Origin of the sequence: Streptomyces nogalater, from assembly GCF_039532885.1 — a bacterium.
GTDB lineage: Bacteria > Actinomycetota > Actinomycetes > Streptomycetales > Streptomycetaceae > Streptomyces > Streptomyces nogalater.
On record NZ_BAAASM010000028.1, the window covers coordinates 2,166 to 115,790 of the forward strand.

General features: G+C 72.6%; 98 protein-coding genes and 2 pseudogenes (1 of these 100 cut by a window edge). 36 read left to right on the top strand and 64 right to left on the bottom strand.

Features of this window, described 5'->3' with window-relative positions:
- Positions 1-129: 129 nt before the first annotated feature.
- Complete coding sequence (locus tag ABD350_RS18830) at positions 130-819, bottom strand: TetR/AcrR family transcriptional regulator (protein WP_344349311.1); 690 nt, start codon at positions 817-819, stop codon at positions 130-132.
- A 240-nt stretch (positions 820-1,059) separates the two neighbouring features.
- On the opposite strand from ABD350_RS18830, the gene ABD350_RS18835 reads away from it, so the two are divergent.
- Positions 1,060-1,644: an isochorismatase family protein gene (locus ABD350_RS18835; RefSeq protein ID WP_344349312.1), complete on the top strand. Its 585-nt coding sequence runs from the start codon at positions 1,060-1,062 to the stop codon at positions 1,642-1,644.
- A gap of 101 nt (positions 1,645-1,745) precedes the next feature.
- Here the strand turns inward: ABD350_RS18835 and ABD350_RS18840 are convergent, their stop codons facing one another.
- The 8 genes and pseudogenes from ABD350_RS18840 to ABD350_RS18875 all read right to left on the bottom strand — a co-directional run bounded on the left by ABD350_RS18840 (position 1,746) and on the right by ABD350_RS18875 (position 10,547).
- Entirely contained in the window at positions 1,746-2,657 is a 912-nt protein-coding gene (locus tag ABD350_RS18840; protein ID WP_344349313.1) for a pyridoxamine 5'-phosphate oxidase family protein, read from the bottom strand.
- A 244-nt stretch (positions 2,658-2,901) separates the two neighbouring features.
- Complete coding sequence (locus ABD350_RS18845; protein ID WP_344349447.1) at positions 2,902-4,053, bottom strand: prephenate dehydrogenase; 1,152 nt, start codon at positions 4,051-4,053, stop codon at positions 2,902-2,904.
- A 146-nt stretch (positions 4,054-4,199) separates the two neighbouring features.
- A pseudogene (locus ABD350_RS18850) lies at positions 4,200-4,418 on the bottom strand (3-deoxy-7-phosphoheptulonate synthase); the annotation flags it as partial.
- A 13-nt stretch (positions 4,419-4,431) separates the two neighbouring features.
- Positions 4,432-5,304 (bottom strand): class II aldolase/adducin family protein, encoded by an 873-nt coding sequence (locus tag ABD350_RS18855; protein WP_344349314.1) that lies wholly within the window; start codon positions 5,302-5,304, stop codon positions 4,432-4,434.
- A 39-nt stretch (positions 5,305-5,343) separates the two neighbouring features.
- A complete protein-coding gene (locus tag ABD350_RS18860; protein WP_344349315.1) occupies positions 5,344-6,879 on the bottom strand; it encodes an FAD/NAD(P)-binding protein in 1,536 nt (511 codons plus the stop codon).
- 41 nt (positions 6,880-6,920) lie between these two features.
- Positions 6,921-7,535, bottom strand: coding sequence for a flavin reductase family protein (locus tag ABD350_RS18865; RefSeq protein WP_344349316.1), 615 nt, complete (start codon positions 7,533-7,535; stop codon positions 6,921-6,923).
- A gap of 151 nt (positions 7,536-7,686) precedes the next feature.
- Complete coding sequence (locus ABD350_RS18870; protein ID WP_344349317.1) at positions 7,687-9,171, bottom strand: MFS transporter; 1,485 nt, start codon at positions 9,169-9,171, stop codon at positions 7,687-7,689.
- Positions 9,172-9,341: 170 nt separating this feature from the next.
- On the bottom strand, positions 9,342-10,547 hold the full coding sequence (locus tag ABD350_RS18875; RefSeq protein WP_344349318.1) for an acyl-CoA dehydrogenase family protein: 1,206 nt from the start codon (positions 10,545-10,547) through the stop codon (positions 9,342-9,344).
- A 305-nt stretch (positions 10,548-10,852) separates the two neighbouring features.
- Here ABD350_RS18875 and ABD350_RS18880 point away from each other — a divergent pair, with 305 nt between their 5' ends.
- Positions 10,853-11,407: a CGNR zinc finger domain-containing protein gene (locus tag ABD350_RS18880; protein ID WP_344349319.1), complete on the top strand. Its 555-nt coding sequence runs from the start codon at positions 10,853-10,855 to the stop codon at positions 11,405-11,407.
- Positions 11,408-11,566: 159 nt separating this feature from the next.
- Here ABD350_RS18880 and ABD350_RS18885 read toward each other — a convergent pair whose 3' ends face one another.
- The 3 genes from ABD350_RS18885 to ABD350_RS18895 are packed head-to-tail and all read right to left on the bottom strand — an operon-like array spanning position 11,567 to position 15,095.
- Entirely contained in the window at positions 11,567-13,339 is a 1,773-nt protein-coding gene (locus ABD350_RS18885; RefSeq protein ID WP_344349320.1) for an AMP-binding protein, read from the bottom strand.
- The gene (locus tag ABD350_RS18890) at positions 13,336-14,088 is read right to left on the bottom strand and encodes a class I SAM-dependent methyltransferase (RefSeq protein WP_344349321.1); all 753 of its coding nucleotides are present in this window, start codon (positions 14,086-14,088) and stop codon (positions 13,336-13,338) included. Before ABD350_RS18890 ends, ABD350_RS18885 begins: the two co-directional genes overlap by 4 nt.
- Before the next feature lie 56 nt (positions 14,089-14,144).
- Positions 14,145-15,095 carry a helix-turn-helix domain-containing protein gene (locus ABD350_RS18895; protein ID WP_344349322.1) on the bottom strand — a complete coding sequence of 317 codons (951 nt, stop codon included), beginning with the start codon at positions 15,093-15,095 and terminating at the stop codon, positions 14,145-14,147.
- Positions 15,096-15,682: 587 nt separating this feature from the next.
- Between ABD350_RS18895 and ABD350_RS18900 the strand changes: the two genes are divergently transcribed.
- Positions 15,683-16,150, top strand: a complete 468-nt coding sequence (locus ABD350_RS18900; RefSeq protein WP_344349324.1) for a hypothetical protein — start codon at positions 15,683-15,685, stop codon at positions 16,148-16,150.
- 257 nt (positions 16,151-16,407) lie between these two features.
- Here the strand turns inward: ABD350_RS18900 and ABD350_RS18905 are convergent, their stop codons facing one another.
- Positions 16,408-17,340: an NmrA/HSCARG family protein gene (locus ABD350_RS18905; RefSeq protein ID WP_344349325.1), complete on the bottom strand. Its 933-nt coding sequence runs from the start codon at positions 17,338-17,340 to the stop codon at positions 16,408-16,410.
- Between the two features lie 101 nt (positions 17,341-17,441).
- On the opposite strand from ABD350_RS18905, the gene ABD350_RS18910 reads away from it, so the two are divergent.
- A complete protein-coding gene (locus ABD350_RS18910) occupies positions 17,442-18,065 on the top strand; it encodes a TetR/AcrR family transcriptional regulator (RefSeq protein ID WP_344349326.1) in 624 nt (207 codons plus the stop codon).
- Positions 18,066-18,133: 68 nt separating this feature from the next.
- On the opposite strand, the gene ABD350_RS18915 is transcribed toward ABD350_RS18910, so the two are convergent.
- Positions 18,134-18,460, bottom strand: a complete 327-nt coding sequence (locus ABD350_RS18915; RefSeq protein WP_344349327.1) for an XF1762 family protein — start codon at positions 18,458-18,460, stop codon at positions 18,134-18,136.
- Positions 18,457-18,708, bottom strand: a pseudogene (locus ABD350_RS18920) (hypothetical protein); the annotation flags it as partial. The pseudogene ABD350_RS18920 and the gene ABD350_RS18915, both read right to left, overlap by 4 nt.
- Before the next feature lie 328 nt (positions 18,709-19,036).
- Here ABD350_RS18920 and ABD350_RS18925 point away from each other — a divergent pair.
- On the top strand, positions 19,037-19,249 hold the full coding sequence (locus ABD350_RS18925) for a hypothetical protein (protein WP_344349448.1): 213 nt from the start codon (positions 19,037-19,039) through the stop codon (positions 19,247-19,249).
- A 40-nt stretch (positions 19,250-19,289) separates the two neighbouring features.
- On the opposite strand, the gene ABD350_RS18930 is transcribed toward ABD350_RS18925, so the two are convergent.
- Positions 19,290-20,378: an alcohol dehydrogenase catalytic domain-containing protein gene (locus ABD350_RS18930; RefSeq protein ID WP_344349328.1), complete on the bottom strand. Its 1,089-nt coding sequence runs from the start codon at positions 20,376-20,378 to the stop codon at positions 19,290-19,292.
- Positions 20,379-20,477: 99 nt separating this feature from the next.
- Between ABD350_RS18930 and ABD350_RS18935 the strand changes: the two genes are divergently transcribed.
- Both ABD350_RS18935 and ABD350_RS18940 read left to right on the top strand, forming a co-directional pair.
- A complete protein-coding gene (locus tag ABD350_RS18935; RefSeq protein ID WP_344349329.1) occupies positions 20,478-21,371 on the top strand; it encodes a LysR family transcriptional regulator in 894 nt (297 codons plus the stop codon).
- 548 nt (positions 21,372-21,919) lie between these two features.
- The gene (locus ABD350_RS18940) at positions 21,920-22,702 is read left to right on the top strand and encodes a hypothetical protein (RefSeq protein WP_344349331.1); all 783 of its coding nucleotides are present in this window, start codon (positions 21,920-21,922) and stop codon (positions 22,700-22,702) included.
- Positions 22,703-22,870: 168 nt separating this feature from the next.
- On the opposite strand, the gene exaC is transcribed toward ABD350_RS18940, so the two are convergent.
- The 7 genes from exaC to xylB form a co-directional block, all read right to left on the bottom strand.
- Positions 22,871-24,394 (bottom strand): acetaldehyde dehydrogenase ExaC, encoded by a 1,524-nt coding sequence (exaC, locus tag ABD350_RS18945; RefSeq protein ID WP_344349332.1) that lies wholly within the window; start codon positions 24,392-24,394, stop codon positions 22,871-22,873.
- Between the two features lie 56 nt (positions 24,395-24,450).
- Positions 24,451-25,755 (bottom strand): GAF domain-containing protein, encoded by a 1,305-nt coding sequence (locus tag ABD350_RS18950; RefSeq protein ID WP_344349333.1) that lies wholly within the window; start codon positions 25,753-25,755, stop codon positions 24,451-24,453.
- A 109-nt stretch (positions 25,756-25,864) separates the two neighbouring features.
- The gene (locus ABD350_RS18955; protein WP_344349334.1) at positions 25,865-26,464 is read right to left on the bottom strand and encodes an N-acetylmuramoyl-L-alanine amidase; all 600 of its coding nucleotides are present in this window, start codon (positions 26,462-26,464) and stop codon (positions 25,865-25,867) included.
- Positions 26,465-26,563: 99 nt separating this feature from the next.
- Positions 26,564-27,577, bottom strand: a complete 1,014-nt coding sequence (locus ABD350_RS18960) for an acetamidase/formamidase family protein (RefSeq protein WP_344349335.1) — start codon at positions 27,575-27,577, stop codon at positions 26,564-26,566.
- Between the two features lie 100 nt (positions 27,578-27,677).
- Positions 27,678-29,180 carry an APC family permease gene (locus tag ABD350_RS18965; protein WP_344349337.1) on the bottom strand — a complete coding sequence of 501 codons (1,503 nt, stop codon included), beginning with the start codon at positions 29,178-29,180 and terminating at the stop codon, positions 27,678-27,680.
- A 491-nt stretch (positions 29,181-29,671) separates the two neighbouring features.
- On the bottom strand, positions 29,672-30,880 hold the full coding sequence (locus ABD350_RS18970; protein WP_344349338.1) for an ROK family protein: 1,209 nt from the start codon (positions 30,878-30,880) through the stop codon (positions 29,672-29,674).
- Positions 30,881-30,931: 51 nt separating this feature from the next.
- The gene (gene xylB, locus ABD350_RS18975; protein WP_344349339.1) at positions 30,932-32,377 is read right to left on the bottom strand and encodes a xylulokinase; all 1,446 of its coding nucleotides are present in this window, start codon (positions 32,375-32,377) and stop codon (positions 30,932-30,934) included.
- A 155-nt stretch (positions 32,378-32,532) separates the two neighbouring features.
- Between xylB and xylA the strand changes: the two genes are divergently transcribed.
- Positions 32,533-33,699: a xylose isomerase gene (xylA, locus tag ABD350_RS18980; protein ID WP_344349340.1), complete on the top strand. Its 1,167-nt coding sequence runs from the start codon at positions 32,533-32,535 to the stop codon at positions 33,697-33,699.
- Between the two features lie 260 nt (positions 33,700-33,959).
- Here xylA and ABD350_RS18985 read toward each other — a convergent pair whose 3' ends face one another.
- Positions 33,960-35,231 (bottom strand): SWF or SNF family helicase, encoded by a 1,272-nt coding sequence (locus ABD350_RS18985; protein ID WP_344349341.1) that lies wholly within the window; start codon positions 35,229-35,231, stop codon positions 33,960-33,962.
- Positions 35,228-38,095 carry a DEAD/DEAH box helicase gene (locus ABD350_RS18990; protein ID WP_344349342.1) on the bottom strand — a complete coding sequence of 956 codons (2,868 nt, stop codon included), beginning with the start codon at positions 38,093-38,095 and terminating at the stop codon, positions 35,228-35,230. The genes ABD350_RS18985 and ABD350_RS18990 overlap by 4 nt, the downstream gene beginning before the upstream one ends.
- A 301-nt stretch (positions 38,096-38,396) precedes the next feature.
- On the opposite strand from ABD350_RS18990, the gene ABD350_RS18995 reads away from it, so the two are divergent.
- The 3 genes from ABD350_RS18995 to ABD350_RS19005 all read left to right on the top strand — a co-directional run bounded on the left by ABD350_RS18995 (position 38,397) and on the right by ABD350_RS19005 (position 43,238).
- Entirely contained in the window at positions 38,397-38,732 is a 336-nt protein-coding gene (locus tag ABD350_RS18995) for a CU044_2847 family protein (RefSeq protein ID WP_344349343.1), read from the top strand.
- Positions 38,729-42,949: an nSTAND1 domain-containing NTPase gene (locus ABD350_RS19000; RefSeq protein ID WP_344349344.1), complete on the top strand. Its 4,221-nt coding sequence runs from the start codon at positions 38,729-38,731 to the stop codon at positions 42,947-42,949. Before ABD350_RS18995 ends, ABD350_RS19000 begins: the two co-directional genes overlap by 4 nt.
- 106 nt (positions 42,950-43,055) lie before the next feature.
- Positions 43,056-43,238: a hypothetical protein gene (locus tag ABD350_RS19005; protein WP_344349346.1), complete on the top strand. Its 183-nt coding sequence runs from the start codon at positions 43,056-43,058 to the stop codon at positions 43,236-43,238.
- A 129-nt stretch (positions 43,239-43,367) separates the two neighbouring features.
- Here ABD350_RS19005 and ABD350_RS19010 read toward each other — a convergent pair whose 3' ends face one another.
- Entirely contained in the window at positions 43,368-44,207 is an 840-nt protein-coding gene (locus ABD350_RS19010) for a hypothetical protein (protein WP_344349347.1), read from the bottom strand.
- 144 nt (positions 44,208-44,351) lie between these two features.
- The gene (locus ABD350_RS19015) at positions 44,352-44,648 is read right to left on the bottom strand and encodes a hypothetical protein (RefSeq protein ID WP_382466791.1); all 297 of its coding nucleotides are present in this window, start codon (positions 44,646-44,648) and stop codon (positions 44,352-44,354) included.
- 95 nt (positions 44,649-44,743) lie between these two features.
- On the opposite strand from ABD350_RS19015, the gene ABD350_RS19020 reads away from it, so the two are divergent.
- On the top strand, positions 44,744-45,649 hold the full coding sequence (locus tag ABD350_RS19020; protein WP_344349349.1) for an oxygenase MpaB family protein: 906 nt from the start codon (positions 44,744-44,746) through the stop codon (positions 45,647-45,649).
- Here ABD350_RS19020 and ABD350_RS19025 read toward each other — a convergent pair.
- Positions 45,626-46,159, bottom strand: a complete 534-nt coding sequence (locus ABD350_RS19025; RefSeq protein WP_344349350.1) for a PadR family transcriptional regulator — start codon at positions 46,157-46,159, stop codon at positions 45,626-45,628. The two genes, ABD350_RS19020 and ABD350_RS19025, sit on opposite strands and share 24 nt — an antisense overlap.
- Before the next feature lie 105 nt (positions 46,160-46,264).
- Here ABD350_RS19025 and ABD350_RS19030 point away from each other — a divergent pair, with 105 nt between their 5' ends.
- A complete protein-coding gene (locus ABD350_RS19030) occupies positions 46,265-47,020 on the top strand; it encodes an alpha/beta fold hydrolase (protein ID WP_344349351.1) in 756 nt (251 codons plus the stop codon).
- A gap of 13 nt (positions 47,021-47,033) precedes the next feature.
- On the opposite strand, the gene ABD350_RS19035 is transcribed toward ABD350_RS19030, so the two are convergent.
- Both ABD350_RS19035 and ABD350_RS19040 read right to left on the bottom strand, forming a co-directional pair.
- Positions 47,034-47,633: a class I SAM-dependent methyltransferase gene (locus tag ABD350_RS19035; protein WP_344349353.1), complete on the bottom strand. Its 600-nt coding sequence runs from the start codon at positions 47,631-47,633 to the stop codon at positions 47,034-47,036.
- Between the two features lie 80 nt (positions 47,634-47,713).
- Positions 47,714-48,142, bottom strand: coding sequence for a PPOX class F420-dependent oxidoreductase (locus tag ABD350_RS19040; RefSeq protein WP_344349354.1), 429 nt, complete (start codon positions 48,140-48,142; stop codon positions 47,714-47,716).
- Positions 48,143-48,233: 91 nt separating this feature from the next.
- On the opposite strand from ABD350_RS19040, the gene ABD350_RS19045 reads away from it, so the two are divergent.
- Positions 48,234-48,647: a roadblock/LC7 domain-containing protein gene (locus ABD350_RS19045; protein WP_344349355.1), complete on the top strand. Its 414-nt coding sequence runs from the start codon at positions 48,234-48,236 to the stop codon at positions 48,645-48,647.
- A 126-nt stretch (positions 48,648-48,773) separates the two neighbouring features.
- Complete coding sequence (locus ABD350_RS37960; protein WP_382466790.1) at positions 48,774-50,060, top strand: DUF6397 family protein; 1,287 nt, start codon at positions 48,774-48,776, stop codon at positions 50,058-50,060.
- Here ABD350_RS37960 and ABD350_RS19055 read toward each other — a convergent pair.
- Positions 49,997-50,863, bottom strand: coding sequence for an acyl-CoA thioesterase (locus tag ABD350_RS19055; protein ID WP_344349356.1), 867 nt, complete (start codon positions 50,861-50,863; stop codon positions 49,997-49,999). The two genes, ABD350_RS37960 and ABD350_RS19055, sit on opposite strands and share 64 nt — an antisense overlap.
- Positions 50,864-50,903: 40 nt before the next feature.
- Positions 50,904-53,417 carry a DEAD/DEAH box helicase gene (locus ABD350_RS19060; protein ID WP_344349358.1) on the bottom strand — a complete coding sequence of 838 codons (2,514 nt, stop codon included), beginning with the start codon at positions 53,415-53,417 and terminating at the stop codon, positions 50,904-50,906.
- 145 nt (positions 53,418-53,562) lie between these two features.
- Here ABD350_RS19060 and ABD350_RS19065 point away from each other — a divergent pair, with 145 nt between their 5' ends.
- Positions 53,563-54,357 carry a metal-dependent hydrolase gene (locus ABD350_RS19065; RefSeq protein WP_344349359.1) on the top strand — a complete coding sequence of 265 codons (795 nt, stop codon included), beginning with the start codon at positions 53,563-53,565 and terminating at the stop codon, positions 54,355-54,357.
- Between the two features lie 164 nt (positions 54,358-54,521).
- Here ABD350_RS19065 and ABD350_RS19070 read toward each other — a convergent pair whose 3' ends face one another.
- The 6 genes from ABD350_RS19070 to ABD350_RS19095 form a co-directional block, all read right to left on the bottom strand.
- On the bottom strand, positions 54,522-54,785 hold the full coding sequence (locus ABD350_RS19070) for a type B 50S ribosomal protein L31 (RefSeq protein WP_344349360.1): 264 nt from the start codon (positions 54,783-54,785) through the stop codon (positions 54,522-54,524).
- Positions 54,786-54,836: 51 nt separating this feature from the next.
- Entirely contained in the window at positions 54,837-55,307 is a 471-nt protein-coding gene (locus tag ABD350_RS19075; protein ID WP_344349361.1) for a DUF5709 domain-containing protein, read from the bottom strand.
- 444 nt (positions 55,308-55,751) lie between these two features.
- The gene (locus ABD350_RS19080) at positions 55,752-57,533 is read right to left on the bottom strand and encodes an ABC transporter ATP-binding protein (RefSeq protein WP_344349362.1); all 1,782 of its coding nucleotides are present in this window, start codon (positions 57,531-57,533) and stop codon (positions 55,752-55,754) included.
- On the bottom strand, positions 57,530-59,332 hold the full coding sequence (locus tag ABD350_RS19085; RefSeq protein ID WP_344349363.1) for an ABC transporter transmembrane domain-containing protein: 1,803 nt from the start codon (positions 59,330-59,332) through the stop codon (positions 57,530-57,532). Before ABD350_RS19085 ends, ABD350_RS19080 begins: the two co-directional genes overlap by 4 nt.
- A gap of 194 nt (positions 59,333-59,526) precedes the next feature.
- Positions 59,527-61,578, bottom strand: a complete 2,052-nt coding sequence (locus tag ABD350_RS19090) for an N-acetylmuramoyl-L-alanine amidase (RefSeq protein WP_344349364.1) — start codon at positions 61,576-61,578, stop codon at positions 59,527-59,529.
- Positions 61,579-61,809: 231 nt separating this feature from the next.
- Positions 61,810-63,354, bottom strand: coding sequence for a M1 family metallopeptidase (locus ABD350_RS19095; protein WP_344349365.1), 1,545 nt, complete (start codon positions 63,352-63,354; stop codon positions 61,810-61,812).
- A gap of 231 nt (positions 63,355-63,585) precedes the next feature.
- Here ABD350_RS19095 and ABD350_RS19100 point away from each other — a divergent pair, with 231 nt between their 5' ends.
- The gene (locus tag ABD350_RS19100) at positions 63,586-65,196 is read left to right on the top strand and encodes a peptide-N4-asparagine amidase (protein WP_344349366.1); all 1,611 of its coding nucleotides are present in this window, start codon (positions 63,586-63,588) and stop codon (positions 65,194-65,196) included.
- Positions 65,197-65,305: 109 nt separating this feature from the next.
- Here the strand turns inward: ABD350_RS19100 and ABD350_RS19105 are convergent, their stop codons facing one another.
- A complete protein-coding gene (locus ABD350_RS19105; protein ID WP_344349367.1) occupies positions 65,306-65,755 on the bottom strand; it encodes a MarR family winged helix-turn-helix transcriptional regulator in 450 nt (149 codons plus the stop codon).
- 113 nt (positions 65,756-65,868) lie between these two features.
- Between ABD350_RS19105 and ABD350_RS19110 the strand changes: the two genes are divergently transcribed.
- Complete coding sequence (locus ABD350_RS19110; RefSeq protein ID WP_344349368.1) at positions 65,869-67,671, top strand: ABC transporter ATP-binding protein; 1,803 nt, start codon at positions 65,869-65,871, stop codon at positions 67,669-67,671.
- Between the two features lie 43 nt (positions 67,672-67,714).
- On the top strand, positions 67,715-68,617 hold the full coding sequence (mltG, locus tag ABD350_RS19115; RefSeq protein ID WP_344349369.1) for an endolytic transglycosylase MltG: 903 nt from the start codon (positions 67,715-67,717) through the stop codon (positions 68,615-68,617).
- A gap of 11 nt (positions 68,618-68,628) precedes the next feature.
- Here the strand turns inward: mltG and ABD350_RS19120 are convergent, their stop codons facing one another.
- From ABD350_RS19120 to ABD350_RS37965, 5 genes are all read right to left on the bottom strand, one after another.
- Positions 68,629-69,705 carry an NAD(P)-binding domain-containing protein gene (locus tag ABD350_RS19120; RefSeq protein ID WP_344349370.1) on the bottom strand — a complete coding sequence of 359 codons (1,077 nt, stop codon included), beginning with the start codon at positions 69,703-69,705 and terminating at the stop codon, positions 68,629-68,631.
- Between the two features lie 179 nt (positions 69,706-69,884).
- The gene (locus ABD350_RS19125; RefSeq protein ID WP_344349371.1) at positions 69,885-70,892 is read right to left on the bottom strand and encodes an ABC transporter substrate-binding protein; all 1,008 of its coding nucleotides are present in this window, start codon (positions 70,890-70,892) and stop codon (positions 69,885-69,887) included.
- A 52-nt stretch (positions 70,893-70,944) separates the two neighbouring features.
- Entirely contained in the window at positions 70,945-71,682 is a 738-nt protein-coding gene (locus ABD350_RS19130) for an ABC transporter ATP-binding protein (protein WP_344349372.1), read from the bottom strand.
- A complete protein-coding gene (locus ABD350_RS19135; RefSeq protein WP_344349373.1) occupies positions 71,655-72,545 on the bottom strand; it encodes an ABC transporter permease in 891 nt (296 codons plus the stop codon). The genes ABD350_RS19130 and ABD350_RS19135 overlap by 28 nt, the downstream gene beginning before the upstream one ends.
- Positions 72,546-72,673: 128 nt before the next feature.
- Positions 72,674-72,757: a putative leader peptide gene (locus tag ABD350_RS37965; protein ID WP_350968097.1), complete on the bottom strand. Its 84-nt coding sequence runs from the start codon at positions 72,755-72,757 to the stop codon at positions 72,674-72,676.
- A 122-nt stretch (positions 72,758-72,879) separates the two neighbouring features.
- Between ABD350_RS37965 and ABD350_RS19140 the strand changes: the two genes are divergently transcribed.
- Positions 72,880-73,302 carry a secondary thiamine-phosphate synthase enzyme YjbQ gene (locus ABD350_RS19140; RefSeq protein WP_344349374.1) on the top strand — a complete coding sequence of 141 codons (423 nt, stop codon included), beginning with the start codon at positions 72,880-72,882 and terminating at the stop codon, positions 73,300-73,302.
- A gap of 67 nt (positions 73,303-73,369) precedes the next feature.
- Here the strand turns inward: ABD350_RS19140 and ABD350_RS19145 are convergent, their stop codons facing one another.
- Positions 73,370-73,777, bottom strand: coding sequence for a DUF5997 family protein (locus tag ABD350_RS19145; protein ID WP_344349375.1), 408 nt, complete (start codon positions 73,775-73,777; stop codon positions 73,370-73,372).
- A gap of 82 nt (positions 73,778-73,859) precedes the next feature.
- On the opposite strand from ABD350_RS19145, the gene ABD350_RS19150 reads away from it, so the two are divergent.
- Positions 73,860-74,657, top strand: coding sequence for a LysR family substrate-binding domain-containing protein (locus tag ABD350_RS19150; RefSeq protein ID WP_344349376.1), 798 nt, complete (start codon positions 73,860-73,862; stop codon positions 74,655-74,657).
- A gap of 55 nt (positions 74,658-74,712) precedes the next feature.
- On the opposite strand, the gene ABD350_RS19155 is transcribed toward ABD350_RS19150, so the two are convergent.
- The 3 genes from ABD350_RS19155 to ABD350_RS19165 form a co-directional block, all read right to left on the bottom strand.
- Complete coding sequence (locus ABD350_RS19155; protein WP_344349377.1) at positions 74,713-76,209, bottom strand: MFS transporter; 1,497 nt, start codon at positions 76,207-76,209, stop codon at positions 74,713-74,715.
- A gap of 64 nt (positions 76,210-76,273) precedes the next feature.
- Positions 76,274-76,963, bottom strand: coding sequence for an HAD family hydrolase (locus ABD350_RS19160; protein ID WP_344349378.1), 690 nt, complete (start codon positions 76,961-76,963; stop codon positions 76,274-76,276).
- Positions 76,964-76,983: 20 nt separating this feature from the next.
- Complete coding sequence (locus ABD350_RS19165) at positions 76,984-77,463, bottom strand: Lrp/AsnC family transcriptional regulator (protein ID WP_181797548.1); 480 nt, start codon at positions 77,461-77,463, stop codon at positions 76,984-76,986.
- A 230-nt stretch (positions 77,464-77,693) separates the two neighbouring features.
- Between ABD350_RS19165 and ABD350_RS19170 the strand changes: the two genes are divergently transcribed.
- Complete coding sequence (locus ABD350_RS19170; RefSeq protein ID WP_344349379.1) at positions 77,694-79,187, top strand: FUSC family protein; 1,494 nt, start codon at positions 77,694-77,696, stop codon at positions 79,185-79,187.
- Positions 79,188-79,484: 297 nt separating this feature from the next.
- Positions 79,485-80,522 (top strand): lactonase family protein, encoded by a 1,038-nt coding sequence (locus ABD350_RS19175; protein WP_344349380.1) that lies wholly within the window; start codon positions 79,485-79,487, stop codon positions 80,520-80,522.
- A 124-nt stretch (positions 80,523-80,646) separates the two neighbouring features.
- Here the strand turns inward: ABD350_RS19175 and ABD350_RS19180 are convergent, their stop codons facing one another.
- The 4 genes from ABD350_RS19180 to ABD350_RS19195 all read right to left on the bottom strand — a co-directional run bounded on the left by ABD350_RS19180 (position 80,647) and on the right by ABD350_RS19195 (position 84,540).
- Positions 80,647-81,573, bottom strand: a complete 927-nt coding sequence (locus ABD350_RS19180) for a sirohydrochlorin chelatase (RefSeq protein ID WP_344349381.1) — start codon at positions 81,571-81,573, stop codon at positions 80,647-80,649.
- Positions 81,574-81,737: 164 nt separating this feature from the next.
- The gene (locus ABD350_RS19185) at positions 81,738-82,712 is read right to left on the bottom strand and encodes an N-acetylglucosamine kinase (RefSeq protein WP_344349382.1); all 975 of its coding nucleotides are present in this window, start codon (positions 82,710-82,712) and stop codon (positions 81,738-81,740) included.
- Positions 82,709-83,386: a uracil-DNA glycosylase gene (locus ABD350_RS19190; protein ID WP_344349383.1), complete on the bottom strand. Its 678-nt coding sequence runs from the start codon at positions 83,384-83,386 to the stop codon at positions 82,709-82,711. Before ABD350_RS19190 ends, ABD350_RS19185 begins: the two co-directional genes overlap by 4 nt.
- A 65-nt stretch (positions 83,387-83,451) precedes the next feature.
- Entirely contained in the window at positions 83,452-84,540 is a 1,089-nt protein-coding gene (locus tag ABD350_RS19195) for a WD40/YVTN/BNR-like repeat-containing protein (protein WP_344349384.1), read from the bottom strand.
- Positions 84,541-84,815: 275 nt separating this feature from the next.
- Between ABD350_RS19195 and ABD350_RS19200 the strand changes: the two genes are divergently transcribed.
- Positions 84,816-85,409, top strand: a complete 594-nt coding sequence (locus ABD350_RS19200) for an Rv1733c family protein (protein ID WP_344349385.1) — start codon at positions 84,816-84,818, stop codon at positions 85,407-85,409.
- A gap of 477 nt (positions 85,410-85,886) precedes the next feature.
- Here the strand turns inward: ABD350_RS19200 and ABD350_RS19205 are convergent, their stop codons facing one another.
- Entirely contained in the window at positions 85,887-87,554 is a 1,668-nt protein-coding gene (locus ABD350_RS19205) for a DNA alkylation response protein (protein WP_344349386.1), read from the bottom strand.
- 71 nt (positions 87,555-87,625) lie between these two features.
- Here ABD350_RS19205 and ABD350_RS19210 point away from each other — a divergent pair, with 71 nt between their 5' ends.
- Positions 87,626-88,396 carry a PaaX family transcriptional regulator C-terminal domain-containing protein gene (locus ABD350_RS19210; RefSeq protein WP_344349387.1) on the top strand — a complete coding sequence of 257 codons (771 nt, stop codon included), beginning with the start codon at positions 87,626-87,628 and terminating at the stop codon, positions 88,394-88,396.
- A gap of 127 nt (positions 88,397-88,523) precedes the next feature.
- Here ABD350_RS19210 and ABD350_RS19215 read toward each other — a convergent pair whose 3' ends face one another.
- Complete coding sequence (locus ABD350_RS19215) at positions 88,524-89,312, bottom strand: pectate lyase (RefSeq protein WP_344349388.1); 789 nt, start codon at positions 89,310-89,312, stop codon at positions 88,524-88,526.
- Between the two features lie 359 nt (positions 89,313-89,671).
- Between ABD350_RS19215 and ABD350_RS19220 the strand changes: the two genes are divergently transcribed.
- The 3 genes from ABD350_RS19220 to ABD350_RS19230 all read left to right on the top strand — a co-directional run bounded on the left by ABD350_RS19220 (position 89,672) and on the right by ABD350_RS19230 (position 96,159).
- The gene (locus tag ABD350_RS19220) at positions 89,672-90,988 is read left to right on the top strand and encodes an extracellular catalytic domain type 1 short-chain-length polyhydroxyalkanoate depolymerase (RefSeq protein WP_344349389.1); all 1,317 of its coding nucleotides are present in this window, start codon (positions 89,672-89,674) and stop codon (positions 90,986-90,988) included.
- Positions 90,989-91,302: 314 nt separating this feature from the next.
- On the top strand, positions 91,303-91,836 hold the full coding sequence (locus ABD350_RS19225) for a hypothetical protein (RefSeq protein WP_344349390.1): 534 nt from the start codon (positions 91,303-91,305) through the stop codon (positions 91,834-91,836).
- Positions 91,837-91,842: 6 nt separating this feature from the next.
- A complete protein-coding gene (locus ABD350_RS19230) occupies positions 91,843-96,159 on the top strand; it encodes a cation-translocating P-type ATPase (protein WP_344349391.1) in 4,317 nt (1,438 codons plus the stop codon).
- 187 nt (positions 96,160-96,346) lie between these two features.
- Here ABD350_RS19230 and ABD350_RS19235 read toward each other — a convergent pair whose 3' ends face one another.
- On the bottom strand, positions 96,347-97,426 hold the full coding sequence (locus ABD350_RS19235) for an NADH:flavin oxidoreductase/NADH oxidase (protein ID WP_344349392.1): 1,080 nt from the start codon (positions 97,424-97,426) through the stop codon (positions 96,347-96,349).
- Between the two features lie 139 nt (positions 97,427-97,565).
- Here ABD350_RS19235 and ABD350_RS19240 point away from each other — a divergent pair, with 139 nt between their 5' ends.
- Positions 97,566-97,979: an ArsR/SmtB family transcription factor gene (locus ABD350_RS19240; RefSeq protein ID WP_382467084.1), complete on the top strand. Its 414-nt coding sequence runs from the start codon at positions 97,566-97,568 to the stop codon at positions 97,977-97,979.
- Here the strand turns inward: ABD350_RS19240 and ABD350_RS19245 are convergent.
- The 6 genes from ABD350_RS19245 to ABD350_RS19270 all read right to left on the bottom strand — a co-directional run bounded on the left by ABD350_RS19245 (position 97,878) and on the right by ABD350_RS19270 (position 104,134).
- Positions 97,878-99,287, bottom strand: coding sequence for a nucleobase:cation symporter-2 family protein (locus ABD350_RS19245; RefSeq protein WP_344349395.1), 1,410 nt, complete (start codon positions 99,285-99,287; stop codon positions 97,878-97,880). The genes ABD350_RS19240 and ABD350_RS19245 overlap by 102 nt on opposite strands.
- Positions 99,288-99,493: 206 nt before the next feature.
- Positions 99,494-100,828, bottom strand: a complete 1,335-nt coding sequence (locus ABD350_RS19250) for an FAD-dependent oxidoreductase (RefSeq protein ID WP_344349396.1) — start codon at positions 100,826-100,828, stop codon at positions 99,494-99,496.
- Positions 100,829-101,081: 253 nt separating this feature from the next.
- Positions 101,082-101,768 carry a TetR/AcrR family transcriptional regulator gene (locus tag ABD350_RS19255; protein WP_344349397.1) on the bottom strand — a complete coding sequence of 229 codons (687 nt, stop codon included), beginning with the start codon at positions 101,766-101,768 and terminating at the stop codon, positions 101,082-101,084.
- A gap of 156 nt (positions 101,769-101,924) precedes the next feature.
- On the bottom strand, positions 101,925-102,614 hold the full coding sequence (locus tag ABD350_RS19260; protein WP_344349398.1) for an HAD family hydrolase: 690 nt from the start codon (positions 102,612-102,614) through the stop codon (positions 101,925-101,927).
- A gap of 10 nt (positions 102,615-102,624) precedes the next feature.
- On the bottom strand, positions 102,625-103,371 hold the full coding sequence (locus ABD350_RS19265; RefSeq protein WP_344349400.1) for a phosphatase PAP2 family protein: 747 nt from the start codon (positions 103,369-103,371) through the stop codon (positions 102,625-102,627).
- Between the two features lie 211 nt (positions 103,372-103,582).
- A complete protein-coding gene (locus ABD350_RS19270) occupies positions 103,583-104,134 on the bottom strand; it encodes a DUF5134 domain-containing protein (RefSeq protein ID WP_344349401.1) in 552 nt (183 codons plus the stop codon).
- Positions 104,135-104,321: 187 nt separating this feature from the next.
- On the opposite strand from ABD350_RS19270, the gene ABD350_RS19275 reads away from it, so the two are divergent.
- Together ABD350_RS19275 and ABD350_RS19280 are read left to right on the top strand one after the other, a co-directional pair.
- Positions 104,322-106,037 (top strand): FUSC family protein, encoded by a 1,716-nt coding sequence (locus tag ABD350_RS19275; protein WP_344349402.1) that lies wholly within the window; start codon positions 104,322-104,324, stop codon positions 106,035-106,037.
- Positions 106,034-106,615: a MarR family winged helix-turn-helix transcriptional regulator gene (locus ABD350_RS19280; protein WP_344349403.1), complete on the top strand. Its 582-nt coding sequence runs from the start codon at positions 106,034-106,036 to the stop codon at positions 106,613-106,615. Before ABD350_RS19275 ends, ABD350_RS19280 begins: the two co-directional genes overlap by 4 nt.
- A gap of 11 nt (positions 106,616-106,626) precedes the next feature.
- On the opposite strand, the gene ABD350_RS19285 is transcribed toward ABD350_RS19280, so the two are convergent.
- Positions 106,627-107,679: an aldo/keto reductase gene (locus tag ABD350_RS19285; protein ID WP_344349404.1), complete on the bottom strand. Its 1,053-nt coding sequence runs from the start codon at positions 107,677-107,679 to the stop codon at positions 106,627-106,629.
- 212 nt (positions 107,680-107,891) lie between these two features.
- Positions 107,892-108,284: a VOC family protein gene (locus tag ABD350_RS19290; protein ID WP_344349405.1), complete on the bottom strand. Its 393-nt coding sequence runs from the start codon at positions 108,282-108,284 to the stop codon at positions 107,892-107,894.
- A gap of 57 nt (positions 108,285-108,341) precedes the next feature.
- On the opposite strand from ABD350_RS19290, the gene ABD350_RS19295 reads away from it, so the two are divergent.
- On the top strand, positions 108,342-108,881 hold the full coding sequence (locus tag ABD350_RS19295) for a GNAT family N-acetyltransferase (protein ID WP_344349406.1): 540 nt from the start codon (positions 108,342-108,344) through the stop codon (positions 108,879-108,881).
- Between the two features lie 37 nt (positions 108,882-108,918).
- Here the strand turns inward: ABD350_RS19295 and ABD350_RS19300 are convergent, their stop codons facing one another.
- The gene (locus ABD350_RS19300; protein WP_344349407.1) at positions 108,919-109,602 is read right to left on the bottom strand and encodes a glycerophosphodiester phosphodiesterase; all 684 of its coding nucleotides are present in this window, start codon (positions 109,600-109,602) and stop codon (positions 108,919-108,921) included.
- A 405-nt stretch (positions 109,603-110,007) separates the two neighbouring features.
- On the opposite strand from ABD350_RS19300, the gene ABD350_RS19305 reads away from it, so the two are divergent.
- From ABD350_RS19305 to ABD350_RS19320, 4 genes are all read left to right on the top strand, one after another.
- A complete protein-coding gene (locus ABD350_RS19305; protein WP_344349409.1) occupies positions 110,008-111,405 on the top strand; it encodes a DUF6421 family protein in 1,398 nt (465 codons plus the stop codon).
- Positions 111,402-112,199, top strand: coding sequence for an SDR family NAD(P)-dependent oxidoreductase (locus tag ABD350_RS19310; RefSeq protein WP_344349411.1), 798 nt, complete (start codon positions 111,402-111,404; stop codon positions 112,197-112,199). Before ABD350_RS19305 ends, ABD350_RS19310 begins: the two co-directional genes overlap by 4 nt.
- A complete protein-coding gene (locus ABD350_RS19315) occupies positions 112,196-113,266 on the top strand; it encodes a threonine aldolase family protein (RefSeq protein ID WP_344349412.1) in 1,071 nt (356 codons plus the stop codon). The genes ABD350_RS19310 and ABD350_RS19315 overlap by 4 nt, the downstream gene beginning before the upstream one ends.
- 79 nt (positions 113,267-113,345) lie before the next feature.
- On the top strand, positions 113,346-113,625 hold the start of the coding sequence (locus ABD350_RS19320; protein WP_344349413.1) for a transglutaminase-like domain-containing protein. It continues 311 nt past the right edge of the window; 280 of the gene's 591 nt are visible here — the first part of the coding sequence; its start codon is at positions 113,346-113,348; its stop codon lies off the right edge, out of view.

Consider the following 113,625-nt stretch of genomic DNA (forward strand, 5'->3'; position numbering starts at 1 on the left):
GTTTTTCGCGGATACCGGGCTTTCGGCTTTCGCGGGTGCCGGATCGGCTTTCGCGGGTACCGGGCTTTCGGCGGACGGTGCCCACCGGTTTCCCGGCCGGCGAGAACACGGCGGTGTTCGTTCGGGTGTTCACTCGTCGCGCGGGGAAGCGGGCCCTCGAAGTGCCTGGGACAGGCGGGCGATGGCATCGCTGCCGACGGGCGCCGTCCCGGTGAGGGTGCCGACCAGTGTCTGGGCGAGCACGATCCCGTCGGTGATCCTCGTGTCCTCGCGCTCGTCGCCCGTGACGGCGCCGATCACGGCGTCCCGTACGGAACGGGAGATCCCGGGGTCGCCGTAGAGCCCGGGAAAGGACAAGGCCATCAGGCACACGCCGACGTTGGCCGTCAGGATCGACTGGCCTGCCAGCTCCAGCGGTGTACGCAGTCGTCCGGCGGCGCGGCAGCGCTCCAAGGCCGACAGCAGCAGGGCCCTGGCCTCCTCGACCGCCGGCGGCTGGGAGTCCGGGGCCGGCGTGAACATCAGCCGGTACAGGTGAGGGTTGTCCAGGGCGAACGCGACGTGACTGTCCCAGGCCGTGCGCAGATCGGCCACCGGGTCGTCGGTCATCGGGTTGCGGCGCTTGTTCGCGAGGAAGCGCTCGAAGCCGATGCACGCGACCGCCGTGAGCAGCCCTTGTTTGTCGCCGAACTGGCGATAGATCTCGGGCATGCCGACCTTGGCCCGGTCACAGATGGCCCGGGTCGAGATGGCCAGTGCGTCCTTTGACGCGAGCAGTTCCTCGGTGGCGGCCAGGATGCGCTCTCGTGCCGTCGACATGCCTCGATGGTAACAGCTACGAAAGCGTTGCTAACGCCTTGGAGCTGCCCTTTTGTCATGCGGGACGCGGAGCTGGCGGGCCTTGTTTCATGGTGCTCACACATTGTGTTAGCGTTGATCACGTCCTGAGGGCCGTCGCGTTCGGTTCCCCTGTGCGACCGGCCCGTGGTGGCCGTCACGTCCAACGCCTCCGCAGCAGTGCGAGCGGCACAAGCTTTCTCGATCATTAGGTGGTTAGTCATGGCTACGACGACTCTGCGAGCACTCACCGGCGCCGACGAGACGCCCGCCTCGCTCGGCAACGCGACCCTCATCCTGGTCGACTACCAGAACGTCTACACCGGCGGCGTGATGGAGCTCGACGGCTGGAAGCCCGCGCTGGAAGCCGCCGCCGAACTGCTGGCCGCGGCCCGCCAGGCCGGCGCGAAGGTCATCCACGTCCAGGAGGCGGGCTACGACATCGAGTCCGAGGCCGGGCAGATCCACGAGAGCGTCGCGCCCATCGAGGGCGAGACCGTCGTCGTCAAGAACGTCCCGAACGGCTTCCACAACACCGACCTGGGCGAGCACGTCGACGCCGCCGGGAACGACGACGTCATCATCGCCGGGTTCATGACCAACATGTGTGTCCTCTTCACGGCGCAGGGCGCGTCCCTGCGGGGCAACCAGCCCACCGTCGTCGCCAACGCCTGCGCGACCCGGCCCCTGGAGACCATGCACGGGGGCGGCACGTCGCTGACCGCCCAGCAGATCCACGACGCCGCCCTCGCGACGATCACCGACCGCTACGGCATCGTCGTCCCCTCGCTCGCGGCGCTGAAGTAGTCCCTCGGCCTTCCGGCTCCGGCAGGGCGGCGGCTTCCCGTCCCGCCCCGCCGGAACTCCCCCCGCGGACCACATCGAGGGCCCGGCGGGGAGAGCGGAAGTCACCCCCGGGAAGCGGGTGGGTTGTAGGGCGAAGGACCGGCGTACGTCCAGCGCAGCGGCGACGCCCGGTCGATCCGGACGACCTTGTCGATGTCGAACGCCACCATGCGCAGGGCCCCCGGGACGCCGGCCCGCCGCGCCTCGTCCCAGACGATCTCGGCCTTGCCGGACAGGTGCAGGAAGTGACCCTGTGCCCAGTCCACGAAGAGCAGCCCGCACGCGGGGCTGAGGTGGAGATTGCCGAGCGTCATGTAGAAGGAGTTGCCGGAGTAGTCCGGCCAGACCAGGCGCCGGGGCCCGGTCACCGACACGAATCCGGGCTCCCCGCCGCGGTGCGAGGCGTCCGCTCCGTGTTCCGGCGCCCGGCTGGCGATGAAGAAGGTGTCCGCCGATTCGATCCACGCGCGCTGAGCGGCGTCGAGTCCGCCGGTGGTGCGGGGCGGACGCGGGGCGGTGGGCGGTCCGTCGGCCGCGGGCTCGCGCAGCTGCAGGTACTTGGGGCAGTTGCCGAGCACCTGCTCCGTCCGCACCCGAAGTCCGCCTCCGTGGCGCCGGGCCACTCCGTTGATCCTGACGCGGCCGGCGGTCCGGGGCTCGATGGCGAGAAGACCGATGTCACGGGCTGCGTCGAACGCGTTCTCCAGCGGGTCCCCGGGCACCGGCGCGGCGGCGATGCCGAGGGTGTGCCGGTCGACGGTCTCGATGAAGCCCGGGGCACCGAAGAGCATGGAGGCCCAGACGGAGCCGTGCGCGTCGGCGGCACCCATGACGATCATGCGCTGCCGCAGCAGGAAGGGGTCGAACCCCGGCGGGATCTCATCGCCGAACATGGGCGACCCCCAGCCCTCGTGGCCCTCGCCGGCCCGTCTCTGTACGGCCTGTTCGCCCTCGTGACGCGGCGTCTTGATCATGCGCTCTCCTCGTGTGGTGGTCCGCCGGCGACGGGCGGCCTGATCGTGACGTGGTCCCCCCTCCACTGGCGATGTGCGTCCGCGGCCGCGGGAGGGCCGGGAGCCTCTCCCGCGGCCGGCGACCGCACAGTAGTCCCGTGCGGGGGCGGAAACTCCGCCGCATACGCACGCCTTGTGTGACATCCGCGCCCGGACGGGCGCACCCCTGCTTGCGGGCGCGCTCCGCGTGACCACGCCGCGCGGGTCAGCTGCCCCGGATGACCGTCTCGGGTGCCGACAGAGCCGGTTCGGGCGTCCCCGGGGCCACCGGTGGCGTCTGGTGGACCGTCCAGCCGTGGTCGGCCAGGCGCTGCGCCAGACGTACCGAGGAAGCCGGGCCGACCAGCAGTTCCACCAGTCCGCTCCGGTCGGCCGGCGCATGGTCGATCGCAACTTCCTCGACGTTGACGCCGAGTTCCGCCACCGTGCCGAGCAACCGGGCCAGCTCGCCGGGCTGGTCACCGATCAGCACACGTACGGGGACGCCGTTCCGGGGCGTTCCGCCGTGTTTCCCGGGGACGCGACCGCGCCCCTTGATCCCGCGGCTGAGGAGATCGGCGACGTGCATCATGCCCTCCGCGCGCTCGTCGGCGTTGTCCGTGGCGAGACCGCGCAGGGCCGTCACCGCCACGGAGAGGTCCCGGGCCAGCTCGCTCAGCACATCGGCCACCGCGGCGGCGTTCGCGTCGAGGATGTCCCTCCACAGGTTCGCATCGCCCCCGGCGATGCGGATGACGTCCCGCAGTCCCTGTCCGGCGAGTCGGGCCGCGTCGTCCGGCAGGTGCTGGAGCCTGGCGGCCATCAGGGCGGCGACCACGTGCGGTGTGTGGGACACCAGCGCCACGGCCCGGTCGTGTGCCGCGCTGTCCATGACCACCGGGACGGCGCCGCACAGGGCCACCACCTCCAACGCCCGGTTCAGGGTCGCCGTCGTGGTGGCCGCGGTGGGGGTGAGCACCCAGGAGCGGCCCTCGAACAGGGTGGCCGTCGCGGCCAGCGGGCCGGACAGTTCGCGGCCGGCCATCGGGTGGCCGCCTATGTACGTGGAGGGTTCGGCGAGCGCGCACGCGTCCCGCTCCGGCCCGGCCTTGACGCTCGCCACGTCCATGTAGGAGTGGGCCAGGCGGCCGGCCTGCTGTACGGCCAGCACTTCCCCCACGCCGGCCGGCGGTACGGCGAGCAGCGCCATGTCCACCGGTGCCGGGGGCGGGCCGACCGTACCCGCGCCGAGGGCGGCGGCGGTCCGGGCCGCGGACTCGTCCACGTCCATCAGGTGCACACGCACCCCTTTGCCGGCGAGGGCGAGTGCGACGGAGGTACCGATCAGTCCGGTGCCCACGACCGCTGCCGTACGCATCATCGTCCTCCTCCTTGGCGGCCGGCGACACCCGGCATGTCCTTCGGGGGTTGCCGCGTGCCGTGGGCCGGTTGTCCCTCGCCACCGGGCTCCGGCCGGCTCGCGCCGCGCGTCGCACGGGTCGCCATGATGAGTTCCTCCTCCGTCGATTCGGCGCGGTCGCCGCCCCGCGGGAGGAACGCCTCGCCCCGGGCCACGGCGGTCATCCGCGTCCGCAGCCGGTCGCACTCACCGGCGAACAGCAGGGGCGGACGGCCGGCGAGGCCGGCCGGCACGGCCGGAGCGTCCCGGCCGGGCCGGTCGGGCTGCCGCGCGGCGGAGAGGTCCCGGCACGACGGCGCGGGCTCGCCGGTCCGCCCGGTCATGGCGTCCACGCCGTCAGTCCTCCTCAAGCAGGTCGGGCTGCTCGGCCACGATCTCGTCCCAGAGCAGCTGGAAGCTGAACCAGCCGAGCTGCTCGTCACCGAAGCCCTGGCCCGCCGCCACGGCCTGCTCGTGCGTGAACGTCTTCGGCGTCCCGGCCGCGAGGGCCAGCAGCTGGACCTGGGCGCAGCTGTCGTAGGTGAAGAACCAGTGGACGGCCTCGTCCAGTGAACCGCCGACGGTGATGAGCCCGTGGTGACGCAGGAGGATGGCACGGTTGTCACCCAGCTTCTCAGCGATGTCACGGCCCTGTTCGAGACTGACCGAGGGCCCCTCGTACTCCTCGTACAGCGTCTGGCGCCCGTAGAAGGCGGCGGACTCCTGGTCGATCGGCTCCAGCAGGCGGCCGATCGCCCCGAGCGCACGGGAGTGGGCGGTGTGTCCGTGGGCGGCGGCGGTCGCCCCCGGGTGCAGCTCGTGGATCTGTGAGTGGATCACGAACGCGCTGGGGTTCACCCGGTGCCTGCCGTGCACGACCCGGCCGGCCGCATCGACACGGATGAGATCGGCCACCCGCACGTGCTTGAAGGAGACACCGAAAGGGTTGACCCAGAAGTGGTCCGGGTGTTCCGGGTCCCGGACCGAGATGTGGCCCGAAATGCCCTCACCGAAACCGTACTTGCCGAACAGGCGCAGTGCGGCGGCGAGGCGCTGCTTGCGGTGGCGTCGTGCCTCCTCGGGTGTGGCGAAGTCCGGCTCGCCCGGGATCGGCAGCCCGGTCGCGGTGTCGGCGAGGTAGACCGCGCGGTCCCCGGTCGGCGCCGGACCGCCTGTCCCGGCCCCTTTCCAGGTGATGGTGTCGTCCGCTGTCCGCGGCACTGTGGTCATGACGAACTCCGTTCTGTGCAGGGTGTGTCGGCTCGCGTGTCAGGCAGGGAGCAGCGTGTCCTCGGTGCGGGACGCCCGCCGCGGCTCGGCGTGCTCCAGGACGGCCGCGACGATGTCCACCGCGCGGTCCACCAGCGAAGGGACCCCGAAGGTGAAGAAGAGCGACCCGGCCGCGATGGTGCCGAGACCGTACAGACGCGGGTCCGGTGTGCCGTCGGCCGTCAGGCGGCTCGTCGCCCGCTCGACGTGCAGGCCCCCGTGCGGGTGCGCGCTCGCCGCCCGTTCGCCGGTGAGGGAGGTCACCAGCGGCAGCGCACCGGCGGGGATCCGTCTCTCGGCGGCGTTCACCGCGTTGACCACCTGGTCCGCGCCCGAGACCGTCCCGTTGGACAGGGTGATGTCGAACCCTCCGCCTTCGCGCGGCGTGATCCGCCGCAGACCCGCCAGGATGTCCAGCCGGCCGGCGTCGACCAGGCCGAGCAGCGCCGCCGCGCTGCTCGGGGGCATCGGGCAGCACAGGCTCATGACGGCGCGGTACCGCGATCTCAGCACGTCGGCCCGGTCGCGCTCGCCGAGCACGGGCCACACGTCGGGGCCCACCTCGGGCACGGCGCGTTGCAGGATGCGGAGCCCGGGGTCGGGCGAGTCGACCGCGGCCAGCTGGCGACGCAGGCGGTCCACCGCGGGTTCGGCATCGAGGCGGGTGACCTCGGCGGCCAGCGCGTCCGGATCGGCGCCCGCGTCGACGAGTTCCCTTTCCACGATCCCGGCGAACTCGGCGAGGGAGAACACGCGTCCGCTACGGGCGAGGGAACGCATCCGCTCCCGGGTCAGGTACGTCGGCTCGAAGTCCAGGTGGCGCTGCCGTACGCCCGGAAGCACACCGCTGCGGGAGAGAAGGCTGATCCGGCCCCGATGCCCCTGGGCGGCCAGCGCCAGCACGATGTCGACGGCGGTGAGCCCGCTGCCCACCACCGCGACGTGCTGATCCGCCCCGATCGTGCGGAGGCGGTGCGAGACGGGGTACGGATCCGCCGTGAACCCGGGCGTCCCGGCCAGCCCGTACACGTCCTTGGGGCCGTCCCCGCCGACGCACAGGACGACGTAGTCGAAGGCGTGCGCACCGCCGTGCCGGGTGGTGAGCCGTACGCGGCCGACCTCGCGCCGGGCCGCTGTGACGGCGTCGCCGACGAGGTCCACGCGCCATCCCTGCCTGCGCAGCTCGGCCAGGCCGGCGTAGGCCGTCTGCTCCAGGTACTCGCCGTAGACGGTCCGCGGGGCGAACCGCGCACCGGAGTACGGGTCGACGGTGTAGCTGCCGTCGAGCACCCGCTCACGCGCCTCCAGCCAGCGTTCGAAGTGGTGCGGGTCGCCCGCGCGTACGGACATGTCGTCGGGTGTGGCGTTGACCTTCACGGTCTCGCTGTCGACCTGGTAGGCCCGCCCGCGCCAGAGGCTGGGGGAGGGTTCGAAGACCGTGATGCGGCCGGGCCCGCCCTTGGCGCCGGCCAGCGCGTCGACCAGGCAGACCGCCGAAGCACCGCCACCGACCACACCTATCGATATTCCTGTCATGAGTCAGAGTCACCTATCGATGCGAGGAACGCCGGTTCTCGTCACGCGTGGTCGCCGACGAGGCGATGAAATCCGCCGTGCAGGAATATGAGCGGCGAGCGGGACTCGCCCAGCCCGAGGCTCACCACTTCACCGATGACCAGGGTGTGGTCACCGGCCACGACATGCTGGTGATAACGGCATTCCATCCAGGCGACCGAGTCGAGGATCAGTGTCCCGGTGTTCTCGCCCGGCGTGGTGGGCAGGCTGCGCAGGGCCATCCTGCGTTCCTTGTCCGGACGGGCGAATATCCTGGCGAGATCCTCCGCTCCGCCGTCCAGGACGGAAACACCCCACACCCGGGAGTCCAGCATTTCCGTGAGGAAGGCGGAGTCGCTGCGCAGGCTGACCGAGACCAGCGGCGGAGCCAGCGAGACGGAGGTGAGCGAGTTGATCGTGACGGCGTTGTGCCGCCGTACGGACGGCCCGCCGGTGAAGGTGCTCACCACGCAGACACCCGTCGCGAAATTCCTCATGACGGAGCGCAGTTCGTCCTTCACCGCGATAACGGCCGGACTCGCGGCGGATACCTCACCCATCTTGTGTTCCCCTCCGGGGTGTCGGCTGTGCGCTTCATTCCGGTATTCCGAAAAGGCGGGACGGGAAAACCGGATCACGGAATCGACATTACCCGGCGCCCCTCTGTCGTATTTGCGGGGCCGCGCACCATCAATTGCCGGTACACGCCGTTCCGGTGCGCACAGGAAAAACCGCCGGCCCCCTCTACGGGGTTCCGGCGGTGTGGAAGGCGTCTTGTGTGCGTCCGGCCTAGCGGCCGGCCGCCGCCCGGCGGCGGGGCGACGCCTTCAGCGCGGCGACGAACGTGAGGACCATCGTCAGCAGGGAGATGCCGGTGACGACCCACAGGCCGTTGTGGTAGCCGGAGAGCGTACCGGCGCCCTCGCCGCTTCCGGTGTGCTCGACGGCCATGCTCGCCGTCACGATCGCCAGCACGACGGCCGCGCCGACCTGGTAGCCGGTCTGCAGCACACCGGCGGCCAGGCCCAGCTCGCTCTCGTCGACGCCGCTGGTCGCCTGGACGTTCGCCGCCGGGAAGGAGAACGGGAAGGCGATACCGATGAGCAGAATGCTCGGCAGGATCACCCAGAGGTACGAGGAGTCCCCGTCGATGCGCAGGAAGAGCAGGTACGACGCGGTGTAGGCGGCGAATCCGGCGAAGATCATCCACTGGATGCCGAACCGCGCGATCAGCTTCCCGGCCCGGGGCGCGATGGTCATGATGAGCAGCCCGATCGGCAGGAAGGCGAGCGCCATCTCCATCGGGGACCAGCCGCGCAGCGACTGCAGGTACAGGCCTCCGATGAACTGGAAGCTCATGTAGGTGCCGAGGATCGCGGCGGCCACCAGACTCGCTCCCAGCAGCGCCTTGTTGCGCAGCAGCCCGAGCCGCAGCAGGGGCTGGCAGGCCCGGCGCTCGATGGCCGCGAAGGCCAGCAGCAGGACCACGGCGGCGGCGAACACCAGGAGTGTCCGCGGCGCGAACCAGCCCGCCTCGGGGGCCTCGACGATGCTGTAGACGAGGAGCAGCATGGCACCGGTGACGGTGACCGCACCGGCCACGTCGAACTTCTCCCCGCCGCGTTCCTTTCGGACGTCCCGCGGTACCAGCACCATCGCTCCGGCCATCGCGACGACCGCCACGGCGACGGGCAGCAGGAACGTCCAGCGCCAGTTGATCTCGGTCAGGGTGCCGCCCACGATGACGCCGGTGGAGTACCCGACCGCGCCGCACGCCGTGTAGATGCCGACCGCCCGGTTGCGCTGAGCGCCGGCGGGGAAGGTGCCCATGATGATCGACAGGCTGGCCGGCGCGGTGAACGCGGCTCCGACGCCCATGACGAACCGGGCGGCGATCACCACGAGGCCCTCCTCCGTCACCCCGCCGACCAGCGAGCCGACGGCGAAGACCGCCACGCCGATGAGGAACATCCGGCGCCGGCCGAGCAGGTCGGCCATGCGCCCGCCGAGCAGGAGGAAGCCGCCGAAGCCGAGGACGTAGGAGCTGACGATCCACTGCACGGATTCCGTGGACATCCCGAGGTCGTCCTGGATCGGCGGCACCGCGATCCCGACCATGATGTTGTCGAGGGCGTCGAGGAAGAAGGCGGCACAGACGCTGACCAGCAGGCCCCACTCGCGCAGGCCCCATGACCCGGTGGCGCGGTCCGCGTCGCTCCGGTCCTCGACCATCGGCTCGACTTGTACTTCCTGCACTTCGCCGGGAGATGCCATGTCCTGATTCCTTAGTGAGATGCCGGTCGTGCCGGCCATTGCCGAGCCGGCCGATTCGTCTGGGTGCCGGCGCAGACCTCGGAGCGCCGACCGATGTCTTCCGATGTCGGCCGGTTCCTCCGGGCCGCCGGTCGTCGTGCCGTCACCCGGCCGCGGTCACCGCGGCCGGTTCAGCCCTTGAGTCCCAGCGGGAAGGGCGCCTGGGGTGTGCCGCCGAGCAGGTGTGCGCCGGCGGACTGGATGATCTGCTCCTGGGCCAGGATGTGCTGGCACATCGTGTGCAGGTCGCGCAGCCAGCGGTCGAGCGGCGACGTGCGGTAGATCGATGCCGTGCCCACCAGGTCCGACAGCCGCGAGACGATCGACCTGGCCGTGCGGAAGGCGTTGACGCGGGCGAGCGCCGAGGAGACCTGCTGGTCCGGCGTCGGCTCGATCCCGGAGGCCAGCCGGTCCCACAGCTCGTCGAGTGTGCCGTAGACCGCGTAGCGTGCCGCCGCGAGACGCATCTCGGCCTCACCGATGACCGTCTGGACCCGGTAACTGTCCGACCAGGGCGTGCCGGTGGCCCGTTCGACCCGCTCCGCGGCCAGCTCCCGCACGTGGTCCAGCGCGGCCCGCGCGACACCGAGCGGCACCCCGGGCACATTGCCGAGGAACGCGTCCGGGGCGGACAGGGGGCCGGTGCCGCGCGGGGTCGTGTAGTCGAAGGTCCACTCCTCGGGCACGAACAGGTCGGTGACCTCGTAGTCCATGCTGCCGCTGCCGGCGAGCCCGTGGGTGTGCCAGGTGTCCACCGTCTCCACGTCTTCCCGGCGGACCAGCATCAGCCGCCAGTTGACCGGTGCTCCGCCCGCCCCGGGCTCCGGCACGCCGTCGCTGTGTACGACACAGCCGCCCACGACCCAGTCGGCGTGGGTGACACCACTGCCGAAGGGCCAGCGGCCGGTGACGCGGTAACCGCCGGGGACGCGGTCGGCGCGACCGACCGGGAAGATCAGTCCGGCGGTGATCGCGTCCGGGTTGGCGAGCAGCTCCTTGACCACGGGCTCGTCGAGGTAGCCGGCGTAGATCCAGGTGTCCATGCCGATCATGGCGCACCACCCGGCCGCGGCGTCGCCGTAGGACAGCGCTTCGATCACCTCGGTCTGCTGCGAGAAGGTGAGCTCCGGTCCGCCCCACTCCTTGGGCATGCCGATACGGAAGACACCCGTGTCCCGTACGAGATCCACGGCGTCCTGGGGAAGCCGCCGGGTCCGGGCGATCTCCTCGGAGCGCTGGCGCAGCAGGGGAGCGGCCGCCTTGGCCCGGGCGAGGATCGTCTCGGCCGTGAACTCTTCCTGCCCGGCCGCCACTTGCGGCATCTGATAGGTCGTCATCAAGGCCTCCTGAGGCTGGCTTCGTGTTCGTGTCCGACGCGGACGCCATAGGCGATGCCACCCGCGTGTGCGCGCCGCCGGCTTCCCGTGACCCTCACGCTAGGGACGATGGCCCGGCGCCTGTCGCGCGAATGCGCACGTGTACTGGCACGTGCGCGTGTCTCTGCCGCCACGGCCCAGAAGCCCCCCGTCTGCTAACCGTTGAACGTCACTTTAGGGGTTAGCCGCATCATGCTGCAACCGGTGTCTTACGCTTGAGTGGTTAGAAATGGCGGAGGTGGAAGGGATGGAGAATGGATCGTGTGATGACGAGACCCGACCCGCGCCCCCTCGTCGGCGAGCCGCTCGCCCTCGACCTGCTGAACACCCGCTGGAAGACGGAGAACCAGGACCACGACCTGCTCGACTCGCTCGACGGGCTGCGCGTCTGGCTGTCCGGCCGGGGGCTGGCCGGCCGCTTCACCGCCGACGGCGCGACGCGTGACGCACTGCTGGACGCGCGCGCGGCGATCGCCGCCTGCGTCGACACCCCTGGCTCTCCCGCCGCGGCCGCGGCGCTGAACGACATCCTCGAACGGGGCCGCATCACGCCCCTGCTGACGGCTCAAGGCCCGGGCGAGCGCACGGAGTTCGAGGTGCCGTCGTGGGAACTCGCCTGGGCAGCCGCCCGCGACTACCTTCGGTTGCTCGACACCGCGCCCGACCGGATCCGCCAGTGCGCCCAGCCGGACTGCATCACCCATTTCCTCGACACCTCGCGCAACGGCACGCGCCGCTGGTGCTCCATGGCAGCGTGCGGGAACCGCGCCAAGGCCGCCAGGCATTACGCGCGCAGCCGCCACACCGCCGACCGTCCCTGAGCGCCTCGCCGTCGCGTGGGTGCTGGGGTCGGCGCGTTCCGGTCCGGCTCGACGAGTTACGGGGAGACACCCGTGGGGACCGGCAGAGGGCACCTCCGGCGAACCGGAGGTGCCCTCTGCCGTATGGCTTATGGCTTATGGCTTGTGTCTTACGGGGCGTCAGGACGTCGGCCGCGGCGAAGGGCCGGTCCGGCCGTGACCGCGCGCCGCTTCGAACCGTTCGCGCAACTGGGCGCGACGCAGCTTGCCGATACCCGTCTTGGGGATCTCTTCCCTGCCCACCGGCACGGCATGGGCCACCCGTACGCCGAGTGTCAGGGCCACCCGTTCGCGGACCCGGGCCGCCACCTCGGCGGCATCGAAGCCGGGCCGCGGGTGGAAGAAGACGGCCAGCTCCTCGGTCCCGCCCGCGCCGGTCACCTGGGAGGCGACCGTGTACGACGGGACGACCTCGCCCAGTTCCTCGACCCGGGCCTCGATCTCGTGGCCGTGATAGGTCACGTCACCGACCCGGATGACATCGTCGGCCCGCCCGGTCACGGTGAGGACGCCCTTTTCGACGTAGGCCAGGTCGCCCGTCCTGAACCAGCCGTCGGTGAACGACTGCCGGTTCTGCTCCTCGTTGCGGTGGTACCCCGCGGTGACGCTGGCACCGCTCACCTGGAGTCTGCCGAGCGTGCCGGTGGGCACGACCCGGTTGTGCTCGTCGACCACGCGCACCGCCGTTCCCGGCTGCGGCCGCCCTACCGGGACGTACCGGTCGTCACCCTCGTTGACGGCCCAGAACTCGCAGTCGGCGACGCCCGCCGACGTTTCCGACATGCCCCACCCCGGATACATCGCGTCCCGGGGCAGTCCGAAGGGAGCGAGCAGTCCCAGGAACCGGCGCACCACCTTGCCGCGGATGGCCTCCCCGCCGTTCATGATGTAGCGCAGGCAGCTCAGGTCCCAGGTCCGCTCGGTCAGCCGGTCCGCCTGGTCGTTGAGCAGGCCGAAGGCGAAGTTCGGCGCCCATGTCGTGTCCGCACGGTGCCGGCTGATCCCGTCGAGCCAGCGCAACGGATCACCGAGCACCCACTCGAACCTGGCGTGCACCTGGTGGCACCCGAGATAGACGTCCCGGGCGTGGAACATCACCAGGCCGCCCACGTGATCGAGCGGCATCCAGTTGAAGCTCCGGGTCGCCTGGCTCAGCCCGTTCGCCGCGACGGTGGCCGCCGTACGGCTCAGCACGTTCCGGTGGCTGAGCACCACGGCCTTCGGGACGCCCGTGCTGCCCGAGGTGAGCAGCAGCATGGCCGGGTCGTCCGGCTCGGCGCGGTGCCAGTCCCCGGCCGGCGCGTGGGACAGCAGCCGACGGGTGTCTCCGAGCCACGCACCGTGCCAGTCCGGATGGGCCGCGACGGCAGGGGTGATCTCCTGTCCGGCACCGGTGATCACCTTGGGCGTGCCGTACCCCTGCCACACCCGCTCCAGCAGGCCGGGCGCCGCCGCACGCTGGTCCGCCGTCGCTCCCGCGTTCACCGGCAGCGGGAGGTAACCGCCCAGGACACACGCCCAGAACGCGGACAGCAGCTCCGGGTCGTCGGCGATCTGCAGCACGATGGTGGCGCCGGGCTCGACACCCGCCGCGCGTATGCCGCCGAGCATCCGTGCGGCGCCGTCCAGCAGCCGGGAGTACGTCAGCACGGTCTCGGTGCCGTCCGAGCCGATGAAGCGGATGCCCTCGGAACTTCCGTGGGCGGCCGCCCGCACGAGAGTCTCACCGAGGTTCCGCGCCTGCGGGGAGAGGGCCGGGCCGCCGTCGAGGAAGGAACCGGGGCCGGGGGAGGAGCCCTCCTGGTTGCTGTCGGGGGAGGAGCCCCCGGGGTCGCTGTCGGGGGTGGAGCCCCTGCGGACGCTGTCGGGGGTGGAGAGGTCCGTGCTCGTCATGCCGTGAACTCCTCGGTCGGCGCCGCCACGATCACCAGCGGGCCGCGACCGTGCCCGGGCGCCGGCTCCTTGCGGAAGCCGCCGTACTCGGCCGTCACGGTGAAACCGGTCTCGGTCAGCAGTTCCCTGACCTCGGGGCCGGTGAGCACCGACTGGTCGAAGAAGTTGTCGTACATGGCCACCTGGCCGTCCGGGCCGCGCACCAACAGGGTCTCCTCGTTCCGCCAGTTCGCGGCGTGCGGGTTGACCGACTGGCGGGCGAGCCGCGTGATCAGCACACCCTCCGCTCGGTGATGGGCCACGGTGTGCGGTTGGTAGTTCTCCACGAAGTTGAGGAGGTGGCCGAACTCCAGAACCAGACGACCACCGGGTGAGAGGTGCTTCCGTGTCCTCTCCAGCAGCGGTCTCAGCTCCTGCCGGGGCAGGTAATTCAGCGTCATGAACAGGCTGTACACGAGATCGAACGGCGCGTCCGCGACGAACTCCTCCGCCTTGCCGTGCACATACGCGACGCCCGGTCCCCCGGCCTTCCTGGCGTAATCGATGAAGCTGGCGCTCTGGTCCACCCCTACGCAGGAGAAGCCGCGCGCGCCCAGCTCCCGCAGGTTGGTCCCCGTGCCGCAACCGAGGTCGAGGACGCGCCCTCCGGGGGCCACGAACGAGGCGAGGAACTCGGTTTCGGCAGCGAGGGGACGGAAGTCCCGGCGCATGATCTCGTAGTACTCACCAGGAAACTCGAAACTGCTCAACGCATTTCCTTTCACATGAGAATGGGTGCGTGCCGGTACGACGGACTGATGAAGCGTCAACCGGCCAGCGCGACCGGACGCATGGCCTTGCGGTACTCGCGCGGAGTGACGCCGTACCGGTCCCGGAAGAGACGACTGAAGTGGGAGGGGCCGTAGAATCCCGAACGCTCGCCGATCGCCGCGATGGAAAGATGATCGAGGGTGGGATCGGTCAGTTCCGATCTGCATCGCGCGAGTCTTTCGTCCCGTATCCAGCGGGCGGGACTGGTGTTGCGCTCCTGGAATACCTTCTGCAGATAACGCAGGGAGACATTGTGGTGCTGGGCCACGACCAGCGGGCTGAGATCCGGGTCGGAGAGCCGTTCACGTATAAATGCCTGGATGTTCATCATCAACGTCTGGCGTCCGGCTCCGCTATCGGCCGCCATCGCGCGAATGCGCTCCGCGAACAGGGCGGCGGCCAGGCTGGCGACGCTGCCGCCCAGCAACTCGATGGCCGTGTCCACCTCTTCTCCGTACCGCTCCAGGTCCGCGAGCAGATTGGACATCAGCGCGCCCAGGCCCTGCGACGCCTGCCACGGCCTGGCCGTGAGGGGACCCGTATCCTGCGGCGTCAGGCCGATCGAACGGTGCGGCAGCGACAGGGTCACCATGCGGAAGTTCTCCGACATGGCGATCTTGTATGGCCGTGAACTGTCGCAGCAGACCAGCCGGGAGGCGCACACCACGGAGTGCCTCCCGTCTTGCATCACCTGCATCTCACCGAGCAGGGGACGGCACACGCGCAGATACGTCTCCCCGTCGGCGTGTGTCAGCCGGTTCGTCCGGACCATGCGGCGCGCGCTCCCCTCCACGATGGAAACGCGCACTTCGCCGAAGCGTCTGCCGGTCGCCGCCGTGTCGAGATCGTCATGGAAACCGCGGACCGCCGGCGTGACGCCATGCGGAACGGCCGTTTCCGGTCGAGCGGCGAAATGGTGGGCTTCGGGCATGGTGATGTGCGGCATTGGCTTCCCCCCGTCTGCCTGAGATGCAGGGGGCTACCTGGGCATGGCGTTTTCGAGTGACCGCGTCATTGAGGCCGTTGCGGCACCAGGCTGTGCATCCTCTGCATCCATACGTTCGCGAGGATGTGAACACATGTGCGGGGCGGGTTTCCATGGTCATCAAAATTTTCGATGGCTGGCCGGGGTGAATGCCGCAAGGGGGCGTGATCCGGCCAGGACGCATGCGCGATCAGGCAATAGTCCGCGCCCATGGCGACTAAATTCGTGACTCCGGGAAGGGCGGGGAGGACGGAAGACGGCCGACGCCGCCGGCCGCTGCGCGCGCCGCGAGGCTGGGCGGAAGCATGCCCGCGCACCGGCCGGACGCCGGCCCTCCGTCGGCAGCGCCGCACGGTACCGGGCAGCAGACCCTCAGCTCCGGCTCAGAAAAGAGATCATCCGGTTGATGAGGTGAGGCCATGCCTGGTCCGTAGTGTCCAGGCGGCCAGCCGTACGCGCCGTGACCGAGGCGGGTACCTGAAGAGGGGGACACGCGTGAATCCCGGTATGGACATCACCGACCGGGCGCTCGGGCGCTCATGAGGGCGGTGCCTGCATGGCTACTCGGCATCGCTCTGGCCCCGTTGCTGTGCCTGACGGCCTGCACACCCGACGACGACCCGGCACCACCCGACCGCGCTGCCACCACGTCTCCTCGCGCAAGCACGGAACCCCCAGGGGAGAAGAACCTCACCGCGCAGGCACAGTCGGCACTCGACGCCGTCACCGAGCAGGACCGGTCCATGGTCGAGTCGGGAGTGGAACGCGTCTCCGACGGCGTACACACCCAGCCCGATCTCCCGGCGGGACATTCCTGCAAACTGACGGTCGTCTGCGCCGGTAAGGGAGCAGCACAGATCGTCTTCACCCCGAGCACGACCGCGGCGAAAAAGGCCGTACCCTGCGACGGCTCCGCCGTCTTCGAGCGCTTCACCAGCGGTAAGGGCGTGCGCATCGACGTCCAGGGTGGCGCCCGGGCAACCGGAACGATCGCCTGGCGGATCAACACGATCTGAGACACCAGCACAGGCTTCTCTTTTCTGCGCCTGGAAGAAGCCCAGCTTCTTCGGTGAGTACGACACGATGAGATGAGTTGTCGCACCGCACTCGGCCAGCACCGATGGTCCCGGTTTCTCATCTCAACGACAGGCTGCTGTACCGCGCCCCGTCCTGTGTGGCGGCAGTACGCCGCCGTCTCCGTGTCACAGAACGGCAGGCCGGCCCGTGGGTGCCCGCTGAATCCGGCATCGGTCCCGGCGGGCGCTGCCGAAGGTCACAGCGCCGGATGCCCATGGCCGGACACGGGTGTCAGCTGCTCGTTCGCCCACTCGGCGAAGGTGGTGATCGGGATGCCCAACTCCTGGGCGAATGCGGGCCGGGCGGGTTGGAGGACCATGTTGTTCCACTCGTGTCCGGCTCCCCACTTCGGCATGCCCGCGTCGAGGGCCTCTTGCAGACTCATGGAAGGCGCGCTCACGGGCACGCCCCAGGCGGCGGACAAGGTCTGCGCGATCTGTTCCATCGTGCGCAGGTCACCGGCCAGTTCCAGTTCCACCTGGTGGAACCGGTCGGGGTCCCGGAGGGCGTGCGCCGCGGCAGTGCCGATGTCCCGCACGGCCACCAGGGCCAGTTCGGTATCCGGTTTCAGGACCGTCAGCAGGCCGCCGCGGGGCCCCCGGGGCGCCAGCTGGGGCAGGTTCTCCATGAAGAAGGCGGGCTTGATCACCGTCCAGCGGGCAAAGCCCGCATCGCGTACCGCCTCCATGATCGCCTGCTTGGTGTGGAAGTAGTCGGCCATCGCCGCCCAGCGGCCTTCGGCCCAACCGGGGACCTGGGTGTGCTCACCGACTCCACTGGTCGAGGACTGCACGAACTGCCGCACTCCCTCGGCCTTCGCGGCATCCACCAGGTTGGTGGCCTGGGTGAGCTCGGCCGCGAAGTCCACACTGGTCTCGGTCATCGGCGGTATCTGCACGGAGAACACGGCGCGGACTCCCTCGACGGCCGGGCCGATGGTGGCCCGGTCGGAAAGGTCCGCTCGCACCAGCTCGGCGCCCAGCGCCTCGATCGCCCGCGCGGGCTTCGACCACGGATCGCGTACGAGTGCGCGTACGGGTACCCCTTCGGCCAGGAGTGCGCGAGCTGTGGCCCCGCCTTGCCGGCCGGTGGCTCCGGTGACCAGGACGGTATCGCTGTCGACGGGCATGGCCGCTGCTCCTCAGGCACCGGAGAAAGAAAACGGCGGGGCCCGCCGTTTTGTCTGCCGTTACGATATGGCGGGGCCCGCCGTTTAGCAATGGGGAGAACATGACCGGCCAACGCTCAGACGCCCGACGCAATTACCGGCTCATCCTCGCTGTCGCTGAAGCCGAGGTCGCAGCGCGCGGTGCCGAGGCATCCCAGGAGCGGATCGCCCGGACCGCAGGCGTCGGATCGGCGACCGTACGCCGCCACTTCCCCACCCGGCGGGCCCTCCTCGAAGCCGTCTTCCAGGAGCGCATCGAAGTTCTGTGCGCGCATGCCCACCGGCTGAGTGCGGCCGAGGACAGCCGCGCCGCTCTCTTGGAGTGGCTCCGCGCCCTCGTCGTCTATGCCGTCTCGGCCCGCGGGTTCGCCCACATCCTCAGTTATGAGCCCCCCACCGAAGAACCCTCCCCGCACTCCTGTGGCGAAAGAATCGAGGCGGCCGGAAGTCCCCTGCTCCAGCGAGCCATTCGCGACAAGGCGGTCGCACCGCATGTCACCTTCCACGACCTGCTGACCCTCGCAGTGGGCATCGCCCTGGCCACCGAGCATCACGAGGACCCCGTCACCCAGGCCGGCCGCCTCTTCCGCCTCGCTGTGGAAGGGCTCAGCCCCGAGCACGGCACCGCTGGGGTGCCCGGGAACTCCGGCTCTTCGGCACTGGTGACAGAAACGCCTGCCGAATGAGCGCGTGTGACAAGCGGGATGCCTGGTCGGTGACAACAAAGCTGCCTCGACTGGCCTTCTCCGCCGGCTCATCCGGCCTCGCCGGTGACAACTACCGAGCTTTGGATCACTCGGGCGGGGTGGGCGCACCGGTTCACGGGGCCTCCCACAGGAACCGGGCGATGTGGTCGTTGCCGTGAACCACCTTGGAAGTCACTCGCACTGCGAGCGACGTCAAGGTGACGGGCGACGGGCCGACCGACGATCGCCACGGCGCGCAGGGTGCCGGTGTCGTCGGCGGCGCCGACGGCGACGATCTGCCCGGCAGGGGGCGCGTGGTGGCGGTGCCAGGCGCGCATGAAGTCCTTGGCCTGACGGAAGCGGACCGGCACCAGGTGCAGCCGGGATGGGCTCATGCGGCCTGCCCGTAGTCGGCCTGTGCGGGGGTGTGCTCGGTGACGGCGCGGGCGGTGATGGCCTCGGAGGCGCGGGCGGAGGCGGCGGCCAGTTCACCGGCGCCGGGCTCGGCGTACCAGGGGCGTAGGTCGAGCATGGCGGCGCGCATGCCGGTGGCGAAGAGCAGGGCGGTGCCCTTGGGCAGGGAACGGATGGCGTCGACGGGCAGGATCCGCTCCTGCCACAGGCTGACGGAGGTCGACTTCGGCTGCTGCGTCAAGTTCCTCGCAGAGGCACATGATCACGCGAACCGTCCGATCGAAGACTCGACGCGGCGGTGGGATGAGGGCGAGGGCGCGGCAGCATGAGCGTTGGACTTGGCGAGCGCCTGACCAGGCCTTCCCTGGTCAGGTCCCTTTTCATTGCGTCTAAAAGAAGCCCAGCCTCTTCGGTGAGTACGACACCAGGAGGCTCTTGGTCTGCCGGTGGTACACCTGCGTGTGCCGGGCAGAGGTAACCTCCGCATGCGTGGGGACCACCAAGTCCCCGATCCGGTCCAGGTGCCCCGTTCAGGCCCCCCGCCGGCAAGAAGGACGGTGCTCGGCCTGTTCTTTATGGTCCGAGCCGCCTTGAGAGAGCAGTGGGACCTCATCGAGCCGGTGATCACCGAGTGGAAGGACCGGCACCGTTCGGTCAGCGGCCATCAGGGCGCCTACGAGATGCGGGAGATCCAGGAAGCAATAACCGGCCGAGCCCCGATTGGCTTCGTTCACGTCAAACAGCAGCAGTATGGCCGCCTGTGCTCGTAAGAATGGCGGTCGTGCGGGTGGTGGGGATCAGTGGGTCTTGTCAGCGGGCTGACGGGGTGAGGCTGGTGCGGTCGAACGGGCCGCCGTGCGCGGCGGCGTACGTGATGGCGTCATTGACGGCATCGAGGCCGAACGACCGTACCCGTTCGGGGGTGAGATCCACAGTGCCCGAGGCGAGGAGCCGGATGATGCCGACATTGGCTGGGCGCGGGTACATCCACTGCCCGCGCACGGTGACCGAGTTGCGCATGATCCACGGGTACGGGAGTGCGAGGTCGTCGCCACCGAGCATGCCGACACCGCCCATGAGGACGACGCGGCCGTACTCGCGCACGGTCATGGCCGCCGCACGCGAGGCCGAGCTGGGTGCGCCCGGCGGGAGCAGGTCGATCACCATGTCGATGGGGCCGTCGGCCGCCGCGGACATCGCCGCGCGGTCGGTGGCCTCGTCCCCGGTCAGCGGGACCGGGCGCAGACGCGGGCCGAACCGGTCGGCGAGCAGGTCGAGCGCGGACTTGTTGCGGCCGGGGGCGACCACGCGGCCCGCGCCCATCACGAACGCGACCGCGACCGCGCTGCTGCCGAGGTTGCCGGTGGCCCCGCTGACGAGCAGGGTCTCGCCGGCCGCGAGCCCGCCTGCCAGCAGCCCGCCGTAGGAGATGGTGTGCACGGTGAGCGCGGCCCAGCGGGCCGGATCCTCCCCGGCCGCGGCGGGCAGCGGGAAGACGTTCTCCGTCGGGACCCGCATGAGCTCGGCGAAAGCGCCGTCGTGCAGGTATTCGGCGAGCCGCGCACCGCCCTGGCCACGCGAACTCCAGCCCTGGAGCGTGATGTCGGGCGTCAGGGCATCGTCCCGCGAGCGCACCGTCGAGTCGCACCACACCAGATCGCCGGCCTGCAGCCGGGTGGCGTCCGGGCCGACGTGGAGGATCCGCCCCACCGCGCCGACACCGGGTACGACAGGGGGGACAAGGGGGTACTTCCGCTTGCCGCTGAAGACGTCGGCCGCGTAGGGCGCCACGTTGGCGGCGAGGACCTCGACCACCACCTCACCGCCCCCGGCCTCGGGGTCCGGTACCTCCCGCACCGCGAGTGGGGCGCCGAACCGCGTCAGAACTGCTGCTCGCACGTGATGACCTCCGTGTTGTCCGTACGTTGAGATCGACACTAGAAGCGGGACGGGTGCGCAGGAAGCGAGGATCTGGCATCTGTGGTATGCGTATCCCGCATGGACATCTCCAGCACGGGACTGCGGGTCCTGCGGCAGATCGCCGAGTCCGGCAGCTTCACCGCGGCAGCCGCCCGGCTCGGATACACGCAGTCGGCCGTCTCCCGCCAGGCCGCCACCCTCGAACGCAGCGTCGGTACCACCCTGTTCGAACGCCGCCCGGACGGGGTACGGCTCACTCCCGCCGGCTTGACCCTGCTGCGGCACGCCCACACGGTCCTCGCCTCGCTCGCGGCGGCCGAGCATGAGCTCACCGGGACCGTCCCACGGACCGAACTGGTGCGGCTCGGGGCCGTCCTGAGCGCGGGTTCGGCGATCCTGCCCGCCGCACTCGCTCGCCTCGCGGCGGCCGACCCGCAGATCACGGTCACCACCCGCGAGGGCACCACACCCACCCTGATCCGGGCGCTGCGCGCGGGCTCGCTCGACCTCGCCGTGCTGACATCCCGCCCACCCCACCGGCCCTTCGACGGCGACTCGCCGCGTCTGCACCTCGAGACCGTCGCGGACACAGAACTGGTCGTGGCGGTGCCTTCGACCGGAGACTTCGCCGGGCGCACCACGGTGCACGTCGACGAGCTGGTCGATGCCGCTTGGATCGCCACCCCTTCATCAGGCGGTGAGCCGCTGCTCGGCGTCTGGCCCGGACTGCCCGGACGGCCGCGCATCATCCACTCCGCGCGCGACTGGCTGACCAAGCTCCAGCTGGTCGCCGGCGGCTTCGGCGTGACCACAGTGCCCACCCCCCTCTCACCGCTACTGCCGCCGGGGGTAAGCCTGCTGCGCGTCGACGGCGCACCCCCCGAGATCCGCCGCGTGCTCGTGGCACGCCTCGGCGGCCACCCCGCCCCGGCGATCACGGCCGTCACCCGAGCGATCACTGCGACCGCCTGAACCGCCGCCAAGACCGCGCACGACCGCGTGTACCGCTTTCCCCCTCACAGAGGTGGGCACCGCGGTCACCATCGGCCTGTTCTTCGCGGTACTGGCGATCGGCTTCGCCGTCGTACACCTCGCGCCCCGCGGCCGTGCAGAACGGCCGCCGGCAGCCAGCCTTCCGCCGAGGCAAGCGGACTCGTTGCCGGTGGGCAGCGTGGCACTGGTCCGGGCTTCGCGTCCGATCTCCTATCTCCTACCAGAATTGCTCGAACCGCCCTCTCAATCGCTGTCTGGCCGGGACGGAAAGGATGAATTCGCGAAAGACCGGCCAATGCGTCCTTCCCGGAATCGCTCGGACGGGGCGAGGGTCGCCGCCCTCACAGGTGCTGACCGACCTGTGAGACCGAGCCTTCCCGCCGTGGCGCTCATTTGACGCTCCGCATGCCGAACGGCCCGTGTGCGGGATCGAAAAAGCACATCTGACCTGCAGTTTCCGTTCATGCGTTCAGGGCATGGCCCGACTGCCGCAGCCGTCCGCTCGGCGGAGAGGACGAGAGCCCAGAGTGCACACCCTCATTGACCTGGCCGTCGCTGCTCACCGGTCCGGGCAGCGGGGCGAGGCAGCCCGCCTCACCCACCGCGCCGAACAGGCCGTCGACGCGTCCGACAGCTACGCACGCGTCCTAGACCTCGCGAAGGTAGCCGAGGGCTTGCACCACACGGGCCGCCCCGAGGAAGGTGACGCGCTCCTCCACGGGATACTCCACGATTGCCGAATCCTGGCAGATCGCGCCGAGCACGCCGAGGGCCTGCGACGGGTGGCCGAGGCATTGGGCCGTACCGGAAAACCGGGCAGAGCGGCAGAGGTGGCTCAGGAGATCCTGGGCCTGGCGGACACCACCGACAGCCCCTACCAACGGTGCTGGGACACGTACGCCGCTGCCGGTGCGCTCCTCGCGGGGGGCGATATCGACGCGGTGCTCGATCTGGAGGCTGGCCTGCCGGAGGACGGGGTCGACGATATCCTCACCGGTGTCGTGGAAAAGCTTGTGGCCACCGGTGATCTGGCCGCAGCAGAGCAAATCACCGACTGGCAAGGAGACGACCACGCCATCGGCTACCTTGCGGCGGGCGCCGCAGCTACGGGGGACGTCGCCCGTGCCGCCGCGCTGCTGGAGGAGATCAGCCATCCTGTCGTGCGTGAGGCGGCCACCTTGGCCGTGGTCAAGGCGCTCTGCCGGGCGGGTGCCCGCTCGGCGGCCCGCACCCTGGCCCGTGATCACGCGAACCGTCTGATCGAAGACTCGATGCGGCGGTGGGATGAGAGCGAGCACCGGGCAGCGTGAGCGTTAGACCTGGCCTGGCCCGGAAATGCCCCGGAACAGCTGGTCAAAGGCGGGGTACCAGTGGGATGAATCGGGAGCAGGGCACGATTTCGACTCGTGGTCTATCTATGGCCTGAAGGAAGCGCCTGACCAGGCGTTCTCCCTGGTCAGGCGCCTTTCTCAGTGCGTCTAAAAGAAGCCCAGCCTCTTCGGTGAGTACGACACCAGGAGGTTCTTGGTCTGCTGGTAGTGCTCCAGCATCATCTTGTGGGTCTCGCGGCCGATGCCGGACTGCTTGTAGCCGCCGAATGCCGCGTGTGCGGGGTAGGCGTGGTAGCAGTTGGTCCACACGCGGCCCGCCTGGATGGTGCGGCCCGCGCGGTAGGCGGTGTTGATGTCCCGGGTCCATACGCCCGCGCCCAGGCCGTACAGCGTGTCGTTGGCGATTTTCATGGCGTCGTCGAAGTCGTCGAAGGAGGTCACGGAGACGACTGGGCCGAAGATCTCCTCCTGGAAGATCCGCATACGGTTGTCGCCCTCGAAGATGGTCGGCTGGACGTAGTAACCGTCCTTCAGCTCGCCGTCGTACCGCACGCGTTCCCCGCCGGTGAGGATCTTGGCGCCCTCCTGGCGGCCGATGTCCAGGTAGGAGAGGATCTTCTCCAACTGGTCGTTGGAGGCCTGCGCGCCGATCATCGTTTCGGTGTCCAGCGGGTGGCCCGGCTGGATGCGCCGGGTGCGCTCTACGGCCGCCTCCAGGAACTCGGTGTAGTGGCCGCGCTGGATCAACGCCCGGGACGGGCAGGTGCAGACCTCGCCCTGGTTGAGCGCGAACATCGTGAAGCCTTCGAGCGCCTTGTCGCGGAAGTCGTCGTCGTGCGCCCACACGTCGTCGAAGAAGATGTTCGGCGACTTCCCGCCCAGCTCCAGCGTGACCGGCTTGATGTTCTCCGAGGCGTACTGCATGATCAACCGTCCCGTGGTGGTCTCCCCGGTGAAGGCGATCTTCGCCACGCGCGGGCTCGATGCCAGCGGTTTGCCCGCCTCCACTCCGAAGCCGTTCACCACGTTCACCACGCCCGGTGGGAGCAGGTCCGCGACCAGGCTCAGCCAGTAGTGGATCGAGGCAGGCGTCTGCTCGGCCGGCTTGAGGACCACCGCGTTCCCCGCGGCCAGCGCCGGGGCGAGTTTCCACGTCGCCATCAGGATCGGGAAGTTCCACGGGATGATCTGCGCGACGACCCCGAGCGGCTCGTGGAAGTGGTACGCCACCGTGTCGTCGTCGATCTCGCTCAGCGAACCCTCCTGCGCCCGGATCGCCCCCGCGAAGTAACGGAAGTGGTCGATCGCCAGGGGGATGTCAGCCGCCAGCGTCTCCCGCACCGGCTTGCCGTTCTCCCAGCTCTCGGCCACCGCCAGCGGCTCCAGGTGCGCCTGCATCCGCTCAGCGATCTTCAGCAGGATTTCGGAGCGCTCCGCCACCGACGTACGGCCCCACCCCGGTGCCGCCTCGTGCGCGGCGTCCAGCGCCCGCTCGACGTCCTCCGCGGTGCCGCGCGCGACCTCCGTGAACGGCTGCCCGTTGACCGGCGACGGATTCTCGAAGTACTGCCCGCGCGCCGGCGGAACATAGGCACCGCCGATGAAGTGGTCGTACCGCGCCTGGTAGGAGACGATCGCGCCCTCGGTACCCGGTGCCGCGTAACGAGTCATCCTGGTCTGCCTCCCGGTGCAGCGCTGCCCGCCGTCGGGCAGCTCCCGTCCCGAGGCTAGGCAAGCGGACGTTGCGAGTACGTTGCACCGCTGGTGCGTACCGGTGCCCAGCCGGCCGGCGCCGCCAGTTCCGCCTCCAGCCCGGCGAGCCGGGCCCGCACGGACGCCGTGGGGCGCACCGCGGCGAGCGCCCGCCACACCTCCAGGTCCTCCTCTCCCCACGGCGCGTGCGCCCAGCCCGCCAGCAGATCCGGGTCGCCGTGCGCGATCAGTGCCGCGCGCAGCCCACCGGCGAGCCGTTCCCGCAGCGTTACCACGGCCGGTGCCTGCGAGCCCGGCAGCAGCGGCCCGGCATACCCCTCCACCGCCGCGGTCAGCGCCCCCGTCTCCAGTCGCCGCTCCACCACGGTGACGTCGGACTCGACCACGGCCGTCAGCCGGTACGGCCGTGAGGCGAGCAGACCCGTACCCAGCAGCCTGCGCAGCCGGGCCAGTTCCGCGCGCAGCGTCACCGGGGTCACCGACTCCTCCGCGTACAGCGCGCACAGCAGCTGGTCACCGGTCAGGCCCTCGGGATGCCGGGACAGCAGGACGAGGATTTCGCTGTGCCGGCGGCTGAGCTTGAGCCGCCGCCCCCGCAGGGTGAGTTCGGCCTCGTCCCGGCCGAGCGCGCTGAGCAGCGGCACCTCCTCGGGCTTGGGCGGGGCGAGCAGGGCGAGCTGTGCCTCGGCGGCGCGTGCCACCGCCCGCACGAAGCCGAGACTGTGCGGATGGGCGAGCCCGTCCCCGCCGGTGATGTCCACGGCCCCGAGGATGCGTCCCGTGCGCGGGTCGTGCACGGGGGCGGCGGCGCAGGTCCACGGCTGCACCCGTCGTATGAAGTGCTCGGTGGCGAACACCTGCACGGGCCGGTCCACGGCGACCGCGGTACCCGGCGCGTTGGTGCCCACCGCGCACTCCGACCAGCGGGCCCCGGGCACGAAGTTCATCCGGTCCGCGCGGCGCCGGGTCGCCGCATGCCCCTCCACCCACAGCAGTCTGCCCTGCGCGTCGCACACCGCCAGCAGATGCTCGCCGTCGGCCGCGAACGTCCCCATCAGCTCCCGGAACAGCGGCATCACCCGGGCCAGCGGATGTTCGGCGCGGTAGGCGCCCAGTTCACCGCCGGTCAGCTCCACACTGGCGGTGCCGTCCGGCCCTACGCCGGCCCGCGCGCTGCGCCGCCACGACTCCGCCACCACCGACCGCACCAGGCGCGGCACCGTGCCGACCGCGGTGAACGTCTCGTGCGCCCGGCGCAGCACCCGGACGCGTTCGGCGGGGTCGGTCCCCGGCTTCAGGGCAACCCACGGATCGGTCAACTCGGCCTCCCCGGGCGGTGATACGGCGTGATACGGCGGCGATGCGGTGATGACGCGGGCGGTACCGAGGTGGTGCGGCGGTGTGGAGGGGGCCGTGCGGTGCGGTGGGTCAGGAGAAGTTGACCAGTCTGATGTAGCGCACCCAGTCCCAGTCCGGCCCCGGGTCGGTGTGGTCGGTGCCGGGCACCTGATGGTGGCCGATGATGTGTTCCCTGTCCCGGGGGATGCCGTACTTGGCGCAGATCGCCGCCGTCAGTTTCGCCGACTGCTGGTACAGCGCGTCGGTGAAGTATTCGGGCCGGTCCACCCAGCCCTCGTGCTCGATGCCGACGGAGCGCGTGTTGTAGCTCCAGTTGCCCGCGTGCCAGGCGATGTCGGCTTCACGGACGCACTGGGCGACATGCCCGTCCGCCGAGCGGACCACATAGTGGGCGGACACTTTCTTCTGCGGGTTGGCGAAGATCGCCAATGTGTCGCTGTACGTCTCCTGTGTGACATGGATGATCACACGGTCGATGGCGTATGCGCCGGGGCGGGCGGACACGGTGTAGTTGGCGGTACTCGCCGGCCGCCACTCGGCGGGCGGGTAGTCGGCGGACCGGGTCTGCGCACCGGCACGCGGACCTGGGAGCGACGCGTAGGGGACGGCGGCGAGTGCCGCGCCTTTCAGTAGCCGTCGTCGGCTGAGCCGGGGTCGGGCTCGGTCCATGTCCATGGCGGTATGCCTTTCGGTGAAGCCTTTCGGTATGCCTTCGGGAGGAGCCGGTCCGGTAGGAGGCGGCCGGTGGTGCCGGGCTACGCGGCAGCTTCAGTGGCGCAGGGCCCGCGCGGTCTCCCGCAGCCGCGCGTGCACGCCGTGGTACGTCTCCCGCGTGGGCAGCCACTCCTTGCGGAGCTTGGCCACGCAGGTGTAGTTCGTGTCGCACACGTTGGCCAGCGGCGATTCGACCGTCTGGGTCGCGAACTGGTACGCGTCCAACTCGCTGAACCCGTAGTCGCGCACCAGCCACCGCACCAGGTCGAGCTGCGATATCCGGAACGCGTCCTCCAGCGGGCGGGCCGAACCGGTCGAGATGATGTGCGTGTCCGACTCCAGGCGGGGCCACGGTGTGGTGACGCCCTTGAGCAGGTCCACGATCATCACCGTGTTCATCGCGCACTCCACGGCCACCCCGCAGGTCTCGCCCTCCCCTTGCCGGGCATGCCCGTCGCCCAGGCTGAGCAGGGCGCCCTCGACATTGACGCCCAGGTAGCAGGTGACGCCGGCCCGCATCTCGGGTGTGTCCATGTTGCCGCCGTGGGCGTCGGGCACAAGAGCCGAGCGGACCTCCAGATTGGCGGGTGCCACGCCCACCGTGCCGTGCATCGGGTCCAAGGGCAGCTCCACCCGGATGTCGCTGTCCTGCGCTTGGAACAGGGCCGTCCGGCGGGCCCGGTCCAGCTGCCAGATCCACACCCGTTCCGGCAGCGGCGGCTGCAGCGTGGCCGTGGTGTGCGTGGCGGTGAGCGCGCCGAAGAGCGGCACTGTCGTGGACGCCGCCCAGTCGCGGGCCGGTTCGATGGAGACGAAATGCACGGCCACGGTGTCGCCGGGTTCGGCTCCCTCGATGTGGAAGGGGCCGGTCTGGGGATTGAGGTAGGGGAACTCGCACACCTCGGACACGAGATCCTTCTCGGAGCGGACCCGGCCGGCGAAACAGTCCTCGGTATACAGGTCGAGAACCGTGCCCGGTGCGATCCGGGCCACGGGCGGCGCCCCGCCGAAGGTCCAGGCGTACTGGTCCGGTTCCGGGCGCACGGTGAGGATCCGGGGGTCGGTCATCGAGGCATGGCTCCTTCTGGGAGGTCATCAAGGTGTTGGATCGACCCGGAAGGGCCGTCTGGAGGGTGATCATCGTGTCGGGCCGACCCGGAGGGGCCGTTCACCGCTGTGACGGTGGTTGGCGGGCACCCGTCCCGTCCCGCCGTCCGGCACCGGCGTCGTAGTCGTCGAGGTGCACCCGGGCGGTCTCGGCTATCCGTCCGGGGTGCCGTCGTATCAGCACGAGCAGCACCACCACACCCACGGCGAGCCAGGCGCCGACGACCGGACCGGCGTAGGACACCGGCGCCGTCAGTTCCGTGACGAAGTCGAACACCGGCAGGCCGGCGGCCGTCAGCAGGGCCGGGATGAACGCGGCGCTGCCCAGTGCCGGGTACAACAGATGCCGTACCGGCTTGAGGGACGCGCGGCCGGACCGCAGGAAATAGCCGGCACAGGAGAGGTTCACGACGATGTAGACACCGGTGACGATCGTGACGATCACCGTGGCGAGCAACAGGTACGCGGTCACCGGGTCGTAGGCGAAGCCGAGGCCCAGCACCGCGCCGACCGCCACCACGGTCTGCACGGCGATGCCGGCCACGGGGGAGCGGTGCCTGGGGTGGAGGGTCGCGAGTACACCGGGCAGGACCCGGATACGGGCCAGGGCGAAGGCCGTGCGGGTGGAGACGTTCGCGCAGGCGTTGGCGTTCGCGATCGCTGAGTTGACCACCGCGAGGAACACCAGCACCCAGAAGAGGCCGAACGAGGTCCGGGCGACGCCCTCCCAGGAGGCCTCGCCCGAGGCACCGAAGGCCGCGGAGCGGTCGGGGCCGAAGTAGACGGTCATCGCGTAGGTCGTGAGCACATAGAACAGACCGATGCCCAGGGCCGCTCCGAGAACCGCGCGGTGCATCGTCCGCCGTGGGTCGCGGGTCTCCTCGGCGAGCGGCGCGGCCGCTTCGAAACCGGCGAACGCCAGCACCGTGTACACCGACCCGGCGAACACCCCGGAGACGCCCGCGTACCCGTCGGCGCTGTGGGAAGCGCCGAACACGGACAGGGTGTTGGCGCTTCCGGCCCCGCCGATGAGCAGGACCGCGAACACCAGGAGGACGAGGATCTCGAAGACGCCGAGGACGGTGCCGAAGCGGGCGGAGGCGCGGACTCCGAGATAGCCGGCGCAGGCGATCACCACGGCTCCGGCCAGCGCCCACGGCCACCACAGGTCCGCCGGGTAGGAGGACCACTCCGCGTGGACCGTACCCGCCACCGTGAAGCCCAGTTGCAGGAGCAGCAGCGGTGGCACCAGCATCTCCACGAAGACGTAGGCCCAGCCGACGAGGAAACCTACGGCCGGGTGCAGGCCCCGCGCCGCGTAGGTCGCCACCGAGCCCGCCGCGGGCAGTTCCCGGGCCAGCTCGGCCACGCACGAGGCGGTGAACAGGCAGGCCACGAGGGCGATCAGCACCGACAGCGGCAGACTGCCGCCCGCGAAGGCGGCACCGGACGGGATCGACGCGGCCACCGCGGCGGCCGGCGCCATCGCCGTGACGCTCTGGAACAGGACGTCGCGCAATCCGATCGCGTCACGCCGCAGCGCTCCAGCCGTCTTCGCGTGCATGTGTCCCCCCGATCCGTGTCCCGGCTGCCCTTCGTCGCCTGAGCATGTCCTCGCTCGTCGGCCACCGCACGGATATGACGAACCGTCGGCCGGCCTCGCGTGGAATCACGGTACGGCGCTGGGTGGTTGGGCAGAAGGGTGCGCGACCGTTCGGTGGACAACCCGCCGCCTGTGGATAACTCGGTCACTCGATCGGGTGTATCCGGGGGCCGAGCGGCCAGGCTCCTGGCCGGCACAGCGGCCAGCCCTCCGGCAGAAGCGCCGGGGAGCATGCCGCGCCTTCCCGCGGAAGCACAGCAGGCAGCGCCTCCCCGCGGAGACTTCGGCTTCGGGCGACGGCCCGCCCGGCGGCAGGACGCGTCCCCGCTCCGCAGGGAACACGCGTCGGCACGCACGGGATGCGCGGCGCTTCGGGCTGCCATGCCCCGCGCCTCGCTCGACACCCGGTCCGGCACCCGGCAGCGGTGGCCGGTCCCGGACCGCGAGCGGCGTCAGGATCGTTCCGCCACCACCGCCGGGTCGTCCAGCACCGCGCGGACGACCGAGTGCGCGGCGCCCAGCAGCGGGCCCTGTGGACCCAGCGGGGACACCGTAACGGGGCAGGCCGGGCCCGCCGTACGGCCCGTGAGTTCCGTTTCCAGCGCCGGCAGCAGCCAGGGCGAGAGACCCGCCAGGGCACCGCCCAGGACCACCGTCTCGGGGTCGAGCAGGTTCACCGCCCCGGTCAGGGCGATACCGAGGGCCGTACCGGCGTCCCGCAGAGCGGCCCGTACGTCCCCGTCACCCGCCCCGGCGCGCTCCGCGAGCAGGCCCACCAGATCCTCTCGGGGCTCCAGCCCGGCCGCGCGCCGTACCGCTTCCTCACCCGCGTACTGCTCCAGACACCCCCGGCCGCCGCACGGGCAGGGAGGACCGTCGGGCCGTACCGGCACATGGCCCAGCTCACCCGCGAACCCCCGCTTCCCGCGCAGCAGCCGGCCGTCCACGACGACCGCGGCACCGATACCGATCTCGGCCGACACATGCAGGAAGTCGCCCGGCGTACCGGCACCGAGCCACAGCTCGGCCAAGGCGCCGAAGTTGGCCTCGTTGTCCACGGACAGCGGCCAGCCGCCGGGCAGCAGGGCGCCGAGGTCGGTGTCGTGCCAGTCGAGGTTCGGGGCGCGTACGACCGTCCGTCCGTCCCTGGCCACCAGTCCGGGCACCGCGACCGCGAGCCCGGCGGGCCACAGCTCCGCCTGCTCGGCTTCCGCGACCACCCGGTGGATCAGCGCCGTCAGCTCCTCGATCACCGGCTCGGGCGCCCGGCCCCGGTTGCCGCCGCGCCGGACTGCCCGCGCGCGCACCTCGCCGCGCAGGTCGACCGCGCACACCGCGAGGTGGTCGACGCCGATCTCGGCCCCGATCCCGGCCGGGCCCCGGCCGCTCACCGCGAGCGCCGACCCGGGCCGGCCCACCCGGCCGGGCCGTTCGGGACCCAGTTCCTCCAGCAGCCCCCACCGGATCAGCTCGTCCACCAGCGTCGACACCGCCGCCCGCGTCAGACCGATCCGTGAGGCGACCGCCGCCCGCGACAGCGACCCTTCCGCGCTGACGGCGTGCATCACCCGGGCGAGATTGCGCCGGCGCATGCCCTGCTGGGTGTCCGGCAGGGCACGCCCGGTGCCCGGCGGGCGCGCCTCGTGCAGCGGTGCGGTCATGCCTGCGTCAATCCTCGGTGTCTGCCGCCCGGCTGGGGGCGGGCGGCCTGGTCAGTCGGTCTCGGGCCGCCGCTCCAGCAGCGGGGCCGCGTCGGAGAGTACCCCGGTGATCCGCTCCAGCGTCGACCGGTCCCGTTCCACGGCCTCCAGCACCGGTCCCGCGGCCGTGTTCCAGCGGCGGGCCACGGCCGCGGGATCCTCACCGGTCAGCAGGCCGGCCGCCTGCGCCGCCGCGCCGAGTGCGACCAGTTCCCTGGCCTGCGGGATCTGGACGGGCCGCCCGGAGAGCCGGCGCACGGTCTGCTGCCAGGCCGTGCCCCGGGCCCCGCCACCGATCAGGAGCAGCGGGGTGTCACGGTCGGCATCCGCGTCGAGGACCAGATCGAGGGCCCCCAGCAGGGCGTGCACCGCGCCGTCGTAGGCCGCCTGCAGCAGCTGGCCCGCGGTGGTGTCGTGGCGCAGCCCGTGCAGCAGTCCGGAGGCGTGCGGCAGGTTGGGGGTGCGCTCGCCGTCCAGGTACGGCAGCACGGTCACCGAGCCGCCGGGTTCGACCGCCTCGCGGTCCAGGCCCAGCAGGGCCGCGACGCGGTCCACCGCGAGGGTGCAGTTCAAGGTGCAGGCCAGCGGCAGCCAGTCCCCGCACGCGTCGGCGAAACCCGCCACCGTGCCGGTCGGGTCGGTGGGGCGGCGCTCGGAGACGGTGTAGACCGTGCCGGAGGTGCCGAGGCTCAGCACCGGTGTGCCGGGCCGCAGGCCGAGGCCCAGAGCCGCCGCGGCGTTGTCGCCGGTGCCCGGGGCCACCAGCGTGCCCTTGGAGAAGGGCAGCTCGTGTCTGTCGCGCACCGTGCCGACCACCTCGCCGGGCCGCGCCACCCGGGGCAGCAGCGCCGGATCCAGGCCGATGTGCGCCAGCGTCTCCTCGTCGTACGACTCCGTGCCGGACGCCCACCAGCCGGTGCCGGAGGCGTCGCCGCGGTCGGTCGTGCCCTGCCCGGTCAGGCGCTCGGTGAGGTAGTCGTGGGGAAGCCGGACCGCCTTGGTCGCGCGAACCGCCTCCGGCTCGTGCTCGGCGAGCCAGGCCCACTTGGTGGCCGTGAAGGACGCGCCGGGCACGCTGCCGGTGCGCTCCGCCCAGGCCTTCGGACCGCCCAGCTCCTCGACCAGGCGGCGGGCCTGCGGAGCGGATCGGACGTCGTTCCACAGCAGCGCCGGACGTACCGGCTCACCATGTTCGTCGAGAGTGACCAGGCCGTGCTGCTGGCCGCCGATCGACACCGCCGCCGCCTCGTGCGCCGGCTCACCGCACTGGCGCAGCGCCGTGCACAGCGCATCCCACCACTGGCGTGGGTCGCTCTCCCGGCCCGCCCCGTTGGTCACGGTGTGCGGCGCCTGGCCACTGGCCACGATCCGGCCGGTCGCCACGTCGACGACCAGCGCCTTCGTGGACTGGGTGGACGTGTCCACTCCGACGACGAGCGGACCCTCGGCTGCTGACATCGGGCTCTCCCTCTTCCGCGGCTCCGCGGCATCTGCGGTGGCTGACGAAGACATCTGGTGGGCGAAAGACATGTTGTCTCTTCCCAGAGGTGTGTGCGCATACTAATTTGTAAACGGCCATGACGAAATACTCGTACGCAGCAAGGAGCCGCGCCATGAGCTACCAGCCCACCCCCGAGGACAGGTTCACCTTCGGCCTGTGGACCGTCGGCTGGCAGGGAAGGGACCCGTTCGGCGACGCCACCCGCCCCGCGCTCGACCCGGTCGAGACGGTGCAGCGCCTGGCGGAACTCGGCGCCCACGGAGTGACCTTCCACGACGACGACCTGATCCCCTTCGGCTCTTCGGACACCGAGCGGGAGTCGCACATCAAGCGGTTCCGGCAGGCCCTGGACGCCACCGGTATGACCGTCCCGATGGCCACCACGAACCTCTTCGCGCACCCCGTCTTCAAGGACGGCGCGTTCACCGCCAACGACCGTGACGTGCGCCGCTACGCCCTGCGCAAGACCATCCGCAACATCGATCTGGCGGTCGAACTGGGCGCGAAGACGTACGTCGCCTGGGGCGGTCGCGAGGGCGCCGAGTCCGGGGCCGCCAAGGACGTACGCGCCGCCCTGGACCGCATGAAGGAAGCCTTCGACCTGCTCGGCGAGTACGTCACCTCGCAGGGCTACGACATCCGCTTCGCGATCGAGCCCAAGCCGAACGAGCCCCGCGGCGACATCCTGCTGCCCACCGTCGGCCACGCGCTGGCCTTCATCGAGCGCCTGGAGCGGCCCGAGCTGTACGGCGTCAATCCGGAGGTCGGCCACGAGCAGATGGCGGGCCTGAACTTCCCGCACGGCATCGCGCAGGCCCTGTGGGCGGGCAAGCTCTTCCACATCGACCTCAACGGCCAGTCCGGGATCAAGTACGACCAGGACCTGCGGTTCGGCGCCGGTGACCTGCGGGCCGCCTTCTGGCTGGTCGACCTTTTGGAGAGCGCCGGTTACGAGGGATCCCGCCACTTCGACTTCAAGCCGCCGCGGACCGAGGACATCGACGGCGTGTGGGCGTCGGCCGCGGGCTGCATGCGCAACTACCTCATCCTGAAGGAGCGCGCGGCCGCCTTCCGCGCCGACCCGGAGGTGCAGGAGGCGCTGCGCGCGTCGCGGCTGGACGAGCTGGCCCAGCCGACCGCGGCCGACGGCGTCCAGGAGCTGCTGGCCGACCGCACGGCCTTCGAGGAGTTCGACGTGGACGCGGCCGCCGCGCGCGGCATGGCCTTCGAACGGCTCGACCAGCTGGCGATGGACCACCTGCTGGGGGCGCGGGGCTGACGCCCACGCGCGCGTACCGGCGATCGCCCCGGCCGCGGGGGCGGTCGCCGGAAGGCGCGGGGCCGTCCGCGGTGTCGCGGACGGCCCGCGTCCGTCACGGCTTGCCGGGCAGCCGCCCGTACACCACCGTGGCTCTGACATCGCTGTCGGCCAGGCGGCCCCGGGTGCCGCACGCGCCCTCCCCGTCCGTCATCCCGAAGTCGTCGTACCTGACGAGCGGTGATCTTTCCCTCGGTTCTTGATCTCCTCGGCTGGTGACCTTACGCGCGCGTGGCGAGTCGCGCGGAGGCCAGCGCCGCCGCGGGCCCCTGTTCCGCCGTACCCGCCGGCACCCAGCGGCCCGTCTCCTCGCGATACGGCCACCAGTGGCCCTCGCCGCCGAGCCGCAGTTGAACGCCTTCTTCCTCGACGGTCCACCGGTTGCCACTCCGGTGGAACACCGGCCGCTCCTCGGGCTCCCATGCCGCTTCCAGGGCCGCACGCGCGTGTGCCAGGGCCACGCCCTCCACGGGCCGTTCCTCGTCCAGCACGACCAGCGCCGCGCCGCCCCCGGTCCGCCAGGCGCAGACCGCCGTCGCCAGCCCCTCGTGACCACGCCCCGACCCGGCCGCGAGCCGCTCGACGACGGCGGCCGGGGCCGGCCCGCACGCCAACCGCACGGCGTCCTGGGCGGCCGTCGCGACGGCGCTCGCCGGTTCACCGCACAAGGCGGCGGCCAGCAGCCGGTAGGCCTCCACGGCGGTACGGCCGGCCAGGTGCTCCAGCGCCGCGGGATCGACTCCGGGTGCCGCCACCGACCCGGCGGCGAAGGACGGTGGTGTGCCCGGTTCCGGCGGGAGCGGGGGCAACTCGGGCAGCGGCGGCAGGATTCCGGCGGCACTCCACGCCTCGACGGCGTCCACTCCGGAGGCCGCGGCCCGCTCCGGGGACGGTTCCGCCCGGCCCACGGTGCCGCGGACGTGCAGCTCCGCGAGAAAGGCGTCCTTCTCCTGTCCGCGCAGCAGCAGGAGGAGAAAGGGATCCTCGTCCAGCAGCCGCGCCACCTGATGGCACAGGGCGGCGGTGTGACCGCAGTGGTCCCAGGCGCCGCAGTCGCACTCGGGTTCCAGATCGCCCAGTCCCGGCAGCAGTTCGATCCCGGCCGCCGCGGCGTCCTCGACCAGGTGCGGGGGAAGCTCCCGGTCGAGCAGCGCGGCCATGTGCCCGGACCGTTCCACGGCCAGATCCTGGAACCGCCCCCACTCCTCGTCGGACAGCACCGGCAGCAGGACGTCGGCTCGGTGGGCGGCGTCCCCCGGTCCCCGTACGACGGCGGTGACCCGGCCCGGCCGTACGGTCACCGCGCCCACGCCGCCCGCGCGCGCGAGCCGGCGTCCCGCTTTGACCGCTGCCGCTTCCAGGGCCGTGTCCTCCAGGGCGCGCACCCAGGCGCGCCCCCACCAGCTCTGCGCGAAGCCACGCCCGGGCACCGGTGGCAGGGCCGGGAACGTGCGCTCCGCCTCCCGGCCGTGCTCGTCGTCGTGGCGGTTCATCGTGCCTCCCCGCGCAGTTCCACCAGTGCGGCCAGTTCCTCGTCCGACAACTCCGTCAGCGCCGTCTCGCCACCGCCGAGCACGGCGTCGGCCAGCTCCCGCTTGCGGCCCAGCATCTCCGCGATACGGTCCTCCAGGGTCCCCTCCGCTATCAGCCGGTGCACCTGCACCGGGCGGGTCTGCCCGATGCGGTACGCGCGGTCGGTGGCCTGCGCTTCCACCGCCGGATTCCACCAGCGGTCGTAGTGCACGACGTGTTCGGCCCGGGTGAGGTTCAGGCCCGTTCCGGCAGCCTTCAGCGACAGCAGGAAGACCGGCGCCTCGCCCGCCTGGAAACGCCGTACCAGGTCCTCGCGCAGGGCGACCGGCGTTCCGCCGTGCAGAAGCAGCACGGGTACTCCGCGGGCCGTCAGGTGCCGTTCGAGCAGCCGGGCCATGCGGACGTACTGGGTGAAGACGAGCACGCCCGAGCCCTCCGTGAGGATGGTGCCGAGCAGTTCGTCCAGCAGCTCCAGCTTCCCCGAGCGCCCCGCGAGCAGCGGATCGTCCTCCTTCAGGAACTGCGCCGGATGATTGCAGATCTGCTTCAGGCCGGTCAGCAACCGCACGATCCGACCTCGGCGGCTCATGTCGTCGCAGGTCGCGAGGGAGTCGAGGGTCTCACGGACCAGTGCCTCGTACAGCCCCGCCTGTTCGGCCGTGAGGGCGACCGGGTGATCGGTTTCGGTCTTCGGCGGAAGCTCGGGGGCGATGCCCGGGTCGGACTTGCGGCGCCGCAGCAGGAAGGGTCCGACCAGCCGGGAGAGTTGGTGCGCTGCGGCGGTGTCCCGGCCGCCCTCGACGGGCTGCGCGTACCGGGCGCGAAAGGTGCCGAGCCGGCCCAGCAGGCCGGGTGTCGTCCAGTCGAGGATCGCCCACAGTTCTGTGAGGTTGTTCTCCACCGGAGTGCCGGTGAGTGCCACGCGCGCGCGTGCGTTGATCGTGCGCAGCGCCCGTGCGGTAGCGGAATAAGGATTCTTCACGTGCTGTGCCTCGTCGGCCACCACCATCCCCCAGGACACGGCGGCGAGCCGTCCGGTGTCCAGCCGCATCGTCCCGTAGGTGGTCAGGACGACCTCCCCGTCCGACACAGAGTCGAGATCGCGTTCGGTGCCGTGGAACCGCCGCACCGGCACGCCGGGCGCGAACCGTTCGATCTCGCGCTGCCAGTTGCCCAGCAGCGAGGCCGGGCAGACCACGAGTGCGGGACCGGCCGCCGACGGGTCCGTCCGCCGGTGCAGATGCAGCGCGATCAGCGTGATCGTCTTGCCGAGGCCCATATCGTCGGCCAGACAGCAGCCCAGCCCCAGCGCCGTCGTACGCACCAGCCAGTCCAGGCCGCGCAGTTGGTAGTCCCTGAGAGTCGCGGCCAGGCCGGGCGGCTGCTCGACGGTACGGGTCTGCCCGGCGTCCGAGAGCCTCTCCCGCAGTGCCGCCAGCCATCCGGTGGGCCGCACGTCGACCTGCCGGCCGTCGACCTCCGCCGTGCCGGTCAGAGCCGCGGCCAGCGCCTCGACGGGAGTGAGGGAGCGATCCCGCGCGGTCCGGGCCCGCTCCGCCTCCCCGGGATCGACCAGGACCCATCCGTCGCGCAGTCGCACCAGGGGCCGCTTGGCCTCCGCGAGCCGGTCCAGATCCTCCCGGGACAACTCCCGGCCGTCCAGGTCGAACCACCAGCTGAGCGTGACCTTCGTGTCCGCGGACAGCAACGATGCCGGGGCGGAACCGGTTCCCGGTACGGCGGTGCCGTCGTCCGGCGGGCCGACGGCCGCGTGCGCGGTCAGACCACGCGCCAGCCGCTTCGGCCAGTGCACGGCGACACCCACCGCGGCGAGCGCCCGCGCGCCCTCGCCCAGCAGCCCGGTGATCTCGTCGTCGGCCAGCTCCACGGCATCGGGCACGGTGTCGGAGAGCAGCGGTGCCAGCGGAGGCCAGGCCTTGGCCGCACGGCGCAGCGCCAGTAGCGTGTCCGCACGCGCGCGTGCGGACACCGATTCCCCTGCGTCCGCACCGGTCCACAGGTCCGCGGCGTCCACGACGTCCCCGGTTCCGTCGCCTGCGTGCACCTGAAGCACCGCGCGGAGGCGGACCGGGGTGTCATCCGCCGGCACGGCGTCGTCGAGACCGGGTGCCTCCACGCGCAGCGACAGCCGCACACCCGCGTCCTGGCCGGCGGCGATCTCGTCGGTCCACGGCCGCAGCCCGGGGAGGTGCTGCGGTTCGGGAACCGCGTACTCGGGGCCGCCGGTCACCAGCGCGGCGGCGGGGGAGCGCGGGAGTACGTCGGCGACCGCGTCGAGGAAGGCGCGCAGCAGCCGCTCCGGGTCGGGCAGCAGCGGCAGCCCGTCCGGCGTGAGCGGCACCGCGTGTGCCTCCGGGGGCATGGCGGCGGCCAGTTCACGGACCAGTTCCGTGTCCCGCGCGGACAGCGGGCCCACGCGCCAGGCGTCGTGATCGCCGGGGGACAGGCCGGGCAACAGCAGACCGCGCGCGAGGAAGCCCAGGGCCAGTTCGTATCCGGTACGCCAGAAGGCGGCGGCCCGGTGTTCATCCGGCAGCGCCCGCCCGCGCGCGAGCACCGGAAGCGCGCTGTGGACCGGCAGCAGTACCACGGGCGTCAAGACACGCTCCACACGGCCGTCAGCCGAGGGCAGGGCCAGCTCCAAGAGGGCGTGGGAGCCCTCCGTGGGTTCGGGTGGAGCCTCACCGTCGGGCTGCCAGAACCCGATGCGGCCCGTCCGCGCGGGGTCGGACGGCAGGAAAACGACGCCGCAGCGAGCGAGTTCGGACACTACGGAGGGTGGTGCGGTGGGGGTCGTCTGCACAGCTCTGCCCGAACTCCTCAAATTTGACTAATCGATCGGAGCCGCCGAGGGTACAGCACGGCGACGACGAACACGGCATGTGGCTTCCGTGACTTGGGTCACCGCCACAGGGGGCGTCTTTCGAGGGCCCGGCCGGTGCGGGGCCGCCACGTACCCGGGCGCCTTTTTGTACGGCCGTGAGAGTCCGGTGCACATCACCGGTCCCGGCCTCATCCCTGGGCGACGGCCGTTAGGCTCTCCGACCGCAGGCCTGTCAGGGCACACAAGGCACACGATGTGGGGGATGCACGGCGTGTATGTGGTGGAACTGCCGGTCGGTCCGGACGCAGCAGACGTGGTGAAGGTGGAGATCCGCGAGGTCGACCAGGGCATCCAGCAGGTGTCCCGCCCGGGGCAGGTGGTGGCCCGTGCCTCTCAGTCGCTCGGCGACATGCTGCGGTCGGTCCGTCCGGTCGCGGAGACGTTCGTCAGGACGTTCCGGGACATCGCGCAGGCTCCGGACGAGATCACTCTGGGCTTCGGTATCACCCTGACCGCCGAGGCCGACGCGTTGATCACCAGCACGTCGGCCTCGGCCAATTTCTCGGTGTCGCTGGTGTGGCACCGTACGCCGGCTGATCCGGCGGCTCAGGAATGAGCGGCGCGGGACCGGACGACGGGCCCGGAACCCTCGGCCGGGCGATCTTACGGGTCCTGGGGCCGGGCGGTGCCCCCGTCGGGGTGGCGTTCCTGGTCGGCGACGAGCTGGCCTTCACATGCGCTCATGTCGTCGCAACGGCGCTTCGTACGCCGGACGGCCACCGGCCCGCGGACGAAGAGGAGATCACGCTTGATCTGGCCCTGAGCGATTCCCGGCAGTCGGTGACCGCGCGCGTTCACCGATGGGACGGGCAGCGGGACATCGCCGTTCTGCGGCTCGACGGGCGACTGGCGGAGGCAGGGCCCGTCCGGCTGGTGCGGGCCGGTGACGTATGGCACCACCCCATTCGGGTCTTCGGGTTCCCGGTCCACCGCGACGAGGGAGTGTGGCACTCGGGGCGGCTGCTGGACCGGCAGGGCAGCGGATGGATCCAGACCGAGATGGCGTCCGCGCACGGCTACCGGGTGTCGCGGGGATTCAGCGGAGGCCCGGTCTGGGACGGGCAGCTGAACGGTGTGGTCGGCATGATGATGGCGGCCGAGCTGGACGGGCCGGCCGTCGCTTACCTCATTCCGTCGGCCGCTCTGCTCGCCGCGTGGCCGGAACTGGAACTGCCCTCCGACGAGGAGTCGCCGTTTCGTCCGCTGGCCGCCCTCACCGAAACCGACGCACCGTGCTTGTACGCCCGGGCGCGGGAGACCGCCGAGGTGGCCGACCAGATACGCAAGGAACCCGTGGTCACGCTGGTCGGACCCTCAGGGTCCGGGAAGTCCTCGCTGGCCATGGCGGGCGTCGTACCCAAGTTGCGTACGTACGGCTACGCGGCCGCCGTCATGCGCCCCGCCAGGGACTCCGACGGTACCCCGCTGACCCCGGTCACCGCGTTCGCCGACGCTCTTCTCCCGCTGCTCCACCCCGGCTTGTCCAGGACGGAGCGGAGAGAGCGACGCCGGCAGCTGGCCCATGAACTGCGCGCCGAACCGCACCCGGTCATCGCGGACGTCCTGCGAGCCACGGGAAGCCGGCGTCTGCTGCTGGTGATCGACCAGTGCGAGGAAGCCCTCACCGTTGCGGAGGAGGAGATCGCGGCGCTGACCCGCCTGCTGACCGCCGACAACCTCGCCGAGCGCGTCCGGGTACTGACCACCCTGCGCGCCGACTTCCTCGAACCGGCCCTCTCCCACCCGTCCCTCGGGCCGCTCGTCCAGGCGAAGATCTACGCCCTCAGACCGATGAACCGCGACCAGTTGCGCGAGGTGATCGACCAGCCCGTCCAGGACGCCACCCGGGTTGCGTACGCCGAACGCCTGGCCGACCGGATCCTGCGCGACACCGGCGACGTCCCCGGCGCCCTGCCCCTGCTGGTCATGGCCCTGGACCTGCTGTGGCGGAACCAGACCGCGCACGGGCAGCTGACCCACGAGGCCTACGAAGCGACCGGCGGCGTGAGCGGCGCCCTGCGCAGCGAGGCGGAGAGAGCCTGGAAGGAGAACGTGCGAGAGGCGGAGGAACCCGCCGCTCGGCGCCTGTTCACCCGGCTGGTGCAGGTCCCGTTCACCGGCTCCGGCGCGGTCACCCGACGGACGGCCGGCCGTTTCGAACTCACCCCGTCGGAGTGGGAGATCGCCCAGCGGCTCGCCACCACCAGGCTGCTGGTCACCGACAGCGAGGAGAGCGTCGAACTCGCCCACGAGGCGCTGATCACCGCCTGGCCGAAGCTGGCCGAGTGGGTGGCGGAGGATCACGAGTTCCTCGCATGGCGGGAGTCCACCCGGATCGACCTGACCCGTTGGCAGCAGGCCGGAGAGCCCGCCGAACTGCTGCCCGCCCCCGTGACCCTGGCCGCCGCACAGCGCTGGCTCGACGAGCGGGCGGAGGACATCGGCCCCGCCGAACGGGACTTCCTGGAGCAGGGTCTGCGGCGACGACGGTCGGCCGTGCGGCGGCGGCGCTGGCTCTTCTCCGGAATCGGGCTGATCCTAATGCTGGCACTGGCCCTGGGTGCGCTCTTCGGCTACCAGCGGGAGGTCAGCGCCGAACAACGCGCCGCCGCGGACTCACGGGCGCTGGCGACCCTCGCGACCGACCAGCGGCAGGAGGATCCGGCGCTGGCGGTCAAGCTCGCGCTCGCGGCCTACCGCAGGTCACCGACGGCCGAGGCGAAGAACACGCTGCTGCGGTTTTACCTGCGATACCGGAACACCACTCGCATTCTCTCCAGCGACCTGGGCGACGTGGCCGACTTCCGGGCCAGCCGGGACGGCGGGGTGATAATCGCCCGCACCACTTCGAACCGGGCCACGGTCTACGTGAACGCCCTCCACGGCACGGTCCGGACTGCTCGGTTCGGCGCGGAGTACGTCCTGAATCCGCTGGTCTCGGGGGACGGCAGCCGTATCGGTTACATCGGGGGCGACGGAGCGTCGTCAGGCATCTACTGGTCCGACATCCGTCCGGGCGGCACCTGGCCGCCCGGCAGGCCGCAGCGCCTGACGACCGATGAGCCGGAGATCACCAACGGGTTGAACGAAGCCGAGTTCGCCCACCTGTCCCACGACGGCCGGCTGCTGGTGGCGGGCAGCGGCACGAGCGTGGCGTGGTGGGATCTGGACAAGCGTTCCTTCGGCGGCCGGATGGCCCTGCCGCAGGCACGGGGCGGGCGCGGTCTGGTGGGTGTGTGGTTCGGGCCCGACGACGACACGCTAGTCGTCGTGGCCGATATGGCCAACGCGAAACGGAAGGTGATGGTGGTGGACCGCCGCACCGGCACCGTGCGGATCATCGCCGACTCCGTGAAGCAGGCCGTGATCTCACCGGACGGCAGCGTGGTGGCGACCTGCCGCTCCTCCCGGGGCGCAGGCGTCTACACGGGGCTGCGCGTGTCCGACGGCAGCACCCTGGGGCGCTATGAGGACAAGGACTCGTCCGCGATCGGCTGCAACACGCTCGCGCTCGGAGCGGGAGGCCGCCTGCTGGCCATCGGCCTCACCAAGAAAACGGTGATCGACCTGCCCCACGGGAAGGCCCTGTCCGATTTCGCGGAGCCGGACGACAGCGGCGCGTCGCCGGTCGGTTATGCACGCCTCATGGACTCCGGCGCGAACTCGCTCCTCGTCACTGCCACCGGTTCGGGAGTCTTCAGCACGGAGATCTCCACGCTCCCCTCGAAGAACGCGACCCGGCTCGATCTGACCCCCGACGGGCGCAGGATCGTCGCCGTGCTGAAAGACGGCACGGCGCTCCAGCTGAGAACGGCGGACGCGGACACGGACCTCATCACCGAGGCACCCCGCCTCCGGCCGTACTGGCCGTCCGGGGACCCGGTGGTCTTCGACGAGAAGGGCGTACTGCTGGCCGACCGCGAAGGCGTGGACAAGGTGGTGGTGCGGGAGGCGGCTTCCCTCCGACGCCTGGCCGTCATCTCCACAGCGACACCGCCCGCGCGAACGGGGAGCGATCGACAACCGGTCCTCGACTACCTTTTCGACCGGTCCGGTCACCTCGTCACCCTCTCAGGGGCCACGCTCCAGCGATGGGACGCCAGGACGGGGCGGGCCGTCGACGAACGCGACCTCGCCTCCTTGCTCGGCAGCGCCGGCGACCCCGCTCGTTTGCCCCTGGTTCTGGGCACCTACCCGAAGCCCGGCCTGGTGGCGGTCGTCCAACCGGGTGACCAGCATGTCCGGGTTCTGGACCCGTCGAGTGGGCGGGTGACGGCCCAGTACCCGACACACCACACCGATCTCGTAGCCGTGGCCTTCGACTCGGCCGGCCGGAATCTCGCTTTGCTGCGCCGGGGCGGAGTCATCGAGGTGTGGGGCACCGATCCGCTGCGCAGGAAGATCGGACCCCTGCCGAGCGCCATCCTCCCCTTCACAGCACGCTTCCTGGACGAACCCGGACGTTATCTGATCGCGAGCGACAACAAGATCCGCGTCTATCGCGTCGACGAGCAGCATTCCGACCTGGCGTACGACCTCGGTCCTTCCGACGCTCTGGACACGAGCACGCCTCAATACCGCTTCCTCGACGCTTCGCGGGACGGCCGGACGCTGCTGTACTACGCGATCGGAGACGAGATCGTCTACCCCCTCAGGACAGAGCCCGATGTGTGGGCAGACGGTCTGTGCCGGACACTCGGCGGCTCCGATCTCACCGCCGAGGAACGCGACACCCAGCCCATCTCTGTGCCCGCCGAACCGGTCTGCCCCTAAGGGGTACGCCTCAGGGGCGAGTCAGGGTACGGGGGCGGAACGGACGGGAGCGGGAGGTCGTTTCCCAGAGCAAGGAGCGGCAGCGGCCGCGAAGGAGGCGACGCTCATGTCCAAGAACGCGAAGATCGCCGTAGGGGGCGTGGCGGTCGGGCTGATCCTGCTGATATGGCTGCCCTGGTGGGTGGCGTTCCTGATCGTGGTCGGAGTGCCGGTGGTGGCGTACCTCGCCCTGGACTCCTCGCAGCGGCGCAGGCTCCGCCGGGTCGCCCGCAAGGAACTCGGCCGCTGAAGTACCGGCACGCGACAGGCGGTCGGCGGGCGGTGGACCCGTAGCGGCCGGCCGGGCCCACGGGGGCCGCGCCGTCATGTTGTGGGGCGGGTACCCCGGAGCCCGGCAGGCGTCGTGCGCCGCCGAGCCTCACAGCGGACGTACGGCCATCTTGTCGAGAGCTTCCAGCAGGCCCGGCAGTTCCGGGCCCCGGCCCACCGGATGGACCTCGCCGGGCTCGTCGTCGAGCAGGACGAACGCCATGTCGTCGGTGCGGGCCACGAGCGACCAGCCGGGGCCGTCGGCGCGCAGCGTGCGGGCGCCCCCCGGGGCGAACGACGAGCGCACCCGGCCGAGCGGCGGCGGCGAGTCGACATAGGCGCGCGCCTCCGCGAGGGCCCGGCGGACTCCCGCGTGGCCGACACGCGCGGGGCCCTCCTCGCCCTCCTGGGCGGCCGGCGCGTCCTCCGTCGGCCCGCCGGCCCGGGAGACGGCGTCGTCGACCTGCTCCCGCCACGCGGCCCAGCGCAGCGCGATCTCGTCGGCGCCCAGACGGCGCTGGACCGGTCCCCAGGAGTCGGTGGCCGGTGGGCTCAGCGCCGGCCGGCCCGCCGCCTCGGCGGGAGGATCGTGCGGCGCGGGCACCCCGGGCGCGGCGACGGCGACGGCCAGGGGCCACCCCGGCAGGGCGGTCACGACCGCGCGTTGGTCCGGCGACAGCTCGTATTCCATGCCGCAGTCCCAGGACGCGATCGCCACCGCGACCAGTGAGACATCGTCGATGACGACCGTCCAGCGGGCGCCGTCCCCGTCCTGCCCCAGCACCAGGCCGTATCCGTCGGCGAGCGGCGGCAGCTCCAGCGCCGCGCACGCCGCCGGGTAGTCGTCGCCCAGCACGCTCGGGAACTGTGCCGGCGTCAGCAGTACCGCCGTCAGCACATACAGCGCGTCGTCCGCGGCGGCGACGGAAACATCCTCCGTCCCGGCCATCCCTGCCTCCCCAGTGGTTCGTCCGTCGGCGCGCACCCTAGTGCGAGGGGAAGCCGGTTGTCACGGCTTCGGAAACCATGCGGAGCCTCATGGTTTCCGCCTGGACCGGGGCGAAACGACCACGTCCGGGGAAGAGGGCTCCGCCTAGTTCGCGGGCAGCCCGAGGAGGTCGCGGGCCACCGCGCCAGGCGACTCCTCGCGCTCCCTGGCCAGCGCCACGACCGCCCGGCAGGCCAGCTCGCTCACGCCGAAGGACAGCGCCTCCGGCGACACCCAGGCCGCCGCCTCCTCGGCCCGGTCCTCGTCGCCCTCCGCCCGGGCGGCCACATAGACGGCCGCCGCATCGAACAAGTTGTGCGCACCCTTCTCCCGGGTGCCGGCCGGCCTCGCCTGCGCGGGGGTGCGGAACCTGCCGGTGTACCTGCGGATCGCGTCGAACACGTGGACCACCCTTTCCCCGAACCAGTCAGTGCGACCGCCCATCTGATGCTCCACAACGTAGAGTTGGAGCTTCGGCGGCAGAAGGGGGCGACGCGGTGAAGCGGTACGAACAGCTGGAGCGGATCCGACGGCTGGACCCGGTGGCGGACGCGCTGGAGATCTACCGGATCAGCGTGTCCCTGGAATTCCCCTGGGACTACACGCGCGCCCTTGAACTGGCCCTGTACCGCACCTACGCGGTACCGAGCATCGGCCGGCTGCTCGCGCGGACGGCGGAACTGACCGAGCGCACGCAGAAGCGGTACGACGACACGTCGCTCCTCCTCGACACCATCGTGGAGCACGGCTTCGCCGCGGAGCAGGGGCGTACGGCGATCCGCCGCATCAACCAGATGCACCGCAGTTACGACATCGGCGACGACGACATGCGGTACGTGCTGAGCACCTTCGTGGTGGTGCCCAGGCGCTGGATCGACACCTACGGATGGCGGCGGCTGTCCCGGCACGAGATCATCGCCACCACCGAGTACTACCGCACCCTCGGCCGGCACATGGGCATCCCGGACATCCCCCGGACCTACGAGGAGTTCGAAGCCCTTCTCGACTCCTACGAAGAGGCCCACTTCGGCTGGGACGAAGAGGCCCGGCGGGTCTCCGACGCGACGCTCGGCCTGATGGCCTCCTGGTACCCCCGCCCCCTGGCCCCGCTGCTGCGCACGGTGACACTCGCCCTGCTCGACGAGCCGCTGCTGCGCGCTTTCCGCTACCCGAAACCCGGCGCGGCGGCCACCGCGCTGGTGCGCCGGGCCGTATGGACGCGCGGCCGGCTGGTGCGGCTCATGCCGCCGCGCCGCAGCCCGCACTTCGCCCGGCAGAACCGGGAGATCAAGGGCTACCCCGACGGCTACCGCGTGGCCGACCTCGGTACCCGCCCGGTCCCCGGGCTGCGCGGCTGTCCGGTGCGGCACCTGGACACCTCAGCGGCCGACCCCGTCGAGTGACGCGAGGGTGTCGCGCAACCAGGCCAGTTCCGCCCGGCTCGTGGCACGCGCGATGGTGAGGACACCCCGTCGGAAGGGGTCGTCCAGTTCCTCGGCGCTCAGCGGTCGGTCGCCGTCGTAGAAGAAGCTCGCCGGTTCTTCCAGGAAGGCCAGCCTGCGTCGCAGTACGGCCGCCTGCGCGGCGGGGTCCGCCAGGTGCCGCAGGAACGCCAGCAGCGTGAACCAGTGGTTCTCGTCGGTGATCTCCCGCTGGGCGGGCTCGGCGAGCCGGCGCATCAGCTCGCGCCCGCCCTCCGCGGTGAGCGTCAGCACATGGCGCGGCGCGGCGACGGCACCGGGCTCGGTGGCCCGTACCAGCAGGCCGGCCTTCTCCAGCCGCTTGATCGCCGGGTACAGCGTGCTCTCCGCGACCGGGCGCACATGGCCGGTGAGCGCGGCGATATGACGGCGCAGCACATACCCGTGCAGCGGCGCGTCGTACAGGAATCCCAGGATGGCGAGTTCGAGCATGCCCGCATTCTCCCGCAGGGGTACATCGTCATTCCAATACCACCTCGGCGGCATACCTCGTTGGCGATGTATTGTCTGGAGGCGTCGATGCACAGGGAGGGGCACATGCGGCAGGCCGCGTTCGACAGCAGGGGAAGCCACATCCGGTGGACCGAGGTGTCCGGGGCGGAGCCCGCCCGGGTGTACGTACACGGACTCGGATCCATGTCCGCCGTCTACCACGCCCACATCACCGCCCGGCCCGAGCTGGCCGGCAGGCGCGGCCTGTTCGTGGACCTGCCCGGGCACGGCACGAGCGACCGCCCCCAGGACTTCGGCTACACCCTGGACGACCATGCCCACGCGGTCGCGGTCGCGCTGGATACGGCCGGAGTCACGGGTGCCGAACTGATCGCGCACAGCATGGGCGGTGCCGTGGCCATCGTCCTTGCCGACCGCAGGCCCGACCTCGTCTCCCGGCTGGTCCTGACAGAGGCCAACCTGGACGCCTTTCCGCCGTCGACCGCCGCCAGCAGCGGTATCGCCGCCCACGAAGAGGAGGAGTTCGTGGCGACGGGGTACGCGCGCGTGCTGGACGCGGTCGGCCCGCTGTGGGGGGCCACCATGCGGCTGACCGACCCGCGCGCCCTGCACCGCAGCGCCGTGGGCTTGTGCCGGGGCTCCAGCCCCGTGATGCGTACGCTCCTTGAGGGGCTGTCCGTCGACCGCGTCTTCCTTCAAGGCGAGGACAGCGGCGAACTCGCGGGCCGTGAGGGCCTGGAAGCCGCCGGGGTCCGCGTGGTGACGGTGCCGGGCGCCGGGCACAACGTCATGTTCGACAATCCCGGCGCCTTCGCGGCAGCCGTCGCCGGAACGGACTGAACCGGCGCGATGGTCAGTCCTCGCGCACCGCGAGCGCGAGGAATCGGGCGTCCTCGTCCACGTACGACGTCATGCGCCAGCCCGAACATGCCAGCAGCGACCGGAGATTGGCCTCGGCCCGCAGGTCGTCAGGCGTGATCCGGCGTCCTTGGCGTGCCGCCAGGGCGGCACGGCCGATCGGATGGAAAAGCGCGAGCATGCCTCCCCGGCGCACCCCGCGGGCCAGCTCCCGCAGGTTGTCCGCCGGATGCGGCAGGTGGGCGATCAGTCCGGCCGCGAACACGGCGTCCAGGGAGCCCGAACGCAGCGGCAACGCGGCGACGTCCGCGAGCAGCAGCCGTCCCGCGCGGTGCCGGCCGGCCCGTACGGCGGCCTGGAGCATCGCCGGTGTCAGGTCGGCCCCCAGCACCACGCCGGAGGGGCCGACAGCGGCCCGCAGGGGCGGCAGGGCCCGCCCCGTGCCGCAGCCCGCGTCCAGAACGCGGTCCCCCTCGCGCAGTCCGAGGCCGGCGACGGCTGCCGCGTAGGCAGGGCCGTCATCCGGGAACCGGCTGTCCCAGTCGCCGGCCCGGGCGGTGAAGAATTCCTGGACGTGTGTGTGGTCGTCGCTCATGCCCCGCATGATTCCGCACCACCACCCGGTCCTCACCGGCGCCGCCGGTCACCGCCCGGGCCGCGACGCGTCTCCGCGGCTCAGGCCGCGAGATCCCGGACCGCCACCACATTGTCGACGCTGACACGCACGAGGAGTTCGCCCGGTACGCCGTTGCGGGCCCCGTACTCCTCGGCGCTGTCCTCGCCCACGTAGCGGGCCGCGATCCGGGTGGCCCACTGGCGGAGTTCGGCCAGATCCTCCGACACCTCGGCCTGGCCGTTCAGCACCACGAAGTGGAACGGCGGACGGTCGTCGTCCACGCACAGGGCGACCCGGCCGTCACGGGCCAGATTGCGCCCCTTCACGGTGTCCTTGCCGGTGGTGAGCACCAGGTCGTCTCCTTCGAGGAGGAACCAGACCGGGGCCACATGGGGGCTCCCATCAGCGCGAACGGTGGACAGTTTGCCGGTGCGGGTGCCGTCCGAGACGAACGCCCGCCATTCCTCATCGGTCATCTTCTCTGCCATGCGGCCATCCTGCTTGCCCGCGCGCCGGTCGTGGGGAAGGCTGGCGGAGAGTTCCTCCAGCCAGGGGGAGACATCACACGGGGAGAGGGACATGGCGCAGAACCAGGGCCTTGGCTGGCTCCTGGACGATCTGACCGAGCGGGTGGACCACGTCCGCCACGCGCTGGTCCTGTCGAACGACGGGCTGGTCACCGCGGCGAGCACGGGCCTACGCCGTGAGGACGCCGAGCATCTGGCCGCCGTGGCGTCCGGACTGCACAGCCTGGCCAAGGGCTCGGGACGTCACTTCGGCGCGGGCCGGGTGCGCCAGACGATGATCGAGTACGACGATGCCGTGCTGTTCGTGACCGCGGCCGGCACCGGCAGTTGTCTGTGCGTGCTCGCCGGGGCGGAGACCGACATCGGTCAGATCGCCTATGAGATGACCCTGCTCGTCAACCGGGTCGGCGAACACCTCGGCATCGATGCCAGGCAAGCCGAGCGAACTCGCAAAGCGGGCGCCTGACCTGCGCGTTTTCATGCCCCCGTGGAGTTATCCACAGGCCTGCCACGTCTCGCGACGAAACGGCTACGGTGGGTGCACGGCGAACGCGCTGGGCGTGAGCCAAGGACTCCACGGGGGAGTACGACCATGTCGGCCGACCTTTTCGATCCCACCCGCCCCACCACCTGCAAGCCGAGCCAGGCCGCCCGCGAACTGGGGCTCAAGCGAAGCGACTTCGACCGCGCCGTGCAGCTCGGCTGCGTCCGGACCGTGCCCGACGACGGCGGGGGAGGGGGCCGCCGGGTGGAACGCGCGGAGATCGAGCGCCTCCGCGCCCAGGAGGGTTTCCCCGACTCCCTCCTGGACCGGGTGCGGGTCGTGGGGACGGCGGAGGGGGCCGCCCTCATGGAGATCCCGGTCGGCAGGTTCACCCGCCTCGCCCGCCTGGGTCTGCTCGTGCCCGTCGCGTTCTACCTCAACCGCTACCGAGCCGTGGTCTGGCTCTATCCGGCGGAAGAGCTAGGCCGGTTCGCGACCGGAACGGAGAACGCGCACCTGCTCAAGGGGCGTACGCCCGAGACGCTGCGCGGCCAGTTGGCGGCGGGAGTGGACCTGCGGGCACGCAACTGGCGCGGACGCCGGCTGGGATTCCTGCTCCGGCAGGCCGAAGGCCCCTGGGCTCGCGCCGGGGCGGCGGCCGCCTTCCTCTCGCCGGTCGATGTCGCGGACATCGTCAAGGACCCGTACGAGCGGGCGCACCTGAACCGGTTCCGGTCCGCGCCACCCGGGCACGGTGTTCCCGGATCACCCGCCACGCACGTGGCCGAGCAGATCATGACGGCGCGGGACGCGGACGAGATCCACTGGCTGCGCAGCGAGCTGACGCGCCTGGTCGAGGAGGCCCGCAGTGCCTCGCCTGCCCCGCGCCCGGCCGCCCGCCGCGTCCCACCGGTGATCCGTACGGCGCCACGGCCCATCCCGCCGATGGCCCGTACGGTGACGGCTCCCGCGCAGGAGCCGAGGAGGTTCCCGGAACCGGCTGCCTCGCCCTCGGAACCGGAAAGCTCCTTCCCGGAGTCGACGCTACGACCCCCGGAGCCGGCCGCGCCGGCCGCGGAGCCGTCGGTACGACCCGCGTGGCCGACGGCACGGCTGCCCCAGCCGGCGGTACGGCCCCCGGAGCCGATGTCCGCCACGGGGCGGGCGGTGCGCTCGGCGGCGCCGACCGCACCCCGGGGCCACGGGCCGGCGCAGCCCGGACCGCAGCGGTCGCCCCGTGGTCTGCGGGCCTGGCTCCGACGGAGAAGTCCACGACGCACAGGACCCGCGCGGGGCATGAACGCCCCGTCACAAAGTCCTGGCCGCGGGGGCTACAGCGCCCGGAACAGACCTTCCTGGACGACCGAGACGAGCAGTCGTCCCTCCAGGTCGTAGATGCGGCCGCGGGCCAGCCCACGCCCACCGATGGCGATCGGGGACTCCTGGTCGTAAAGGAACCACTCGTCCGCGCGGAAGGGCCGGTGGAACCACATGGCGTGGTCCAGCGAGGCCAAGTCGAAGTTGCGCGGCCCCCACAGCGGTTCCACCGGGATGCGGACCGCGTCCAGGAGGGTCATGTCACTGGCGTAGGTCAGCGCGCAGGTGTGCACCAAGGGATCGTCGCCCAGCGGACTCACCGCGCGCATCCACACGGCACTGCGCGGCTCGGCCCCCTCGATCTCCTCGGCGTGCCAGCGCAGCCGGTCGACATAGCGGATGTCGAACGGCTGGCGGCGCGCCATCCGCTCCAACTGCTCCGGCAGCGTGCCCAGATGCTTGCGGATCTCCTCGGAGACCGTCGGCAGCGACTCCGGGTGCGGCACCTCGCGGGCCGGCGGCAGCTGGTGTTCGAAAGGTCCTTCCTCAGGCTTGTGAAAGGAGGCGGTCAGATTGAAGATCGTGCGGCCCTGCTGCACGGCCGTGACCCGGCGCGTGGTGAAGGAACGCCCGTCGCGGACCCGCTCCACCTGGTACACGATCGGCACGCCCGGCCGGCCGGGGCGCAGGAAGTACGCGTGCAGTGAGTGCACCGGGCGGTCGCCGTCCGTGGTGCGGCCGGCGGCGACCAGCGCCTGGCCGGCCACCTGGCCGCCGAAGACCCGCTGGAGGGACTCCTGCGGGCTGCGGCCACGGAAGATGTTGACCTCTATCTGCTCCAGGTCGAGCAGGTCGACCAGTCTCTCGGCCGGATTCGTCATCGATGGGTTTCTCCTTGGCTTGCCACTGGCCGGGAACGGCTCACAGCTGGCCGACGTCGGTGACACGGACGATCGCACGGCCCTCGGAGTCGGAGGCCGCGAGGTCGATCTCCGCGCTGATGCCCCAGTCGTGGTCGCCGTTCGGGTCGTCGAAGATCTGGCGGACGCGCCAGAGGCCGTTCTCCGGCTCCTCCTTGATGACGAGGAGCTTGGGACCACGGGCGTCGGGGCCGGTGCCGAGGTCGTCGTACTCGTCCCAGTACTTGTCCATCGCCTCGCCCCAGGCGTCGGCGTCCCAGCCGGACTCGGCGTCCAGCTCGCCCAGTTCCTCGACCTGGTCCAGGGCGGCCAGCTCCACGCGGCGGAACATGGCGTTGCGGACGAGGACCCGGAAGGCGCGCGCGTTGGTCGTGACCGGCTTGACCTCGTCGGCCTTCTCCTGGGCCTCCTCGGCGGTCATCTCCTCCGGGTTGGCGAGCTGCTCCCACTCGTCCAGCAGACTGGAGTCCACCTGGCGCACCATCTCGCCCAGCCACTCGATCAGGTCCTGCAGGTCCTCGGACTTCAGGTCGTCCGGGATGGTGTGGTCCAGGGTCTTGTAGGCGCTGGCGAGGTAACGCAGCACGATGCCCTCGGTGCGGGCCAGCTCGTAGAAGGACACCAGCTCCGTGAAGGACAACGCCCGCTCGTACATGTCCCGGACCACCGACTTCGGCGACAGCGGATGGTCGCCGACCCACGGGTGGCTCTTGCGGTAGGTGTTGTAGGCGTGGAAGAGCAGTTCTTCCAGCGGCTTCGGGTACGTGATGTCCTGCAGGCGCTCCATGCGCTCCTCGTACTCGACGCCGTCCGCCTTCATCGCGGCCACGGCTTCACCGCGCGCCTTGTTCTGCTGGGCGACGAGGATCTGCCGCGGGTCGTCCAGGGTGGACTCGACCACGGAGACCATGTCGAGGGCGTAGGACGGCGACTCGGGATCGAGCAGTTCGAACGCGGCCAGGGCGAACGTGGACAGCGGCTGGTTCAGCGCGAAGTCCTGCTGGAGGTCGACCGTGAGCCGGACGATACGGCCCTCGGCATCGGGCTTGTCGAGCTTCTCGACGATTCCGCCGTCGAGCAGCGAGCGGTAGATCGCGATGGCCCGGCGGATGTGCCGCAGCTGTTGCTTGCGCGGCTCGTGGTTGTCCTCCAGGAGGTGGCGCATCGCCTGGAACGCGTTGCCCGGACGGGCGATCACCGACAGCAGCATCGTGTGTGTCACGCGGAAACGCGAGGTCAGCGGCTCGGGTTCCGACTCGATCAGCTTCTGGAAGGTGTTCTCCGTCCAGCCGACAAAGCCCTCCGGCGCCTTCTTGCGCACTACCTTGCGCCGCTTCTTCGGGTCGTCACCCGCCTTCGCCAGCGCCTTCTCGTTCTCGATGACGTGCTCCGGCGCCTGCGCGACCACGAGGCCCGCGGTGTCGAAACCGGCCCGGCCGGCCCGGCCCGCGATCTGGTGGAACTCACGGGCCCGCAGGGTGCGCACCCGGCTGCCGTCGTACTTGGTCAGCGCCGTGAACAGCACGGTACGGATCGGCACGTTGACGCCCACGCCGAGCGTGTCCGTGCCGCAGATGACCTTCAGCAGTCCGGCCTGGGCGAGCTTCTCCACCAGGCGCCGGTACTTGGGCAGCATGCCGGCGTGGTGCACGCCGATGCCGTGCCGCACGTAACGGGAGAGGTTGCGGCCGAACTTGGTGGTGAAGCGGAAGTTGCCGATCAGCTCGGCGATCTGGTCCTTCTCCTCGCGCGAGCACATGTTGATGCTCATCAGCGCCTGCGCCCGCTCCACGGCCTGCGCCTGGGTGAAGTGCACGATGTACACCGGGGCCTGCTTGGTCTCCAGCAGGTCGGTGAGCGTCTCGGTGAGCGGGGTCAGCTTGTACTCGTAGGACAGGGGCACCGGTCGGGTCGCGGAGCGGACCACCGAGGTGGGGCGGCCGGTGCGGCGGGTGAGATCCTTCTCGAAGAAGGACACATCGCCCAAAGTGGCCGACATCAGGATGAACTGCGCCTGGGGGAGCTCCAGCAACGGGATCTGCCAGGCCCAGCCGCGGTCGCCCTCGGCGTAGAAGTGGAACTCGTCCATGACGACCTGGCCGACGTCCGCGTCCTTGCCGTCCCGCAGCGCGATCGACGCCAGCACCTCGGCGGTGCAGCAGATGACGGGCGCGTCGGCGTTCACGGAGGCGTCGCCGGTGAGCATGCCGACGTTCTCGGTGCCGAAGAGCTTGCACAGCTCGAAGAACTTCTCCGACACCAGGGCCTTGATCGGTGCCGTGTAGAAGGTGACCTCGTCCCGGGCCAGCGCGGCGAAGTGCGCGCCCGCGGCGATCATGCTCTTGCCGGACCCGGTGGGCGTCGACACGATCACGTTCGCCCCGGAGACCACCTCGATCAGCGCCTCCTCCTGGTGGGGATAGAGGGTGAGACCGCGCTCCTGAGCCCAGGACTCGAAGGCTTCGTACAGGGCGTCGGGGTCGGCGGTCGGCGGCAGCTGATCGATGAGGGTCACGTCCCCATCTTGCCTGGCCTACCGCCCGAGCGGGGAATCGGCTGCGGGTACGAAGATCATGGAAGCTACGCTGTGTGGCCGGCGAGGCGTCAGCGCACCAGGTCAACTGGGTGGCGCGACATAAGAAATGGGGCGGGAAGCGGCCATGATGGGACCAGCACACTCTCTGTCGGGGGCCGCGGCCTGGCTGGGGGTGGGCGCCGCCACAGCGGCGGCCGGCCACCCCATGCCCTGGCCCGTCCTCCTCTGCGGCGCTCTGATCTGCGCCGGCGCCGCGCTCGCCCCGGACCTCGACCACAAGGCGGCCACCATCTCGCGGGCCTTCGGGCCCGTCTCCCGCGGGATCTGCGAGATCGTGGACAAGCTGTCGTACACCGTCTACAAGGCGACCAGGAAGCAGGGCGACCCGCGCCGCTCCGGCGGACACCGCACGCTGACGCACACCTGGGTGTGGGCGGTCCTGATCGGGGCGGGCTGCTCCGCCGTGGCGATCACCGGGGGTCGCTGGGGTGTACTGGCGATCCTCTTCGTGCACATGGTGCTGGCGATCGAAGGTCTGCTGTGGCGGGCGGCGCGCGGCTCCAGCAGCGATGTCCTGGTCTGGCTGCTGGCGGCGACCAGCGCCTGGATCCTGGCGGGAGTGCTGGACAAACCGGGCCACGGTTCCGACTGGCTGTTCACCGGGCCGGGGCAGGAGTACCTGTGGCTCGGGCTGCCGATCGTGCTCGGCGCGCTGGTGCACGACATCGGGGACGCGCTGACCGTGTCCGGCTGCCCGATCCTGTGGCCGATCCCGGTGGGCCGCAAGCGCTGGTACCCGGTCGGCCCGCCGAAGGTGATGCGGTTCCGGGCGGGCAGCTGGATCGAGCTGAAGGTGCTGATGCCGGCGTTCATGCTGCTCGGCGGGGTCGGCTGCGCCGCGGCCCTCAACATGATCTGACCGAGCCGGCGGCACCGCCTCACGACCGGGCGGAGCCGTCGCGGGCAGGCCGTGACCGGGCCGGCTCATCGGGACCGGGCGGCGGTTCGGGCGCGCTCTTCGGACCAGGCAGGCAACGGGCGGGCTCCTCGGTGGTGGCCCGCGATACGGCGGACATCGCCGGATCAGCTCGGCTCGCCCTTGTCCGCCGTGCCGTACCGACGCTCGAAGCGGGCGACGCGGCCCTCGGTGTCGATCGTACGGGCCTTGCCGGTGTAGAAGGGGTGGCTCTCCGAGGAGATCTCCACGTCGATCACCGGGTAGCTCCGGCCGTCGTCCCACTCGATGGTCTGCTCGCTCTGCGCGGTGGACCGGGTCAAAAAGGCGTACCCGGCGGCGCGGTCACGGAAGACCACGGGGTGGTAGTCGGGGTGCTTGTCCTGCTGCATGGCGGCTCCTCGGGTCGGGAGGTCGGGACGGAGGCGTCCGGACCGTCCGGCTCAGCCGGGGAGGGCGTCCTCGTCGACGATATGCACCGCGGCCTCCTCGGCGGAAGCGGCGGCACCGTCGATGCCGACATCGGTGGCGACGAGCGCGGCCTCATCGTCCTCGTGCGCGCCCTCGTCGGGGGCCACCAGCCGGCCGGACCGGAAAGAGCCGACCTCATTGTCGAGGGGTTCCCCGTCGGTGCTCTCGCAGTCCCCGATGCCGTCACCGTCGGGCGGGGAGAGGTCGGGCAGCTCTTCGGCGAGCCGCTGGTCGAGGGTCTCGCCCGCCTGGCGTTCGGCCGCCGTCACACCGATGTGCTCGACCGCCCACGGCCGCTCGGGAGGGGACCAGCCGCGGTCGAGGGGCTCGGCGACGCCGTCGAAGTCCAGTGTGTCCTCGACGTCGAGCACCCCCGAGTCCTCCGGGATCTCCGAGGGATCGGGCTGGTAGACGTCATCCCCCCAACCGTCGGCGCTGTCCACGACTACCTCCAGAAGGTGAGGACGGCCGGATGCCGCCCCAGCGGGCGGCGGGCCGTCGGCACACGCGGCACGGGGGCCGTACGCCGTGAACCGGCTGGTCTGCGGGCGCGCCCCGAACCGCTGCCGCTTTCCAGCCTTCCACCCCGGATCGGCACCGCGCAACGGCACGGGCCCGGCGCCGGCGCGCAGCCGCGCGGCGGACCGGCCGGCGCCCGCGCCCTAGGCGGGCAGCCCCTCGCTGTCGCCGACCGCGCTTCCGTCCCGGCCGGGTCCGCCTTCGCTGTCGTCGTCGACGCCTACGCCCCTGCTGGAGTGACCCCCGCCACCCCTGCCACCCCCGCCATCGCCGGCGCTCCCGTGCGCACCCCGTGGGAGCCGGCCTCCGCCACCTCGCCGAGAAAGGCGTCCCGCGCGGGCGTGCCCACCAGCGCCCCCGTCCCGTCCTCACCCGTGCCAGGAGCGCCACAGGGCCGCGTAGGCGCCCTCCGCCGCGACCAGCTCCTCGTGGCTGCCCAGCTCGCTGATCCGGCCGTTCTCGACGACGGCGATCACGTCGGCGTCGTGGGCGGTGTGCAGCCGGTGGGCGATGGCCACCACGGTGCGGCCGTCGAGGACCCGTGCCAGGGAGCGTTCCAGATGGCGGGCCGCGCGGGGGTCGAGCAGCGAGGTGGCCTCGTCCAGCACCAACGTGTGCGGGTCGGCGAGCACCAGCCGGGCCAGCGCGATCTGCTGGGCCTGCGCCGGGGTCAGCACGAGACCGCCGGAGCCGACCTCGGTGTCCAGGCCGTCGTCCAGCGCCCGCGCCCAGCCGTCCGCGTCGACCGCGCCGAGGGCCGCCCACAGCTCGGCGTCCGTGGCATCGGTGCGGGCCAGCAGGAGGTTGTCGCGCAGGGAGCCCACGAAGACGTGGTGCTCCTGGTTGACCAGGGCGACATGCGCGCGGACGCGCTCGGCGGGCATCCGGGACAGCTCCGCGCCGCCCAGGGTGACCCGGCCGTCCCGGGGCGCGTAGATCCCGGCGAGCAGCCGGCCCAGGGTGGACTTGCCCGCACCGGACGGGCCGACCAGGGCCAGCCGGGTGCCCGGAGCGACCCGCAGGGAGACCTCGCGCAGCACGTCGACGCCCTCCCGGTAACCGAAGCGCACCCGGTCGGCGTCCACGACCCGTCCCGCCGGGGCCAGCGCCGCGTCCCCGGCGTCCGGCTCGATGTCCCGGACACCGACCAGCCGGGCCAGCGACACCTGGGCGACCTGCACCTCGTCGTACCAGCGCAGGATCAGGTTGACCGGGTCGACCAGCATCTGCGCGATGAGGGCGCCGGTGGTCAGCTGGCCCACTCCTATCCAGCCCCGCAGTACGAACACCCCGCCGACCATCAGCACCGAGCCGAGCACGAGGAGGTGGACGGTACTGATGACCGGGAAGAGCACGGAGCGGAGCCAGAGCGTGTACCTCTCCCACCCGACCCACTGCGAAATCCGCTGCTCGGAGAGGGCCACGCGGCGGGCGCCGAGGCGGTGCGCCTCGATGGTGTGGCCCGCGTCCACCGTCTCGGCGAGCGCGGCGGCGACGGCGGCGTACCCGGCGGCTTCCGAGCGGTAGCCGGCCGGCGCCCGCTTGAAGTACCAGCGGCAGCCGATCACCAGGACCGGCACGGCGAGCAGCACGGCGGCGGCCAGCGGCGGGGCCGTCACCACCAGCCCGCCGAGCAGCAACAGGGCCCACACGACACCGATGGCCAGCTGTGGCACGGCCTCGCGCATGGCGTTGGCCAGCCGGTCGATGTCGGTGGTGATACGGGAGAGCAGATCGCCGGTGCCCGCCCGTTCCAGCACGCCCGGCGGCAGCCCCACGGACCGGACGAGGAAGTCCTCGCGCAGGTCGGCCAGCATCCGCTCGCCGAGCATCGCGCCCCGCAGCCGTACCTGCCGGACGAACACGGCCTGCACGGTGAGCGCGAGCACGAACAGTCCGGCGGTCAGCCCCAGGTGGAGTTCCCGGGTCTCGTCCGACACCCGCTCGACCAGGCCGCCGAGCAGGTACGGGCCCGCCATGGAGGCGACGACGGCCACCGTGTTGACGGCGATGAGCAGCAGGAAGGCCCGGCGGTGCCGGCGGAACAGCTCGGTGACGTAGGCGCGCACGGTCGCGGCGGCGCCGACGGGCAGCGTGGTGGCGGTCGTCGGGGCCGCCGGGTCGTAGTCCGGCGGTGCGACGCCGATCATGCGCTCTCCTCGATCTCTTCCAGCTCCTGGAGCTCGTCCAGCAGCGTGCCGTCGGCGGCAGCCGGTTCCGCGTCGGTCTCCCGGGTCACCACGGCCCGGTACCGGGGTTCGCCGTCGACCAGTTCGCGGTGCGGGCCGACCGCCGCGACCCGGCCCTCGTGCACCAGCGCGACCTGGTCCGCGCGGTCGAGCAGCAGGGGCGATGAGGTGAACACCACGGTCGTCCGTCCCGACCGCAGCCGGCGCAGCCCGTCCGCGATCCGGGCCTCGGTGTGCGAGTCGACCGCGGAGGTCGGCTCGTCCAGCACCAGCACCTCCGGGTCGGCGATCAGCGACCTGGCGAGGGCCAGCCGCTGGCGCTGGCCGCCGGACAGGGACCGGCCGCGCTCGGTGATCCGGGCGTCCATCGGATCCGCGGCTTCGAGCGAGCCCTGCACGAGCGCGTCCAGCACGTCTTCGCACTGGGCGGCGGCGAGCGCGTCCGCGGCCCGCACCGCACCGGAGGAGGGCACGTCCAGCAGCTCGCGCAGCGTGCCGGACAGCAGCACCGGGTCCTTGTCCTGGACGAGGACGGCGGTGCGGGCGCTGTCGAGGGGCAGTTCGTCCAGGGGCACCCCGCCCAGCAGCACCGACCGGTCCGGCTCCGAAGCGTGGCCGCCGAGCCGCTCGGCCAGCCTGCCCGCCGCGTCCGGGTCACCGCACACCACGGCGGTGAACCGCCCGGCGGGAGCGAGCAGACCGGTCGCCGGGTCGTACAGGTCGCCGTCCGGCACGTCGGCCTCGCGGGTGCCGTCGGTGGCCGTGGACCGTTCCAGCGACAGCACACGCGCGGCGCGCTTGGCCGAAGGTCGGGAGAAGGAGTACGCCATGGCGATCTCCTCGAAGTGCCGCAGCGGGTAACTGAGGATCATGACCGCGCTGTAGACGGTGACGAGTTCGCCCACGCCGATCCGGCCCTCGCGGGCCAGGTCGATGCCGCGCCAGACGACCGCGATCAGCAGCAGTCCGGGCAGCAGCACCTGGACGGCGGAGATCAGCGACCACATCCGGGCGCTGCGCACGGCGGCGTGCCGTACCTCCTGGGAGGCCCGGCGGTAGCGGTCCAGGAACAGCTCCTCGCCGCCGATGCCGCGCAGTACCCGCAGGCCCGCGACCGTGTCCGAGGCCAGTTCGGTGGCCCGGCCCGCCTTCTCGCGCTGCACGTCGGCGCGGCGGGTCGCCCGGGGCAGCAGCGGCAGCACCGCGAGCGCCACGACGGGCAGGCCCACGGCGACGATCACGCCGAGCGCGGGCTGGTACACGACCAGGCCGACGCCGACGATCACCACCGTCACGGCGGCGGCGGTGAAGCGGGAGACGGCCTCGACGAACCAGCCGATCTTCTCCACGTCGCCCGTGGACACGGATACCACCTCGCCGGCGGCCACCCGCCGGGTCAGGGCGGAGCCCAGGTGGGCGGCCTTGCGGGCCAGCAGCTGCTGGACGCGGGCGGCGGCGGTGATCCAGTTGGTGACGGCGGCGCGGTGCAGGAAGGTGTCGCCGACGGCGAGCCCCGCTCCGCACAGCACCAGCAGACCCCCCGTCAGGGCGAGCCGGCTGCCGGAGCGGTCGACGGCCGCCTGCACGGCGAGACCGACGCAGAAGGGCAGAGCGGAGACGGAGACGAAATGGAGCAGGCCCCAGGCGAGCGACTTCAGCTGACCGCCCAGCTGGTTGCGCCAGAGCCACCACAGGAATCGGGGACCCGAGCGCGCGTCGGGCACGCCCGGATCGGGATACGGAAGGTCTTGGATCTGCATGACGTCCCAGTGGCTCGTGTCAGGGCAGGGGAGGAGCGGAACGCCGCGGTCAGCGGCAACAAGCCGTGAAAGGTTGACGTCATGCGGTGGTGAATTTCAAACAGTTTTTCCCGACGGCCCCCGGAATCGGCCGCGTTCCGGCCACGGCACCGCCGTCCGGCAGCCGGGACCCCTGATTCCCGGCTGCCGCGCGCTCATCGTCCGGCGGGTCCGTCGGGCCCGGCCGGTGCGGTCGGGGTGGCCGGGGTGGCCGGGCTCTTGCGCGGTGCCGACGCGGCGGACGAGGACACCACGTCCACGTCACTGGCCCGGACGTACGCGAGCCGGTGGCCGAACTGGATCTCGTAGTACCTCTCCCGGCCCCACACCACCGGGTTGGGCGTGTCGGTGAAGGACTTGGCGGTGTAGGAGCTGCCGACCCCGGACTGCGTCACATACCGCTGGCCCGCCTGGAGGCTGTACGGGAGCGGCGACTCGGTCGGCTCGTCCATGTCGTCCGGGTACGCCTCCTCCTCCGGGAGAGCACGCCCGTACACCGGGATCTCGTCCAGGCCCTCCTTGGGGGTGACCATCCGCCCGGCCGCGCCGACGGCGGTCGGATGGTTCCGGGGATTCTTGAACCAGGCCTTGTTGCCCTGGAACCAGATCGCCGTCCACTCGCCGCTGCGGTCGGCGACGGCGAAGGTCTGACCGGCGGAGACCCGTGAGCCGAGGTCGTTGACGTCCACGGTGGAGTCGTCGCCGTCCGGTTTGCGGCCCGGGTCCTGGATCAGCGGGGCCCGCTCGCTCGGCTCGGTGTACAGCCGGACGGCGCTGGAGCCGTGCGGCCGACACGGTGAACCACTGCGGGTGCAGCCCGTGAACACCGGCTGGTGCGTGGCGTAGTCGGGCAGGATGGTCACCATGTCACTGTCCGGTCCCGCCGTGGCCCGCAGCGGTGCGCCCAGGAGGTCGAAGTAGTGGCGCCAGTCCCAGAAGGGGCCGGGGTCGTCGTGCATGTCGGGGATGCTGTCGGCGGTCGGGGCCGGAACGTTGTCATGGCCGAAGACGTGCTGCCGGTCCAGCGGGATGGCGTACTTCTTCGCCAGGTACTTCACCAGGCGCGCCGAGGCCCGGTACATCCGCTCCGTGTACCAGGTCCCCGGCTGGGTGAGGAACCCCTCGTGTTCGATGCCGATGGAGCGGGCGTTCACGAACTGGCTGCCGGAGTGCCAGGCCTCGTCCTTGGTCTTGACGTGCTGGGTGACGTGGCCGTCGCCGGAGCGGATCGAGTAGTGCCACGACGACTCCGTGGGGTCCTGCACCGTCTGGAGCATGCTCGGCAGCTCCGCCTCGGTGTCGTGGATGACGATGTACTCGATCGGCTGGTCCCTGGGGCGGTCGGCCAGGTCGTGGTTGCCGTACGCGCTGTCGTCGATCTCCTCGTACGGCGCGCCGAGCCAGTCACAGGCCAGTTCGGCGGGGCACTCGACGTCCTTCTGCCGCTGTGGGCCCTGGGCGGTGCCGTTGTGCCGGCGGGGCCCGACGCCGGGGGTGGCGGGGAGTGTGACCTTCTGTCCCTCGGCGGTGGTGCGGTGCGCGCCCCGGCGGATCAGGGCGAAGACGTCGTCGGCGTAGGCGGCGGCCGACGAGACGTCACGGGTGCCCGGGAAGCGCGCCACCGCCTCCCACCAGTCCGCCGGGTCGGCGCTGAGGGGCTTGCCGAGTTGCCGTTGCGTGGCCGCGAGGAGCGCCGCGCCGCCGCGCACGTTGGCGACGGCGTCCTTGCGCAGTTGTTCGGCCGGGACGTGGATCAACCGTGCCGCGTGGGGCAGGTCCGCGGGCTGCACGGCGTGGCCGGGGGAGGTGTCGGCGCTGCCCGCGGAGGCCGGGCCGGGGGCAGCGGCGCGGGGCTGGGCCTGGACGCCGTCCACCGCCCGCGGGTCGGCGGAGGGGGCCGGAGTGGTGACGAGCTCGGGGTCCAGCAGGTGCATCGGTCCGAAGCCGCCCGCGACGCTGGGCGCGTTGGGGTGGGAGTCCCAGCGCGACTGCAGGTAGGACACGCTCATCAGGACACTGCGCGGCACCTGGAACTCGCGCGCGGCGTCCGTGAAGGCGTCCTGCAGCCGGCGGTCGGAGGGGTCGGCGCAGCCGGACATCGGGAGGATCAGCAGCGGAGGCAGCAGCGCCGCCCCCGCGATCACACAGGCCGTACGGCGGCATCTCCGGACGGCACCGGGGATACGAGCAGCGACAGTTCTTCTCATTGCAGGGGCTCTCCCAACCACGCTCGTTCGGGACCAGGGCAACGGAGTTGCCCGTCGCGCCACCCCTCGTACGTTTCCGTGCCCTGAGCGCCGTGTCGTGGCGAGCGTCACCGGGGTGGACCAGCGGTCCCCCAGAGGCCACCCGGTCGGCGGCAGTGGCTCCGCTGCCCGGGGCAACCAAACATGACGTGCCGTCCGGTCCCGGTCCGCTGGCCCGGGTGACCCGGGCGCTCAGCCCTGCGCCGGGTCCACCTGCCAGTCGGGGTGCCCCGGCATCGGCGGGGTGTGCGCGCCGTACAGCCACGCCGTCAGGAACGGGCCGAGGTCCTCGCCCGCGATCCGGGACGCGAGCGCGATGAAGTCCCGGGTGCCGGCCGCTCGGCCCCGGTAGGCGGTCACCCAGGCCCGCTCGATCCGGCCGAAGGTCTCCTCGCCGACCTTTTCCCGCAGGGCGAACAGCACCAGTGCCGAGCCGTCGTAGCGCATCACCTTGAACAGGGTGGCGTCGGTGGGTTCGGCGGGCGCTCCCTCGTCGTGCCGCCACTGGTCGTGCCGCTCGTACGCCGCCCGCATCACGGATTCCAGATCGGCGCCGCCGTGCTCGTCGGAGTACAGGCGCTCGTAGAAACGGGCGTGGCCCTCGCTCAGCCACAGGTCGGACCAGCGGCGGATGGCGACGCTGTCCCCCGTCCAATGGTGGGTCAGTTCGTGTACGAGGTTGCGTTCGGCGTCGACCCGGTCGCCCAGCAGGTCGTCCCGGGGCACGACGGAGAGCGACTGGGTCTCCAGCGCCACCGGCAGGTCGGTGTCCCCGACCAGCACGCCGTAGCGGCGGAACGGGTAGGGGCCGAGCCGCTCTTCCAGCCAGGCCAGATGCTCGGGGGTGAGCGAGCGGTACTCCTCGGTGTCCGCGACCAGGGCGTTGGGCACCACGTCCCGGACGGGCAGTCCGCGCGGCCCTTCGCTGTCGACGAACGTGAACTCGCCGATCGCCAGCTGGACCAGCTGCGCCGCGATGGGCTGTTCGGAGTCGTATGTCCAGCGGGTGCGGCCGTCGGGGTGGTGGTCGGTGCGGACGAGACGGCCGTTGGCCACCGCGCTCAGGCCGGGCGGGGTCGTCACGCGGAAGGTGACGGGTGCCCGCAGGCTCGGGTGGTCGTTGGCCGGGAAGATCATCCTGGCGCCGTCGGGCTGCGCGCAGACCACGGTTCCGTCGGGGGTGGGCACCCAGCCGTAGTCCTGGATGGCGTCGTCGCGGTGGCGTCCCTGTGTCGGGTCGGCGGTGTACGCGACGCGGACGGTGAACGGGCTGCCGCGCGGGATCGGCTTCGCGGGGGTGACGACGAGTTCGTCACCGTGGCGCTCGGCGGCGGCCGGGGCCCCGTCGACGGTCACGCGGTGCAGCGTGTTGCCCGCGAAGTCCAGGTCGAAGCGGGACAGGGCCTGGGTGGCGGTGGCGCTGACGGTGGCGCCGGCCTCGAAGGGTGTGCGGGGCGCCCGCCAGTCGAAGTCGAGCGTGTAACGGCGGACGGTGTAGCCGCCGTTGCCGGCCAGCGGCATGAGCGGGTCGCCGATGCCCGGCGCGCCGGGCGACGGGGCCGGACCGGTGGCGGCGCCGGCGGCCGGGGCGCCCGGGGCGGGGCGCCGGCCCGGATCGGCGAACGGGGCGGTGCCGGTGGCGACGGCGGCTCCCGTGAGGGCGAGGGCGACGGCGCCGACGAGCGTGCGGACGATCCGGCGGTGCCGCGCCGAGATGCCCGTGACCGGCGCCTTCACCGCGGGTGTCCGTCGGCGGCGCGGTAAGCGGGGCTCGCGGCCGTGCGCCCGGCGGGAGGACCGCCGGCGGTCGTGATCTCCATGCCCGCACTATGCCAGTAAGATCCGTTTATATAACTGATTGTCACTTCTCTGGACGACTGCGCGGTGTCCCGGGGCGGCCGTCCGCATCGCGCCGATCCCTGCGAGGCGTCATTGCGGGCCGGGCCGTCTCCCCGTAGAACACCGGCCATGAGAAGAAAGTTAGTCATGTCCATGCTCGCGGGAGCGACCCTCCTGGTGAGCACGCTCTTCGGCACGGATGCGCCGACCGCCCGGGCGGTGGACGTACCCGCCGAGTTCGGCACCGACTGGCACGACCCGGTGACCGCGGCGCCGCCCGTCGACCGGCCGCACACCCGCTCCTGCCGGGTCACCCTCGCCGACGCGCGGTTCCGCGACTTCACGCCCTACCAGGGCACCTACGCGCCCCCCGAGGGCTGCGGCGACCGCTGGAGCAAGGTCGTATTGCGCCTCGACGGCAGGGTGAAGGGCCGTCAGTACGACCGGCTCGGCTATCTGCGGGTCGGCGGGGTGGAGGTCCTGCGCACCTCCACCCCGGAACCCTCGCCCGACGGCATCGAGTGGCACGTCGAGAAGGACGTCACCCGCTACCGCGACACCTTCCGCGCCGCCCGGGACGTCGAGATGCTGATCGGCAACGTGGTGGACGACACCTACACCGGGGTCATCGACGTACACGTCACCCTGACCTTCTACGCGGGGCGTCCCACGGCTCCCGCGCCCGACCGCGTCCTCACCCTCGCCGGCACGCCCGCCGGTACGACGCTCACCACGCCGCGCAACAGCGAACGGATCGTCGCAGAGGTGTACGCGACCGGATCGGGCGGCGGCTGCGAGGAGTTCTGGTACCTGACCGTCCCCGACCCGGCGCCGTACTCCTGCAAGGCCGGCCACGGGCCGTACCGGGAGGTGCGGATCAGCGTCGACGGGCGGCTCGCCGGCATCGCGGCGCCGTTCCCGCACGTGTGGACGGGCGGCTGGTCCAACCCCTTCCTCTGGTACGTCGTTCCGGCCCCGCGCGCCTTCGACGTCCGGCCCGTCGAGTACGACCTCACGCCCTTCGCCGGCCTGCTCAACGACGGCCGCCCGCACCGTGTCGAGGTGTCCGTCGCCGGGGTGCCGGCAGGGCAGTCGGGCTGGAGCACACCGGTGAACATCCTGGTCTGGCAGGACCCGCACCGGGCCCATGTCCCCGGCGCGCTCATCGAGGCCACCGCCACCGACCCGGCCAACTCCTCGCTCCACACGCCCGGCCGCGAGCACCGCGTGGACACCCGGGCGGGGCACCGGCTGACCGTCTCCGGCTACCTGGACACCTCTCACGGACGGGTGACCACCACCGTCACCCGGACGCTCGCCCACACCTCCGTCCACCGCTGGACCGACGGGGAGAGCACGGACGGGCTCGACGCCTCCTGGAGCGACGACGAGTCGGTCGGGACCGCCGGTCACGGCCCCGCGCGCACGACGCGCACGCACCGGACGTACACCATGAACGGCACCGTCACCCTCGGCCCGGACAACCGGCTGCGCACCGTGCTCACCGTCGGCGACCGGGCATCGGCGGTGACGCGCGAGGGCGGCCGGCGCACCGCGTGGTCACGGCTGGACGACACCTACAGCGGCGACGCCGCGTACACCCTCGACGTCCCGCGTGACCAGCGGCACGCGGTCGGCACATCGACCGAGCGCTACCGCCTGCTCGGCCCGGCGGGCTGCCACGACCGCTCGCTGACCACGGTCCAGGGCGTGCTGACGGAGGACCGCCGCCGCTGCTGAGTCCGGCCGGCCGCCGGTGCGGACACGCAGTGGCCCCGCTCCCCGGCCGGGCCGCACCGGCGGCGCGGACGTCCTCGGGCGGGGGCCCTTCCGAAAGGGAGCCGGCCGCTCAGCAGCGCGGTGCGGCGTCCCCGTCGATCAGCGTGTCCAGCAGTACGCCGAGCACCTGGCGCTCCTTCTCCGTCAGCGGCGCCAGTATCTCCTCGGCCGCCGAGCGGCGGGCGCCGCGCAGTTCGAGCAGGGTGGCGCGGCCGTCGTCGGTCAGCTCGATCCGGGTCACGCGCCGGTTCGCCGGGTCCGGCGCCCGCCGGACCTTGCCGTTCGCCTCCAGCCCGTCGACCAGCGTCGTCACCGCGCGTGGCACGACCTCCAGCCGCTCGGCCAGGTCGGCCATGCGCGGCGGCGAGGGGTAGTGCGCGAGGGTGCGCAGCAGCCGGGACTGGGCCGGGGTGACGCCCAGGTCGCGCTCTTCCAGATGGCGTTTCTGGATGCGGTGCACCCGGCGGGTGAGCCGTAGCAACTGCTCGGCGAGCAGGCCGTCCGGATCGGGGGTGGTCATGCGGGAACAATATCAGGATGCCGTTCATTGTGAGTATAGGTAACAATGAGCTACGATCAGTCATGCATCGTCGGCCGTCCTGGGGGCGGCCCCGTACACCTCCGTAGGAGCCCATGCATCCCGACCACCCATCCTCCTGGACCCCGCCTGCCGACGCCCGCGAGCAACCCCGGCAGGTGCGCCGCATCCTGCGGCTGTTCCGTCCCTATCGCGGGCGCCTCGCCGTCGTCGGGCTGCTCGTCGGCGCCTCGTCACTGGTCTCGGTGGCCACGCCCTTCCTGCTGCGGGAGACGCTCGACGTCGCCATCCCCGAGGGCCGCACGGGTCTGCTGAGCCTGCTCGCGCTCGGCATGATCCTCAGCGCCGTCCTGGCCGGCGTCTTCGGTGTGCTCCAGACGCTGATCTCGACCACCGTCGGCCAGCGGGTCATGCACGATCTGCGCACGGCGGTCTACGGCCGGCTCCAGCGCATGTCGCTCGCCTTCTTCACCCGCACCCGCACCGGCGAGGTGCAGTCCCGCATCGCCAACGACATCGGCGGCATGCAGGCCACCGTCACCTCCACCGCCACCTCCCTGGTCTCCAACGTCACCAGCGTGGTCGCCACGGTCGTCGCCATGGTCGCCCTGGACTGGCGGCTGACGATCGTCTCGCTCGCCCTGCTGCCGGCATTCGTCTGGATCAGCCGACGCGTCGGCAACGAACGCAAGAAGATCACCACCCAGCGGCAGAAACAGATGGCCGCGATGGCGGCCACGGTCACCGAGTCCCTCTCGGTCAGCGGCATCCTGCTCGGCCGCACCATGGGCCGCTCCGACTCGCTGACCGTGTCCTTCGCCACCGAGTCCGAGCGCCTGGTCGATCTGGAGGTCAGATCGAACATGGCCGGGCGCTGGCGCATGGCCGTGATCACGATCGTGATGGCCGCGATGCCCGCCGTCATCTACTGGACCGCCGGCCTCGCCCTCCGCTTCGGCGGGCCCGACGTCTCCCTCGGCACCATCGTCGCCTTCGTCTCCCTCCAGCAGGGCCTGTTCCGCCCGGCCGTGAGCCTGCTGGCGACCGGCGTCCAGATCCAGACCTCACTGGCGCTCTTCCAGCGCATCTTCGAGTACCTGGACCTGCCGGTGGACATCACCGAGCGCGAGAGGCCGGTCCGCCTCGACGCGATCAAGGGCGAAGTCCGTTTCGAGAACGTCGAGTTCCGCTACGACGACAAGGGCGGCCCCGTCCTCGACGGGATCGACATCACCGTGCCGGCCGGCGGCAGCCTCGCCGTCGTCGGCCCGACCGGCGCCGGGAAGTCCACGCTCGGCTATCTCGTGCCCCGCCTCTACGACGTCACCGGCGGCCGGGTCACCCTGGACGGGGTGGACGTCCGCGACCTCGACTTCGACACCCTCGCCCGCGCGGTCGGCGTGGTCTCCCAGGAGACGTACCTCTTCCACGCCTCGGTCGCCGACAACCTGCGCTTCGCCAAGCCGGACGCCACCGACGAGGAACTGCACGCGGCGGCCGCGGCGGCCCAGATCCACGACCACATCACCGCGCTGCCCGACGGCTACGACACCGTCGTGGGCGAACGCGGCCACCGCTTCTCCGGCGGTGAGAAACAGCGCCTGGCCATAGCCCGCACCATCCTGCGCGACCCGCCGGTCCTCATCCTGGACGAGGCGACCAGCGCGCTCGACACCCGCACCGAAGCCGCCGTCCAGCAGGCCATCGACGCGCTGTCGGCCGACCGCACCACCCTCACCATCGCCCACCGGCTGTCCACCGTCCGCGACGCCGACCAGATCGTGGTGCTGGACTCCGGACGCGTCGCCGAACGCGGCACCCACGAGGAACTCCTGGAGCGGGACGGCCGGTACGCGGCGCTGGTGCGCCGCGATGCGCAACTGCGACCGACAGACTGAACATATGCCAGGTTTATGACGATGTGCGTATTACCGTGCCCGCATGCAGACGAACACTCCGCCACGGAGCACGATCCGGCTGACGCGCCGGGGCAGACTCGTCACCCTCGTGGCCGGCGCCGTCGCGGCCGGCACCGCCGTGGTGGTGCCGCTGCTGCTGCTCGCGGGCGACCGCGACCAGGCCGGGCCCGCCACCCTGGTCATCCCGGAGGGCTGGCGCGCCAGCCAGGTGTACGACGCGGTCGACAAGGCGCTCCGGCTGCCCCCGGGCAGCACCCGCAAGTCGCTCGGCAAGGCGGTGCTGAGACTGCCCGGCGAGGCCGAGGGAAACCCGGAGGGCTACCTCTTCCCCGCGACGTATCCGATCCCGGAAGGAGCCACCCCCGAGTCACTGCTGCGGACCATGGTCGACACCGCCAACGACAAGTACGGCCTGGCGCCGGTCGCGGCGGGGGCCCAGCGCAACGCGATGAACCTCCACCAGGCCGTCACCGTCGCCAGCATCGTCCAGGCGGAGGCAGGCACCAAGGCGGACATGGGCAAGATCGCCCGGGTCATCCTCAACCGGCTGGCCCGCGGAATGCCGCTGCAGATGGACTCGACCGTCAGCTACGCGCTCGAACACGACCCCGTCCGCACCGGCCAGAGCGACGGCCAGGTGCAGAGCCCCTACAACTCCTACCAGCGCATGGGTCTGCCCCCGACCCCGATCGACAACCCCGGGCCGGACGCGATGCGCGCGGCCCTCAACCCCACGCCGGGCGACTGGCTGTACTTCGTCACGGTCCGGCCCGGGGACACCCGCTTCACCGCCGACTACGACGAGCACCTGCGGAACGTGGCCGAGTTCCACGCCGTCCACCAGAGCACGGCACCGGCCCAGCCGGGCGGCGGCGTGCCCTGGTCCTCGTCCTCCCCGGTCCCCGCCCAGCCTTCGGTCGGCTGAGCGGCGGGGCGTCACGCGGCGACGGACTCCCCGGCGAGCAGCCGCCGGATGTCCCGGACGGCCGCGCGCCCGGCCCGGTTGGCGCCGATGGTGCTGGCCGAGGGGCCGTAGCCCAGGAGATGGACCCGCGGATCGGCGACCGCGCGGGTGCCCTCCAGCCGGATGCCGCCGCCCGGCTCGCGCAGTCCGAGCGGCGCGAGATGGTCGAGCGCGGCCCGGAAACCGGTCGCCCACAGGATCACGTCGGCCGCCACCTTCCGGCCGTCCCGCCACTCCACACCGTCCGGGACGATCCGGTCGAACATCGGCCGCCGGTCCAGGACCCCGTCCGCCAGACCCCGCCGGATCGCGTCGTTCAACGGCAGCCCGGTGACCGAGACCACACTGCGCGGCGGCAGCCCCTGGCGCACCCGCTCCTCCACCAGCGCGACGGCCGCGCGGCCCGCGTCCTGGTCGAACGGGCCCTCGCGGAAGACCGGGGGCCGCCGGGTGACCCAGGTGGTCGCGGCGGCGTACGGGGCGAGCTCCAGCAGATGCTGGGTGCCCGAGGCGCCACCGCCGACCACCACGACCCGCCGGCCGGTGAACTCCTCGGGGCCGGTGTACTGCGCGGTGTGCAACTGCCGCCCCCGGAAGGTCTCCTGGCCGGGGTAGCGGGGCCAGAACGGCCGGTCCCAGGTGCCGGTCGCGTTGATCAGCGCCCGCGCCGCCCAGGTGCCGTCCGACGTCTCCACGAGCAGTCGTCCCCCGGTGCCCTCGCGCACCGCGCGGACGTCCACGGGGCGCCGTACGCGCAGGTCGAAGGCGCGCTCGTAGCGCTCGAAGTACTCCCGGACCACCTCGGCCGAGGGCCGCGCCGGGTCGGCGTCCGTCAGCTCCATGCCGGGCAGAGCGTGCATCCCGTGCACCTTGCCGAAGGTCAGCGAGGGCCACCGGAACTGCCAGGCGCCACCCGGTCCGGGGGAGTGGTCGAGGACCACGAAGTCGCGGTCCGGCACGGAACCGGTCCGCCGCAGGTGGTAGGCGGCGGACAGACCTGCCTGACCCGCGCCGATGACGACGGTCTCGACCTCGCGTGCTGCGTTCACGCCTGTCCCCAACAGCGGCCGGCGCACGGATCTTCCCGACGGCCCCGCACCCTGCACCCCGCACCCCGCACCCCGCCCCCGGTGTCCTCGTGGGTGCCGTCACGGCGTGGGTGACCGCACCGGTGGCCGCGGGCCCACGGGCACCGGTGCGGGCGTGCGGCGTCGCCGTCCCTCCTTGCTCAGCCCTTCGCCGGGGTCGTCGACGGCGGCAGATCGCCGTTGTACCGCCGGTCCACGAAGCCCGCGAAGTCGACCTTGTGCGGGATGAGCCGCAGCTCGGCGAAGGCGTCGGCGATCCGCTGCTCGGAGGCGACCAGCGGCGCGTCGACGGCGACCGCCACGCGGGTGGAGTTCGTGCGCCGCACGGAGGCCAGAGCCACCTCGTACGGCAGACCGGTGTCTTTCGCCCACACCTTGGCCCACTCCTCCTGGTGGTCGTGCACCCAGTCCGTGGCCCGCCGCAGCCGCGCCAGGTAGTCCTTGACGGCGGCGGCCTTCTCCGGGTCCTTCAGCGCGGCGGGCGAGGCGACCTGGAAGGTGAGGCCGTTGGTGATGCCGTCGCCGGTGGTGAGCACCCGGCCCTGCCCGGCCTGAAGGACCTGCGAGGTGTACGGGTCCCAGACCGCCCACGCGTCGACCTTGCCGGAGGTGAACGCGGCGAGCGCGTCGGCCGGCTGGAGGTACTTCACCGCGACGTCGGACAGGCGCAGCCCCGCCGCCTTGAGCGAGGCGACCAGCTGGTAGTGGGCGGACGAACCCTGGGCGACGGCGACGGACCTGCCCTTCAGCTGCCGGGTCCCGGTCAGCTTCGAGCCGTTCGGCACGAGGATGGTGTCGCCCTTGGAGGTGCCGTGCCAGGCCGCCACGACGGTGATCCTCGAGCCGGCGCCGGCCGCGAAGACGGGCGGGGTGTTGCCGACGCCGCCGATGTCGACGGCCCGGGCGTTGACGGCCTCCAGCAGCGGCGGGCCGGAGGTGAAGGTCGACCACTTGATCTTGTAGTGCAGGTTCTCCAGCTCTCCGGCGGCGCGCAGGATGGCCTCCGAACCGCCCTTCTGGTCACCGACGTCGAGCGTGACCGGGCCCGTTCCATCGGTGTCGGTGCTCGCGGACGAGCTGCCGCCGCAGGCGGTGAGCAGGAGGGCGAGGGGCAGGAGCAGCGCGGCGGGGACGAGTCGTCGTCGCATGACGGTTCCGTTCGGTGCGAGGGTGCGAGGCTGGGAGGATGCGGGGGGTGGGTCAGGCGGTTTCGGCGGCGGTGTCGACGCCGAGCAGTCCGAGCAGCCGGGCGCGGAGCGCGGCGAACCGGGGATCGGTGAGCTCGCGCGGCCGGTCGAGGTCGACGGCCTGCTCGTGGGCGATCCGGCCGCGGTCCATCACCAGGACGCGGTCGGCGAGCAGTACGGCCTCCTCGACGTCGTGCGTGACCAGCAACACCGCGCAGCCCCGGCGCTGCCACACCTGACCGACCAGGCGCTGGGCCCGGATCCGGGTGAGCGCGTCGAGCGCGCCGAACGGCTCGTCGAGCAGCAGCAGATCGGGTTCGCGCACCAGGGCGCGGGCGAGGGAGGCGCGCTGGGCCTCGCCACCGGAGAGGGTCTTGGGCCAGGCGTCGACGCGATGGCCGAGCCCGACCTCCTCCAGCGCCCGCTCGGCCACCGCCCGCCCGGGCCTGCCGGGCAGCCCGAGCAGAACGTTGCGCCACACCTTCTTCCAGGGCATGAGCCGGGGCGCCTGGAAGGCGACGGCCCGGCGGCGCGGGACCAGCGCGGTGCCCTCGATGTCCCGGTCCAGGCCCGCGAGGATGCGCAGCAGGGTCGACTTGCCGCAGCCGCTGCGGCCGAGCAGGGCGACGAACTCGCCGGGCGCGATGTCGAGCCGTAGGCCGTCGATGACCGCGCGGCCGTCGAAGGAGCGGGTCAGCCCCTCGACATGGACCGCGGGTCCGGTCACCGTCCGGTGAACGTCGGTCGCCATTGCAGCAGCAGCCTTTCGAGGGAGCGGACGATGAAGTCGGCGAGCAGACCGAGGAAGGCGTAGACGATCAGGCAGACCACGATCACGTCGGTCCGCAGGAAGTCCCGCGCCTGCACCATCAGAAAGCCGATGCCGGAGTCGGCGTTGACCTGTTCGGCGAAGACGAGCGCGAGCCAGGCGATGCCGAGCGAGTACCGCAGTCCGGTCAGCGCCCCGGGCAGTGCGCCCGGCAGCACCACATGCCGTACCAGACCCCACCGGGAGAGCCCCAACGACTCACCCGCCTCGATGAGTTGGGTGTCGACACCGCGGATGCCCGCGTAGACGTTGAGGTAGAGCGGGAAGGTGACGCCGAGGGTGATGATCGCGGTCTTCGGGGCCTCGCCGATGCCGAACCAGATGATGAACAGCGGGATGAGGCCGACGAACGGCACCGTCCGCAGCATCTGCACCGGTGCGTCCACCAGGTCCTCGCCGATCCGGAACAGCCCGGCGAACAGGGCGAGTCCGGTGCCGGTCACCGTGCCGAACAGCAGACCCAGCGCGACCCGCCGGAGCGAGGTCGCCATGGCCGACGGCAGCGAACCATCGCTCACCAGGTCCCAGCCGACCTGCGCGATCCGGCCCGGCGAGGCGAGCACGTCCGGGGTGAGTACCCCGGTGGCGCTGAGGAGTTGCCACAGGGCCAGCAGCAGGAGCGGGCCGGTGGTGCGGCGCAGCCAGCGGGGGACCCGGGCGCGGCGGGCGGAGGCGGGGACGACGGGCTGGAGGCCGGGGAACGTGCCCTTGCCGGGGTGTCCTGATCCGGAGGTACCGGAAATATCGGCCGATGGAGGGTTGGGTGGGGCGTGGCTGATGCTCATGAACGCTCCAGGGGGAGGGAGGGCTCCTCCTCCGCATCGCCATGCTCAGGTCAATGAGCGGTCAGGGTGTGCGTACGGGCAGGCGGAGGCGGCCCGGAGTCCGGGCGGAGGAGGCAGGGGAGAAGGCGTCAGCGGCCGGTGCGACACGCGGCGGAGGCCACCCGCAGCAGGTCGATGTGACCGCGCGTGGTGAGCAGGGCTGAACGCGACATGCCGCCGAACCTAGCCAGGGGGGCGCGCCCAGGTCAACGGCGTCTCGTGTGACGGACCGGCCGTATCGGAAATCGGCGGTGCCGGGGCGTGTGAAAACCGGCGTATGGGTCAGGATGGGGGCATGTCCGATGCCTTCACCACGCGCATGCTGCACGTCTCCACCGGTTCCCGGGAACGTGTCGTGGACCTGACCGCCGACTGCGAGGAGTTCCTGCGGGAGGCGGCGGCCGGCCGGGACGGCCTGCTCAATATCTTCGTCCCGCACGCGACCGCCGGGATCGCCGTCATCGAGACGGGCGCCGGCAGCGACGACGACCTCCTCGCGGCCCTGCACACCCTGCTGCCCGCCGACGACCGCTGGCAGCACCGGCACGGCAGCCCCGGCCATGGACGCGATCACGTGCTGCCCGCGATCGTCCCGCCGCACGCCACCCTCCCGGTGATCGGCGGACGCCTGGAACTCGGAACGTGGCAGTCGGTGTGTCTGGTGGACACCAACAAGGACAACCCCGACCGCAAGGTACGGCTGAGCTTCCTGGGCTGAGACCCCGAAGGCCGGCCGGGCTTTTCGGGGTACGGAACGGCCCCGCCGCGGGGCGGGGCCGGACGGATCAGTCGCGCTCGGCGGCGCCCTCCTGCTCCGCCCGCTCCTTCTTCGCGTTCTTCAGCCGCGCGGCCTCCTTGCGGACCTCCGCCTGGACGGCGCGCTCCTTCTCCAGCCACTCGGGCCGCTCCTGCTTGAGCGCCTCGATCTGCTCGGTGGTCAGCGCCTCGGTGACACCGCCCCGGGCCAGGCCCGCGATGGACACGCCCAGCTTGGCGGCCACCACCGGGCGCGGGTGGGGTCCGTTGAGCCGCAGCTCGCGCAGCCACTCCGGCGGGTTGGCCTGGAGCTCGTTCAGTTCGGCGCGGGAGACCACACCCTCCTGGAAGGAGGCGGGGGTGGCGGGGAGGTACACACCCAGCTTCTTCGCCGCGGTCGCGGGCTTCATCGTCTGGGTGCTCTGCTGCGACTTCATGAGGTCAAGGGTATCGGCCGTGTGCGCGGGCGCCGACCACGGCCGGAACCGGACGGACGCCGGCGGCCGGTAGTCTGGCCTGGTGACAGGCTCGGAGGAATCACCGTCGTTCCGGCTCGCGTACGTTCCCGGGGTGACGCCCGCCAAGTGGGTGAGGATCTGGAACGAGCGGCTGCCCGGCGTCCCGCTCACCCTCGTCCAGGTCCCGGCCGCCGAGGCGCCCGGGGTGCTGCGCGCGGGAGAGGCGGACGCGGGCTTCGTCCGGCTGCCGGTCGACCGTACGTATTTCAGCGCCATCCCGCTGTACACCGAGACCACGGTGGTCGTGGTCCCCAAGGACCACCTGATCACGGCGGCGGAGGAGGTGACCCTGGCCGACCTCGCCGACGAGGTGCTCTTCCACCCCCTGGACGACGTCTTCGACTGGGACGCCCCGCCGGGCGAACCCGCCTTCGAGCGCCCCGCCACGACGCCGGACGCCATCGAACTGGTGGCGGCGAACGTCGGCCTCCTGGTCGTACCGCAGTCGCTGGCCCGCCTGTACCACCGCCGGGACCTCACCTACCGCCCCGTCGTCGACGCGCCGCAGTCGAGCGTGGCCCTGTCCTGGCCCGAGGAGGCCACCACCGACCTGGTGGAGGACTTCATCGGCATCGTCCGCGGCCGTACGGTCAACAGCACCCGGGGCCGTACGACGGCGCAGTCCGCTGCCGACGCCCGGCCGGGACGCTCCGACCGGGGCGGTGCCCAGCAGAAACCGGCGGCGAAGTCCTCCGGCAAGTCGGCGGCGAAGTCCTCCGGTAAACCGGCGGGCCGCACGGCGGGCGCCCGTACCGGTGGCCGGCCGGCCAAGCGGGGCAAGCCGCGCCGGAGGTCGTGAGCGCGGCAGGCGGCAGGCGGCGAACACGCGCTCCCACCACCGTCGGCCCCTCTCCTCACGTACCCGGCCGCATCCCCTCGGCACCGCCCTCGCCCGGCCCCGGCCCGACCAGCTCCGCGGCCTTCTCCGGTTCGGGCCGTACATGGCGTTCGCGCAGGTCGGCGACCGCCAGCAGCAGGGCGACCATGATGATGCCCACGGCGGAGAGCAGCCCGAGCTGCATCGCCGTATCGGTGCGGCCGTGGTTGGCGAGGTGGGCGAAGTACACCGAGCCCACCACCGCGATCCCGGCCGCCGAGCCGACGCGCTGGCCGGTCTGCAGGACGCCGCCGGCCGCGCCCGCGCGCTGCAGGGGGACCCGGGTGAGCGTGAGGGTGGTGTTCGGGGAGACCGTCAGGCCGGACCCGATGCCTCCCACCAGCAGCGGCAGCGCCGACGCCCAGCCCAGGTTCGGCCCGGGCACGAGGGCCACCGCAGCCATCACCCCGAGCAGCCCGAGGGCCACGCCGCCCAGCCCGATGACGACCAGCTTGCGGCCGAACCGCACCACCAGCCGGCCCCCGGCGGCGGCGCCGATCGCGGAGGCCGCCGCGAACGGCAGCACCGTCAGTCCCGACGCCAGCGCGCTGTAGCCCACGCCGTTCTGGAGGTACAGGGCGTAGAGGAAGAAGACGGTGGTGAAGCCCGCGAAATAGGTCAGGCTGATCAGGGCGCCGAGCGTGAAGGAACGCAGGGAGAACAGGCCCAGGTCCACCAGCGGGGCACGCCCGAGCAGCCCCTGCCGGCGCTCCCAGACCCAGAACGCGCCCAGCAGCACCAGCGCCACCGGCAGCAGCGCCCACTTCTCCCGTCCGGTCCACTGCTGCTCCTGCACCAGGGGCAGCATCAGCGCGAGCACGCCCGCGCCGAGGAGCAGCACCCCGAACAGGTCGAACACCTCGCGCTTGCCCGCCGCCGGGTAACGGGGCAGCAGCCGCAGCCCCGCGACGAAGGCGGCCACCCCGATCGGCAGATTGACGAAGAACACCCAGCGCCAGCCGTCGTCGGTGCCGGCGGCGTCGATCAGCAGCCCGCCCACCAGCGGGCCCGCCGCCGTGGACACCCCGATGACCGTGCCGAGCACACCGAAGGCCTTGGCCCGCTCCGCGCCCTGGAACATCTGCTGGATCAGCCCGGAGGTCTGCGGCGCGACCATGCCCGCCGCCGTGCCCTGGATCAGCCGGAACACCACCAGCCAGCCGGGACCGGAGGCGAGCCCGCACGCCAGCGAGGCCACCGTGAACAGGGCCAGGCCGACCAGGAAGGCCTGGCGCCGGCCGCGCATGTCGCCCAGCCGGCCCGCCGGGACCAGGGCCAGCCCGAAGGTGAGGGCGTACCCGGAGACCACCCATGACTGGACCGCCTCGGAGGCCCCCAGCCCGTGCTCCAGGGAGGGAAGCGCCACGTTCACGATCGAGGTGTCGAGGAGCGAGATGAATCCCGCCGCCAGACAGACCCCGAGCGCCTTCCACCGCCGCTCGTCGGGGGCGGGCCGTGCCTGGACTGTGCTCATGGGGTCACGCTATGCAGCCGTGGCCGACCGCGCACGCGCAGTGGGCCGTCCGTAGCGGAGCCGTTCAGCGGGCCCCGTCGCGCAGCCACGCGTACACCGACCGCGCCCGGAAATCCGTCTGGCCGCCGCGCAGCAGCAGGGACGCGGTGCCGAACTCGGGGGCGTCCGCCTGGGCGGGGACGTACGGGAGGGCGACGCAGCGCATGCCGGCCGCGTGGGCCGCGGCTGCGCCGGGGGCCGCGTCCTCCAGGACCACGCAGTCGGCCGGGGGTGTGCCGAGGCGGCGGGCCGCCTCCAGGAAGACGTCGGGGGCCGGTTTGCCCTGGGGGACCTCGTCGGCCGAGACCGTCGTCCGCAGGTGGGCGGCGAGGCCGGTGCCCTGGAGGACGGCCTCGATGGCCTCGGGGGAGGAGCCCGAGGCCACCGCCATGGGGACGTTGTCGGCGGCCAGCAGCTCCACGAACGCGCGCATCTCCGGGAACGCGCGGGTGCGGGTGCGGGCCAGGTCCAGATAGCGGCGGTTGGTCTCGGCCAGCAGCTCCGGCACCGAGGCGCGCAGATTGTGGCGCTCGCGCCAGATCCGCACCGTCTCCCGGGTGCTGATGCCGACGTAGCTCTCGTGCTCCGTCCAGCTGAAACCGGGGACGCCGTGTGCGGCCAGGGTCTGCCGGCTCGCCTCGTAGTAGTTCGGCTCGCTGTCCACGAGCGTTCCGTCGAGATCGAAGATGACCGAGAGTGTGCCGAGATCGCTCATGGCGTCCAGCATGCCAACCGTCAGCCGCGTGCCGTGGCCCGGCCGACCGACTCCACCAGGGGCAGCAGCCGGTACGGGACCCGTTCGCGCAGCGCCACCTCGGTGCGGGTGCGCACCACGCCCGGGAGGCTGATCAGCTTCTGGATCACGTCCTCCAGGTGCGCGTTGTCCCGGCCCACCACCCGGGCCAGCAGGTCCCCGCCCCCGGTGATCGAGAAGGCCTCCACGATCTCCGGCACGGCGGCCAGCGCGTCCCCCACGTCGTCCAGGTGGCCCTGGGTGACCTCGATGTGCACGAACGCCAGCACCGGATGGCCCAGCGCGGCGGCGGAGAGGGAGGGGCCCGTGCCGGTGATCACGCCGTCCCGCTCCATCCGGTCCAGCCGGGCCTGGAGGGTGCCCCGGGCCACGCCGAGGATGCGGGCGTACTCGCGCACGCTGGTGCGCGGCTGCTCCAGGAGCAGCCGCAGGATGCGGGTGTCGAGTTCGTCCACGGCCATGAGGGACGACTGTACCAATGGTCCAGCCGGGGCGGAGCCGCGTATGCCCTCCGACCTGGTCCGTTGGCATTCCGGCAGGTGCGCGTGCGGGGCCGGTCCTGGGCCAATGGCCCGGCGGATCGGGGCTCACTTGAGCCAGTGACCCCGGTGATGCTCTCATGGGCGTGTCAATGGCGCTGCGGATCCCCGCGGCGCCTTTTCCATATCGGTGTTCCCAGGGGAGGGCAGCAGTGCTGAAGAGGATGTTCGTGGCACCGGACCCAGGGCGGGCGCGGTTGCGTTTCGCCGCGCGGGCCGTCCTCGGCATCGGGCTGGCGGTCGTGGTCTGCGGACTGGCCGGACACTCCCTCCCCGGAGCGGTCACCGGGGGGCTCGCCGCGCTGCTCGCGCTGTTCACCGTCGCCGACCCCACCGTGCGCGGCCAGGCGGTCACCACCGCCCTGCTTCCCGTCGTGGGCGTCCCGGTGCTCGCCGCCGCGGCCGGACTGCACGACCACCCCGTGGCCCGGGACCTGACCTTCCTGGCCGTCGTCGGCGCCGGCGTCTACGCCCGCCGGTGGGGACCGCGCGGGCACAGCCTCGGCGTGTTCGCCTTCATGACCTTCTTCGTGGCCCAGTTCCTGCACGCCACCCCCGCGCAACTGCCCGAGCTGTACGCCGCCGTGCTGCTCTCCGTGCTCGCGGCGGCCGGCGTCCGGTTCGGCCTGTGGTGCTACGAGCGCCGGCTGAACCCGGCCGCCGCGCCGCCCGCCCCGCTCGGCGGCATGGGCCTCGCCCGGGTGACCACCCGGCAGGCCGTCCAGGCGACCGCCGGGGCCGGCTTCGCGCTCGTGGTGGGACAGCTGATGTCCGGACAGCGCTGGTACTGGGCCGTCGGCGCCACCTGGTGGATCTTCGTCAACACCGCCTCGCGCGGCGAGACCCTGGTCCGCGGCTTCCGCCGGGTCCTCGGCACCGTGCTCGGCATCGGCCTCGGCCTCCTCGTCACCGTCCCCGTGCACGGCGCGCCCGTCCCGACGGCCGTCCTCGTCGCCGTCTGCGTCTTCGGCATCTTCTACACCGCCGCGGTCTCCTACACCTGGATGATGCTCTGGGTGACCCTGCTCGCCGCCTCCCTCTACGGCCTGCTCGGCGTCCTCACCCCCGGCCTGCTCGCGCTGCGGCTCGCCGAGACCGGGGTCGGCGCGCTCGGCGCCGCGCTCGCCGTCCTGTTCGTGCTCCCGGTCACCACGCACGCCACCACCGACGCCTGGATCCAGCGGGCCCTGCGCTGCGTGCACGCCTGCACCGCCGAGGCCGCGGCCCGGCTCGCCGGCTCCACCACGGCCGACCCCGCCCCGCGCGTCGCCGAGCTGGAGCAGCTGCTGGGCCGGGTACGGCTGTCGGTGGCGCCGCTGGTGCACCCGCTGAACCCGGTGCCGGCCCGCAAGGCGCGGGCCCGCCGGGTCCTGGCGCTGCTCGACGACTGCGCCCGCGAGGTCCGGGGCCTGGTCGCCGTCGCCGCCGACCCCGAGGCCTCCCACGACGCCCGCCTCGCCGCCGCCTGCTGGCGCGTGGAAGCGGCCGTCGAAGCCCTCACCGCCGGCCGCGCCGAGCCCGTCCGGCACTCCGCCGAACCTCCCGCCGAACCCGCCCTGGCCCATCTGCACGGCCTGGAGCGCGCCCTCGCCGACCTCGCGGAGCCGCTGCGCGCACCGTCCCGGTCCCGCCTGGTCGGGGCCTGAGCGCACCCGTCCCGGTCCCGCTTGGTGGGGGTCTGAGCGCACCCGTCCCGGTCCCGCTTGGTGGGGGTCTGAGCGCACCCGTCCCGGTCCCGCTTGGTGGGGGCCTGAGTGTCCCGTCCTGGCCCGCTCGGTGGGGCCTGAACGCCCCTTCCCTGGCCCGCCTGGTCGGGACCTGAGCGCCAAGTCCGGCGGTACGAACCGCCCTGCCTCCGGCGCCCCTTGGTCTAGACCGCACCGCGGGGGCTGCTACCGTCGGGCCCGGACCGGCTCGACGGGCTCGACCGAGAGGGGACAGCGGTGGCAGGGGACGGCAGGGCGGGCAGGCGCCGGGCGTTCATCGGATCGTTCACGGCGGCGGGCGGCCCCGGACTGGTGACCGCCGAGATCGCGCCGGGCGGCGGGGCGCTCACCCTGCTGTCCGCCGTCAAGGACGTCCCCGACCCCTCCTATCTCGCCCTCGCACCGGACGGGCGCACCCTCTACGCGGTCAGCGAGACCGCCGAGGGCGCCGTCGCCGCCTACCGCGTCACCGGTGACCGGCCGGAACCCGCCGGCGCCCCGGTACCGGTGGGCGGCAGCGGCCCCACCCACCTCGGCCTGTACGCCGGGCACGTGCTGACCGCCAACTACGGCTGCGGCAGCGTCACCGCCGTACCCCTGCGTCCGGACGGCTCGCTCGCCGGCGCGCCCTCCGGACGGCTCCAGCACACCGGCTCCGGCCCGCACGACCGGCGGCAGCGCGGCCCGCACGCCCACCAGGTGCAGCCCGACCCCAGCGGCCGGTGGGCCGTCAGCGTCGACCTCGGGACGGACTCGGTCCGCGTCTGCACCCTCGTGGACGGCAGCCCCGCCGTGCACCGGGAGTTCGCCCTGCGCCCCGGCTCCGGCCCGCGCCACCTGGCCTTCCACCCGGACGGCGGCCACGCCTACGTGGTCAACGAACTGACCCCCACGGTCACGGTGTGCCGCTGGGACGCCGGGCGCGGCACGCTGAAGCCCCTGACCGAGGTCCCCGTGCTGCGCGACGCCCCGGCCGGCGACGCCTACCCCTCGGGGATCGCCGTCTCGCCCGACGGCCGCTTCGTGTGGACCGCCACCCGCGGCGAGGACGTCCTGTCGGTCCTCGCCGTCGAGGGCGACGGCCTGCGCCTGACCGGCACGGTGCCCTGCGGCGGGCACTGGCCGCGCGCGCTGGCCGAACACGACGGCTTCCTCTACGCGGCCAACGAGCGCTCCGGCGACGTCTCCTGGTTCGCCGTGGACCCGTCGACGGGCGTCCCCCGCTACGACGGCTCGGTGCGGGTCGCCGCGGCCTCCTGCGTCGTGTTCGGCTGAGGACGGGACCGGAACGCCGGGTGGCGCGCGCCGCCCGGATACGGCGACGGGCCCGCTCCCGGAAGGAGCGGGCCCCGTGTCGTACGTGCGTCCCGGGCCGCGGCGGCGCCGGTGGCCGGGCGGCTCAGCGGACCGGGACGCCCTGCGGCTGCTGCGGGGCGATGCCCAGCGCCGTCGTGTACTTGGCGAGCGCGAGCTTTCCGATCGCCGGGTAGGCGCCCAGCGCCTCGGCCGTCGCGCAGCCCGCCTCCTCGGCCGCCGCGGCGAGCAGCCCGTCCTCGATCTCCGGACCGATCAGGTACGGCGCCAGGGCCAGCTGCTGCGAGCCCGCGGAACGCAGCTGCTCGGCCACGGAGGCGATGGAGCCCTCCTGGTCCAGGGCCGCCGCCATCACCGGCACGGCCAGGCGCGCGGCGAGCAGCATGCCGGTGATCCCGGCCGCCTGCACGGCCTCCTCGCCGCCCACGGTCGCCAGGATGATGCCGTCGGCGGCGGTGGCCACGGTGAACAGCCGGGCGCGGTCGGCACGGGCCAGACCCGCCTCGGACAGCCGCACGTGCAGCGCCTCGGCGAGCAGTGGGTGCGGGCCGAGGACATCGGTCAGCTCGGCGGCGACCCGGCTGTCCATCACGGCCTGCCGGATCCGCCGCAGCAGCGCGCTGTCCGGACCGGCCAGCAGCGGAACGACGACGGCGGCCGGGCCCTCGGGCGCCGTGACCCCCTCGACCCCGGCGGCGACCGCCTGCTCGTACCGCGCGGTGCGCTCCTCGGCGGTGCGCGCCAGCACGGAGCGCAGCGCGGGGAACTCGGCGTCGTCCCCGTCCAGGTACCCGATCCGGGCGTCCAGGCCGGGCAGTTCGGAGCGGGCGATGCTCACGACCTCCTCGGCGAGGCCGCGCGTGCCGGCGCTGGGCGCGCCGGGCACCGCGAGGACGAGCGCGGGCGCGCCCTCGGGAGCCACCAGCGGTTCCGGGCGGCGGTGCCGTCCGGGCTGGCGGGGTCGCGGCATTCGTACGGGCAGGCCGGACGCGGGTCCAGTGGGGGAGCTCATGGCGCCGCATGTTACTGGTTTCGGGGGCTCCTCCGTTCGGGGAGGGTGCAGGTGAGCGGTATCCGTCCGGTTTTGTCTGATGAGTTACGCGTGGATACCACCCGGTCCGGGCACATGCCGGACGCATGACCCGGCACCGGGACGGAACCGCGCGAACGGGACCCTCAGCCGTTCCGGCCACGGATCACGCACAGCAGCGCCGGCTCACCCGGCAGGGTGAGCCGGTCCGCCGCCAGATCCGTCGCGAGTCGCACCGCGCCGTGCAGCGGATCCCCCTCGGCCGGCACCTGCCGGGCATGCGGCAGTCCGCGCGCCAGCTCCTCGCGCAGCGGTACGAGCAGTGGATCGCCCATCTTGAACAGGCCGCCGGTGAGCGCCACTTCGGGGGTGCCCCCGGGCGGGCACACGGCGGCGGCGGAGTCGGCCATGTGCCGGGCCGCCGCGCGCAGGATCTCCGCGGCCACCCGGTCGCGCGCGGCGCACGCGGCCACCTCGGGTGCGAAGGAGGCCAGTACGGCGGCCCGGTCGGCCCGGGGATACAGCAGGCCGGGCAGGCCGCGCACCGGGCCGAACCGCTCCTCGGCGCACGCCAGCAGCGGAGCGGAACCGCCGTCCCGGCCGTCGTGGGCGCGCAGCGCGGCCTCCAGACCGGCCCGGCCGATCCAGGCGCCGCCGCCGCAGTCGCCCAGCAGGTGCCCCCAGCCGTCGGCCCGCCGCCAGCCCGTCAGATCCGTGCCGACGGCGATCAGCCCGGTGCCCGCGGCCAGCACGGCGCCCGGGCGGGACCCGAGGGCGCCGACGTACGCGGTGACGGCGTCCGCGGCCAGCGCCACGGCTCGCACGCCCAGTTCCCGGGCGAGGGCGCCGGGCAGTTCGGCGCGCAGGGCGTCGCCCAGGCTGGCGAACCCGGCGGCCCCGACGACAGCCGTGTCCAGGGCGACGATGCCCGCTTCGGCGGCCAGGGAGCGGGCCACCGGGACGAGCTGGGACATCAGATGGGCGGGGTCGATGCCCCGCGCGCCGGTGCGGACCGGCTCCCGGGTCCCGCCCCGTGCCGAGGGCTCCCGCCCGGGCACACCGACGGCGACCCGGAGGCCGGAACCGCCGGAGTCCACGGCGAGATACCCGGCGGCGGTCACGGCAGACGCCAGTCCACCGGCTGTCCGCCCTGCTGCATCAGCAGGTCGTTGGCCCGGCTGAACGGGCGCGAGCCGAAGAAACCGCGGTCGGCCGACATCGGCGAGGGATGCGCGGACTCCACCGCCGGCAGACTGCCCAGCAGCGGACGCAGGTTGCGGGCGTCGCGGCCCCACAGGATGGACACCAGCGGCTTCCCGCGTGCCGCCAGGGCCCGGATCGCCTGCTCGGTGACCTCCTCCCAGCCCTTGCCGCGGTGTGCCCCCGGGCTGCGCGGCGCGGTGGTCAGCGCCCTGTTGAGCAGCAGGACGCCCTGCTGTGTCCACGGGGTGAGATCCCCGGTGGACGGCTGCGGGAGCCCCAGGTCGCTGTGCAGCTCGCGGAAGATGTTGATCAGGCTGGGCGGCAGCGGTCGTACCTCCGGCGCTACGGAGAACGACAGCCCCACCGCGTGCCCGGGGGTGGGGTACGGGTCCTGACCGACGATCAGGACGCGTACCTCGTCGAAGGGCTGCTGGAAGGCCCGCAGGACGTTCGGTCCGGCCGGAAGATACGTGCGTCCCGCGGCGATCTCCGCGCGCAGGAAGTCGCCCATCCCGGCGATCCGTCCGGCGACGGGTTCGAGGGCCTTCGCCCAGCCCGGTTCGACGATTTCATGCAAGGGTCGTGGTGCCACGGGCGTCACCCTACTGCCGTACACCCGTCGCCGATCAACCGACGGCCGGGGCGTCCCCGCGGAGATCAGCCGACCACCGCCGCCCGTACGCACAGTACGTCCGGCAGGTGCGCGGCCAGCCGGTGCCAGCTGTCCCCGTCGTCGGCCGAGGCGAACACCTCGCCGTTGCGGTTGCCGAAGTACACCCCCGCGGGGTCGGAGTCGTCCGTGCACAGGGCGTCCCGCAGCACCGTGCCGTAGTGGTCCTCCTCCGGCAGCCCCTTGGACAGCGGCTCCCAGGACCGGCCCGCGTCGGCCGTGCGGAACACCCGGCAGCGGCGCTCGGCGGGCACCCGGTCGGCGTCGGCGTCGATCGGGAAGACGTACGCCGTGTCGCCCCGGTGCGGGTGGGCGGCCACCGCGAAGCCGAACGTGGACGGCAGGTCCGCGCCGATGCCGGTCCACCGCACGCCCGCGTCGTCGCTGCGGTACACCCCCCAGTGGTTCTGGAGATACAGCCGGTCCGGGTCGCCCGCGTCTCGGGCGATCTTGTGCACGCACTGGCCGAACTCCGGATACGGGTCCGGCAGGAACACCGCGGACACCCCGGAGTTGGACGGCGCCCAGCTCGCCCCGCCGTCCGTCGTGCGGTACACCCCCGCCGCCGAGACGGCCACCGTCACGGCCCGCGGATCGCGCGCGTCGGTGAGCACCGTGTGCAGGCCCTCGCCGCCCAGACCCGGCACCCACCGGGACCGGGTCGGGTGCTCCCACAGCGGCCGGACCAGCACGAAACTCTCGCCGCGGTCCTCCGAGCGGTACAGCGCGGCCGGTTCCGTGCCCGCGTACACCACGTCCGGCTCGGCCGCGGACGGGTGCAACTGCCAGACGCGCTCCAGGGAGGCGCCGGTGTCCTTCGGGAACCTCACAGCGGGCCGGGCCGGTTCGGTCCAGGTGCGGCCGAGGTCGTCGGAGTGGAACACCGAAGGCCCCCAGTGCGTGCTGGCGCCGCCCGCCAGCAGCCGGGGGCGGGACGCCCGGGTGTCGATCGCGACCGAGTACACGGCCTGCGCGTTGAAATACGGGCGTTCGTCGAACTCCCAGGGGCCGCCGCCCCGCCGCCGCCCGATGAACAAGCCCTTGCGGGTCCCCACCGCGAGCAGTACCTCGGTCATGACCGGTCACCTCCGGGACGCCGTTGTCCAGGTAGTCGTCAGATACCGGCCAGTGTGCACCCCACCACTGACAATCACCCCCCACCACGGGTGTCCGCCCAGGTCACGGCCCAAGTCACCGGCCCGGGGCGAAGATCGGCCGGTTCCGTTCCGGCATGCGCCTGCGCAAGAGGGGTGTCTCGTGCGACCGTCGGGGTGACGGCTCGTCGTGAGCAGCGGAGCGTCCCCTCCCGTACGGGAGGGCGGTCCGGCCGGTCGGTGCGCTCGTGAGGAGGATGCCTTTGAAGGCGTTACGTGGTCCGAAGGTGTGGCTGTGGCGCTGGCGGCGGAACCCGCTCAGACGCCGGGCCGACGTGGTGGAGGCCTGGGTGGTGCTCGGCACCTTTCTGCTGACCGTCCTGGCCGGAGTGCTGGCGGGCCTGGTGGCGGCCGGCTCGGTGGAGCACGGACTCGCCCGCGAACGGGCCCTGCGGCGGCCCACCGTGGCCCGGGTGGTCACGCGGGTCCCGGTGAAGTCCGCCGCGCGGGAGGACCGCGGCTCGGCGGGCGAGAAGGTCTGGACCGAGGTCCGCTGGACGGCGGCCGACGGCTCCTCCCACACCGGCCGGATCCGGGTCCGCTCCGGCAGCGGGCCCGGTACGCCGGTCACCGTCTGGACCGACCCGCGGGGCCGGCTCGTCGACCGCCCCACCGCCGCCTCCGAGGCCTCCCTGCGCGCCACCCTGGTCGGCCTCCTGGTCGGCGTGAGCGCCGCCGCCGTGCCCTGCGTCGCGGGCCTGGCCGTACGGGGACGCCTGGAGCGCCGCCGTTTGCGGGCGTGGGACACGGAATGGGCCCGCCTCGGCCCGCAGTGGGGCCGCATGGTGTGACCGCCGCTCCTCGAACCCCGTTCGCCGTGTGCCCGCCTCGTCCGCCGGCCCGGGGCGCCCTTGCCACCCGCCGCCACCTCCCCGCGCAAGCAGGGCAGTCGGCCACCCCCGGCTGCGCATGCGGCACGCCCCGGCCACCTCCCCGCGCAAGCGGGGCAGTCCCTCGTCCCCGTCCACCCGTCGCCCACCCCACGCCGGTGCCACCTGAGGCGCGGGCGTGCGCCACGGCACTGACAACGGCCGGGCCCGGGTGTGTGCGATCCGCCGACGAGCACCGGTGGGGGGGCGGGCACGCGCGCGGAGGCATGCAGAGCGCGCCTTCTTCGGTACCGACCTGGTCAGGCACGCGTACGCGCGCGGGGGCGGAGGTCGGGGCCGGTTCCGGGCGCCGCCACGCGCACGCGCGCGAGGCATGGTCGGACACTTCGGCCCCCACACCGAAGCCGGTCACGGCACGCGCACCAGCGTGAGGCGTGGTCAGTTCCGGTCGGGCAGGGCGCGCTCCAGGATGGCGTCGAGGCCGGCCCCGGCGGGGAGGGTGCCGAACGCGTGCCCCCAGTCGCCGCCGAGCCGGGAGGCGCAGAAGGCGTCCGCGACCGGGTGCGGTGCGTGCCGTACCAGCAGGGAGGCCTGGAGTGCGAGCGCCATCCGCTCGACCAGCCGGCGGGCACCCACCTGATCGGTTCCGGCCACCTCGTCCTTGAGTGCGGCCACGGTCGCGTCGAGGCGGGCGTCGGCCCCGCGCGCGAGGGCGAGTTCGGCGAACAGCGCCTCGGCGGTGTCCGGTTCCCGGCCGAGGGCGCGCAGCACGTCGAGCGCGTTGACGTTCCCGGAGCCCTCCCAGATCGACAGCAGCGGGGCCTCCCGGTAGTGCCGGGGCATGCCGGAGCCCTCGACGTACCCGTTGCCGCCCAGGCACTCCAGGGCCTCGGCGGTGAAGGCCGGGCCCCGCTTGGTGACCCAGTACTTGCCGACGGCGGTGGCGATGCGCCGGAAGGCCCGCTCCCCGGCGTCCCCGCGCACCGCGCGGTCCGCCGCGCCCGCGAGGCGCAGCGTGAGCGTCGTCGCGGCCTCCGACTCCAGCGCGAGATCGGCGAGGACGTTGCGCATCAGCGGCTGGTCGATCAGCCGGGCGCCGAACGCGCCGCGGTGCCGGGCGTGGTGGCCCGCCTCGACCAGCGTCTTGCGCATCAGGGTCGCCGAGGCCATCACACAGTCCAGCCGGGTGCAGTTGACCATCTCGATGATGGTCTTCACACCCCGTCCCTCCGGCCCCACCAGCCAGGCCACGGTCCCGTCGAACTCCGGCTCGGAGGAGGCGTTGGAGCGGTTGCCCAGCTTGTCCTTCAGTCGCTGGATACGGAAGGCGTTGCGGCTGCCGTCCGGCAGGACACGCGGCACCAGGAAGCACGACAGTCCGCCCGGCGCCTGCGCGAGCACCAGGAAGACATCGCACATCGGCGCGGACGTGAACCACTTGTGCCCGCGCAGCGTGTACACACCCGGTTCGCCGGTGGGCGTGGCGGTGGTGGTGTTCGTCCGCACGTCGGAGCCGCCCTGTTTCTCCGTCATGCCCATCCCGGCGAGCAGCCCGGGCTTGTCGGTGGGCACGCGCAGCTCGGGGTCGTACTCCCGGCTGGTGAGCAGGGGTTCGTACACCTTGGCCAGCTCCGGCTGGGCGCGCAGGGCGGGTACGGCGGCGTACGTCATCGAGGTGGGGCAGCCGTGTCCCGCCTCGGTGTGCCCCCACACCAGACCGCCCGCGGTCCGGGCCACGTGCGCGCCCGGTCGGTCGTCGGCCCACGGGGCGCCGGCCAGGCCCTCGGCGACCGCGTTCCGCATCAGGTGGTGCCAGCTCGGGTGGAAGTCGACCTCGTCGACGCGGTGGCCGTAGCGGTCGTGGGTGCGCAGTACCGGCTCGTACCGGTTCGCCAGCTCGCCCCACTCCTGGGCCTGCGCGCTGCCGGCGCGCGCCCCCAGCCGCCGGAGGTTCTCCTCGGCCCACCCGGCGCCCTCCCGGCGCAGCCCCTCCAGCAGGGCGGCGTCGTCGGAGGCGTCGTACGGGGCGAGCGGCGGGGGCTGGTTGGTGACGTCGTGCGTGCCGGACTGCGGCTGGGGCGGCGACTGCGCGGGAATCGAGACCATACGAGCATGTTGCACTCTCCGTGCGGCCGTAGCAATGCTGCAACAAGCCGTCGCACGTACAGTACGGGTCCATGTGCGTGAACGTCCCGGCGGAGCCGGACCGGCCGGCGTCGGAACCGGCGGCCCTGCGACCGCTGTCCGCCCGGTCGGTGGTGCTGAGCCTGCTCCTCGGTGTGCACCCGCCGGAGCTGCCGGTACGGGACCTGGTCCGGCTCGTGGAGCCGTTCGGGATCGGCGGCTCCACGCTGCGGGCCGCGCTGAGCCGGATGGTGGCCGCCGGGGACCTGCGGCGCACGGACGCCGTCTACCGGCTCAGCGACCGGCTGCTGGAGCGGCAGCGGCGCCAGGACGACGCCGTACGGCCGCGCACGCGCGCGTGGCACGGCGACTGGGAGATGGTGGTGATCACGGCGACCGGGCGCGGCCCCGCCGAACGCGCCGACCTGCGCGCCCGGCTGACCGCCCTGCGCCTGGCCGAACTGCGCGAGGGCGTGTGGCTGCGTCCGGCCAACCTCGACCGGCCGCTGCCCGCCGGGGTGCACCGGGTGGCGCTGACGTACACGGCCCGTCCCGACGAGCCCGCGGGCGAGCTGGCCGCCCGGTTGTGGCCGCTGGCCGGCTGGGCGGCCACCGCGCGCTCCCTGCTCGCCCACGCGGCCCGGGCGGACCGCCCGGCCGAGAGGTTCACCGCCTACGCGGCGGCCGTCCGCCATCTGCTCACCGACCCCGTCCTGCCGCCGGACCTGCTCCCCGCCGACTGGCCGGGGGAGGAGCTGCGCACGGCGTACGCCGGTTACCGGCGGGACCTCGGTGCGGGGCTCGGGGGGCGTGGAGAGGCGTAGCCGGGGGCGTGTTCACCGTGGCGCGCGCCCGGCGGCGCCGGTCAGCGCCGGATCCGTGCCGCCCGCCTGCCCGCACGCGGGCGCGCGGGCAGGCGCGGGCCGACGGCGGGGGCCCGGCCCTCGGGGCTCACTTGTAGGTGATATCCGAGCTGGAGTACTTGCAGTAGGTGCCGTCCGGGCCCGAGCCGTTGGTGGTCGGTTCGGCGCCGGTGTTGTTGCCGATGTACTTCTGGCAGGGAACGATCTTCCTGCCGGTGTCGCCGACGATGGTGATGCTCCGCAGGGTCGCGCTGTCGCCGTAGTTGGTGTTGATGCCGACGAGCCTGCTGCCCTTGTAGGTCGCCTCGACGCCGCTGAGGTTGATCGTCCGCTTGTACTGCGTCTTGCAGTTGCCGCAGGAGCGGACGAACGTGCCGAAGTTCTTCACCGCGAAGTTCGAGACGTTCAGCGTGCCGGCGCCGTTGAACTGGAAGACCTTGTCGCTCGCCTCCTTCGCCCCGCCGCCGCTGACGGTGTAGACGTTGGACGACGAGGAGCCGAGGAAGGTGGCCGCGTCCTCGCCGACGTCCTCCCACCACACGTTCTGCAGCGTGCAGCTGCCCAGGCAGTGGATGCCGTCGGCGGCGGGGGAGCCGATGACGACGTTCTTCAGGACGGCGCCGGGAGCCAGTTCCAGCAGGGGTCCCTGGTCCTCGTCCTGGCTGTCGCTGCCGAGGTCGCCGCTGCCGTACAGCCGCTTCATCCCGTAGTCCTTGGTGCCGGACACCGAGAGGGTGGAGGAGACCGCCTGGCTGCCGTTCGGGGTGGGCCAGGTGGCCGCGTCCGCCGGCGCCCCGGAGGTCATGATCATGCCAAGCGTGAGTCCGAGGGTGGCGAGTCCGCCGAGCAGACCGCGTGTGGTCGCTGATGAGGTCATGTCCCGAAATGCCTTCTTCCGTGGGGGATGCTCTGTGGGGGTTGTGTTCGGGTAGGGGTTGTGTACGTGAATCCCGTACGTCATGAGGAATGCGACTGCCGGGATTCCTTGGCCGATAGGGCCTCCTTGCGGACCTGACGGTCACGCTGATGAACGGACCGTAGGGTGCAAGCGCTTTCTAGTCAACCGGTCGCGCAACACTGCCCAGGTTCCCGGGAAGTCGAGTGGGAGCGCTTCCATACCTAGCGTGTGCATGCCACGATGCCGGATGTTCCGCGACCCGCGACGCGCACCCAGCACGCCTCCGCACCGCCTCCGCACGGCCCCCGTACGCCCCGCGATCCGAAGGGACAGGTGACGTGCCCCCCACACCGCACCGCCGGAGAACCGGCCCGCGCACCGCACTCGCCGCCTTACTGGGCGCCCTGCTGCCGCTCCTCGCGGCCCTCACCCTCGCCGCGCCCCCGGCCGAGGCACGGGCCCGGGCCGTCCCCCCGGCCACCCTCACCGAAGTGACCGGATTCGGCCCCAACCCCAGCGACCTCCGGATGTACGTCTACGTGCCGCGTAGCATCGGCCCGCACCCGGCGGTCGTGGTGGCCGTGCACTGGTGCGGCGGCTCCGGCTCCGCGATGTACTCCGGCACCGAATGGCCCGCGCTGGCCGACCGGCACGGATTCGTGCTCGTCTACCCGTCCGTCACCCGCGCCAGCAAGTGCTTCGACGTCTCCTCGCCGCAGGCGCTGCGCCGCGACGGCGGCAGCGACCCGGTCGGGATCCGGTCCATGGTCGACTGGGCGACCAGCGCCTACGCGGCCGACACCGACCGGATCTTCGTCACCGGCATCTCCTCCGGCGCGATGATGACCAACGTCCTGCTCGGCGACTACCCCGACGTGTTCGCGGCGGGCGCCGCCTTCTCCGGCGTCCCCTTCGGCTGCTTCGCCACCACCGACGGCTCCGAGTGGAACAGCGCCTGCTCCGGCGGCACCCTCACCCGCACCCCGCAGCAGTGGGGCGACCTGGTGCGCGCCGCCTACCCCGGCTACACCGGCCCGCGCCCGCGCATGCAGCTGTGGCACGGCACCGAGGACGACACCCTGCGCTACCCCAACTTCGGGGAGGAGATCGAGCAGTGGACGAACGTGCTCGGCGTGAGCCAGACCCCCGCCGCCACCGACACCCCCGCCGCCGGCTGGACCCGCACCCGCTACGGCGGCACCGGTGACCGGGCCCCCGTCGAGGCCATCAGCCTCCAGGGCGTCGGCCACAACCTCTACAGCTGGGGCATGGCCTCCCGCGCCCTCACCTTCTTCGGCCTCGACGGCGACGGGGGCACCGACCCGCGACCGCCCGCCGGTCCTTGCGAGGTGACGGCCGCCGTCAGCACCTGGAGCACCGGCCTGACCGCCTCCCTGACCGTCACCAACACCGGCACGGCCCCGGTGAACGGCTGGAAACTCGACTTCACCCTCCCGGCCGGCCAGACCATCACCAACGGCTGGAACGCCGGCTACAGCCCCCGCACCGGCGCGGTGACGGCGGCCGACGCCGCGTACAACGCCACCATCGCCCCCGGCGCGAGCGTCACCCTCGGCTACCAGGCCACCCACACCGGGAACAGCGCGGCGCCGACCGCGTTCCGCCTCAACGGGAGCGCTTGTACGGTGCGCTGACCACCGGGGGCGCGCACCGGTCCGGCAGGAAGCCGGCCGACCGGTGCGCAGCGCCGCCGCCGCGGACCCCGCGGACCCCGCGCGGAGAGGGCGGAGAGCGCGGAGGGCGCGGAGAGCGCCACACGCGTACGACGACCCGACGCCGGAGCGCCCCCCCGCGCCGGGCAGACCGGCGGGCGGAAAGGGTGGCGTCGCGCGGGCTCAAGAGGTTCCCTGGTAGCAGCGGGCGCTTCCCGGGGCACGAGGGGATGACCAAGCGCGGACGCGGGCACTCGGTGGGCGCACGTACGGCGATCTCACCCCCGAGGAGAGTCATGGCTGAGCAGAAGTCGTCGTCGGTCCTCACGGCGCCCCTGCGCGGCGCCGCCTCGGTCCTGCGCAGGGTGCCCGGCGCCACAACGGTGGGCAGGGCCGCCGAGGGGACACTCGACAAGATCGGCGCGGTCTCGCCCCGCGGCCGGCGCATCGCGGTCTACACGGGCGCCGGCGTGCTCGGCGTGGCCGGCGTGGTGGAGTGGCCCGTGGCGCTCACCGGCGCGGCGGTGGCCTGGCTCACCCAGCCCCGGCCCGACCGTCCGGGGGAGACCGCCGGCCAGCGCCCGGAGCCCGCGCACGACCTCGGCACCGCGGCCCTCAGGTCCGGCGCCGGACACGGCCGGGCGGTCGAGGGCGCGCCCGGCGGCAGCGGAACCTCGGCGGCCGGGCGGGCCCCGGGGCGCGCCAAGGGAGCCGGCCACGCCGAGGCGGCCGGGCCGCCCACACCGGACCACGGCGCCGGGACGTCCGGGACCAGGACGTCCTCCGGCCCCCTCGGGCCGACCGCCCGGCCCGACCGCACCGCGCTCTAGGAGGTCATGGTGGCCGGACTGCTGACGGCGCCGACGGCCGCCGCACGGCTGCTGCCCGCGGCACCACGCCTGCTCGCGCGGGCGGCGGCACCGGCGGTCGGCATGGCCGCCGGTGCCGCCGCGAGCACCGCGCGCGCCGGTGTGCGCGGCGCGGACACCGCCGCACGGGTCGTTCGGGTGGCCCGCAACGCGCTCCCCGGCGCCGGTACCCACTGGCGCTCCGGCGCCCGCGCCCACCTCGCCGTACGCCCTCTGGAGCGGGACCAGGCGCGGCGCGCGGGCGGCACCGCGCAGCTGGCGCGCCGGGTCGCCCAGGCGCTGGAGGAGCATCCCGAGGTGCTGGTCGCCTACTGGGACCAGGGGCTCGCCCGCCTGGTGGTGACCGCGACCGGCGAGCAGGCCGCCGACCGGGTCCTGGCCCACGCGGCGGACCTGGCCGAACGGCACGGCCTGGCGCTGGCCGGCGGGGACGTCGCCGAGACCACGCACCCGGCCGACCCGGCCGGGGTGCGCGCCGCCGCGGCCACGCTCGCCGCCGACGCCGTCGGCATCGCCGTGGCCCTGACCGCCTACAGCCTGCGGCTGCCGCCCTCCCCCCGGATGGTGACCGCCGTCGTGACCCTGCTGCGGGAGAACCCGCGCTTCCGTGCCTGGCTGCGCACCCGGCTCGGCGACGACCGGATGGACCTCGCGCTGGCCTGTGCCAACGCGGCCGTGCACGGCGCCGGGCAGAGCCCCACCTCGCTGGTGCTCGACGGCGCCCTGCGCGCCTGCCAGGTGGCCGAGACGGTGGCCCGCTCGGCCGCCTTCGACGCGCTGCACGACCAGCTGTGCGCTCCGCAGCGGGTCAGCCTCGCCCCGGGCGGCCCGCCCCGCCCTCCGCTGCACGTCTCCCCGGCCCAGGAGTACGCCACCCACGCCTCCACGGGCAGTGTGCTGGGCGCGGCGGCCACCCTGCTGGTCAAGCACGACGCCGCCGAGGCGGCGGAGGCGGTGCTGGCCGGTTCCCCGAAGGCCGCCCGCTACGGCCCGGCCGCCTTCCACGCCGTACTCTCCGGCGCGCTGGCCCGCGCCGGCGTACTGGTCCGCGCCCCGGAAAGGCTGCGCCAGCTGGAGATGGCCGGCACCGTCGTGTTCCACCCGGGCGCGCTGCGCACCGAGGACGGCGAGCCCGACCCGTGGGCCGAACCGGTGCTGGACGCCGCCCGCCGGGCCGGACTGCGGGTCGTACTCGTGGACGACCCGGCCCTGGAGGACTTCACCGGCCTCGCCGACCAGGTCGTCGACCCCCGCCGGCCGCTGGACGACGTGGTGTACGAGGCGCGCGGCGAGGAGGGCGCCGTCCTGGTCGTCGCGCGGGTGCGCGCGGCAGGCGAGCACGACGTCCTGGCCGCCCTGCGCGCCGCCGACATCGCCCTCGCCCTGACCGACCGGGACGGCGCGATCGTCTGGGGCGCGGACCTGCTCGCGCTGCACGGCCTGCCCGACGTCTGGCGGGTCCTGACCGCGATCCCGGCCGCCCGCCGGGTCGGCCGCCGCGCCCAGACACTGGCCCGTTCCGGCGCCGCGCTGTCCGGGCTGCTCGTCGCCGTCGGCGAGTCCGGCCGCGGGCGGGGCCGCCGGTCCCTGCTGCCGGGGCTGCGGCACGCGCCGGTCGACGCGAGCGCCGCCTCCGCGCTGCTGTCCGGGGTGCGCGCCGCGCTCGGCGTGGCGGCGGCCCGCGCCCCGCACCCGCGACCCCGGGTGCACTGGCACGAGCTGGACGCGGACGAGGCCCGGGACCGGCTGGCCCGGGAACCGGCCGCCGACACCGGGTCCGCCGCGCTGACCACCCGGGTGCGCAAGGCGGCCAAGGGTGTCGTCGCGCATCCGGCCGCCGCGCCCGTCCGCTGGACCTACCGGCTCGGCCGGGCCGTCCGCAGCGAACTCCAGGACCCGCTCACCCCCGTGCTGGCCGTCGGCTCGGCGGCCTCCGCGATCCTCGGCTCCGTCGTGGACGCGCTGCTCGTCGTCGGCGCCCTCGATCTGAACGCCCTGGTCGGCGGCCTCCAGCGGCTGCGGGCCGAACGGGCGCTGTCCGGACTCGTCGCCGAACAGAAGCAGAAGGCCCGCCTGGTGCCGCCGCAGTCCGAGGCCCCGGCCGGCGGCACCCGCACCGTGGAGGCTGGCCGGCTGCGGCCCGGCCAGGTCATCGAGCTCAAGACGGACGACGTGGTGCCCGCCGACGCCCGGCTGCTGTGGCAGGAGGGCCTGGAGGTGGACGAGTCCGCGCTCACCGGCGAGTCGCTGCCGGTGGAGAAGCAGACCGCCCCCACCCCGCACGCCGCCGTGGCCGACCGGCGCTGCATGGTCTTCGAAGGGACGACGGTGGTGGCGGGGGAGGCCCGGGCCATCGTGGTCGACACCGGCGACCGCACCGAGGCCGCCCGCGCCGTCCACCTCGCCGCGCGCACGCCCCCGGCCGGCGGAGTGCAGGCCCGGCTCCAGGAGCTGAGCCGCAAGGCGCTGCCGCTGACCCTGGGCGGCGGTGCCGCGGTGACGGGCCTGGCGCTGCTGCGCGGCACCGCGATCCGCGAGGCGGTCAGCGGCGGGGTGTCGGTGGCCGTGGCCGCCGTACCGGAAGGGCTGCCGCTGGTGGCGACGGTCGCCCAGCTGGCCGCGGCCCGCCGGCTGAGCCGGGGCGGTGTCCTGGTGCGCACCCCGCGCACGCTGGAGGCGCTGGGCCGCATGGACACCATCTGCTTCGACAAGACCGGCACGCTCACCGAGAACCGGCTGCGTCTGGTGCGCACCGCGGACACCGAGGGCGAGGTCCACGCCGTGGACGACGCCGGCGCCGAGAGCACCGTACGGGCCGCCGCGCGGGCCTGTCCGCAGCTGGACGGCGGCTCCGGCCGGCCGGTGCACGCCACCGACGAGGCCGTGCTCGCCGCGGCCCCGCCCGACCCGGTCTGGTCGCAGCTCGCCGACCTGCCGTTCGAGGCCGCGCGCGGGTACGCCGCCGCCGTCGGCCGGGTCGGGGACGGCCCGCCCGTACTGGTGGTCAAGGGCGCCCCGGAGACCGTCCTGCCCGCCTGCGCCGGGCTGCCGGAGCACGCCTCCGACACCGCCCACGCGCTGGCCGGGGACGGCCTGCGGGTGCTCGCGGTGGCCCAGCGGCGGCTCGACGCGGCCGAGCAGGAGGACGAGGCCCTCGAACGGCCGCTGGAGAACCTGGAGTTCATCGGCCTGCTGGCGCTGTCCGACGTACCGCGCGAGACCTCCACGGCATTGGTGAGCGCGCTCCACGGGGCGGGCGTACGACCGGTGATGCTCACCGGCGACCATCCGCAGACCGCGCGGGCCATCGCCGCCGACCTGGGCTGGCCCGCGGACACCGTGGTGGTCACCGGCGACGAGCTGGCCGCCGCCGACCGCGCGGCCCGGGCCCGGATGCTGCGCGACGCGGGCGTGGTGGCCCGGGTGGCGCCCGAACAGAAGCTCCAGGTCGTGGAGGCGCTGCGGGACGCCGGCCGGGTGGTCGGCATGGTTGGCGACGGCGCCAACGACGCCGCGGCGATCCGCGCGGCGGACATCGGCGTCGGCATCAGCGCCCGGGGCTCGGCCGCCGCCCGCAACGCGGCGGACATCGTGCTCACCGACGACGATCTGACGGTCCTGGTCGACGCGGTCGGCGAGGGCCGTGCCCTGTGGCACAGCGTGGCCGACGCCATCGCCATCCTCATCGGCGGCAACGCGGGCGAGGTCGGCTTCGGCATCATCGGGACCCTGCTGTCCGGGCGGGCGCCGCTGTCGACCCGGCAGATGCTGATGGTCAACCTGTTCACCGACCTCTTCCCGTCGATGGCCGTGGCGGTGACGGAGAAGGAGGACGGGCATGTCGGGCAGGGCACGGTCCGGGCGCGGGGCGGGTCGCCGGAGGACGCCTCCGCGGTGCTGGGCGCACCCCTGCTGCGGCAGATCCGGCACCGGGCGCTGACCACCTGTCTGGGCGCGGTCACGGCCTGGCTGATCGGCCGCTTCACCCCGGGCACCGCCCGCCGCTCCAGCACCATGGCCCTGTGCGGGGTGGTCGGCACCCAACTGGTGCAGACCCTGCTCGACCGGCGGGACAGCCGGCTGGTGCGGGTGACCGTGCTGGGCTCCGCGCTGGCGCTCGTCGCCGTGGTCCAGACCCCGGTCGTCAGCCGCGCGTTCGGCTGCACCCCGCTCGGCCCGTTCGCGTGGGCCGGCGTCGTACTCGCGATCGCCCTGGCCCTGGCGGGCCAGCGGACCCTGCCACGCCTGGAGCAGACGGTGGGACGACTGCTGCCGACGAGGTGACGGCCGGTGGATCCAGGGCCGGACTGTCGGAGTCGGCCCGCCCAGCGGGTACGCCCCCTCGAACCCGGAGCCGGACCGGGCAGCGGGTACGGGCGTCGGTCCCGGAGTCGGTCCGCCCAGCGGGTACGGGCGTCGGACCCCGAGCCGGGCCGCCCAGTGGGTACGGCCGTCAGAACCGGGACCGGGTTCAGACCGACCGGTGGTACTGGATCGGCACCCGGATCTCCGCACCCAGTTCGCGGGCGGTCTGCCGGGCCCAGGACGGGTTGCGCAGCAGCTCGCGGCCGAGCAGGATCACGTCGGCCTCGCCGTTCGCCACGATCTTCGCCGCCTGCGCGCTGTCGGTGATCAGCCCGACCGCGCCGACCGGCAGCGGCGTCTCGGCCTTCACCCGGGCGGCGAACGGCACCTGGTAGCCCGGCCCGGTCGGGATGCTGACGCCGTTCGCGTTCCCGCCGGTGGAGACGTCGAGCAGGTCCACGCCGTGGGCGAGCAGGTCACGGGCGAAGCGGACCGTGTCGTCCGGAGTCCAGCCGCCCTCGTCCAGCCAGTCGGTGGCGGAGATGCGGAAGAGCACCGGCTTCTCCGCGGGCCACACCTCGCGGACGGCGTCCACGACCTCCAGGGCGAACCGGGTGCGGTTCTCGTACGAGCCGCCGTAGGCGTCCGTGCGGTGGTTGGAGTGCGGGGAGAGGAACTCGTTGACCAGGTAGCCGTGGGCGCCGTGGATCTCCACGGCCTCGAAGCCCGCGGCCAGCGCGCGGCGCGCGGCGGCGGCGAACTGCCCGATGACCTCCTGGACCTGATCAACCGTCAGTTCGGTCGGCACCGGGTGGTGTGCGTCGAACGGCACCGCGCTCGGGGCGAGCGGCTGCCAGCCGTGCGCCTCCGGTCCGACGGGCCCGCCGCCCTTCCAGGTCCGCTCGGTCGACGCTTTGCGTCCAGCGTGACCGAGCTGGACGGCCGGTACGGTGCCCTGCTCGGCGAGGAAGCGGGTGATCCGCCGGAAGGCCTCCACCTGGGTGTCGTTCCACAGTCCGAGGTCGTACGGGGAGATCCGGCCCTCGGGGGCGACCGCGGTGGCCTCCGTCACGATCAGCCCGGTGCCGCCGGCCGCCCGCGCCGCGTAGTGCGCGAAGTGCCAGTCGTGCGGTACGCCCGCGAGCGGACCCGCCGGCTCGGCCGAGTACTGGCACATCGGCGCCATCCACACCCGGTTCGGGATGGTCACTTCGCGCAGGGTGAGGGGCTCGAAGAGCGCGGACATGACGGACTCCATTTCGTCGCGGACGGCTTGTGCTCTCGTACGATACTCATCGTACTACGAGGAACATGAAACTACGATGAGTGTCAAACTAGATGAGTGTCAAACTAGATGGGTGTCACACCATGGGGGATCTCGTACGATGGCCATCGAAGAAGTCCCGCGACGAAGGGCGGACGCCGTGACCGAGACAGCCGCCACCGGCCGCGCGCTGACGCACCCGGACCGTGCGGACATCCGGCTGGAGTCCGTGCTGCACGCGCTGTCGGACCCGATGCGCTTGCAGATCGTGCGCGAACTGGCCGCGAAGGAAGCGGAGTTGACCTGTTCGCAGTTCGACTTGCCGGTGACCAAGTCCACCACCACGCACCACTTCCGGGTGCTGCGGGAGAGCGGGGTCGTCCGGCAGGTCTACCGGGGCACGGCCAAGATGAACGGGCTGCGCCGGGACGATCTAGACAGCCTTTTCCCGGGGCTGCTCGACAGCCTCCTCGCCGCGGCCGACCGGCAGGCCGCCCGGCTCGGCGACACCGGCCGGACCCCGGTCGGCGGCTGAACCGGCCTTCCCCGGAAGGTGGTTGAAGAGCAGGTTCAGTACGATCGCGGACAGGCAGCCCGCGCTGATGCCGCTGTTCATCACCGTCTGGAACCAGTCGGGGAACTTCGCGTACAGCGTCGGCACGCCCACCGGCAGCGTGCCGATCGCCACCGAGACGGCCACCACGGTCAGGTTGCCGTTGCCCCGGAAGTCGACCCTGCTCAGCGTCCGCAGCCCGCTCGCCGCCACCGTCCCGAACATCACCAGCCCGGCCCCGCCGAGCACGGGCGCCGGGATCGCCGCTACCACCGCGCCCAGCTTGGGCAGCAGACCGAGCAGCACCAGGATGCCGCCGGCCGCCGCGACCACCCAGCGGCTGCGCACCCGGGTCATGCCGACCAGGCCCACGTTCTGCGCGTACGCCGTGTACGGGAAGGTGTTGAACACCCCGCCCAGCACGGTCGACAGACCGTCCGCGCGCAGCCCGTCGGCCAGTGTGCGCGGCTCGGCCCTCCGCCCGGTCAGCTCGCCGACGGCGATCAGGTCACCCGCGGTCTCGGTCATCGACACCAGGGCCACCACCAGCATGGACGCGATGGCGGAGACCCGGAACTCGGGCGCCCCGAAGTGGAACGGCGTGCTGATGCCGACCCAGTCGGCGTCGGCGACCCCGCCGAAGTCGGTGAACCCCAGCGGCACGGCGACCGCGAGCCCGGCCGCGATGCCGACGAGCACGGCGATCCGGGACAGGGAGGCGGGCGCGAACCGCTGCACGCCGAGCACCACGGCCAGCACGAAGCCCGCCAGCGCCAGATTCCGCGGCTCGCCGAAGTCCGCCGAACCGGCGCCGCCCGCCGCCCAGTTGCCCGCGACCGGCAGCAGTGAGACGCCGATGACCAGGATCACCGTGCCGGTCACCAACGGCGGGAAGAAGCGCAGCAGCCTGCCGAAGACCGGCGCCAGCAGTACGATCGCCAGCCCGGCGACGATGACGGAGCCGTAGATCGCGGGCAGCCCGCCGTCCGTCGTCCCGATGAGCACCATCGGCGACACGGCCGCGAAGGTGCATCCCTGCATGACCGGCAGCCGCACCCCGAACCACCGGAAGCCGACGCACTGGATCAGCGTGGCGACCCCGCACACCAGCAGGTCCGCGGTGATCAGATACGCCAGGTCGGCGGGTGACAGCCGCATCGCGCCGCCCACGATCAACGGCACCGCGACGGCGCCCGCGTACATCGCGAGCACATGCTGGAGTCCGAAGGCGGCCAGTTGCCGGGCGGGGGGAACTTCGTCGACGGGGTGCACGTCTGCGGTCGTGGCCATGAGGTCTCCATCTGCGGCGGACAGGGGTGGGATCGAAACAGCCCGACAGCCGGACATCGGCACAGCCGGGCAGCCGGGCAGCCGGACATCCGCACAGCCGGACAGGAGGAGACCGTAAGTGTCTTGAACAGTTTGTTGATTTCAGGCCTGTTGCCGCTGTGTGTCCCGCCTCCCGGGCACGCCCGCTCCGCTACGACGTACGACGCCTAAGGCACCCGGGCCGCCGCGAGCAGCGCGTCCCAGTCGGCCAGCTTGACCACGCTCCGGCCCAGCCGCGCCCCCAGCTCGGCCTCGGCCCGCTCGATCGCCAGCCAGCCGTCCCAGGGCACGGGCTCGACGCCGGCCGCCCGCAGCGCGGTGACCGGATCCGCCGGCATGTCCGCGCGGGCGAGGGCGGGGGCGTCCGCGAGCAACGAGGTCACCGTCTCCTTGGCACAGGGCCGGTTGGTGCCGATGACCCCGGTCGGGCCGCGCTTGATCCACCCCGCGACGTACTCGCCCGGCGAGGGCACGCCGTCGCGCAGGACGCGTCCCTCGTGGTGCGGGACCGTGCCGCTCACGGCGTCGAACGGCAGGCCCTCCAGGGGCACTCCGCGATAGCCCACCGAGCGCAGCACCAACTGCGCGGGCACGTCCTCGTACCGGCCCGTGCCCCGCACGCCGCCCCGGTCGTCCGGTGCCGTGCGCTCGAAGCGGACGGCACCCACCCGGCCGTCGGCTTCGAGCAGTTCCACCGGGCGCAGGAAGAACCGCAGCCGGATCCGCCGGCCGGCCGTCCCGACGGGCCGTGCCGCCCAGTCGCGCAGCACCTCCACATTGCGGCGCTGTCCGGCCGGCAGCGCGCCGGGGTCGGCCGGGTCGAGGGCCAGGTCGCCCTTGTCCACGGTCACCTCGGTGCCGGGCAGCCCGCCCAGCTCGCGCAGTTCCTTGGTGGTGAAGCGGGCCTGTGCCGGGCCGCGCCGGCCCACCATGTGCACCTCGGTGAGCCCGCTCGCCGCCAGCGCGTCCAGCGCGGCCTGCGGCATGTCCGTGCCGCGCAGCTCCGCCGCGCCCCGGACCAGCATCCGGGCGACGTCCACCGCGACATTGCCCACCCCGACCACCACCGCCGACCGCACCCCGCGCAGGAAGTCCGCGCCGGCCGCGTCCGGATGCGCGCTGTACCAGGAGACGAACTCGGTCGCCGAGAAGCTGCCCGGCAGATCCTCGCCGGGGATCCCCAGCCGCCGGTCGGCGGCGGCGCCCACGCAGTACACCACCGCGTCGTACAGCTCCCTCAGCCGCGCCACCGGCAGGCCGCCGGGGTCGCCCACGCGCACCCCGCCGAGGAACCGCACCCGCTCGTGCTCCAGCACCGTCCGCAGGCTGCCCTGGAGGGACTTGATCTTCTCGTGGTCGGGTGCGACGCCGTAGCGGACCAGGCCGTAGGGGCACGGCAGCCGGTCCAGGACGTCCACCAGGATTCCCGGATCACGCTGGACCAGGCTCTGGGCGGTGTAACACCCGCTCGGCCCGGATCCGACGACGGCGACACGCAGCACAGCGGTACTCCTTGCCCGCAGGAGGGGCGCGTGGACGCTTCCAGCATGGCACCGCGGGGCCCTGGTGGGCAGGGCCGCTGGAGTGATCCGGACGCGTACGCGCTCGTCAGGAGGCGTGATCGTGTGACTACACCGCGTGCCCGCTTGCCCCGGCTCGCCTGAGAACGACCACCGCCCCGCCAGGGACCACTTCCCGCCAGGGACCGCCGTCCCCGTCATAGAGCGCCGGTCCTCTCGAAGGCCGCCGGTGCGCTCAGGCCCGCTCCCGCCGTTCCGGCCGTTCCGGCCGTTCCCCCGTCGCGAAGAACCGGGACAGGTCCTCGTCCCCCGCCCCCGCGTCCGGCGCGCTCTCCGGGGGAAGGCCCATCTCCCAGTCCAGCCCGTACCGTTGGAACAGCTCGGCCCGCAGCGCCGGTACGGGCATCGGCACGCCCGGCACCAGCGCCGCGTACACCGCGCCCATCAACAACGCCCGCAGCAACGGGTAGTCGGCCGAGACCGTCTGCGAACCGTAGCGGGCCACGGTCTCGCCGAGCAGCTCCGCCAGCCGGCGCTGCTCCGGGCACTGCACGAAGCCCTCGGCCTGGAGCAGGCCCGCCATGTGCTGCCGCATCAGCACCGGCCGGTCCCGGGCGAGGCCCAGGATCGCGTCGATGGCCCGGGCCAGCCGCTCCCGGCCGTCCTCGGTGCGCGGCTCCCGTTCCAGCGCCTCCTCCAGTGTGCGGTGCATCAGCCGGTGGACGGCGGACTGCACCAACTGGCGCTTGCCGGGGAAGTAGTACGACACCAGTCCGCGTGCCGAACCGGCCCGGTCGGCGATGTCGCCCAGTGTCGTGGCGTCGAACCCGCGCTCGCCCACCAGTTCGACGGCGGCCTGCAACAGCCGTTCCCTGGAACGCCGCCGCAATTCTTCATTGACCGAAGCGCTGCGCGGGGACATCCTGTAACTCCTGCGTTGACTGGCTGCCAGCCAACTATACTCAACGCATCGGGGCACCCGTGTGCTTGGGGCTGCCCGGAACAGCCGTCCGTCTGGGGCGACGCGGGGGATCGTCTCAGACGGACGGCACGGGCGCCAGACATCCGGCGCGCGCGCTCAGATCACCAGGTCCAGTACCGGCAGCAGTGCGTCCGGGCGCTCGGAGACCGGCAGATGGTCCACGAAGTGGACCCGGCAACCGAGCGCGGCGGCGCCGCCGTCCGCCGCCCTGCTGTCACCGACCATCACCACCCGCCGCGGATCCGCCCCGAGCGCCTCGCAGGCGACCGAGAACAGCCGCGGATCGGGCTTCTGTACGCCGTGTTCGTACGACAGCGCATAGGTGTCCACGTAACGGTCGAGCCCGTGCGCGCGGAACACCGGGCGCGGATCCCAGCCGATGTTGCTGACCACGCCGACGCCGATCCCGCGCTCGCGCAGGGCGCGCAGCACCTCGGGAGCGTCCGGGTACGGGGTCCAGGCGGCCGGTGTCATGTGCCGCTGGTACAGGGCGTCGTGCAGGGCGGGATCCGGCAGCGGCACCCGGCGGGACAGTCCCGTGTACGCGGCCCGGTGCAGTGCCGCGCTCTCGTCCCGGACCGCCCAGGTGCCGGCCAGGTCCGCCGGCACCTCCGCCGGCGCCGCGCCCCCCGGCAGAGCGCCGGCCTCCTCCAACGCCCCTGCCAGTCGGGCCACTTCGGCCTCGGGAAGGGCGTGTCCGGTCTGGGTCAGTACCGCGCGCAGCCAGGACTCGGTGGACTCGACGCGGAACAGCGTCCCTGAGAAATCGAACAACACGGCGGTCACGCGCGCGACTTTACCCGCGCCGGCCCGCCGGGGTCCCCCGTCGGTGCCGCGGCCACTCGTACACCAGCACCGCCAGCGCCACCAGCAGCGCGCCGAACAGCCACCCGCCGAGCACGTCCGAGGCCCAGTGGACGCCCAGCCAGACCCGGGTGACGCCCACTCCGGCCACCGAGACGACCGCCGCCGCCACCGCCGTACGCCACAGCGCGCGGCCCGCGCCACGGCGGCGCAGCAGCCACAGCAGCAGGCCGCAGACCACGGTCGCGGTCAGCGCGTGACCGGACGGGAAGGCCGCGTAGTGGGCGGAGTCGACGGGGTCCGGCCAGACCGGGCGGGGGCGGCCGACAGCCGCCTTCACCGACTGCTGCACGATCGCCGCCAGCGCGACGGCGACCGCCAGCCACAGCGCGGTCCACCAGGCCGCGCGGCGCCAGACCAGCCACCCGGCCGCCGCCGCGCACACCAGGCGCATGGTCAGCGGGTCCCACACCCAGTCCGTCAGCACCCGGCACGCCTGCGTCAGCGCCCGGTCGCGCACCGCCCAGCGGTGGGCGGTGCGGGCGATGTCGCCGTCCAGCGTGACCAGCGGGTGCCAGCGCACCGCGACCAGGACGAGCAGCAGGACCGAACAGGCCCCGAGCGCCACGGCGGCCCGGGCGGCCGTGCGGTGCGATGGCGGGGAGCCGGAGGCCTCCGGTGGCGGGGCGCCGGAGGAGGGCGGTGGCTGCGGCGGGGGAGTGGTGGGGCGATCGCGCATGCCGCGATCTTTGTGGATACGGCGGCCGCGGCCAAGTCCGGCATGACCGGAGGCATGACCGGAGACGGACGGAGGCTTGCGGGCGGGGGGGCGCGAGCCGCACCTCGGCGCCCGCACCTCCGGGCACCAGGGGCGGCCGGCCCGCCGGCCCTGCCGTCCTCACCTCGCCGCCGGCCCCGCCGTCCTCACATCGCCAGCGCCGCCGCCGTCCTCACATCGTCAGCAGCATCGCCACCATGCCCATCCCCATCGACAGCCGGCACGCCCGGGCCAGTTCCGGGCGGTCGCCCCAGCGGTCCGGCGCGGGGGCGGCCAGGGGAGCGGCGGCGGGCACCAGCCGGGCGCCGGAGAGCAGTACATAGCCGGTGAAGTAGAGCAGCAGGGCGCCGGTCAGCAGGGGTGTGCCGGTGCCGCCGTGCCCGTGGTGGGCGGCGGGCGGGGCCCCGGCCATCGCCATCGCCATGTAGACCATCGCCGCGCTGCCCACCAGGTGGTGGAGATGACCGAGGCCGCCGCGCACGGCCCACAGCGCGCGCAGCGCCGCCGCGCCGAACACGGCCGCGTACACCGGCCACGCCCACCCCGGCGGCGTGAACACCGCCGCCGGTACGGCCATCGCGGCCATGCCGAAGCCCATCAGCGCCTCGCCGCCCGCGGCCCGGCGCTGCTCCGTCACGGCGCTGCGCATCCGCAGCAGGCAGTAGGTCCCGGTCATCGCGCACAGCGCCACCAGCAGCCAGGCGGTCGACACCGGTCCGTGCATGCGCACCTCCCGCTCGACGGTCGCTCCGGAAAGGCTCCGGACCCGCTTTCCAGGGACGCCATGCCCCGCGGCGGCGGAGCACACGCGAGCGCAAGGGGGTGCGCGGGGAGCATCCGGGGGAGCACGCGCCGTCACGCCCTGGCCGCGCCATTATTTTACGAGTAAAACACGTGTTAACTTTGACGATATGAGCAGTGCGACCCCCCACCGTCTTCCCCTCGCCGGAGCGCTCCGCCTCGGCCGCCCCTCCGATATCTGGTTCAAGCCCGCGCTGAGCGTGGTCATCGCGGTCGCCCCGCCCAACCTGACGCTTCTCGCACTCGGCCGGCTCGACCTCGCCATGTACACGATGGCGGGTTCGCTGTGCGCGCTCTACGGCCACAACCGGCCCTACGCCGCCCGCGCCCGCACGCTGGCCCTGGTGGTGCTCGGCATGGTCGGCGGCCTTGCCGTGGCCCTGCTCGCCTCGGCGCTGACCACCGACCCCGTGGTCCTCGTCACCGTCGGCGCCGCCCTCGCGGCCGTCCAGAAGACGGTCTGCGACGCCACCCGGGTCGGACCGCCCGGCAACGTGGTCCTCACCTTCATCAGCTCCGCCTCGCTCTTCGCCCCGCAGACCCTCGGCCGGCTGCCGGGGCACATCGGGCTGGCCCTGGCCGCCGGTGCCTGGGCCTGGCTGGTCTGCATGGCACCCGGGCTGCTGCGCCCGCACGGCCCCGAGCGCCGGGCCACCGCCCAGGCCCTGAACGCCGCCGCCGCGTACGCCGGCACCCGCGGCACCGGCGACGGCCACGCCCGGGCCCGCGCCGCCTGCGCCGCCGCGATCCACGCCGCCTGGCAGTCGCTGCTCGCCGCCGGGGCCCGTCCCGACACCACCCGGCGCGCCCTCGAACACCTCCTGGTCCGCGCCGAGGTCGCCCTCGCCGCGCCCGCCGACACCGACCCCGAGCGGCTGCGCGGCTGGGCCCGCGCCCTGCGCGGCACCGGCCGCATCCCGCGCGTCGCGCCGACGGGGGCGTCCGCCGACGAACTGCTCGGCGTCGCCGTCGAACAGTCCCTGCTGCCCCGCTCGCTCCGGCACCGCGTCGCGCCCCTCGCCCCGCTGGCCGTACGCACCGCGCTCGGCTGCGCCCTCGCCGGGTACGCCGCCCTCGCCCTCGGCGTCGGCCGCCCCTACTGGGCGCTGGTCACCGCCGCGTCCCTCTACCAGGCCAACGTCACCCTCACCTGGAGCCGGGCCGTCCAGCGAGTCGTCGGCAACCTGGTCGGCGTCCTCGTCTTCGCCGCCCTCGCCCCGTTGCCCCACCTGCACCCCGCCGCCCTGGTGCTGGTCTCGCTGGCCCTCAACTTCGGCGCCGAGGCGCTGATCGGCCGCAACTACTGGCTGGGCAGCGTCTGCGTCACCCCGATGGCGCTGCTCATCACCGAGTTCGCGCGCAGTCAGGACGCGGCCGACCTGATCACCGACCGGGTCGTGGACACCCTCATCGGCGCACTGGTCGGCTTCGCCGCCGCCGTCGCCGTCACCAACCGGCGCGCCGGCGCCCGCCTGGACCACGCGCTGACCGCCGCCGAGCGCGCCCGCGAGCACGCCGCCCGTCTGCTCGCCGAGCCGCACCCGGAGCCCCGTGCCCTGGAGTCCGCCCGCCGCACCCTGGCCGCCGCCCTGGTCGAACTGCGCGCCACGGCCGACGCCGCCGCCGGCGAGTGGTGGCAGCGGGCCCTGCCCGAGGAGCGGGTCGTGCTCACCGAGCAGGCCGGACACCGTACGCTCGCGGCGACGGTACGGCGCCAGGGGCTCGTGCCGCGGGACCGGGACGCGGACCCGGGCCGGACGCCCGACGGCGACCGGGACCAGGACAGCCAGGACAGCGGCAGGACGACGGAGGACATACGGCCATGACGGCGACGAACGGCGGACCGATGCCCGCAAGCGACGCGACCGGAGACCGGCCCGGGGCCGGCCCCGGACCCGCGCGCGGCGACACCGTCTCCGCCGTCGTCCGCCAGTGGCAGGCCGTCCACCCCGAGCTGGACACCGGGCCGATGGAGATCATCGGCCGGATCAACCGCTGTGCGGCCCTGCTCCAGCAGGCGGAGGACGCCCCGCTGCGCCGGGCCGGCCTGAGCCGCGCCGAGTTCGACCTGCTCGGCGCGCTGCGCCGCACCGGCCACGAACTGACCCCGGGGGAGCTGGCCCGGGAGACCTTCTCCTCCGGGGCCGCCGTCACCAAGCGGCTCAAGCAGCTGACCGAGCGCGGCCTGGTCGAACGGCGCGGCGACACCCGCGACCGGCGGGTGGCCCACGTCCGGCTCACCGACGCCGGCCGCGGCCTGGTCGACGGCATCCTGCCCGACCAGCTCGCCTACGAGACGGCCGTACTGTCCGTCCTGCCCCCCGGGGACCAGGGCGAACTGGCCGGGCTGCTCGCCGAGTTGCTCGGCCGCCTGGAGGGCCGGATGGGCGCGCTGCGGGCCTGACCGGCCGGACGTCACAGGACGTCGTGCACGGTACGGCGGTATGTGGAGCGGCGGTCGGTGATGTCCGGCCACCTGTCGCCGTACACATTGCGGGTGATGGGCTCCTCCCGCAGGAAGTCGTGCGGGAAGCCCAGCGGGACGGCGCTCACCTCGTCCAGGCGGGCGCGCGCGTCCGCGTCGAGCCGGACCCCGGTGCACCCGAGGTTGTCCACGAGCTGCTCCGGCCGGGTGGCCGACACGAGCGGTACGACGTTCCCGGGCCGGCCCAGCAGCCAGGCCAGGGCCACCTGCGCCGGGCTCCAGCCGCCCGCCTCGGCGATCTCCACGACCGCGCCGACGACGTCCTCCTCCCACGCCGCGGGCCGCACGTCCAGCCGGTCCAGCCGCCCCGTCCCGCCGCGCCGGTACTTCCCGGTGAGCCGGCCCGCCGCCAGCGGCGCCCAGGCGAACACGGCGAGGTCGAACGCCCGGGCCTGCGGCAGCAGTTCACGCTCCGGGGTGCGCTCCAGCAGGCTGTAGCGCAGCTGCGAGCCCGCGAAGCACGTCCAACCGCGCAGCTCGGCAAGGGTGTTGGCCTGCGCGATCTCCCAGGCCGGCCAGTCCGAGACGCCCACGTAGAGCACCTTGCCCGCGCGGACGACGTCGTCCAGGGCGCGCATCACCTCCGCCACCGGGGTGAAGTTGTCCCGGGCGTGCACCCACAGCACGTCGAGCCGGTCGGTGCGCAGCCGGCGCAGGCTGTCCTCGACCGACCGGACGAGGTTCGCGCGGTGGTTGCCCGCCGCGTTGGGGTCGCCGTCACGGGTGCCGCAGGTGTACTTGCTCGCCAGCACGAACCGGTCGCGGCGCCCGGCGAGCAGCTCGCCGAGGATCCGCTCGGCGCTGCCGGAGGTGTAGTTGTTCGCGGTGTCGACGAAGTTGCCGCCCGCGTCGGCGTAGACGTCGAGGATCCGGGCGCTGGTGTCCTTGTCGGCGCCCCAGCCCCAGTCCTCACCGAAGGTCATGGTGCCCAGCGCCAGCTCGCTGACGCGCAACCCGGTCCGTCCGAACAGCGTGTACCGCACGGGTGTCTCCCTCTTCGCAGGTGAGGCGAGCGAACTCGCCGACGATGCGAGCGAACTCGCAGGTGCTGCGGGTGACGCTAGAAGCTGGAGCGCCCTCGAAGGCAAACACCCGCCCGGCCGCCGGACGCCCGGCCGCACGGCCGTACGGCCCGCGCAGGTGCCCGGTGAACGGTGAAGCCGCCGCCGTCCCCGGGCATGTGCGCGGCCCGGCCTCAGATCCCGGGCCGGTACCGCAGCGGATGGTCCGCCGGGATCTCCACCAGGACGATCGGCGTGCCGTCCGGATCGCTGATCCACATCTCGACCAGGCCCCAGGGCTCCTTCACCGGGGGCCGCACGATCTCCACGCCCCGCGCCCGCAGCTCCTCGCACGCGGCCGCCGCGTCCGCGACCTGCAACCACAGCCGTACCGCGGGCGAGGGCGGGTCCTCGGACCGGCCGGACAGCTCCAGGAAACCGCCGCCGAGGAAGTAGACCGTGCCGCGCTCGGGGCCGGTCCCGAACTCGCGGTAGACGGACAGGCCCAGCTGCTCGCCGTAGAAGGCGCGGGAGCGTTCGGGATCGGAGGGCCGGAGCAGGGTCCGGCTGCTGAGTACATGCACCATGCAGCAGGGTTACCCTCTTCGGTGCCCCGGCCACGCCCCAGATCGGAGACCACCGTCATGGACACCCCCGCCACCGGACTCACCTTCCGCGACGCCACCGACGCCGACGTGGACGCCCTCGTCGCGCTCGTCGAGTCGGCGTACCGGGGGGACGACAGCCGGGCCGGGTGGACCACCGAGGCGGACATCCTCCAGGGGCAGCGGACCGACCCCGAGGGGGTGCTGGAGGTGATCAAGTCGCCGGACAGCCGGCTGCTCACCGTGGAGCGGGACGGCCGGATCGTCGCCTGCTGCCAGCTGGAGCACCGCGGCGACCACGCCTACTTCGGCATGTTCGCGGTGAGCCCCGCCCTGCAGGGCGCGGGCCTCGGCAAGGCCGTCCTGGCGGAGGCCGAGCGCCGGTGCCGGCAGGCCTGGGGCGTCGGGGAGATGCACATGACGGTCATCGCCGTGCGCGAGGACCTGATCGCCTGGTACGAACGCCGCGGCTACCGCCGTACGGGACGGATGTCCCCGTTCCCGTACGGCGACGAGCGCTTCGGCATCCCGCTCCGCGACGACCTGGAGTTCGAGCTGCTGGTCAAGAAGCTCACCTGAGGGGGCGACAGCCGGTTCACGCCGCGATCGCCGACGGCTACGCCGTGAAGCGGCCCGTGCGCTTGATCTCCGGGTAGTCGGTCGTCGCCCCGTCCAGCTCCAGGGCGCGGACCAGGCGCAGCTGCTCCTGCGTGTTGACCACCCAGCCGAGGATCCGCAGCCCCGAGGCGCGCGCGTGCTCCACGACCTCCAGGGTGAGCCGGCGGATGTTCAGACACACGGTCGCGGCGCCCGCGGCGACGGCGCGGTCCACCACCTCGGTGCCGTAGCGGCTCGCGACCAGCGCCGTCCGCACCCCCGGCACCAGCCGCGCGATCTCGGTGATCGCCTCGTCGTGGAACGAGGACACCTCCACCCGTGTGGTCAGATCCCGCGCGCGCATCACCTCGGCCAGCGCCCGGGCCGCCGCCACATCCTTGATCTCCGCCTGCAGCGGCGCGCGCACCGCCTCCAGCACCTCCTCGAACACCGGCACCCGCTCCCCGCGGCCCGCGTCCAGGGCGCGCAGCTCCGCGAGGGTCTTCTCGGCGATCGGCCCGGAGCCGTCGGTGGTGCGGTCCACCTCCGCGTCGTGCATGACGACCAGGGCGCCGTCCTTGCTCAGGTGCAGATCGAGTTCGATCAGGTCCAGGCCGGCCCGCTGCGCGGCGACGAAGGAACGAAGGGTGTTCTCGGGCTCGACGCCCATGACCCCGCGATGACCGATGGTAAGGAAGTTCAAGGTTCGACTCGCTTCCGTCGACGGCGGCTCGGCGACGCGCGGACCGACGGACCCGTGCCGGAACGTCGACGTCCACGCGGCAAGGCCGCAGCCTAATGGCCGGGCCGTGCGATGGACCCGCGGCTACACCGGGCATTCGGGAACCGGGGCAAGCGACGGTTGGCCGGTAACCGCCTTGGCCGTCACCCTCCCGTGGGCGCGTCCGCCGTCGCTTGACACTCCGGTGCGCCGTCGCGCGGGGGAGCGTGCGCCGGCAGTGGAAGTGAGCGCCGTCACGGTTTACGGCAGGAAAAACATTGGTGACCATGGGGGCGGACAGAATAATTTCCCGCCCTCGGTCTTGCTGAGAGAAACAGGGTACGCATACGGTATCCATACGCGAGGTTCTCCGGTGGAGGATGGGACATGACGGAAATTCTTGTGCAGGCAGGCGCGGAAGGGCGGATTCCTTCGCCGACGAGGGTGGTCGAGCACCCGGCCTGGGCCGTGCTCAAGGATGCCGTGGAGCAGATCCGGCCATGGCAGTCGAAGGACGGATCGATCGACTTCGATGCCGAGGGTGCCCCGCGGCGGGCCGACGCCGAGGCGGCCGTCGACCGCGTCGCCGACGCGGTCGAGCGGCTCTCCCCGCTGGTCCCGCACGACGCCGTCTACCACCAGGCCCTCGTGAAGGATCTGCGCCGCTGGGCCGAGGGCGGCTTCGAGGTCCCCGACTTCCTCGACTCGCTGCTGGCCTTCCAGCCCGCCGCGCACCGTGTGGACGGCCTCCAGCACCTGGTCGTGTTCCCGATGTACACCCAGAACGGCAACCCGGACCGCAATCTGGAGGCGGTCGTGCTGCGCATGGTCTGGCCGGACTGGCTGGCCGAGCTGGAGCGCACCCGATACGACAACCCGCTCTTCTGCGGCATCAGCTTCGAGGACTTCACCTCGGGCTACGACACCAACTCCGCCGTCCTCTTCCCGGAGACCATCGCGGTCCGGGAGGCGCCGGAACGTTTCTCCTGGGGTGGCATCTTCTGCGACCGCGAGGCCGCCCGGTTCCGCCGCGTCACCGACGCCGCCGTGGAGATCCTGGGCCTGGAGCTGCCCGAGGACATCGCCGCGATGGTCCACGACCAGAAGCGCTGCGAAGAGGCCTTCGTGCTCTGGGACATGGTCCACGACCGCACCCACAGCCACGGCGACCTGCCGTTCGACCCGTTCATGATCAAGCAGCGCCAGCCGTTCTGGATGTACGGCCTGGAGGAGCTGCGCTGCGACCTCACCGCCTTCAAGGAGGCCGTGAAGCTCCAGGCGGACGGCGTGCCGCAGGCCCGTGACGTGCAGTACGCGGTGCTCTTCGACCGCATGTTCCGCTTCCCCGTCACCGGCGACCGCAACCGCAACTACGACGGCCTCGGCGGTCAGCTGCTCTTCGCCTACCTGCACAAGCACGACGTCATCCGGTGGACCGACAACAAGCTCTCCATCGACTGGGAGCGCGCCCCGCGGGTCACCAACCAGCTGTGTGCCGAGATCGAGAAGCTCTACCGGGACGGCATCGACCGCCCGAAGCTGGTGCACTGGTTCGCCGGCTATGAACTGGTCTCCACCTACCTCGCCCCGCACCCCGGATCCAAGTGGGCCAAGGGCCCCGACGCCCTGGACCTGACCCAGCCGCCGCGCAAGCTGGTGGACGACGTGCTTCCGGACGAGTTTCCGCTGAGCATGTTCTATGAGGCGCTGGCGAAGAAGCTGAAGAATGTGATCGCCTCCACCAAGGGCATCACGGCGGACGGCGCCGAGCGGATCGCCGCGTGAGCGACCGCGTCCACAACACTGTGCAAGAGGGGAACAACGTGGGGAACGGGAACAACGGGTCTCTCAGTGGTGCGGTGATCGCGGTGGCCGGCGCGGGCGGCCCCGCCGGACACGCGGCCCTGGTCCGGCTCGCCGAGGCGGGCGCGGTCGTCGTGGGCGCCGACAACAACCCCGAACGCCTCGCGGAGGCCGTCGACGCGGCGCGCTACGCCCGCGGCGGCGCCACGGTCACCGGCGAGACCGTCGACCTGCTCGACCCGGAGGACACCCGGGCCTGGGCCGCGCGCATCGAGCAGGACCACGGCCGGATCGACGGCCTGGTCCACCTCGTCGGCGGCTGGCGTGGCAGCGCCACCTTCGCCGACACCGACCTCGCCGACTGGGACCTGCTGGAGAAGCTGCTCGTCCGCACCGTCCAGCACACCTCCCTCGCCTTCTACGACGCCCTCCAGCGCAGCGACCGCGGCCGGTACCTGCTCATCAGCGCCGCCGGCGCGACCAAGCCGACGGCGGGCAACGCGGCGTACTCCGCGGCCAAGGCCGCCGCCGAGGCCTGGACGCTCGCCATGGCCGACGGCTTCCGCAAGGCCGGGGGCGAGCAGGGCCCGCGTTCGGCGGCTGCCATCCTGGTGGTGAAGGCGCTGGTGCACGACGCGATGCGCGCCGAACGCCCCAACGCGAAGTTCGCGGGTTTCACGGACGTCAAGGACCTGGCCGAGGCCATCGAGGGCGTCTGGAGCAAGCCCGCCGCGGAAGTGAACGGAAACCGTCTGTGGCTGACCGAGAAGCCGTGAACCCTCCCAAGACCGACGCGCGTCGCCATCACGACCCGCAGGTCCGCGGTTTCGCCAGTGACAACTACGCCGGGGCCCACCCGGAGGTGCTGGCCGCCCTGGCCCTCGCCAACGGCGGCCACCAGGTGGCGTACGGCGAGGACGACTACACCGAGCACCTCCAGCGGATTGTGCGCAGCCACTTCGGCGCCACCGCGGAGGCCTTCCCGGTCTTCAACGGCACCGGCGCCAACGTGGTCGCGCTCCAGGCGGTCACCGACCGGTGGGGCGCGGTGATCTGCGCGGAGAGCGCGCACATCAACGTCGACGAGGGCGGCGCCCCCGAGCGTATGGGCGGGCTGAAGCTGCTCACCGTGCCCACGCCCGACGGCAAGCTCACCCCGGAGCTGATCGACCGGCAGGCCTGGGGCTTCGAGGACGAGCACCGGGCCATGCCGCAGGTCGTGTCGATCACGCAGTCCACCGAACTGGGCACCCTCTACACGCCCGAGGAGATCCGCGCGATCTGCGAGCACGCCCACGCGCACGGCATGAAGGTGCACCTGGACGGCTCCCGGATAGCCAACGCCGCCGCCTCCCTGGACGTGCCCATGCGGACGTTCACCAACGCGGTCGGCGTGGACATCCTCTCGCTGGGCGGGACGAAGAACGGCGCGCTGTTCGGCGAGGCCGTCGTCGTCATCGACCAGGACGCGGTGCGGCAGATGAAGCACCTGCGGAAGATGTCCATGCAGCTGGCCTCCAAGATGCGTTTCGTCTCGGTGCAGTTGGAGGCGCTGCTCGCCAAGGACCTGTGGCTGCGCAACGCCCGGCACGCCAACGAGATGGCCCGGCGGCTCGCCGAGGGCGTGCGCGCGGTGCACGGGGTGGAGATCCTCTATCCCGTGCAGGCCAACGGCGTCTTCGCCAGGCTCCCGCACGACGTGAGCGAGCGGCTGCAGAAGCGGTTCCGGTTCTACTTCTGGGACGAGGCCGCCGGAGTGGTGCGCTGGATGTGCTCCTTCGACACCACGGAGGACGACGTCGACACGTTCGTGGCGGCCCTGAAGGAGGAGATGGCCCGCTAGGCCTCCGACTCTGCATAGTTATGCGATCGCCTGGAAAGTCATTGACTCCTGGGTGATCGCGTTTCTATGCTCTGCGGGCATGGAGCTGATCCAGAACACCGCCGACCTGTCCGCCTACCTGGCCGCGGACGAGGTCATCGACCACCATCACCCGGTGGTCCGGGAAACCGCCGCGCGTCTCGCGGCCGGAGCCGCCGACTCGTATGAATATGCGCGGGCCGCCTATGAGTTCGTACGCGACACCATCCCGCACTCCCAGGACTCCGGGGACCCGCGCGTCACCTGGCGCGCCTCCGACGTGCTGACCCTGGGCACCGGCATCTGCCACGCCAAGTCCCACGCCCTGGCCGCCCTGCTAC

Coding starts and splice junctions, on each gene's coding strand:
- ABD350_RS18830 (WP_344349311.1), bottom strand. CDS start 819: ATGTCGACGGCACGAGAGCGCATCCTGGCCGCCACCGAGGAACTGCTC.
- ABD350_RS18835 (WP_344349312.1), top strand. CDS start 1,060: ATGGCTACGACGACTCTGCGAGCACTCACCGGCGCCGACGAGACGCCC.
- ABD350_RS18840 (WP_344349313.1), bottom strand. CDS start 2,657: ATGATCAAGACGCCGCGTCACGAGGGCGAACAGGCCGTACAGAGACGG.
- ABD350_RS18845 (WP_344349447.1), bottom strand. CDS start 4,053: ATGCGTACGGCAGCGGTCGTGGGCACCGGACTGATCGGTACCTCCGTC.
- ABD350_RS18855 (WP_344349314.1), bottom strand. CDS start 5,304: ATGACCACAGTGCCGCGGACAGCGGACGACACCATCACCTGGAAAGGG.
- ABD350_RS18860 (WP_344349315.1), bottom strand. CDS start 6,879: ATGACAGGAATATCGATAGGTGTGGTCGGTGGCGGTGCTTCGGCGGTC.
- ABD350_RS18870 (WP_344349317.1), bottom strand. CDS start 9,171: ATGGCATCTCCCGGCGAAGTGCAGGAAGTACAAGTCGAGCCGATGGTC.
- ABD350_RS18875 (WP_344349318.1), bottom strand. CDS start 10,547: ATGACGACCTATCAGATGCCGCAAGTGGCGGCCGGGCAGGAAGAGTTC.
- ABD350_RS18880 (WP_344349319.1), top strand. CDS start 10,853: ATGACGAGACCCGACCCGCGCCCCCTCGTCGGCGAGCCGCTCGCCCTC.
- ABD350_RS18885 (WP_344349320.1), bottom strand. CDS start 13,339: ATGACGAGCACGGACCTCTCCACCCCCGACAGCGTCCGCAGGGGCTCC.
- ABD350_RS18895 (WP_344349322.1), bottom strand. CDS start 15,095: ATGCCGCACATCACCATGCCCGAAGCCCACCATTTCGCCGCTCGACCG.
- ABD350_RS18905 (WP_344349325.1), bottom strand. CDS start 17,340: ATGCCCGTCGACAGCGATACCGTCCTGGTCACCGGAGCCACCGGCCGG.
- ABD350_RS18910 (WP_344349326.1), top strand. CDS start 17,442: ATGACCGGCCAACGCTCAGACGCCCGACGCAATTACCGGCTCATCCTC.
- ABD350_RS18915 (WP_344349327.1), bottom strand. CDS start 18,460: ATGAGCCCATCCCGGCTGCACCTGGTGCCGGTCCGCTTCCGTCAGGCC.
- ABD350_RS18935 (WP_344349329.1), top strand. CDS start 20,478: ATGGACATCTCCAGCACGGGACTGCGGGTCCTGCGGCAGATCGCCGAG.
- exaC (WP_344349332.1), bottom strand. CDS start 24,394: ATGACTCGTTACGCGGCACCGGGTACCGAGGGCGCGATCGTCTCCTAC.
- ABD350_RS18955 (WP_344349334.1), bottom strand. CDS start 26,464: ATGGACCGAGCCCGACCCCGGCTCAGCCGACGACGGCTACTGAAAGGC.
- ABD350_RS18960 (WP_344349335.1), bottom strand. CDS start 27,577: ATGACCGACCCCCGGATCCTCACCGTGCGCCCGGAACCGGACCAGTAC.
- ABD350_RS18965 (WP_344349337.1), bottom strand. CDS start 29,180: ATGCACGCGAAGACGGCTGGAGCGCTGCGGCGTGACGCGATCGGATTG.
- ABD350_RS18970 (WP_344349338.1), bottom strand. CDS start 30,880: ATGACCGCACCGCTGCACGAGGCGCGCCCGCCGGGCACCGGGCGTGCC.
- xylB (WP_344349339.1), bottom strand. CDS start 32,377: ATGTCAGCAGCCGAGGGTCCGCTCGTCGTCGGAGTGGACACGTCCACC.
- xylA (WP_344349340.1), top strand. CDS start 32,533: ATGAGCTACCAGCCCACCCCCGAGGACAGGTTCACCTTCGGCCTGTGG.
- ABD350_RS18985 (WP_344349341.1), bottom strand. CDS start 35,231: ATGAACCGCCACGACGACGAGCACGGCCGGGAGGCGGAGCGCACGTTC.
- ABD350_RS19000 (WP_344349344.1), top strand. CDS start 38,729: ATGAGCGGCGCGGGACCGGACGACGGGCCCGGAACCCTCGGCCGGGCG.
- ABD350_RS19005 (WP_344349346.1), top strand. CDS start 43,056: ATGTCCAAGAACGCGAAGATCGCCGTAGGGGGCGTGGCGGTCGGGCTG.
- ABD350_RS19010 (WP_344349347.1), bottom strand. CDS start 44,207: ATGGCCGGGACGGAGGATGTTTCCGTCGCCGCCGCGGACGACGCGCTG.
- ABD350_RS19025 (WP_344349350.1), bottom strand. CDS start 46,159: ATGCTCGAACTCGCCATCCTGGGATTCCTGTACGACGCGCCGCTGCAC.
- ABD350_RS19030 (WP_344349351.1), top strand. CDS start 46,265: ATGCGGCAGGCCGCGTTCGACAGCAGGGGAAGCCACATCCGGTGGACC.
- ABD350_RS19035 (WP_344349353.1), bottom strand. CDS start 47,633: ATGAGCGACGACCACACACACGTCCAGGAATTCTTCACCGCCCGGGCC.
- ABD350_RS19040 (WP_344349354.1), bottom strand. CDS start 48,142: ATGGCAGAGAAGATGACCGATGAGGAATGGCGGGCGTTCGTCTCGGAC.
- ABD350_RS19045 (WP_344349355.1), top strand. CDS start 48,234: ATGGCGCAGAACCAGGGCCTTGGCTGGCTCCTGGACGATCTGACCGAG.
- ABD350_RS37960 (WP_382466790.1), top strand. CDS start 48,774: ATGTCGGCCGACCTTTTCGATCCCACCCGCCCCACCACCTGCAAGCCG.
- ABD350_RS19055 (WP_344349356.1), bottom strand. CDS start 50,863: ATGACGAATCCGGCCGAGAGACTGGTCGACCTGCTCGACCTGGAGCAG.
- ABD350_RS19065 (WP_344349359.1), top strand. CDS start 53,563: ATGATGGGACCAGCACACTCTCTGTCGGGGGCCGCGGCCTGGCTGGGG.
- ABD350_RS19070 (WP_344349360.1), bottom strand. CDS start 54,785: ATGCAGCAGGACAAGCACCCCGACTACCACCCCGTGGTCTTCCGTGAC.
- ABD350_RS19080 (WP_344349362.1), bottom strand. CDS start 57,533: ATGATCGGCGTCGCACCGCCGGACTACGACCCGGCGGCCCCGACGACC.
- ABD350_RS19085 (WP_344349363.1), bottom strand. CDS start 59,332: ATGCAGATCCAAGACCTTCCGTATCCCGATCCGGGCGTGCCCGACGCG.
- ABD350_RS19090 (WP_344349364.1), bottom strand. CDS start 61,578: ATGAGAAGAACTGTCGCTGCTCGTATCCCCGGTGCCGTCCGGAGATGC.
- ABD350_RS19100 (WP_344349366.1), top strand. CDS start 63,586: ATGAGAAGAAAGTTAGTCATGTCCATGCTCGCGGGAGCGACCCTCCTG.
- ABD350_RS19105 (WP_344349367.1), bottom strand. CDS start 65,755: ATGACCACCCCCGATCCGGACGGCCTGCTCGCCGAGCAGTTGCTACGG.
- ABD350_RS19110 (WP_344349368.1), top strand. CDS start 65,869: ATGCATCCCGACCACCCATCCTCCTGGACCCCGCCTGCCGACGCCCGC.
- mltG (WP_344349369.1), top strand. CDS start 67,715: ATGCAGACGAACACTCCGCCACGGAGCACGATCCGGCTGACGCGCCGG.
- ABD350_RS19125 (WP_344349371.1), bottom strand. CDS start 70,892: ATGCGACGACGACTCGTCCCCGCCGCGCTGCTCCTGCCCCTCGCCCTC.
- ABD350_RS19130 (WP_344349372.1), bottom strand. CDS start 71,682: ATGGCGACCGACGTTCACCGGACGGTGACCGGACCCGCGGTCCATGTC.
- ABD350_RS19135 (WP_344349373.1), bottom strand. CDS start 72,545: ATGAGCATCAGCCACGCCCCACCCAACCCTCCATCGGCCGATATTTCC.
- ABD350_RS37965 (WP_350968097.1), bottom strand. CDS start 72,757: ATGTCGCGTTCAGCCCTGCTCACCACGCGCGGTCACATCGACCTGCTG.
- ABD350_RS19140 (WP_344349374.1), top strand. CDS start 72,880: ATGTCCGATGCCTTCACCACGCGCATGCTGCACGTCTCCACCGGTTCC.
- ABD350_RS19145 (WP_344349375.1), bottom strand. CDS start 73,777: ATGAAGTCGCAGCAGAGCACCCAGACGATGAAGCCCGCGACCGCGGCG.
- ABD350_RS19155 (WP_344349377.1), bottom strand. CDS start 76,209: ATGAGCACAGTCCAGGCACGGCCCGCCCCCGACGAGCGGCGGTGGAAG.
- ABD350_RS19160 (WP_344349378.1), bottom strand. CDS start 76,963: ATGAGCGATCTCGGCACACTCTCGGTCATCTTCGATCTCGACGGAACG.
- ABD350_RS19165 (WP_181797548.1), bottom strand. CDS start 77,463: ATGGCCGTGGACGAACTCGACACCCGCATCCTGCGGCTGCTCCTGGAG.
- ABD350_RS19180 (WP_344349381.1), bottom strand. CDS start 81,573: ATGAGCTCCCCCACTGGACCCGCGTCCGGCCTGCCCGTACGAATGCCG.
- ABD350_RS19195 (WP_344349384.1), bottom strand. CDS start 84,540: ATGACCGAGGTACTGCTCGCGGTGGGGACCCGCAAGGGCTTGTTCATC.
- ABD350_RS19200 (WP_344349385.1), top strand. CDS start 84,816: ATGCCTTTGAAGGCGTTACGTGGTCCGAAGGTGTGGCTGTGGCGCTGG.
- ABD350_RS19205 (WP_344349386.1), bottom strand. CDS start 87,554: ATGGTCTCGATTCCCGCGCAGTCGCCGCCCCAGCCGCAGTCCGGCACG.
- ABD350_RS19210 (WP_344349387.1), top strand. CDS start 87,626: ATGTGCGTGAACGTCCCGGCGGAGCCGGACCGGCCGGCGTCGGAACCG.
- ABD350_RS19215 (WP_344349388.1), bottom strand. CDS start 89,312: ATGACCTCATCAGCGACCACACGCGGTCTGCTCGGCGGACTCGCCACC.
- ABD350_RS19225 (WP_344349390.1), top strand. CDS start 91,303: ATGGCTGAGCAGAAGTCGTCGTCGGTCCTCACGGCGCCCCTGCGCGGC.
- ABD350_RS19230 (WP_344349391.1), top strand. CDS start 91,843: ATGGTGGCCGGACTGCTGACGGCGCCGACGGCCGCCGCACGGCTGCTG.
- ABD350_RS19235 (WP_344349392.1), bottom strand. CDS start 97,426: ATGTCCGCGCTCTTCGAGCCCCTCACCCTGCGCGAAGTGACCATCCCG.
- ABD350_RS19240 (WP_382467084.1), top strand. CDS start 97,566: ATGGCCATCGAAGAAGTCCCGCGACGAAGGGCGGACGCCGTGACCGAG.
- ABD350_RS19245 (WP_344349395.1), bottom strand. CDS start 99,287: ATGGCCACGACCGCAGACGTGCACCCCGTCGACGAAGTTCCCCCCGCC.
- ABD350_RS19255 (WP_344349397.1), bottom strand. CDS start 101,768: ATGTCCCCGCGCAGCGCTTCGGTCAATGAAGAATTGCGGCGGCGTTCC.
- ABD350_RS19265 (WP_344349400.1), bottom strand. CDS start 103,371: ATGCGCGATCGCCCCACCACTCCCCCGCCGCAGCCACCGCCCTCCTCC.
- ABD350_RS19270 (WP_344349401.1), bottom strand. CDS start 104,134: ATGCACGGACCGGTGTCGACCGCCTGGCTGCTGGTGGCGCTGTGCGCG.
- ABD350_RS19275 (WP_344349402.1), top strand. CDS start 104,322: ATGAGCAGTGCGACCCCCCACCGTCTTCCCCTCGCCGGAGCGCTCCGC.
- ABD350_RS19280 (WP_344349403.1), top strand. CDS start 106,034: ATGACGGCGACGAACGGCGGACCGATGCCCGCAAGCGACGCGACCGGA.
- ABD350_RS19290 (WP_344349405.1), bottom strand. CDS start 108,284: ATGGTGCATGTACTCAGCAGCCGGACCCTGCTCCGGCCCTCCGATCCC.
- ABD350_RS19295 (WP_344349406.1), top strand. CDS start 108,342: ATGGACACCCCCGCCACCGGACTCACCTTCCGCGACGCCACCGACGCC.
- ABD350_RS19305 (WP_344349409.1), top strand. CDS start 110,008: ATGACGGAAATTCTTGTGCAGGCAGGCGCGGAAGGGCGGATTCCTTCG.